Annotated in this window: 110 protein-coding genes, 1 tRNA gene, 1 pseudogene and 1 other annotated feature (2 of these 113 only partly in view); of the genes and pseudogenes, 22 read left to right on the top strand and 90 right to left on the bottom strand. The window is 42.4% G+C overall.

Annotation, left to right across the window (positions count from 1 at the left end; translation table 11 throughout):
- The 8 genes from eno to MKZ05_RS15550 all read right to left on the bottom strand — a co-directional run.
- Positions 1-283: the 5' portion of a phosphopyruvate hydratase gene (gene eno, locus MKZ05_RS15515; protein ID WP_003212752.1), read on the bottom strand. 1,010 nt of this gene lie to the left of the window's left edge; only the first 283 of its 1,293 coding nucleotides appear in the window; the start codon lies at positions 281-283; its stop codon lies beyond the left edge, outside the window.
- 29 nt (positions 284-312) lie between these two features.
- Positions 313-1,848 (bottom strand): 2,3-bisphosphoglycerate-independent phosphoglycerate mutase, encoded by a 1,536-nt coding sequence (gpmI, locus tag MKZ05_RS15520; protein ID WP_050944194.1) that lies wholly within the window; start codon positions 1,846-1,848, stop codon positions 313-315.
- On the bottom strand, positions 1,841-2,602 hold the full coding sequence (gene tpiA, locus MKZ05_RS15525) for a triose-phosphate isomerase (RefSeq protein WP_106029339.1): 762 nt from the start codon (positions 2,600-2,602) through the stop codon (positions 1,841-1,843). Before tpiA ends, gpmI begins: the two co-directional genes overlap by 8 nt.
- A 30-nt stretch (positions 2,603-2,632) precedes the next feature.
- The gene (locus MKZ05_RS15530) at positions 2,633-3,817 is read right to left on the bottom strand and encodes a phosphoglycerate kinase (RefSeq protein ID WP_003213359.1); all 1,185 of its coding nucleotides are present in this window, start codon (positions 3,815-3,817) and stop codon (positions 2,633-2,635) included.
- A gap of 213 nt (positions 3,818-4,030) precedes the next feature.
- Positions 4,031-5,038, bottom strand: coding sequence for a type I glyceraldehyde-3-phosphate dehydrogenase (gene gap / locus MKZ05_RS15535; protein ID WP_003212811.1), 1,008 nt, complete (start codon positions 5,036-5,038; stop codon positions 4,031-4,033).
- Between the two features lie 31 nt (positions 5,039-5,069).
- On the bottom strand, positions 5,070-6,107 hold the full coding sequence (locus tag MKZ05_RS15540) for a sugar-binding transcriptional regulator (protein ID WP_003212739.1): 1,038 nt from the start codon (positions 6,105-6,107) through the stop codon (positions 5,070-5,072).
- A gap of 314 nt (positions 6,108-6,421) precedes the next feature.
- Positions 6,422-7,837: an amino acid permease gene (locus MKZ05_RS15545; RefSeq protein ID WP_003213035.1), complete on the bottom strand. Its 1,416-nt coding sequence runs from the start codon at positions 7,835-7,837 to the stop codon at positions 6,422-6,424.
- Positions 7,838-7,943: 106 nt separating this feature from the next.
- Positions 7,944-9,140, bottom strand: coding sequence for an ornithine--oxo-acid transaminase (locus MKZ05_RS15550; RefSeq protein ID WP_212045554.1), 1,197 nt, complete (start codon positions 9,138-9,140; stop codon positions 7,944-7,946).
- Between the two features lie 208 nt (positions 9,141-9,348).
- Here MKZ05_RS15550 and MKZ05_RS15555 point away from each other — a divergent pair, with 208 nt between their 5' ends.
- Positions 9,349-10,791 (top strand): sigma 54-interacting transcriptional regulator, encoded by a 1,443-nt coding sequence (locus tag MKZ05_RS15555; protein ID WP_339160496.1) that lies wholly within the window; start codon positions 9,349-9,351, stop codon positions 10,789-10,791.
- A gap of 27 nt (positions 10,792-10,818) precedes the next feature.
- Here the strand turns inward: MKZ05_RS15555 and MKZ05_RS15560 are convergent, their stop codons facing one another.
- Together MKZ05_RS15560 and rpoN are read right to left on the bottom strand one after the other, a co-directional pair.
- Complete coding sequence (locus MKZ05_RS15560) at positions 10,819-11,556, bottom strand: FadR/GntR family transcriptional regulator (protein ID WP_003213412.1); 738 nt, start codon at positions 11,554-11,556, stop codon at positions 10,819-10,821.
- Between the two features lie 170 nt (positions 11,557-11,726).
- The gene (gene rpoN / locus MKZ05_RS15565; protein WP_339160498.1) at positions 11,727-13,025 is read right to left on the bottom strand and encodes an RNA polymerase factor sigma-54; all 1,299 of its coding nucleotides are present in this window, start codon (positions 13,023-13,025) and stop codon (positions 11,727-11,729) included.
- Positions 13,026-13,095: 70 nt separating this feature from the next.
- Here rpoN and yvfG point away from each other — a divergent pair, with 70 nt between their 5' ends.
- Positions 13,096-13,311 carry a protein YvfG gene (gene yvfG, locus MKZ05_RS15570; RefSeq protein WP_003213121.1) on the top strand — a complete coding sequence of 72 codons (216 nt, stop codon included), beginning with the start codon at positions 13,096-13,098 and terminating at the stop codon, positions 13,309-13,311.
- 20 nt (positions 13,312-13,331) lie between these two features.
- Here the strand turns inward: yvfG and MKZ05_RS15575 are convergent, their stop codons facing one another.
- From MKZ05_RS15575 to MKZ05_RS15665, 19 genes are all read right to left on the bottom strand, one after another.
- Positions 13,332-14,657 carry an MATE family efflux transporter gene (locus MKZ05_RS15575; RefSeq protein ID WP_113387378.1) on the bottom strand — a complete coding sequence of 442 codons (1,326 nt, stop codon included), beginning with the start codon at positions 14,655-14,657 and terminating at the stop codon, positions 13,332-13,334.
- A gap of 61 nt (positions 14,658-14,718) precedes the next feature.
- Positions 14,719-15,534, bottom strand: a complete 816-nt coding sequence (gene nikE, locus MKZ05_RS15580) for a nickel import ATP-binding protein NikE (protein ID WP_226804096.1) — start codon at positions 15,532-15,534, stop codon at positions 14,719-14,721.
- 13 nt (positions 15,535-15,547) lie between these two features.
- Complete coding sequence (locus MKZ05_RS15585) at positions 15,548-16,363, bottom strand: ABC transporter ATP-binding protein (RefSeq protein ID WP_170965970.1); 816 nt, start codon at positions 16,361-16,363, stop codon at positions 15,548-15,550.
- A 4-nt stretch (positions 16,364-16,367) separates the two neighbouring features.
- The gene (gene nikC / locus MKZ05_RS15590; protein ID WP_003213255.1) at positions 16,368-17,201 is read right to left on the bottom strand and encodes a nickel ABC transporter permease subunit NikC; all 834 of its coding nucleotides are present in this window, start codon (positions 17,199-17,201) and stop codon (positions 16,368-16,370) included.
- Positions 17,198-18,142, bottom strand: a complete 945-nt coding sequence (gene nikB, locus MKZ05_RS15595; protein ID WP_050944215.1) for a nickel ABC transporter permease subunit NikB — start codon at positions 18,140-18,142, stop codon at positions 17,198-17,200. Before nikB ends, nikC begins: the two co-directional genes overlap by 4 nt.
- 18 nt (positions 18,143-18,160) lie before the next feature.
- Positions 18,161-19,783, bottom strand: a complete 1,623-nt coding sequence (gene nikA / locus MKZ05_RS15600; protein WP_050944217.1) for a nickel ABC transporter substrate-binding protein — start codon at positions 19,781-19,783, stop codon at positions 18,161-18,163.
- Between the two features lie 149 nt (positions 19,784-19,932).
- Positions 19,933-21,111 (bottom strand): aminotransferase class I/II-fold pyridoxal phosphate-dependent enzyme, encoded by a 1,179-nt coding sequence (locus MKZ05_RS15605; RefSeq protein WP_335365256.1) that lies wholly within the window; start codon positions 21,109-21,111, stop codon positions 19,933-19,935.
- Positions 21,111-21,797, bottom strand: coding sequence for an acetyltransferase (locus MKZ05_RS15610; RefSeq protein ID WP_339160502.1), 687 nt, complete (start codon positions 21,795-21,797; stop codon positions 21,111-21,113). The genes MKZ05_RS15605 and MKZ05_RS15610 overlap by 1 nt, the downstream gene beginning before the upstream one ends.
- Positions 21,760-22,353, bottom strand: a complete 594-nt coding sequence (locus MKZ05_RS15615; RefSeq protein ID WP_285859615.1) for a sugar transferase — start codon at positions 22,351-22,353, stop codon at positions 21,760-21,762. The genes MKZ05_RS15610 and MKZ05_RS15615 overlap by 38 nt, the downstream gene beginning before the upstream one ends.
- Before the next feature lie 20 nt (positions 22,354-22,373).
- The gene (locus tag MKZ05_RS15620) at positions 22,374-23,888 is read right to left on the bottom strand and encodes an MATE family efflux transporter (RefSeq protein WP_335365191.1); all 1,515 of its coding nucleotides are present in this window, start codon (positions 23,886-23,888) and stop codon (positions 22,374-22,376) included.
- 28 nt (positions 23,889-23,916) lie between these two features.
- Entirely contained in the window at positions 23,917-24,945 is a 1,029-nt protein-coding gene (locus MKZ05_RS15625) for a polysaccharide pyruvyl transferase family protein (RefSeq protein WP_113387382.1), read from the bottom strand.
- A gap of 5 nt (positions 24,946-24,950) precedes the next feature.
- A complete protein-coding gene (locus tag MKZ05_RS15630; protein ID WP_310425657.1) occupies positions 24,951-25,973 on the bottom strand; it encodes a glycosyltransferase family 2 protein in 1,023 nt (340 codons plus the stop codon).
- 27 nt (positions 25,974-26,000) lie between these two features.
- Positions 26,001-27,104 (bottom strand): EpsG family protein, encoded by a 1,104-nt coding sequence (locus MKZ05_RS15635; RefSeq protein WP_003213102.1) that lies wholly within the window; start codon positions 27,102-27,104, stop codon positions 26,001-26,003.
- Positions 27,105-27,118: 14 nt separating this feature from the next.
- Positions 27,119-28,249, bottom strand: a complete 1,131-nt coding sequence (locus MKZ05_RS15640) for a glycosyltransferase family 1 protein (protein ID WP_321999519.1) — start codon at positions 28,247-28,249, stop codon at positions 27,119-27,121.
- Complete coding sequence (locus tag MKZ05_RS15645; RefSeq protein ID WP_339160504.1) at positions 28,242-29,081, bottom strand: glycosyltransferase; 840 nt, start codon at positions 29,079-29,081, stop codon at positions 28,242-28,244. Before MKZ05_RS15645 ends, MKZ05_RS15640 begins: the two co-directional genes overlap by 8 nt.
- A gap of 2 nt (positions 29,082-29,083) precedes the next feature.
- Positions 29,084-30,223 carry a glycosyltransferase family 4 protein gene (locus MKZ05_RS15650; RefSeq protein WP_339160505.1) on the bottom strand — a complete coding sequence of 380 codons (1,140 nt, stop codon included), beginning with the start codon at positions 30,221-30,223 and terminating at the stop codon, positions 29,084-29,086.
- Positions 30,189-32,063, bottom strand: a complete 1,875-nt coding sequence (locus MKZ05_RS15655) for a nucleoside-diphosphate sugar epimerase/dehydratase (protein ID WP_339160507.1) — start codon at positions 32,061-32,063, stop codon at positions 30,189-30,191. Before MKZ05_RS15655 ends, MKZ05_RS15650 begins: the two co-directional genes overlap by 35 nt.
- Before the next feature lie 165 nt (positions 32,064-32,228).
- Positions 32,229-32,912: a CpsD/CapB family tyrosine-protein kinase gene (locus MKZ05_RS15660; protein ID WP_113387387.1), complete on the bottom strand. Its 684-nt coding sequence runs from the start codon at positions 32,910-32,912 to the stop codon at positions 32,229-32,231.
- Positions 32,902-33,633: a Wzz/FepE/Etk N-terminal domain-containing protein gene (locus tag MKZ05_RS15665; RefSeq protein ID WP_003213148.1), complete on the bottom strand. Its 732-nt coding sequence runs from the start codon at positions 33,631-33,633 to the stop codon at positions 32,902-32,904. The genes MKZ05_RS15660 and MKZ05_RS15665 overlap by 11 nt, the downstream gene beginning before the upstream one ends.
- 251 nt (positions 33,634-33,884) lie before the next feature.
- Between MKZ05_RS15665 and MKZ05_RS15670 the strand changes: the two genes are divergently transcribed.
- Positions 33,885-34,355, top strand: coding sequence for a helix-turn-helix domain-containing protein (locus MKZ05_RS15670; RefSeq protein WP_050944236.1), 471 nt, complete (start codon positions 33,885-33,887; stop codon positions 34,353-34,355).
- A gap of 88 nt (positions 34,356-34,443) precedes the next feature.
- On the opposite strand, the gene MKZ05_RS15675 is transcribed toward MKZ05_RS15670, so the two are convergent.
- The 4 genes from MKZ05_RS15675 to MKZ05_RS15690 form a co-directional block, all read right to left on the bottom strand.
- Entirely contained in the window at positions 34,444-34,668 is a 225-nt protein-coding gene (locus MKZ05_RS15675) for a phage holin (protein WP_003212682.1), read from the bottom strand.
- A gap of 138 nt (positions 34,669-34,806) precedes the next feature.
- The gene (locus MKZ05_RS15680) at positions 34,807-35,712 is read right to left on the bottom strand and encodes an iron-hydroxamate ABC transporter substrate-binding protein (protein WP_170965978.1); all 906 of its coding nucleotides are present in this window, start codon (positions 35,710-35,712) and stop codon (positions 34,807-34,809) included.
- Between the two features lie 17 nt (positions 35,713-35,729).
- On the bottom strand, positions 35,730-36,731 hold the full coding sequence (locus MKZ05_RS15685) for an iron ABC transporter permease (protein ID WP_339160510.1): 1,002 nt from the start codon (positions 36,729-36,731) through the stop codon (positions 35,730-35,732).
- The gene (locus MKZ05_RS15690; RefSeq protein ID WP_226804123.1) at positions 36,728-37,756 is read right to left on the bottom strand and encodes an iron ABC transporter permease; all 1,029 of its coding nucleotides are present in this window, start codon (positions 37,754-37,756) and stop codon (positions 36,728-36,730) included. The genes MKZ05_RS15685 and MKZ05_RS15690 overlap by 4 nt, the downstream gene beginning before the upstream one ends.
- A 321-nt stretch (positions 37,757-38,077) precedes the next feature.
- On the opposite strand from MKZ05_RS15690, the gene MKZ05_RS15695 reads away from it, so the two are divergent.
- Complete coding sequence (locus tag MKZ05_RS15695; protein WP_113387391.1) at positions 38,078-39,487, top strand: polysaccharide deacetylase family protein; 1,410 nt, start codon at positions 38,078-38,080, stop codon at positions 39,485-39,487.
- A gap of 15 nt (positions 39,488-39,502) precedes the next feature.
- On the opposite strand, the gene abc-f is transcribed toward MKZ05_RS15695, so the two are convergent.
- The 10 genes from abc-f to MKZ05_RS15745 all read right to left on the bottom strand — a co-directional run bounded on the left by abc-f (position 39,503) and on the right by MKZ05_RS15745 (position 49,242).
- Positions 39,503-41,062 carry an ABC-F type ribosomal protection protein gene (abc-f, locus tag MKZ05_RS15700; protein ID WP_339162431.1) on the bottom strand — a complete coding sequence of 520 codons (1,560 nt, stop codon included), beginning with the start codon at positions 41,060-41,062 and terminating at the stop codon, positions 39,503-39,505.
- Positions 41,063-41,394: 332 nt separating this feature from the next.
- The gene (locus tag MKZ05_RS15705; protein WP_310425641.1) at positions 41,395-42,165 is read right to left on the bottom strand and encodes a dipeptide/oligopeptide/nickel ABC transporter ATP-binding protein; all 771 of its coding nucleotides are present in this window, start codon (positions 42,163-42,165) and stop codon (positions 41,395-41,397) included.
- Complete coding sequence (locus MKZ05_RS15710; RefSeq protein ID WP_310425639.1) at positions 42,159-42,974, bottom strand: ABC transporter ATP-binding protein; 816 nt, start codon at positions 42,972-42,974, stop codon at positions 42,159-42,161. The genes MKZ05_RS15705 and MKZ05_RS15710 overlap by 7 nt, the downstream gene beginning before the upstream one ends.
- The gene (gene opp1C, locus MKZ05_RS15715) at positions 42,937-43,824 is read right to left on the bottom strand and encodes a nickel/cobalt ABC transporter permease (protein ID WP_339160514.1); all 888 of its coding nucleotides are present in this window, start codon (positions 43,822-43,824) and stop codon (positions 42,937-42,939) included. Before opp1C ends, MKZ05_RS15710 begins: the two co-directional genes overlap by 38 nt.
- A gap of 5 nt (positions 43,825-43,829) precedes the next feature.
- Positions 43,830-44,759 carry a nickel/cobalt ABC transporter permease gene (gene opp1B, locus MKZ05_RS15720; RefSeq protein WP_339160516.1) on the bottom strand — a complete coding sequence of 310 codons (930 nt, stop codon included), beginning with the start codon at positions 44,757-44,759 and terminating at the stop codon, positions 43,830-43,832.
- A gap of 15 nt (positions 44,760-44,774) precedes the next feature.
- On the bottom strand, positions 44,775-46,406 hold the full coding sequence (nikA, locus tag MKZ05_RS15725) for a nickel ABC transporter substrate-binding protein (protein ID WP_339160518.1): 1,632 nt from the start codon (positions 46,404-46,406) through the stop codon (positions 44,775-44,777).
- Between the two features lie 123 nt (positions 46,407-46,529).
- Positions 46,530-47,699, bottom strand: a complete 1,170-nt coding sequence (locus tag MKZ05_RS15730) for a macrolide family glycosyltransferase (protein ID WP_212045564.1) — start codon at positions 47,697-47,699, stop codon at positions 46,530-46,532.
- A gap of 264 nt (positions 47,700-47,963) precedes the next feature.
- Positions 47,964-48,428, bottom strand: a complete 465-nt coding sequence (locus MKZ05_RS15735; protein ID WP_050944245.1) for a DinB family protein — start codon at positions 48,426-48,428, stop codon at positions 47,964-47,966.
- A gap of 315 nt (positions 48,429-48,743) precedes the next feature.
- Positions 48,744-48,819, bottom strand: a tRNA-Arg gene (locus MKZ05_RS15740).
- Between the two features lie 117 nt (positions 48,820-48,936).
- Positions 48,937-49,242: a TM2 domain-containing protein gene (locus MKZ05_RS15745; protein WP_050944247.1), complete on the bottom strand. Its 306-nt coding sequence runs from the start codon at positions 49,240-49,242 to the stop codon at positions 48,937-48,939.
- Between the two features lie 228 nt (positions 49,243-49,470).
- On the opposite strand from MKZ05_RS15745, the gene clpP reads away from it, so the two are divergent.
- Positions 49,471-50,067 (top strand): ATP-dependent Clp endopeptidase proteolytic subunit ClpP, encoded by a 597-nt coding sequence (gene clpP / locus MKZ05_RS15750; RefSeq protein ID WP_024719872.1) that lies wholly within the window; start codon positions 49,471-49,473, stop codon positions 50,065-50,067.
- Between the two features lie 64 nt (positions 50,068-50,131).
- Here clpP and MKZ05_RS15755 read toward each other — a convergent pair whose 3' ends face one another.
- Positions 50,132-50,710 carry a TIGR00730 family Rossman fold protein gene (locus MKZ05_RS15755; RefSeq protein ID WP_034620142.1) on the bottom strand — a complete coding sequence of 193 codons (579 nt, stop codon included), beginning with the start codon at positions 50,708-50,710 and terminating at the stop codon, positions 50,132-50,134.
- Between the two features lie 136 nt (positions 50,711-50,846).
- Between MKZ05_RS15755 and MKZ05_RS15760 the strand changes: the two genes are divergently transcribed.
- Positions 50,847-51,176 carry a MazG-like family protein gene (locus MKZ05_RS15760; protein ID WP_003213115.1) on the top strand — a complete coding sequence of 110 codons (330 nt, stop codon included), beginning with the start codon at positions 50,847-50,849 and terminating at the stop codon, positions 51,174-51,176.
- Between the two features lie 28 nt (positions 51,177-51,204).
- Here MKZ05_RS15760 and MKZ05_RS15765 read toward each other — a convergent pair whose 3' ends face one another.
- On the bottom strand, positions 51,205-52,827 hold the full coding sequence (locus MKZ05_RS15765) for a SulP family inorganic anion transporter (RefSeq protein ID WP_309215981.1): 1,623 nt from the start codon (positions 52,825-52,827) through the stop codon (positions 51,205-51,207).
- Between the two features lie 37 nt (positions 52,828-52,864).
- Positions 52,865-53,446 carry a carbonic anhydrase gene (locus MKZ05_RS15770; RefSeq protein WP_003213318.1) on the bottom strand — a complete coding sequence of 194 codons (582 nt, stop codon included), beginning with the start codon at positions 53,444-53,446 and terminating at the stop codon, positions 52,865-52,867.
- A 553-nt stretch (positions 53,447-53,999) separates the two neighbouring features.
- Between MKZ05_RS15770 and MKZ05_RS15775 the strand changes: the two genes are divergently transcribed.
- Positions 54,000-54,977 (top strand): D-glycerate dehydrogenase, encoded by a 978-nt coding sequence (locus tag MKZ05_RS15775; RefSeq protein WP_003213741.1) that lies wholly within the window; start codon positions 54,000-54,002, stop codon positions 54,975-54,977.
- A 334-nt stretch (positions 54,978-55,311) separates the two neighbouring features.
- Positions 55,312-55,650 (top strand): annotated as a pseudogene (locus MKZ05_RS15780) (ribonuclease); the annotation flags it as partial.
- A 50-nt stretch (positions 55,651-55,700) separates the two neighbouring features.
- On the opposite strand, the gene MKZ05_RS15785 reads toward MKZ05_RS15780, so the two are convergent.
- The 17 genes from MKZ05_RS15785 to MKZ05_RS15865 form a co-directional block, all read right to left on the bottom strand.
- Entirely contained in the window at positions 55,701-56,444 is a 744-nt protein-coding gene (locus MKZ05_RS15785; protein ID WP_309215982.1) for an arylamine N-acetyltransferase, read from the bottom strand.
- Between the two features lie 39 nt (positions 56,445-56,483).
- Positions 56,484-56,741, bottom strand: coding sequence for an HPr family phosphocarrier protein (locus tag MKZ05_RS15790; protein ID WP_003212821.1), 258 nt, complete (start codon positions 56,739-56,741; stop codon positions 56,484-56,486).
- Between the two features lie 26 nt (positions 56,742-56,767).
- Positions 56,768-57,718, bottom strand: a complete 951-nt coding sequence (gene whiA / locus MKZ05_RS15795) for a DNA-binding protein WhiA (protein ID WP_003213321.1) — start codon at positions 57,716-57,718, stop codon at positions 56,768-56,770.
- Positions 57,719-57,735: 17 nt separating this feature from the next.
- Positions 57,736-58,695 carry a YvcK family protein gene (locus MKZ05_RS15800; RefSeq protein ID WP_012011357.1) on the bottom strand — a complete coding sequence of 320 codons (960 nt, stop codon included), beginning with the start codon at positions 58,693-58,695 and terminating at the stop codon, positions 57,736-57,738.
- On the bottom strand, positions 58,696-59,583 hold the full coding sequence (gene rapZ, locus MKZ05_RS15805; RefSeq protein WP_034620188.1) for an RNase adapter RapZ: 888 nt from the start codon (positions 59,581-59,583) through the stop codon (positions 58,696-58,698). It lies immediately after the preceding gene.
- Between the two features lie 39 nt (positions 59,584-59,622).
- Positions 59,623-60,087, bottom strand: a complete 465-nt coding sequence (locus tag MKZ05_RS15810; protein WP_003213484.1) for an 8-oxo-dGTP diphosphatase — start codon at positions 60,085-60,087, stop codon at positions 59,623-59,625.
- A gap of 357 nt (positions 60,088-60,444) precedes the next feature.
- A complete protein-coding gene (gene trxB / locus MKZ05_RS15815; RefSeq protein ID WP_034620189.1) occupies positions 60,445-61,395 on the bottom strand; it encodes a thioredoxin-disulfide reductase in 951 nt (316 codons plus the stop codon).
- A gap of 233 nt (positions 61,396-61,628) precedes the next feature.
- Positions 61,629-63,014 (bottom strand): C40 family peptidase, encoded by a 1,386-nt coding sequence (locus tag MKZ05_RS15820; protein WP_137054366.1) that lies wholly within the window; start codon positions 63,012-63,014, stop codon positions 61,629-61,631.
- Positions 63,015-63,377: 363 nt separating this feature from the next.
- Positions 63,378-64,835, bottom strand: a complete 1,458-nt coding sequence (locus MKZ05_RS15825; RefSeq protein ID WP_339160528.1) for a tetratricopeptide repeat protein — start codon at positions 64,833-64,835, stop codon at positions 63,378-63,380.
- A 131-nt stretch (positions 64,836-64,966) separates the two neighbouring features.
- Positions 64,967-65,596: a bifunctional phosphoribosyl-AMP cyclohydrolase/phosphoribosyl-ATP diphosphatase HisIE gene (hisIE, locus tag MKZ05_RS15830; protein ID WP_339160530.1), complete on the bottom strand. Its 630-nt coding sequence runs from the start codon at positions 65,594-65,596 to the stop codon at positions 64,967-64,969.
- Complete coding sequence (gene hisF / locus MKZ05_RS15835; protein ID WP_339160532.1) at positions 65,593-66,351, bottom strand: imidazole glycerol phosphate synthase subunit HisF; 759 nt, start codon at positions 66,349-66,351, stop codon at positions 65,593-65,595. Before hisF ends, hisIE begins: the two co-directional genes overlap by 4 nt.
- Positions 66,348-67,085: a 1-(5-phosphoribosyl)-5-[(5-phosphoribosylamino)methylideneamino]imidazole-4-carboxamide isomerase gene (hisA, locus tag MKZ05_RS15840; RefSeq protein WP_106029367.1), complete on the bottom strand. Its 738-nt coding sequence runs from the start codon at positions 67,083-67,085 to the stop codon at positions 66,348-66,350. The genes hisF and hisA overlap by 4 nt, the downstream gene beginning before the upstream one ends.
- Positions 67,082-67,720: an imidazole glycerol phosphate synthase subunit HisH gene (gene hisH, locus MKZ05_RS15845; RefSeq protein ID WP_339160533.1), complete on the bottom strand. Its 639-nt coding sequence runs from the start codon at positions 67,718-67,720 to the stop codon at positions 67,082-67,084. The genes hisA and hisH overlap by 4 nt, the downstream gene beginning before the upstream one ends.
- Positions 67,720-68,304 (bottom strand): imidazoleglycerol-phosphate dehydratase HisB, encoded by a 585-nt coding sequence (gene hisB / locus MKZ05_RS15850; protein ID WP_113387401.1) that lies wholly within the window; start codon positions 68,302-68,304, stop codon positions 67,720-67,722. Before hisB ends, hisH begins: the two co-directional genes overlap by 1 nt.
- Positions 68,301-69,590 carry a histidinol dehydrogenase gene (hisD, locus tag MKZ05_RS15855; RefSeq protein WP_335365199.1) on the bottom strand — a complete coding sequence of 430 codons (1,290 nt, stop codon included), beginning with the start codon at positions 69,588-69,590 and terminating at the stop codon, positions 68,301-68,303. Before hisD ends, hisB begins: the two co-directional genes overlap by 4 nt.
- A complete protein-coding gene (gene hisG, locus MKZ05_RS15860) occupies positions 69,587-70,228 on the bottom strand; it encodes an ATP phosphoribosyltransferase (RefSeq protein WP_003213329.1) in 642 nt (213 codons plus the stop codon). The genes hisD and hisG overlap by 4 nt, the downstream gene beginning before the upstream one ends.
- Positions 70,221-71,396: an ATP phosphoribosyltransferase regulatory subunit gene (locus tag MKZ05_RS15865; RefSeq protein WP_339160536.1), complete on the bottom strand. Its 1,176-nt coding sequence runs from the start codon at positions 71,394-71,396 to the stop codon at positions 70,221-70,223. Before MKZ05_RS15865 ends, hisG begins: the two co-directional genes overlap by 8 nt.
- Positions 71,397-71,629: 233 nt before the next feature.
- Between MKZ05_RS15865 and MKZ05_RS15870 the strand changes: the two genes are divergently transcribed.
- Complete coding sequence (locus tag MKZ05_RS15870) at positions 71,630-72,424, top strand: C39 family peptidase (RefSeq protein WP_339160538.1); 795 nt, start codon at positions 71,630-71,632, stop codon at positions 72,422-72,424.
- Positions 72,425-72,639: 215 nt separating this feature from the next.
- On the opposite strand, the gene MKZ05_RS15875 is transcribed toward MKZ05_RS15870, so the two are convergent.
- The 7 genes from MKZ05_RS15875 to hprK all read right to left on the bottom strand — a co-directional run bounded on the left by MKZ05_RS15875 (position 72,640) and on the right by hprK (position 77,765).
- Complete coding sequence (locus MKZ05_RS15875; protein WP_339160540.1) at positions 72,640-73,281, bottom strand: NAD(P)-dependent oxidoreductase; 642 nt, start codon at positions 73,279-73,281, stop codon at positions 72,640-72,642.
- Between the two features lie 86 nt (positions 73,282-73,367).
- Positions 73,368-73,796 carry an Rrf2 family transcriptional regulator gene (locus tag MKZ05_RS15880; RefSeq protein ID WP_003213266.1) on the bottom strand — a complete coding sequence of 143 codons (429 nt, stop codon included), beginning with the start codon at positions 73,794-73,796 and terminating at the stop codon, positions 73,368-73,370.
- Between the two features lie 69 nt (positions 73,797-73,865).
- Complete coding sequence (locus MKZ05_RS15885; RefSeq protein WP_003213425.1) at positions 73,866-74,384, bottom strand: acyltransferase; 519 nt, start codon at positions 74,382-74,384, stop codon at positions 73,866-73,868.
- A gap of 1 nt (position 74,385) precedes the next feature.
- Complete coding sequence (ppaX, locus tag MKZ05_RS15890; RefSeq protein ID WP_050944282.1) at positions 74,386-75,036, bottom strand: pyrophosphatase PpaX; 651 nt, start codon at positions 75,034-75,036, stop codon at positions 74,386-74,388.
- The gene (locus MKZ05_RS15895; RefSeq protein WP_003213258.1) at positions 75,033-75,977 is read right to left on the bottom strand and encodes a nucleoside recognition domain-containing protein; all 945 of its coding nucleotides are present in this window, start codon (positions 75,975-75,977) and stop codon (positions 75,033-75,035) included. The genes ppaX and MKZ05_RS15895 overlap by 4 nt, the downstream gene beginning before the upstream one ends.
- 19 nt (positions 75,978-75,996) lie before the next feature.
- Positions 75,997-76,821, bottom strand: a complete 825-nt coding sequence (gene lgt / locus MKZ05_RS15900) for a prolipoprotein diacylglyceryl transferase (protein ID WP_050944287.1) — start codon at positions 76,819-76,821, stop codon at positions 75,997-75,999.
- A gap of 11 nt (positions 76,822-76,832) precedes the next feature.
- Positions 76,833-77,765, bottom strand: coding sequence for an HPr(Ser) kinase/phosphatase (gene hprK, locus MKZ05_RS15905; RefSeq protein ID WP_003212943.1), 933 nt, complete (start codon positions 77,763-77,765; stop codon positions 76,833-76,835).
- Between the two features lie 177 nt (positions 77,766-77,942).
- On the opposite strand from hprK, the gene nagA reads away from it, so the two are divergent.
- From nagA to MKZ05_RS15920, 3 genes are read left to right on the top strand one after another with little or no spacing between them, the layout of a single operon-like run.
- Entirely contained in the window at positions 77,943-79,133 is a 1,191-nt protein-coding gene (gene nagA / locus MKZ05_RS15910) for an N-acetylglucosamine-6-phosphate deacetylase (RefSeq protein WP_310025452.1), read from the top strand.
- Positions 79,133-79,858 (top strand): glucosamine-6-phosphate deaminase, encoded by a 726-nt coding sequence (nagB, locus tag MKZ05_RS15915; protein WP_339160542.1) that lies wholly within the window; start codon positions 79,133-79,135, stop codon positions 79,856-79,858. Before nagA ends, nagB begins: the two co-directional genes overlap by 1 nt.
- Before the next feature lie 24 nt (positions 79,859-79,882).
- Positions 79,883-80,608 (top strand): GntR family transcriptional regulator, encoded by a 726-nt coding sequence (locus tag MKZ05_RS15920; RefSeq protein ID WP_050944292.1) that lies wholly within the window; start codon positions 79,883-79,885, stop codon positions 80,606-80,608.
- A 29-nt stretch (positions 80,609-80,637) separates the two neighbouring features.
- Here the strand turns inward: MKZ05_RS15920 and MKZ05_RS15925 are convergent, their stop codons facing one another.
- The 5 genes from MKZ05_RS15925 to MKZ05_RS15945 all read right to left on the bottom strand — a co-directional run bounded on the left by MKZ05_RS15925 (position 80,638) and on the right by MKZ05_RS15945 (position 86,619).
- Positions 80,638-84,495, bottom strand: coding sequence for a metallophosphoesterase (locus tag MKZ05_RS15925; protein ID WP_253622125.1), 3,858 nt, complete (start codon positions 84,493-84,495; stop codon positions 80,638-80,640).
- A gap of 96 nt (positions 84,496-84,591) precedes the next feature.
- Entirely contained in the window at positions 84,592-84,978 is a 387-nt protein-coding gene (locus MKZ05_RS15930) for a phage holin family protein (RefSeq protein ID WP_003213568.1), read from the bottom strand.
- Positions 84,979-85,173, bottom strand: a complete 195-nt coding sequence (locus MKZ05_RS15935) for a PspC domain-containing protein (RefSeq protein ID WP_003213763.1) — start codon at positions 85,171-85,173, stop codon at positions 84,979-84,981. It lies immediately after the preceding gene.
- Between the two features lie 6 nt (positions 85,174-85,179).
- Positions 85,180-86,271: a DUF4097 domain-containing protein gene (locus MKZ05_RS15940; RefSeq protein ID WP_253622124.1), complete on the bottom strand. Its 1,092-nt coding sequence runs from the start codon at positions 86,269-86,271 to the stop codon at positions 85,180-85,182.
- Between the two features lie 12 nt (positions 86,272-86,283).
- Positions 86,284-86,619 carry a hypothetical protein gene (locus tag MKZ05_RS15945; RefSeq protein WP_012011387.1) on the bottom strand — a complete coding sequence of 112 codons (336 nt, stop codon included), beginning with the start codon at positions 86,617-86,619 and terminating at the stop codon, positions 86,284-86,286.
- Positions 86,620-86,816: 197 nt separating this feature from the next.
- Between MKZ05_RS15945 and MKZ05_RS15950 the strand changes: the two genes are divergently transcribed.
- Positions 86,817-87,047, top strand: a complete 231-nt coding sequence (locus tag MKZ05_RS15950) for a hypothetical protein (RefSeq protein ID WP_003213489.1) — start codon at positions 86,817-86,819, stop codon at positions 87,045-87,047.
- A 57-nt stretch (positions 87,048-87,104) separates the two neighbouring features.
- Here the strand turns inward: MKZ05_RS15950 and MKZ05_RS15955 are convergent.
- The 4 genes from MKZ05_RS15955 to MKZ05_RS15970 all read right to left on the bottom strand — a co-directional run bounded on the left by MKZ05_RS15955 (position 87,105) and on the right by MKZ05_RS15970 (position 93,775).
- Positions 87,105-88,255 (bottom strand): IS3 family transposase gene (locus MKZ05_RS15955; protein WP_339160451.1). Its coding sequence is split into 2 segments (ribosomal slippage): positions 87,105-87,982 and positions 87,982-88,255, totalling 1,152 coding nucleotides; the frame shifts between segments, so codons are not numbered across the junction.
- A gap of 110 nt (positions 88,256-88,365) precedes the next feature.
- Entirely contained in the window at positions 88,366-91,242 is a 2,877-nt protein-coding gene (gene uvrA, locus MKZ05_RS15960) for an excinuclease ABC subunit UvrA (protein WP_253622123.1), read from the bottom strand.
- 7 nt (positions 91,243-91,249) lie between these two features.
- Positions 91,250-93,235 carry an excinuclease ABC subunit UvrB gene (uvrB, locus tag MKZ05_RS15965; protein WP_212045578.1) on the bottom strand — a complete coding sequence of 662 codons (1,986 nt, stop codon included), beginning with the start codon at positions 93,233-93,235 and terminating at the stop codon, positions 91,250-91,252.
- A gap of 294 nt (positions 93,236-93,529) precedes the next feature.
- Positions 93,530-93,775, bottom strand: coding sequence for a CsbA family protein (locus MKZ05_RS15970; protein WP_003212837.1), 246 nt, complete (start codon positions 93,773-93,775; stop codon positions 93,530-93,532).
- A gap of 284 nt (positions 93,776-94,059) precedes the next feature.
- Between MKZ05_RS15970 and MKZ05_RS15975 the strand changes: the two genes are divergently transcribed.
- The 6 genes from MKZ05_RS15975 (at position 94,060) to MKZ05_RS16000 (ending at position 101,983) form a co-directional block, all read left to right on the top strand.
- Positions 94,060-96,591: a PEP/pyruvate-binding domain-containing protein gene (locus MKZ05_RS15975; protein ID WP_253622122.1), complete on the top strand. Its 2,532-nt coding sequence runs from the start codon at positions 94,060-94,062 to the stop codon at positions 96,589-96,591.
- Positions 96,592-96,681: 90 nt separating this feature from the next.
- Positions 96,682-97,254 (top strand): TetR/AcrR family transcriptional regulator, encoded by a 573-nt coding sequence (locus MKZ05_RS15980; RefSeq protein ID WP_253622121.1) that lies wholly within the window; start codon positions 96,682-96,684, stop codon positions 97,252-97,254.
- Positions 97,255-97,294: 40 nt separating this feature from the next.
- Positions 97,295-98,629 (top strand): MFS transporter, encoded by a 1,335-nt coding sequence (locus MKZ05_RS15985; RefSeq protein WP_137054353.1) that lies wholly within the window; start codon positions 97,295-97,297, stop codon positions 98,627-98,629.
- Positions 98,630-98,904: 275 nt separating this feature from the next.
- A complete protein-coding gene (locus tag MKZ05_RS15990) occupies positions 98,905-99,888 on the top strand; it encodes a YncE family protein (protein ID WP_003213342.1) in 984 nt (327 codons plus the stop codon).
- Positions 99,885-100,571, top strand: coding sequence for a response regulator transcription factor (locus MKZ05_RS15995; RefSeq protein WP_050944310.1), 687 nt, complete (start codon positions 99,885-99,887; stop codon positions 100,569-100,571). The genes MKZ05_RS15990 and MKZ05_RS15995 overlap by 4 nt, the downstream gene beginning before the upstream one ends.
- On the top strand, positions 100,568-101,983 hold the full coding sequence (locus MKZ05_RS16000; protein WP_106032161.1) for an ATP-binding protein: 1,416 nt from the start codon (positions 100,568-100,570) through the stop codon (positions 101,981-101,983). The genes MKZ05_RS15995 and MKZ05_RS16000 overlap by 4 nt, the downstream gene beginning before the upstream one ends.
- Before the next feature lie 211 nt (positions 101,984-102,194).
- On the opposite strand, the gene MKZ05_RS16005 is transcribed toward MKZ05_RS16000, so the two are convergent.
- Together MKZ05_RS16005 and MKZ05_RS16010 are read right to left on the bottom strand one after the other, a co-directional pair.
- Entirely contained in the window at positions 102,195-103,544 is a 1,350-nt protein-coding gene (locus MKZ05_RS16005; protein WP_050944314.1) for an amino acid permease, read from the bottom strand.
- Between the two features lie 75 nt (positions 103,545-103,619).
- Positions 103,620-103,844 (bottom strand) — a binding site (T-box leader).
- Positions 103,845-103,934: 90 nt separating this feature from the next.
- Positions 103,935-104,609, bottom strand: coding sequence for an NAD(P)H-dependent oxidoreductase (locus tag MKZ05_RS16010; RefSeq protein ID WP_106032160.1), 675 nt, complete (start codon positions 104,607-104,609; stop codon positions 103,935-103,937).
- 229 nt (positions 104,610-104,838) lie between these two features.
- Between MKZ05_RS16010 and MKZ05_RS16015 the strand changes: the two genes are divergently transcribed.
- Positions 104,839-105,204: a winged helix-turn-helix transcriptional regulator gene (locus tag MKZ05_RS16015; protein WP_050944318.1), complete on the top strand. Its 366-nt coding sequence runs from the start codon at positions 104,839-104,841 to the stop codon at positions 105,202-105,204.
- Positions 105,205-105,214: 10 nt separating this feature from the next.
- Here the strand turns inward: MKZ05_RS16015 and MKZ05_RS16020 are convergent, their stop codons facing one another.
- The 3 genes from MKZ05_RS16020 to MKZ05_RS16030 form a co-directional block, all read right to left on the bottom strand.
- Entirely contained in the window at positions 105,215-106,402 is a 1,188-nt protein-coding gene (locus MKZ05_RS16020) for a PDZ domain-containing protein (RefSeq protein ID WP_170965968.1), read from the bottom strand.
- 68 nt (positions 106,403-106,470) lie between these two features.
- A complete protein-coding gene (locus tag MKZ05_RS16025; protein ID WP_007500014.1) occupies positions 106,471-106,824 on the bottom strand; it encodes a swarming motility protein SwrAA in 354 nt (117 codons plus the stop codon).
- A 344-nt stretch (positions 106,825-107,168) separates the two neighbouring features.
- Complete coding sequence (locus MKZ05_RS16030) at positions 107,169-108,617, bottom strand: S41 family peptidase (protein ID WP_251190761.1); 1,449 nt, start codon at positions 108,615-108,617, stop codon at positions 107,169-107,171.
- Positions 108,618-108,770: 153 nt separating this feature from the next.
- Between MKZ05_RS16030 and MKZ05_RS16035 the strand changes: the two genes are divergently transcribed.
- Entirely contained in the window at positions 108,771-109,511 is a 741-nt protein-coding gene (locus MKZ05_RS16035; RefSeq protein ID WP_003213751.1) for a sulfite exporter TauE/SafE family protein, read from the top strand.
- Between the two features lie 50 nt (positions 109,512-109,561).
- Here the strand turns inward: MKZ05_RS16035 and MKZ05_RS16040 are convergent, their stop codons facing one another.
- From MKZ05_RS16040 to MKZ05_RS16060, 5 genes are all read right to left on the bottom strand, one after another.
- Positions 109,562-110,827, bottom strand: coding sequence for a M23 family metallopeptidase (locus MKZ05_RS16040; protein ID WP_106035653.1), 1,266 nt, complete (start codon positions 110,825-110,827; stop codon positions 109,562-109,564).
- 111 nt (positions 110,828-110,938) lie between these two features.
- Positions 110,939-111,829 (bottom strand): permease-like cell division protein FtsX, encoded by an 891-nt coding sequence (gene ftsX / locus MKZ05_RS16045; RefSeq protein ID WP_034620145.1) that lies wholly within the window; start codon positions 111,827-111,829, stop codon positions 110,939-110,941.
- Positions 111,822-112,508 (bottom strand): cell division ATP-binding protein FtsE, encoded by a 687-nt coding sequence (gene ftsE, locus MKZ05_RS16050; RefSeq protein ID WP_003213646.1) that lies wholly within the window; start codon positions 112,506-112,508, stop codon positions 111,822-111,824. The genes ftsX and ftsE overlap by 8 nt, the downstream gene beginning before the upstream one ends.
- A gap of 380 nt (positions 112,509-112,888) precedes the next feature.
- Positions 112,889-113,224, bottom strand: a complete 336-nt coding sequence (cccB, locus tag MKZ05_RS16055) for a cytochrome c551 (protein ID WP_003212771.1) — start codon at positions 113,222-113,224, stop codon at positions 112,889-112,891.
- A gap of 48 nt (positions 113,225-113,272) precedes the next feature.
- Positions 113,273-114,121, bottom strand: a complete 849-nt coding sequence (locus MKZ05_RS16060; RefSeq protein WP_003212797.1) for a YitT family protein — start codon at positions 114,119-114,121, stop codon at positions 113,273-113,275.
- 189 nt (positions 114,122-114,310) lie between these two features.
- Between MKZ05_RS16060 and MKZ05_RS16065 the strand changes: the two genes are divergently transcribed.
- On the top strand, positions 114,311-115,066 hold the full coding sequence (locus tag MKZ05_RS16065) for an alpha/beta family hydrolase (RefSeq protein WP_212045583.1): 756 nt from the start codon (positions 114,311-114,313) through the stop codon (positions 115,064-115,066).
- Between the two features lie 58 nt (positions 115,067-115,124).
- Here MKZ05_RS16065 and MKZ05_RS16070 read toward each other — a convergent pair whose 3' ends face one another.
- Positions 115,125-115,343: the 3' portion of a M3 family oligoendopeptidase gene (locus MKZ05_RS16070; RefSeq protein ID WP_339160549.1), read on the bottom strand. It continues 1,575 nt past the right edge of the window; the window shows 219 of its 1,794 coding nt (coding positions 1,576-1,794); its start codon lies beyond the right edge, outside the window; its stop codon occupies positions 115,125-115,127.

Below are 115,343 nucleotides of genomic sequence, written 5' to 3' on the forward strand. Positions count from 1 at the left end.
TTAACATTTTGTCAATCGCTACTTGTTCTGTTACATCAAAGCCTAAAAGCTCTGGTGCAATGATTTCGTTTACGTTGTTTACAGCTGTCAGAACACCTTTTCCAAGGTAACGGTCTTTGTCTCCGTCACGTAGTTCTACTGCTTCATATTCACCAGTAGAGGCACCACTTGGTACTAGTGCACGGCCAAAGCCGCCAGATTCTGTGTAAACTTCTACTTCAACTGTTGGGTTACCGCGAGAGTCTAATACTTCGCGTGCATATACGTCAACAATGTATGGCATCGTTATTTCTCTCCTTTTGAATCAATTTGTTATTTCTGAATCAATGATGTTCCTGTCATCTCTTTTGGTTTTTCAAGACCAAGTAAGTCTAAAAGCGTTGGAGATAGATCGGCTAGAATGCCGCCTTCTCTAAGCGTTGCACCTTTTTTCGTTACGATGACTGGAACAGGGTTTGTCGTATGTGCAGTATGCGGCTTTCCTTCTTCAGTAATCAGCACGTCTGCGTTACCGTGGTCTGCCGTGATGATGGCATGTCCGCCTTTTGCTAGGATTGCGTCGACAACAGCTCCTAAGCATTCATCTACTGCTTCAATGGCTTTGATTGTTGGCTCAAGCATACCTGAATGACCAACCATATCCGGGTTAGCAAAGTTCAGGATGATCGCATCATGCTTGTCAGCATTGATGTCTGCAACTAGTGCATCCTTTACCTCATAAGCGCTCATTTCTGGCTTGAGGTCATAGGTTGCCACATCTGGCGAATTGATCAAGATGCGGTCTTCACCAGGAAATTCTTCTTCACGTCCACCGCTCATAAAGAACGTCACGTGAGGATATTTCTCTGTTTCAGCAATCCGTAGCTGTTTCAATCCATTTTGCGCTAGCACTTCTCCTACTGTGTTATCCAAATTCACTGGTTTGAAGGCAACATAGCCATCAACCGTTTCACTGAAGTGTGTGAAGCAGACGAAGTGTAAATGCTTCGGATGTGCTTCTCCGCGATCAAACGAGCGGAAATCTTCATTTGTGAAGGTGTTCGAAATTTGGATTGCACGGTCTGGGCGGAAGTTATAGAAAATCACAGAATCGCCGTCGTTTACTTTTGCAACTGGCTCACCATTTTCTCTCGTGATGACAGATGGAATAACGAATTCATCGTAGATTCCATTTTCATAGGAGTCATCAACGACATCATAGATGTTTTGATAACTTGGGCCTTCACCATACGCCATCGCGCGATATGCTTTCTCCACACGATCCCAGCGTTTGTCACGGTCCATTGAGTAATAGCGTCCAGAAAGTGTTGCCACTTCTCCGACACCGATTTCTTTGATTTGTTCTTCAAGCTGTTTTAAGTACACTTTGGCTGTCTTTTGACCAACATCACGTCCGTCCAAGAAGCCATGAATGTATACTTTTGTTAAGCCTTCTTTTTTCGCTAGTTTCAGCAAGGCAAAAAGATGCTGGATGTGGCTGTGCACACCGCCGTCTGACAGGAGACCGAATAAATGAAGGGCCTTGTCATTCTCTTTTGCATAAGTCATTGCCTCTAGGAACGTTTCGTTTTTCTCAAATTCCCCATCACGAATGGCAACATTCACTCTTGTTAAGCTTTGATACACAATGCGTCCTGCACCGATGTTCAAATGCCCAACTTCAGAGTTCCCCATTTGACCTTGTGGGAGGCCTACTGCCTCACCTGAAGCCGTTAAGGTTTGATGCGGGAATTCGTTCCAGTAGCGGTCGAAGTTCGGTTTCTTTGCTTGGGCAACAGCGTTACCAACTGTTTCGCCTCTTAAACCGAATCCATCTAAGATGATTAATGCAGCTGGTTTCTTACTCATATTGACCTTCCTCCAATAATTGAACGAAAGACTGAGGTTCTAAGCTTGCGCCGCCTACCAAAGCACCGTCAATATCGGATTCTGCCATATATTCTTTAATATTCGCAGGTTTCACGCTTCCGCCATATTGAATGCGAAGGCTGTCTGCCGCTTCTTGACCATATTCGCTTGCAACCGTTTGACGGATATGCGCACAAACGTCGTTTGCATCTTTCGCTGTAGAAGATTTCCCTGTACCGATCGCCCAGATTGGCTCATATGCAATAACAGATTCAGAAACTTGCTGAGTTGTTAAACCAGCTAGTGCTTTCTTCACTTGATCAGCGACAAGTTCATTTGTTTTACCAGCTTCACGCTCTTCAAGCGTTTCACCTACACAGATAATTGGAACGATGCCATGCTTGAATGCAGCATGTGCTTTTTTGTTCACTGTTTCATCTGTTTCAGCGAAGAATTCACGGCGCTCTGAATGACCGATCACTGAGTAGCCAATGCCAAGATCTTTTAGCGCAGCAGGACTGATTTCACCAGTGAATGCACCATTTTCTTCAAAGTGCATGTTTTGTGCACCAATTTTAAGGTCTGTTCCGTTAGAAAGGCTGTTTAGCTTTTCAAGGAAAAGAGCTGGCGCACAGACAATTGCTTCCACTTTGTCAGGAGATGGAATGGATGACTTGACTTCTTCAACGAAGCTAACCGCTTCGCCAAGTGTTTTGTTCATTTTCCAGTTCCCAGCTATAATTGGTTTTCTCATGATTGACACTTCCTTATAGCAGTTTTGGTCTTATTTATCGTTTAATGCAGTAACACCTGGAAGCTCTTTGCCTTCCATAAATTCAAGTGAAGCGCCGCCGCCTGTAGAAATATGGCTCATCTGATCAGCAAGACCAAATTTCTCAACAGCTGCTGCTGAATCTCCACCGCCAATGACAGAATATGTATCTTTTGCTTCTGCCAGTGCTTCTGCGATTGCTTTTGTTCCTTTAGCGAATGCGTCGATTTCAAATACACCCATTGGTCCGTTCCAAACAACAAGTTTGCTGTTTTTAATGACATCAGCGTACTTGCCTATTGTCTCTGTTCCAATATCAAGTGCTTCTAGATCACTTGGAATTTCAGAGATTGGCACAATGCTTGTATTCGCATCATTTGAAAAGTCGTCGGCTACCAGAACATCTGTTGGAATCAGGAAGTTCACGCCTTTTTCTTTTGCACGGTCCATAAAGGATTTCGCTAAATCGACTTTGTCTTCTTCTAATAAAGATTTTCCTACTTCGTGGCCTAGTGCTTTCACAAATGTGTAAGCAAGTCCGCCGCCGATGATGAGGTTGTCCACTTTATCAAGAAGACTTTCAATCACACCGATTTTATCCTTTACTTTTGCGCCACCGATAATCGCTGTAAATGGGCGATCAGGGTTTGAAATGGCTTTTCCTAGAACCTCAAGCTCTTTTTGCATGAGGAAGCCAGAAACAGCCGGAAGATATGCTGCAATACCAGCAGTGGATGCATGTGCACGGTGTGCAGCACCGAACGCATCATTGACATACACATCGGCTAAATCAGCAAATGCTTTTGATAGTTCAGGATCGTTCTTTTCTTCACCAGGATAGAAACGAACGTTTTCAAGCACTAGCACATCTCCTTCTTTTAAGTCAGAGATTTGCTTTTTCACGTTGTCGCCGTAAGCTTCATCCGCTTTTTTCACTTCTTGTCCAAGAAGCTCTTGCAGACGTTTCGCTACAGGTGTCAGACGCAGTTCTTCAGTAACTTGACCCTTCGGACGACCCAAATGACTAGCTAGTAGTACCTTTGCGCCTTGTCCTGTTAAATACTCAATCGTTGGTAATGCTGCGCGAATACGAGTATCATCCGTCACTTTTCCGTCTTTCATTGGAACGTTAAAATCTACGCGGCAGAACACAACTTTACCTTTTACGTCAATGTCTTTTACTGATTTCTTATTCATGCTCGTCAGGAGATCCTCCTTTATTCTGGTTTCCTTACGCATTGGACAAGTCTCTCTTTATCCTTTTCCCATTTTGCCCTCATCAAAACGAGAAATCGTGCAGAACGGATAAAAACAGAGAAAAAGGGAAAGGGATGCTTCCCCTTCCCTTGTCCGTCTTCATTATATCGTGTCTATAGGAAAGAACCAAGTGAGTTCCTTCAGTGTGACAAATTAAAGACCTTGTTTTGCAATGTAAGCTGCAAGGTCAACAACGCGGTGAGAATATCCACTCTCGTTATCGTACCAAGAAATGACTTTCACCATGCTGCCTTCCATTACCATTGTAGAAAGAGCATCAATTGTTGAAGAGTTTGCATTACCATTGTAGTCACCAGATACTAATGGCTCTTCGCTGTAGCCAAGGATTCCATTAAGTTCTCCTTCAGCTGCTTCTTTAAGTGCTGCATTTACATCTTCAACAGTTACATCTTGGTTTAATTCAGCCACAAGGTCAACTAAAGAAACGTTAGGTGTTGGAACACGCATAGCGCCACCGTTTAATTTACCTTTAAGTTCAGGCAATACAAGTGAAACAGCTTTCGCAGCACCTGTAGAAGTTGGGATGATGTTTTCCGCAGCTGCACGAGCACGACGGTAGTCTTTGTGCGGAAGATCAAGAATTTGTTGGTCATTTGTGTATGAGTGAACAGTTGTCATCATACCGCGTTTGATACCAAATTTATCGTTAAGTACTTTTGCAAATGGAGCTAAGCAGTTTGTTGTACAAGATGCATTAGAGATGACATCGTGGCTAGCTGCATCGTATTTGTCTTCGTTTACACCCATAACGATTGTGATATCTTCTTCGTTAGCAGGAGCAGAGATGATGACTTTTTTAGCGCCAGCTTCTAAGTGTTTTGCAGCGTCTGCACGTTTTGTGAAGAATCCAGTAGATTCAACAACGATTTCTACGCCTTGTTTACCCCAGCTTAATTTCGCAGGGTCACGCTCAGCTGATACTTCGATTGTTTTACCGTTCACTACTAAGTTCGTACCGTCTACAGAAACCTCTGCATCTAGTTTTCCGTGAACAGAGTCATATTGTAAAAGGTGTGCAAGCATGTTAGCGTCTGTTAGATCGTTAACCGCTACTACCTCAACTTCAGGATTGTTTAATGCTGCACGAAATACGTTACGTCCAATACGTCCAAATCCGTTAATACCGACTTTTACTGCCATGATGTTTCCTCCTTTTATAGGTCACAATGTTTTATATTGAGGGATCAATTGACTCCCTTAATAACTCTTTTGCGGCTCCTTCGTCTGTGACGAGAACCGTTCGGCGGGGTTTTTTGAAATAAGCTTCAATGGCCCCTGCCTTTGATGATCCACCTGCAACAGCAATGATGTGTGGAATGCTTTCTAAATCATCTAGCTGCATGCCGACGGAGTGCACTTTGTGGACGACCTCACCATCACGATTAAAGTAATAGCCAAAGGCCTCTGTCACTGCGTCATGCTCATCAATCTTTTTTAAATCTTCAGCTGGTGTGTTTCGTCTCATCGCCATTGTTTTTGCTTCACCGATTCCATGAATGAGCATCGTGGATGATTTAATCGTTTGAAGCACTTCTTTGACTGACGGCTCTTCAATAATGGAAGAGTAAGCACCTTCTGACAGCTGTCCTGGAACAAACAGCAGTTTGTAAGTACCGGAAGCTTTTTCAGCCATGTGGGCACAAATGGTGTTTGCCTGATTTTTTACATTCTCCCCAAGACCGCCTCTCGCAGGGACAAACATCATGTCTCTGTTTTTGGCATCAGGGGTCATCATTTCGGCAACGGCTTCCATCGTCGTTCCGCCAGTGACGGCGACGATATTATTTCCAGTAAACCTTTTTTTCATACATTGGACAGCAGCTCTTCCCATCTCTTGCTTCACCCACGGGGATTCGTCACTGTCACCAGAAACGATCACGACTTCTTCTAGGCCTAACTTCCTCTTCAATGTATTTTCCAAAAAGGTTAAACCTAAAACGTCTTTCATCATTCCTTCAAGCATTTCAAGCAAAGCGTGGCCTTCACTCGTCAGCATCATGCCGCTCGTTTTGACATCCAGCAGATTTTGTTCTTTTAAAAACTGAACTTCAGCTCTTAAGATGCGCTCACTGAGACCAAGACTCGTCGCAAGACTTCTGCGGCCGATTGGTTCAGCTAATCTGATGTACTGCAAAATGTCGTAGCGTTTTTGCATAACGATGAGAAGATCTGGCAATAATTTTTTTTGAGCTTCCAATAAACGATTCATGGCTAACGACCCTTTCTTTTCACGTTGGACTAAAAACGTCCCACTGTGACAAAAAACGTCCCGCCACAGCCAAAAAAAATCAATCCCTGCTTTCTTTAATTATTTTAACAGGATCATCTTGCATTTTCAACTATTACAAACACATTTAGACAAAAAATAGACACATTTTCACCGATAGCCTGCTTGTCATCAAGGTTCTTGCTATGATTTTTCTTTTCGAAATATTTTATTTTCTTCTATATTGAATGAATTCATCAATGAAAGTGTGCATGCGTAAGAGGTCCGCATACACACTTTTTTGATATAGTCGTCTTTTATGTTTTTGGGATTCCTTCCTCTTCGGCGAAACGCTTTGCCTCTTCCTTCGGTTTGATTTTGAGATAATAAATGATGTAGCAGGCAGCCATGAACGGGATTCCGCAATAAAGACCGATCCGCTGATCCTCGATAAAAAATAAGCTAATGAGCACGATGCCAAATGCGATGAAGCCTGCTAGTGGGACAAATGGATAGAGCGGTGTACGGAAGACGAGATCCTTTACATCTCCCCCGTCTTTTATGAATTGTTTTCTAAAGAAATATTGAGACAAACAAATGGACATCCACACCACAACAAGAACCATTCCAGAAATCGAAATAAGCCACACATACACCGTTTTTGGCGCCACAATACTTGTGAGCAGAGATAGAGCGGATACACCCATTGTCACCAATAATGCATTGATCGGGATTTTACGCTTGGACAGCTTTTTCGTAAAGGCAGGTCCTTTCCCGTCCTTTGAAAGCGACCAGAGCATACGTGATGATGCATATAATCCAGAGTTTGCTACAGACAAGACAGCTGTGATGATAATAAAATTCATGATATCTGCAGCATATGGGATGCCGACCTTGTCCAGCACGACCACAAACGGACTGTCGACAGCGCCTGCTGTCTGCCATGGAAGAAGTGCGGCTAGAACCGCAATTGATAAAACGAAAAAGACCATCGTTCTCCAAATAATATTCCGTATTGATCGAGGCAATGTTTTTTCAGGGCTTTCACTCTCACCTGCTGCGATCCCTACAAGTTCTGTTCCTTGGAAGGAGAAATTGACCGTGACCATGGTTAATAAAATAGCAAAAACACCATTAGGAAATAGTCCGCCATGATCCGTCAAATGACGAAATAAAGGGGCTGGTTCTCCGCCTTTTAAATGAATCATTCCGAAAATTGCGCCAATTCCGATGATAATAAACAATAGGATGGCCGCAACCTTGATGGCTGAAAACCAAAACTCCGTTTCAGCGAAGCTGCGAGCAGAGATGGCATTCACGGCAAATAATATCACGCTAAATGCTAGACACCAGAGCCAAACCGGAATATCTGGAAACCACCTTTGGAGCAATATGCCTGCTGATGTAAACTCCAGACCAATCGTACACGCCCAGCTAAACCAATACAACCAGCCGATCATAAAGCCTGTGGACGGGCCTATATATTTGGTTGCATATTCCTGAAAGGAACCGGCTGTTGGCATCGCCACTGCTAATTCTCCAAGACAGAGCATGACCAAATACATTAAAAATCCGCCAATGATAAACGATAGAATGGCTCCCCCCGGTCCTGCCTGATGGATAATCAACCCTGACCCAAGGAAAAGCCCTGTACCGATGACGCCGCCTAAGGCAATCATAAAGAGATGTCTGCTTTTCATGGAACGCTCTAGTTCATTATGCTGTTCTTGCATCAAATCCACTTCCCCACTTTCCCTCTTCTATTCAGCATCCTTTGACAAAATTCGCTGTTCGTTGAAAAAGAAAGGGAGAAAGTGAAGCTTCCTCCCCCTTTGCCATTTAAGCTTGAAACAGTGCTTCAATATGACCAATCGCCCAGTCTAAATCTGCTTTTGAAATGGTCAGTGGTGGTGCAAAACGGATGACTGTTTCATGGGTTTCCTTACATAACAAACCTGCTTGCTTCAGCTTTTCACAATAAGGTCTAGCTGCCTCTGTCAGCTCCATGCCTATAAATAGTCCGCGCCCGCGCACTTCCTTAATCACAGGGCTTTGAATGCGTGACAGTTTGTCTTTGAAGTATTCACCAAGCTCCATAGAGCGTGCTGCAAGCTTTTCGTCGATTAAAACATCCAGTGCAGCAAGCGACACCGCACACGCAAGAGGATTTCCTCCGAAGGTAGACCCATGAGAACCAGGGTTAAACACGCCTAAAATATCGCGGTTTGCTACAACACACGAGATTGGGAATACTCCGCCGCCTAAAGCTTTCCCAAGAATCAGCATATCTGGCTCAATGTCTTCCCAATCACACGCAAACATCTTACCTGTTCGTGCTAACCCCACTTGAATTTCATCCGCAATGAACAGCACATGTTCTTGCTCACAAAGTGTTTTGGCATCTTTCAAGAAGCCTTCTGGCGGCATGACAATACCCGCTTCACCTTGAATCGGTTCAATGAGGAAAGCCGCTGTCTGTGGTGTGATCGCTTCACGTAACGCTTCAATATCTCCGTAAGGAATTAGCTTAATTCCAGGAAGCATTGGGCCGAAACCTCTTTGGTATTCTGCTTCTGAGGAAAGAGATACAGCCGTCATCGTTCTCCCATGGAAATTGCCAACACACGCAATGATTTCTGCACGATTCTCTTCGATTCCTTTCACATCATAGCCCCAGCGTCTCGCTGCTTTTACAGCGGTTTCTACAGCCTCAGCACCTGTATTCATTGGCAGTGCCATGTCTTTATTCGTCAGTTTGCAAATTTTTTCATACCAAGGACCAAGCTGATCATTATGAAAGGCTCTCGAGGTGAGCGTCACGCGGTCTGCCTGTTTTTTGAGCGCTTCAATAATGCGGGGATGGCGATGTCCTTGGTTCACTGCGGAATACGCACTCAGCATATCCATATATCGATTGCCTTCAGGGTCTGTCACCCACACTCCCTCAGCCTCAGAAATGACAATTGGCAGCGGATGATAGTTTGCCGCTCCATATTGCTCTGTTTGTTGAATCAATTCATTTGTCTGTGTCGTCATCATCTATTCCTCCTTCTGTAAGGTAGCTTCTTTCAATTGGGTTCATCTTCATCCATATGTTATGCAAGGATCGTGCCAACTTTCTGACCGCTTGATCATGGGGTCTACTTCATTAATTACGCAAAGTTTCTTTGCATATGCCAAATTTTTTAGAGGAAACCGCAAAATTTTTCATGTAAAATAGAGGTAACGTCAGGAGGTGGCGCAATTGAAAAAAGATCTGCATGCCGCAAAGCTTGAAAATGAGATTGATTTATATAAACAAATGCTCGATTTAATTGATGTCGGGGTTCATGCAATTGATGAGAATGGACATACGGTTGTTTATAATAAAAAAATGATGGAGATCGAGTCTTTAAAACGCTCAGATGTTCTCCATAAAAATGTACTCGATTTCTTCGCCTTTCAAGATGAGATGCACAGTACACTTGTCCAAGCGCTGCGTACCGGGAAACAAACCGTACATGCCAAGCAGACGTATCATAATTACAACGGAAAAGAAATCACAACGATTAACCATACATACCCGCTCGTTCGAGATGGTCTCATTCAAGGGGCAGTTGAAATTTCGAATGATGTGACCAAGCTGGAACGGCTGATTCATCACAATATGAAGAAAAAAGGAAGCACCCGCTTTACCTTCGATTCTATTATTGGACAAAGCCCTGCCTTTTTAGAGGTGATTGAGCATGCGAAACGAGCGACACGCACCTCTTCCTATGTGCTCATTGTTGGCGAAACTGGGACTGGGAAAGAGCTGTTTGCTCAAAGCATTCATAACGGCAGCAGCCGGTCATCTGGACCTTTTATTACTCAAAATTGTGCGGCACTGCCTGATAATCTGATTGAAAGTCTGCTCTTTGGTACACAAAAAGGGGCTTTTACGGGGGCAGCTGATCAGCCTGGCTTATTTGAGCAGGCGCAAGGAGGAACCTTGCTTTTAGATGAGATCAACTCACTAAATCCTCATCTTCAAGCAAAACTACTGCGCGTCTTACAGGAGAAACGTGTGAGAAGGCTAGGAAGCACAAAGGAAATTGCTGTTGATGTAAGAGTGATTGCCAATATGAATGAGGACCCTGTGGATGCAATCGCAGGTGGACGTATGCGCAAGGATTTATTTTATCGTCTCGGTATTGTCACCTTATTTATTCCGCCGCTTTCTGAACGAAAAGAGGACATTCCTACGTTTGTGAATCATTTTATTCAAAAATATAATGAGCTGTTTCAAATGAAGGTGAAAGCGGCTGATGAAGAGGTACTTGCCCTTTTTAAGGCGTATCATTGGCCAGGCAATGTAAGAGAACTGGAGCATGTGATTGAGGCGGGGATGAATATGATGATGGATGAAGACGACTTAAGCATGCATCACCTTCCCTATCATTTTAGATTTAAGCACGGGGAAGTCCGTCCTAAGGCGCAATTGCAAACAAATTCTTTGCAGCAAACCGCAGCTGCTGACACCTTTGTGTATACAAGCCCAGAACAGACGACTGATTTCCAAACCCAAATGGAACGATTCGAAAAACAATACATCGTCCATTACTTAGAAAAAATGGACGATAATATTTCACAGACTGCAAAGTTATTGGGCATGAGCAGGCAAAGTCTGCAATATCGAATGAAAAAGCTACATATTTCTCTTCAATAATAGAGCTGTGCCATCATCCGGCACAGCTTATTGTGTATCTGACTGTTCTGCTGGTTTTTGCAGCACATCACCGAGCAGATTTTCTACATTTTTCAAATGCGTAAGCATCGCTTTCTCTGCTTCTTCTGGCTGCCTTGCAACGATGGCTTTGTAAATTTGTTCATGTTCTTCGTAAAGCTTCCGAATGGAGGCTTTCGTTGAGAATAACACGACTTTTCTCGTTTCCCGCATCGTTTCTACTAACAAGGATGAGACTTGATTCATTAACACCTTTAATACATCATTCTTCGAGGCTTTGGCTAAGGCGAGATGGAAGGTAAGATCTGCCTCTTCACCAATTTCTTCATGGGCTTCTGCCAGCTTCATTTGTTCGAGTGCATCACGCAGCTGATGTAGGTCATCGTCCGTCCGAAGCAGCGCCGCCTTTTTGACAGCACCTGTTTCAATAATGGTTCTCACTTCAAGGAGCTGCCTGACATCATGCTGCTTCATTAAAAATGCAGGAGATAAAGAAAATGCGAGCTGTTCAGGATCGAACTGCTTCACATATGTGCCTTCTCCTTGTTTCATCTCTATTAATCCGATCGCTTTGAGAGCAGACAGCGCCTCTCTCACAGCGGAACGGCTGACTTGAAAGCTTTCTGAGAGCGATTGAACCGAATCTAATTTTTCTCCCGGAAGAAGCTCACCAGTGCGAATCGATTCGATTAATGCATCCGCAATTTCTTCATATATTTTTTTGGTTTTGATTTGTTTATATTTCAATTGGTCTCACCTCATCACTGTTGTCTACCCTTTTCGGCTCATGCCCTATCTTATACTTTACCCCAAAATTTCCGTTCACACGTCTCCCCGATTTAATTTTCAAAAAATCTTCTGTATGCCTCGCTTTCAACTAAAAAAGCACCTGCCATGTTTCTGGCAAGTACTTCTTTTTAATCATAGCGCTTCCGCAGTGTAGATGATGGAAGATTCATTTGTTCACGATATTTCGCAATGGTTCTGCGCGACACTCGGATGCCAAAGGTTTGCTGTAGCTGCGTCATCATTTGCTGATCTGAATACGGTTTTTTCTTATTTTCCGTTTGGATCAGCTCTGCGATGTACGTCTTGACTGTGTAGCTGGACGCCTCTTCCAGCGAGGGTCCTTCTAGCTTTGCTTGGAAAAATTGCTTCATTTCCATGAGGCCATAAGGGGTTTGCACCATTTTCCCTTTCACCGTTCGACTGACTGTTGACTCATGCACTTGCAATATATCTGCGATCCGCTTCATCGTAAGCGGTTTCATTTTATGTTTCCCTGTAAGGAAAAAATCTGTCTGGTGTAAGATAATCTCACGAACGACATGGGTCATCGTTTGTTTTCTTTGCTTCAGCGCTTGGACAAGCCAATTGTACTGCTGCTCTTTTTCCTTTAGATACACATATGCTTCATGCCGCTTTCGGTCTTGAATCATGGCGAAGTATCCTTCATTCATTTCAACGTCTGGGAAAGCGCGCCGATTCAGCTCAAATGTGATGTGGTCCTGCACGACAGTAATCGTCACATCCGGCTCTATATACACATGGTCTTCTTCGTATGAGAAATGGATGCCGGGTCTTGGTTCAAGCTGCGACACCTCATCTTGTACCGCTTGAAGTGTTTTCATGGAAATGCCTGTTTTCGCCGCGATTTCCTTCCAAGCCTTTCTTGCAAAGAGAAAGAAGTGCTCATCAATGATCAGCTCGGCTTCATACCAGCGCTCCTTTTTTCTTCTCAGCTGAAGCAGGATGCATTCTTGTAAAGATCTTGCGCCAATACCGGCAGGCTCTAGCGATTGAAGCTGATGAAGGACGGCTTCTACTTCTTCAGCTGACACCTTTAAGACAGCTGCCATCTCGTCAACCGGTTCATTTAAATAGCCATTAGAATCAATGGACTCAATCATAAAGTGAAAGATCCTTTGATTCTTTTCACTTAGATTTAAATCAATGGCTTGCTTCTTTAAATACATTTGCAGGCTTTCTTTTTGATGCGTTCGATACGGCTCTGTCATTCGATCTTGAGATTTTTTATGATAAACTGGTTGATAGCTGTCCGTGTCTTTCCGCTCAATCAGAGGGTTCTCAAGCGCTAACTGGTCAAGATACTCGCCAAGCTCAGTGCTATTCAGCTGGAGCAATGTAATGGCCTGCCTGAGTTCTGGTGTGAGCACCTGCTTTAATACTTGTTCTTGTTGCAGATTAAGGCTCATTGTCTCCCCTCCCTCTCATCATTTTACATGAAGATTGACGGACCGTATATACGAAATAGGAGTGATTCCCATGTCTGAACTTTTTTCCGTTCCATACTTTGTTGACAACTTGAAACAACACATCGCCATGAATCAAAATGAAGACAAGATTCATGCCATGAATGCCTATTACCGCTCAGTGGTGTCAACGCTTGTACAAGACCAGCTGACCAAAAATGCTGTGGTTTTGAAGCGAATTCAGCACCTTGATGAGGCGTATCAAAAGGTGAAAAAAGAAAGCGAATGAACGAAAAAGAACACCCTTTGTCACGATGGCAAAGGGTGTTTTTCATTTGCAAAAAGCTTCCGATCCAGCCTTGATTTGTACATCATCAAAAAGCCAGAACGTCCTACAGTATAGATGATAAAAGCAAACCATAATCCGTGATTGTGCCAAATAGGCGTAACTGCTGCTTGAACAACGATAAACAAGATCATCGCAAACAGCATCGAATTTCTGACAGGGGCAATTTCTGTCGCACCTGTAAATACGCCGTATATGACCAAACCGAAACAAGCGGCAAACGGATAGAGAACGAGCCAGTCTGCATAGCCTAATGTCACATCAAGAAGCCGGGGAAGATTTGTAAACAAGCCCAAGATCGGCTCTTTTAAGAGGAAATAAACCGACGCAATGACGCATGCCATGACAAGTGCCCACTGCCTTGAAAGGGTTAAGGTTCTCTCATAAAGGGTGCGGTCATTTGCACCAACTGATCTGCCCACAAGGATGCTGGATGCATTGGCAAAACCATCGAACAAATAAGCCATGATGTAGTGAATTTGAAATAAGATGGCATTGGCCGCAAGCATTTCTGTTCCAAAAGAAGCACCTTTTGCTGTAAACATGTTAATCACGACAAGGAGACAAATCGTCCGAATAAACAAATCTTTATTCACATGAAACATTTTCTGCACTGCCTGTGTATCCATGATTTTCTTAATAGAAGGCATCTGGAACCCGTTTTTTGAATGCTTCATGATGATCCATGCGCCTAATACAAAGGCGGTTAATTCAGATATCAATGTCGCAGCCGCCACCCCTTTGACTGCAAACGAAAACACATGAACAAGCAGAAGGGCAAGGACCATATTCATGACATTGATCAAGATTTGTAAAGAGAGGGCTTCTTTCATTTTTGCCATTCCCATCAGCCAGCCTAATATCACATAATTCATCAAGGTAAACGGCGCACCCCAAATCCGAATATGAAAATAATCTGCTGCAAATTGCCGAACATCCGCAGCGGGAGAGATCACTAGAAAAGCAGATTGAATAATGGGCCATTGCAGGGCAATAAAACAAAGGCCAACAATGATGGCGATTAAAAAGGGTCTCAGAAAAGCAAGTACACCCTGCTCTTCACTTTGCGCCCCGTTTGCTTGAGCGGCAAAAGCAGATGTACTCACCCGCAAAAAACCAAAGAGCCAATAGAGTGTACTGAAAATGAGACTGCCAACTGCGACGCCTCCAATATAAGCGGGATTGGCAAGCTGACCGACAACTGCTGTATCAACAGCTCCAAGTAATGGAGTGGTCATCGTTGAGATGGTTAAAGGAATGGCTAAAGCTAAATACGCTCGATGGTTCACGATGCCACCTGCCTTTCATGAAAAATAGCCTCTCTAAAAGAGGCATTGATGAAATGAAGATTTATCGAACCGGTCTGCCAATTGTTCGAGACAAAGGATGGTCTGCGAGCATTGCATCTCTCATCTTTTGCACCGCTTTCTCTTCTGATGAAAAGAAATCATCCTTTGATCGAAATTGAGCAACAAGTTCACCTTGATCTAATATCGCCAATTGATCACTTAAGTGATAGGCTGCCGTCATATCATGCGTAATAAATAAGTAAGCGACACCTAGTTCCTTCTTTAATTCTACTAATAAATCTAAAATGACACCCTGTGTGACCATGTCTAAGCTGCTGACGGATTCATCCAGTACGACGAGCTTTGGCTGCAGCAATAAGGCTCTTGCAATGTTGATTCTTTGCAGCTGGCCGCCGCTGAATTGATGCGGATATTTAGACAAGTCCTTTTCACTGAGCCCGACTCTTTCCAGCCAATGGATCAGCACGCTTTTGCGTTCTTTTCGGCTCATGGCTTCATAGTTTTCTAGCGGCTCTGCTAAAATTTGTTCGACTGTCCACCTTGGATTTACCGCCGAGTACGAATCTTGAAACACCGCTTGCACATGCCGGCGATAATGTTTGCGTGTTCTTTGATCTGCACAATATATATCCTGCCCTTCAAAAAGGACCTGACCGGCTTTTGGCTTCTCTAGACCAAGTATGATACGGCCTAGCGTGCTTTTCCCTGCACCGCTTTGCCCCAGCAATCCGACGCACGTGCCTTCTTCAATGATTAAATTGACGCCGTTTAAGACTTGATCTGCGCCTTTTCTTCTCATCAGAAACGACCGGCTGTTGTATGAATGACTAACTGCTTTCACTTCTAATAAATGCAAGGGCCTTCTCACCTCAAATCGGGCAAACAGCTGGGATGGATGGACGAGCTGCTAATAGTTTCTTTGTATAATCATGCTTGGGGTTTTCAAAAAGCTCAAGGACTTCTGCTTTTTCAACCATTTCTCCCTGTCTCATGACAACAACCTGATCTGCCATTTCTGCAATGACGCCAAGATCGTGAGTAATGAGCAAGATGGCAGTTCCATACTCATGACGAATGTGGTTCAGATGCTCAAGCACCAGCTTCTGCGTGTGTACATCTAAAGCAGTTGTTGGTTCATCTGCTATGAGGAGAGGCGGGTGCATACAGGCAGCCATGGCAATCATGACACGCTGCAGCATGCCGCCGCTTAGTTCAAAGGGATACTTGTTTAACAGCTTGTCTGGCTGCGGCAGATTCATCTGCGCTAACGCATCGACTGCCTTCGCTTTTGCCTGCCTTTTACTGACAGCGGTATGCCGGCGGATGGTTTCAATCAGCTGATGACCGATCGTCCATACTGGCGTAAAGCTGTTCATTGGATTTTGCATGATATATGAGATGTCCTTGCCCCGAATAGAACGCATATCCCTTTCACTCAGACCGATCAATTCTCGTCCTTGAAGTGTGATGCTACCAGTGACATCGGTTGTTTTTCGGTCAAGCATATGTAAGATCGACATACTTGTCACCGTTTTCCCGCAGCCGCTCTCACCTATTAATCCAACGATTTGGCCTCGCCCTACTTCAAACGATACGTCCTGAATAAGAGAGGTTGTCCCATAAGGCGTTTTCGTCTGCACATGCAGGTTCTCTATTTGTAAAATGGACTCTTGCACATTGATCATTCCTTTACACACGGCGTTTGATACCATATTTCTCTGAAAGGGCTTCTCCTAGTAAATTAAAGAGGACGACGACAGCCATGATGACAAGACCTGGATACAGCATCAACTGAGGATTCGTTTGAATATACGATTTCCCTTCATGGATCATCGCTCCCCATTCAGGCATAGGAGGCTGAACGCCTAATCCGAGAAAGGACATCGCTGAAATGTCCATAATCGCCCAGCCCATTTCAAGTGTGCCAATGACCGCGAGTGGCGGCAGGACATTTGGAATCATATGCTTTCTCATGATGTTCCAGTGGGATGTCCCGCTGATTTTAGCAGCGGCAATAAAGTTCTGTTCTTTTAAACTCAGCACCATTCCTCGGAAGACGCGAGCATAGTATACCCACTGCACAAGCATCAAGGCAAGCACTACTTGAGAAAGTCCAGGACCGAAGATGCCGACTAATCCGAGGATCAGCACCAGGTTCGGGAATGCCATGATCCCGTCGCAGATTCTCATTAAGACGTGATCGATCCAGCCACCTTTGTAACCTGACAACAAACCAACGATTAACCCAATCAATAAAGAAGAGAGAAAGATTAATAACGCACAGCCTAGTGAAACACGTGCACCATATAAAATTCGAGATAAATTGCATCGGCCTAATTGATCTGTCCCAAGAGGATACTCCCACGAAGACCCCTTTAGCTTCATCGCTAGATTGACAGCCGCCGGATCATGTGGAGCGATCCACGGCGCACATATTGTCACAATCAGCAATAGACCAAGGAGCACCACGCAGATCGAGATCAGCTTTTGATGAGAGAAGAGATATTTTCCTTTTGTCATCATGACTGGCGGCCTTCCTTTCTGGAAATACGGGGGTCGATGATCAGCTGAAGTAAGTCCACAATCAAGCTGCTCAAGATAAAGATACATGCTGCCATGAGGACATAGAATTGAATGACCGGCAGATCCCGGTTAAAGATCGCTTCAATAAAGAAGCGTCCAAACCCTGGCCATGAAAAAACTGCCTCTACGATAATGGTTCCTGTCAGCAGCTTGCCAAGATTCACCCCAAGCCCTGTCAGCATTGGCGATATCGCGATTCTCAATACATGCTTGAACATGATCGACCGTTCCTTTAATCCTCTGATTCTCGCATATTGAACAAACGGCTCTTGAAGCGCCTCACTCACACTTGATCGTAATAGCCTTGTATACATCGCAATTAAAGGGACGGCCAGTGTGACCGACGGCAGAATGAGATGCTCCCATGTTCCCACCCCTTCAACCGGTAGAAGATCGAGCTTCACCGAAAAAAAGAAGATGAGCAAATACCCCAAGACAAATGTCGGGATAGATGCTCCTAAGAAAGAAATGAGCCGGCTCACATGATCAACGATGCCATTTTTCCTCATGCCGCTGAAAAAACCGAGTGGAATGCTGACACAAATTGCAATCAGTAGACTAGTCAGCGCCAATTGAATCGTCGCTGGTATTCTATAGATCACCTCATTGAGCACAGGCTGGTTGGACATATATGACTTGCCAAAATCAAGATGAATGACTTTTTCAATGGTGTGAAGATACTGCATATAAAACGGTTGGTCTAAACCAAATTCACTTCGTTTTTGCGCTAATATTTCATCCGTTGGCTGGATATGAGCCGCTGCTAAATATGCCTCAGCCGGGTCGACTGGCGAAAGGTGAATCATACCAGTCGTGAAAAGAGTGGCTAATAAAAATACAGGGATGATTGATAGCATGCGTTTGACGATATAGCGGCCCATTTCCTAACCTTCCTTCTATTACTTCAGCTTAATACCTGTGAATGGATGTTCGTCGCGATTTGCTGGGAACTCAAAGTCCTTCACATTTTTTTGATAAACGGCTGTCTTTTTAAAATAAGAGATTGGCACAATTGCCCCTTGATCCTGTAATGAAGATAAGACAGACGAATAAAGTGCTTTTCGTTTGTTTTCATTGGTTGTTGATGGAATTTCGCTCATTTCTTTGATCAGCTTGTCCTTATTTGGATAGGCTGAAATGGCTTCTTTGAATCCAAAACCATCTGATGAGACGACGTTCATAAATGTATGCGGATCATATGGCGCTCCGTAGTTGCTAAAGAAGTTCATATCAAACTTGTTGGCTTTAAAGCGCTGCACCTGTGTTGCCAGCTCCACACCTTCAAGTTTGACACCAACGCCAATGGCACCCCATTCTGCTTGAAGGGTCTCAGCCATCGCTTTTTGAATCGATTCTGCTGAATCATACATCATACTAAATTCAAGCGTTTTTCCATCTTTTTCACGAACGGTTTTTCCTTTTGGTAGTGTCCAGCCTGCTTCATCCAGCAATGCTTTCGCTTTGTCTACATCATATTGGAACGACTTCACCTTAATATCAGAAGTGTAAGGCATGTTGGTCGGCAATATGTGATCTGCTTCATCCTCTAAGCCAGAGGTGACACCTTCAACCATTGATTTCTTATTCATAGCATATTGAAGGGCATGACGCACTTTCTCATCTGACAGCTGATCCACTTTTGTGTTCATGACAAGCTGTCTCGTTGCAACTGGCTCTGACATTTTTGTTTCGTACTTACCGCTCGCCTCTAGCTGTTTGTAGGCATCAAGGCTAATGGTTCCTTCTCCGTAAAGGACGTCTACATCACCTTTTTCAAATGCCATGACTCTCGTTTCCGCATCTGGGATGACCTTGACTTTGATTTCTTTGACCTTTGGTTTTTCTCCCCAATAATGATCATTTCGTTCGAAAATGGCATAGTCATCTTTTTGATATGTTTTTAATACCCAAGGGCCTGTCCCCACTGGTTTTTCAATTCCTTTTGACGTATCTCCGTTTTTAGGGAAGCCTGCTTCGCCTAAGAAACGAACCGGGCGGACAACGGCTAATTCTTGAACAGTTGGATAATATGGCTCTGTTAATGTGAGTTTAAACGTTTTCTTGTCTACTGCTTCTGTCTTTTTGATTTTTTTTATCACACCTAACCAGCTATGTATATCCTTGTTTTTTAAGATGGAATCAAAGTTCTTTTTCACAATGTTTGCATTAAACTCAGATCCATCTGAAAATGTCACTTTGTCTCTTAAATGGAACGTGTACACCTTGCCATCCTTTGACACATCCCATGATTTCGCTAATTCAGGTTTTAGCTTTCCATTCTTTTGATAGCTGACCAATGGCTCATAAATCATTGATTGCGCGAACAATTGTGATGGGTTGTATACGTGCGGATTCATTTCGCCAATATCTCTCGGCCAAGCCATCGTGATCATGTCAGGATGATCCTTGTTTCCATCTGCTCCATTGTTTGCTTGAGAGCAGCCTACTAATAAAAAGATAAGTAAAAATGTAAACACAGTATTTATTTTAATTTTCGGAAAAAATTGGCTCCAAATAGACATAAGATGTTCCTCCTAATTGATGCTGATAATCATTTTCATTTTAAGGAGGAACAACCCCGTTGTCAATAACATATTTAAAACGATATGACAACAAAAAATCCTAATTATTCCATTAGTTGATGAATTTGATAAAAAGAGAGGCAGGCTGCTTACAAGTGAGCAGCCTGTGAAGAGGTGAAGTTTTTTTCTCGCAGGGCATGACGAAGTGTGTCAATGATACGATCCTGTTCAGCGTCTGTCATACTTGTTCCAGAGGGGAGACAAAGCCCTGTTTCAAATAACAATTCAGATACGGGAGTGCCTTTCGCCGCTGAATAAAAGGGACAATCACGAAAGAGCGGCTGCTCGTGCAGCGGCTTCCATACACGTCTTGCTTCAATCTGTTCTTCTTCTAGTGCAGCAATAATGTCCACTGGAGAGGTATTTTTATCGCGATCAATAGTCAATGTCGTCAGCCAGCGGTTGGACTTGGTGTCTTGATATTCAGGCATGAAATAAAGACCCTCTACTTTAGATAACGCCTCCTGATAACGCCTGAAAATGCGGCGCTTTTGTTCAACACGCTCGTCCAATATTTCCATCTGAGCAATCCCGACGCCTGCTAGCAGGTTGCTCATGCGATAGTTGTATCCTATCTCTTGATGCTCATAATGCATCGCGCGTTCTCTAGCCTGTGAAGCGAGAAAGCGGCAGCGTTCGATCGCAGCTTCATCATCACTCACAAGCATTCCGCCGCCTGATGTTGTAATGATTTTATTTCCATTAAACGAATAGACACCGAACCTGCCCATTGAGCCGCTTTTTTTTCCTTTATATAGAGAGCCTAACGATTCAGCCGCATCCTCAATGACTGGTACATCATATGCTTCACACAACGCCAGAATCTCGTCCATTTTTGCGCTTTGTCCATATAAATGCACGACAATGACAGCACGGGGTCTTTTTCCAAGTCGTTTTGATTCCAGAAATGCCTTTTCTAAAGCAATCGGGCACATATTCCATGTATCCCTTTCAGAATCAATAAAAACGGGTGTCGCTTGTTCATATAAAATCGGATTTGCAGTTGCCACAAATGTGAGGGTGGAACAAAAGACAATGTCCCCTTTTTGAACGCCAATAAGCTTTAGGGCGAGGTGAATTGCTGCTGTTCCAGAAGATAAAGCCGCTCCTGCATTCACCCCTGCATAGCGCGCGACTGCCTGCTCAAATTCATTCACAAGAGGTCCAAGCGGTGCAATCCAGTTGCTCTTGAAGGCTTCCTCTATTTTCAAATACTCTTTTCCGCTCATATGCGGTGGTGATAAGTAAATTCGTTTCCTTTCTTGCATCATTTCCCACCCTCTCGCCGATCTTTGATTTCTATTGCAGGAATTCCTACAGCGACTTTCTGATCGTGTATATCTCTTGTTACTGCGGCTCCTGCGCCAATGAGTGTCCAGCTTCCGATCGATGTCCCGGGTATCAAAACAGCACCTGCTCCAATATGTGTACCCATTCGTACAGACACACAGCCAGTTAACACTGCTCCCGGTGACAGATGGACAAACGATTCCAGTATACAGTCATGCTCTACGATAGATCCTGTGTTGATAATCGCATGTTCACCGATTGCTGCATCTGCTTGAACTACTGCCCTTGCCATAACGACAGCTCCTCTTCCAATGACTGCTGATGGACTTACGACCGCCTGTGGATGGATGAGTGTGGCAAATGCCGTGTTTTCAAAGGAGAGGCGTTCCTTTACTAACTGTCTGCTCTCATTTTGCCCGATCGCAATCAGCCATTTCATATGTGGCATTGTCTCTCTCAGCTGTTGACTCATGGAGATCGGTCCATACAAGATACTGCTTTGAGTCGTAGTCTCTTCAAATTGATCATCTAATACGGCACATAATGAGTAATTGGGATGGGCAGCAATCATTTCTTGAATGACTTTGCTATGCCCGCCAGCCCCAATTAAACCAATCGGTTGCTCTTTACATATCAGTTCCTTTGAATTTTTCAGCTGTGGCATGATGCGGCTGCTGCACCCCCTCTGTTTTGATCACTTTCAGCAAGGTCATCCATAAAATTTTCATATCAAGCCAAAATGATTGATGCTCGACGTACCAGAGGTCATAGGTGAATTTCTCCTCCCAAGAGATCGTGTTCCTTCCATTCACCTGTGCCCATCCAGTAATGCCAGGCTTGACAAGATGGCGCCTTGCTTGCTCCTCTGTATACATCGGCAAATACTCCATCAGAAGCGGCCTTGGTCCAACGAGACTGAGCTCTCCTTTTAGGACATTGACTAGCTGCGGCAATTCATCAAGACTGAGCTTGCGAATCAAAGCGCCGGTTTTTGTTAATCGAAGATGATCTGGCAGGAGCGCCCCTTGCTCGTCACGTTCATCGGTCATCGTCCGAAATTTATATAGCATAAATGGCCGGCCATACAGACCAGGCCGCTTCTGCCGAAACAACACAGGCGTCCCAATTTTCCACCGAATCAGTCCATAAAGCAGAGGAAAAAGAAGACTGCCTGCGATGAGCAGCGTCAATGCCACCATCACATCTAACATTCTTTTCATCATGAAATCTCCTTATCTCACTAGCGGGAAACAGCTTGTTTTACCTTGTGCACCAGCTGCTGCCGCTCTCGTTTTGTTCCTGCAAATTGATACAAGTAGCCCATATAGAGAAAGAAACATAGACCGCCAATACAAAACAGCTCCCACCAGGACGTCACGTCATAAATCGCTTGAATTCCTGCACAGACGCCCCAAACCATGAGCGCTCCTGCAAGTGGAACCATCGTATGTTTGTAAAAGATGGTGCGTTTCTGATTCGTGATGCGGGCCGTATAAAATGGCAGAAACACGATATTTTTGATCAATAAAACAATCGCTCCCGCTGATGCAATGCCGTATAAACCAAGCTGAAGCGTATGAGTCAATCCATAGGCAAAAAGTACATTGGATACACCTAATATGAGTGTGACCACCGCTGGAACCTTCAATCGATTAAAAGCGGTCGGCACATATGTCAGCGGTAAAAACATCAAGGTTAAGCATAAATAAGCAGCATGAATCATGAGAAGCCATTTCAGCTCTTCAAAGGCAGGTCCAAGCCATAAAAGCATGAGCGGACCGGCAAGTCCTCCTAGCAGAGCGGCCGGAAACGCGACAAATAATCCGCTCCACTTAATGGCACTGGCTGCATATTGGATGAGACCGTCTTCATCTTGATTCGAGTAAAATTTCGTAATCGTTGGGGCAAACACAACCGCCAATGTCCCTGCGAGTGTGCGTAATAATAATGGAAATTGTAATATCGCCGCATACTGTCCCGTCGCTTCCGCTCCAATGAGCAGATTGGTCATCAATAAATCAATCTGTAAAAATAGCAAAATCCCCATTTGCTCAAAAGAATGCCAGACCCCTGATCGAACAAGTGTGAGACTAGAAGATAGTGAAACGTGCCGCCACTTAAACGAAAACCAAGGGATAAGCTTTTTAAAATAATAGATACCAATTCCCATAGCCGCCAAGCTTCCTATCACAGCCGCAAGTGGAATATGCCAGATGGCGGGTGCCGTCCATGTAAACAGCAGCACAATCATCAGTGCCCTCAAAAACATTTGAATGGCCTGACCAATACTTGATACATATAGCTTATTCGCATAAAACGGCGCAGCCCCAATGCCGGACATGACAAAATTGAGCATAAATAAAAGACCCCCTAATATAAAGGCGATCTGTGTGTCTTTTGCGAGATAAATAGGCACATGAAGCCACTCTACCAGCTGGCGGGACATGAATAGACAAAACAGAAAAAGGCTAATCGATAAAAAAATGGAACTGACGAAATAAGATGAGAGATAGCGCTGCGCCCTCTCCATTTCCCCTTTATGAGCCGCCACAGAAAAAAAACGCACCACCACAGCACTTAATGACGCCGTAATAACCGATAAATAGTTGATCATATTTTGCGTCAGATGGATTAAGCCGAATGCTTCGACTCCAAGTGTATGAACGATGTACGGTGTTAAACAAACAGACATAAGCATCATCAAGACAAACGTCATGATGTTTGCACTGGCATTGTAAAGAAACGCTCGATTCATTTTGATTTCACGCAGCGTGTAAAAGCCTTCATCCAGCTTCCTCTCCCTTTTGTCCGCTCGTTTTCATCAGCTGATGAATCGCCTCTTTCACAGACGCCCCATTCGGTTCTTTCAATAGCGTCAAAAACGGAAGATGAGCCACCCATTCATACCCTTCCATCACCTTATGATCAAACGACCTGAGGACAACACATGGTGTTTGCGTAATCGCACAAAAAATCATACCGTGAAGCCGGTCTGTCACGACGACCTGCGCCTTACTTAACTCTGTCCATAAGGCAGATAATTCATCTAAGCGAGTCGTTCGATCCACTCGTTTGCCAATTGTCGTTGTGATCAAATCGACTTGATCATACGTCTCTTGAATTTGCTGCTTTAGCTGCCGCCGCTCCTTTTCGGTGAGGTACGCTTCCTTATCCTCTCGCAAACAAAGTAAAACCCCTTCACGTTTTTGTTCCTTGGTTGATTCATCTAATGTCAGCACCATATCAGGCTGTTTCCACACATCTTGATCAGGGAAGTGCTGCTTCATCCAAGTGTAGGTTGTTTGATCTCTTGCCATGAGAAGCAGCCTCGGATGGTGTTTGTATGTTTGAATAGCGCGGCGTTCCTCTCTTTTTCCTCTCTTTGTTTCTGTAAAATGGGCAGTGGCCGGCAGTTGAATCACCGGATAGGACTTGAAGGTTTTCATGATAAATTGTCTCGTCCATTCTTCATAACGGTATAAGTCCCCCATATTGCCCCCACCGATGATACAGACGATGTCTTCTGAGTGTCGCATACGCTTTAACGGACGGGCGAGGCGATAGATCTCTTTCATGTCCACTTCCATGATGTCATAGGCGGGAAAGTGCTCTTTTAAAAAACAATAACTCGCATAGGCAATCGCATGATCCCCTAAATTATCATGTCCTGGCAGCAGCGTGAGAATGATTTTCTTCTGATGACTCCGCTCTGGCAGGCTTTGGCGGCTCAGTCGATATTCAAGCGGATATTTAACCTTTAAGAGCAGCCACTCTGCGGCGTGCGCCTTCAATTGCTGCAATGTCAATCTCATCACCCCTATTTCCTTGTTTGATATTCGATCCATTTTTGATAGCTAGAAGCGGCAGCAGAAAGTGGATAGACCAGCCGGCACTTCGCAAGGAATAAAATCATTCGCTTCCGCGCGGTGAGCTTCGATGGTTCCACTTGTTTGACGGCATGCTGAAAAGCCTCGTGTGTCACCATTTCCCGCATATGATCAAGCTTTTCCCGAAGAGAGAGTGCATTTTGGCTCTTCCATTCGTTGAGCATACAATGAAGGGTGTGATTGACAATAAAAAAATCAAGTGCCTTCTCATACAGAGAGATGTCATCATATTCTGTCAAAAACAAGCGCTGTGCATGATAAAAGGTTAGTCCATGATGAAAATACTGCTTCTGATATCGCTGCACAATAGAAGATAGATGAACACGGTAGTAATAAAGTGGTTCATGAACAAAGGCAATACTGCGTGATAAAGAAAAACAGCGCAGCGTCACATATTGATCTTCTATGTTCTCAAGTTCTCCCCGCAACGGAAATCGAATGTCGTGTTCTTCGATAAAGGCACGCCGATACAGCTTATTCCATGAGAACCCCGTAATGTCTCCGTGCAATAACGCTTCAATTAAAATCGTTTTTTCCGCCGACCGCTCGGCTAACAGCGTCGTTGGTATGGTTCGCTTTGACTGTTCAAATTGAATCCAGTACTCACTGATGACTAAATCTGCGCCGGTCATTTCAGCTTTTTCATACAAGGCTTCGCAGTAATGAGGCGCGAGAATATCATCTGAATCAATAAAGGCAATATACGTGCCCTTTGCTTCTTCGATGCCCCGGTTTCTCACAGCGCCTAACCCTTGATTGGTTTGATGAATGACCCGAAACCGCTGATCTTGTGCAGCAAATGCTTCAAGATATTCTCCGCTGTGATCTGTAGATCCATCATTCACGAGAATAACCTCTATATCTGAAAAACTTTGATCTGCAATTGATTGAAGGCATTGCTCCACATACTGACTCGTATTGTAGACTGCGACCAATAGACTGATAGCTGGCATTACAACATGCCCCACCTTTCTCAAAATCTACTTTGTAAATATCGTCCTGTACGGTAACACAGATGAATCGAACGGCATCAGCATGATGCTGTACAGAATATAGCAAACAGCAATCCCTACATAGATAAAAACATTAGACCGCTGATCAAAAATACGTGTGAAATACGGCAGTAAAATAAGCTGATACAAGCCAAAATAAATATGAAATCTTGCATAAATGACATCCTTGGTGGCAAGGATGCCAAACAAGAAACCGAGCAAACAAAAGTTCACAACGTAATCACTCTCAGGCGTCAGCTCACGAAGCCGTTTTCGATAAAAGAACGCAAGCAAAAGCGGCAAAATCAATACACCGATTTTTGTCACATTCATTCCATTTGTATTCGTTGTGAGCCATTCCTCGTAATGCCCATATGAACTGCCTTGCAGCATTACGACAAACACGGAAATAAAGCGGTCATAAAGAGCGGTTAACCCTAAGAAAATCATGCATAAGACCAGCATCATCCAAGACCACGATTTTGTTCTCACGATAAAATATACAGGAATCATGATGAGAGCCGATGAATGAAACAATGAACATACGAGGACGAGCGGAAAATACAATTTCCACTGACCATTGATCACAAGACGGATGGCATAAAAAAGAACCGCCGCCACCATATACTGACGCATGCCATTAAACGAAGCGTAATAATGAAAGGTGCCGAGAAAAAGCAGCATACTCAGCTCAAAGGGACGACCATATTGAATGAGCGTCTTGATGATAAAAAAATAAGTGATCGCCCCAACCGAGATATACATGATTTGCGGATCATGGGACAGTTGATTGAGCATCCATAAAATAAACGTAAATCCTGGGTCAGTGGCCGCCTTGTCCACACCAAATCCGAATATGTGCCAAGGCTTTTCATAATTGATGGAGAACTCATACATCTGTCCATATGTGACAAAATCGGTTCCTACTTTGTACCGAATACCAGCGACAATACAAAGAAACAAAAACGGAAATAACACGAGAATCTTGTTAGGCCGCCATCCGCTTTGAATGGTATCATCACGCCTGCCGTAAAATGCGGCAAAGCTCGACCATAAATAGACCATGATCATGTTCACCAAATATACCGCCATCTGCCATTCCTTCCTTACAGTCCATATCCTTTCATCACACGTGTGATGTTCTGTTTGACATCAAATCCTCTTTGTTCAAGCTGGTACGTAATGGTCTCTTGAAGAGGAGGCTCTGCATGATACGCTTCAAGCACCGCCTTCATCCATTCATGCGCGGAATCCCGGAGCGACATTCTTTTCACAAGACCGCAGCCTAAATCTACTTCCTCTGTAATATGATCTGAAATCACACAAGGCAATCCAGATGCCTGTGCTTCCACTAAAACGAGTGGAAGGCCTTCAAACAAGGAAGGCATCACAAATACATCAAATGCTTTCATATAGTCTGGAACGTCCGATACAACGCCTGTAAAGACAATGTTGTCTAACAAACCGGCCTTTTCCGCATATGATTCAACCACCTGCCTCAGCGGTCCATCCCCTACAAGGACAAGCTGAAATGAGACCCCCTGCTTCTTTAAGGTCTGTGCCAGTTCCATAAAAAAAACGTGATTTTTTTGTTCATGAAAACGACCAATATGACCTATCACCATACTCTTTTCCTGAAGACCAAGCTGCTTTTTGATCTTCACCTTTTCTTCTGGATCAGGCTGAAAGAAAAGGGATAAATCAATCCCATTCGGCAGCACCTCAACCTGTCTATTCTTCATTTTTTTCTGCCCAAATAAAAAGGAGCCGGCATCCTCACCGCATGCAACAAGCTTTGTAGAAAATGCAAAAATCAGCCGGCGAAACCCTTTGAGCATCATATGGTCTACCCAATTTGGCGACTGTTTCCAAGCTGTATTATGCGAATGACAAATCCGCACCTTTACACCCGCCAATTTCGCAGCAAGGGCAGAGAAGCCTGTTTGAAAATCTGTATGTGCATGCACTGCTTGATACGGTCCTGTTCGTTTGATCGTCTTTGTCAATGTTCTGACAAATGCCAAAGGAGAGGATGCCCCAATACTCGGGACGTAAAAGATACGTCCTCCGAGCCTCTGAATTTCCTCATCATAATCACAGACATCCTTCCGGTGGGTAATAAAGTCAAATTGGAGGACATTTCTATCGAGTGCACGATAGATGTTCATGATCATCGTTTCAGCTCCGCCGCGGTTCATCCCGCCTACAATATGAAGTACACGCTTTGGCTCACTCATCCCGAATCGTCCTCCTTTTCAACAAAGACGCCTCCAGCTTCCGCTGGTGATAAAATTTCATGATCTTCGGTGATAAACAGGCGCGGATCACCGGCTTTAGCGCAAACAAATAATGAACCGGCGGCAATTTTAATAACCAGCATGCTTTCAAAACGAGCCAAGCATTGTCTATCGAATATTGAAACTTACGACGCTGAAAAGCCGCTTCATCCTCTCTCACAAGGTATAACGGCTCTTGTAAATTAAAGCCTTTTCTCCCCGTAACAAAAAAACGGATCCACAGATCAATATCTTCCATCCGCCTCGTTGTTTTCACAGAGCGATATCCATTTAAAGCCTTGTACGCAGCAGCCCTCATCATAATGGTTCCATGACAAAAAGGCGTCCCTCTTGCCAGCACTTTTCGATCAGGCTCTGAAATCAGTGCACGTACACCTTTTGTACCCGATTCATCAAACACGGTCATCGCCGTCCCGACCACATCATATTCAGGATGTGATTCAAGGAAATGCACCTGTTTTTCTAAACGATCAGGTACTGATATATCGTCGCCATCCTGCCTTGCAATCAAGTCTCCCCTCGCTTCAGCTAGACAGCGATTCAGACTGGCAGCGAGCCTTTGATTATGCTCATTGCGGATAAGGCGAATTCTTTCAGGTTCTCGTTTTGTATAGGACAGCACTTTTTCATAGGTGCCGTCTGTTGATGCGTCATCACATATGATGAACTCCCAGTTGTCATATGTTTGATGAAGAATGGATTCAATACTTTCTTCTACTGTGTCTTGGCAATTGTAGACGCCCATGATGATAGACACCTTTGGCTTATGCATGCTCACATCACCTTCTCTGCTTGATCCATAAAGGTTGTATAAATTTCTTCCATAGCACTCACCGTCTGCTCCTGTGCAAATGCATGGGCTAAGGAGCGCCCCGCTTTTCCCATGAGGGGTAGCTGATCTCTTTTGTGATAAAGCTGGTGCAAATATTCAGCCAAGTCATTCACATCATGCGATTTGACTAAAAAACCATTCACACCATGTCTGATCAACTCACAGTGTCCTCTATTCTCTGTTGCAATGACCGGCTTTTCCGCAGACATCGCTTCAAGCAGATTCATGCCGAGCCCTTCTCTCAAACTAGTCGACACACATACATCACTCAAATGCATCCATTCCTCAATTTGTTTGCAAAAACCAGCAAAGTGGACATGCTTTTCAAGATGGAGCTCGTGAACCAGCTTTTCATACATCGGCCTCATTGCCCCTTCACCGGCAAACACGACCTTCACATTTGGTATTTTCCTATATAGCTGGGCACATGCTTTGATGAGCATCCCTTGGTTTTTATTCGCATTTAATTCGCCAGCGCACAGCACAATAAAATCTTCTGAAGAAAAGCCATGGACTGCACGAAGATGCTGCTTCTCTTTTGCAGTAACTGGTGCAAATCGTTTCATATCCACACCCATACCAGGAACATAGTAGACAGATGCCCGCTCTTTTGATAGACGATCTGCTCTTTTAAAATCCTCTCCATTAATGGTGATCAAAGCGTCTGTATGGCGGGCGAGCCATCGCTCAATCGGATAATAGAGCAGCCAGTTTTGAAGCGGTGCTCCTTGCCAAAAGTGAAAACCATGTGCTGTGTAAAGAACCTTCGTCCCTTTTTTGCGCGTGCTTTTGGCTGCTAGTCTGCCAATCACACTTCCCATTGGTGTGTGGCAATGGATAAAGTCGTAGTGCTCTTTCGCTAACAGCTTCTTCAGCTCCACATACGCAAACCGGTTGTGCACATGAAAAGGAGATCGCTGAATCGGAATCGAGTGCGCTTGATCCACATAGGGAAGCTCCAGCTGACCATTTGCCGCTGTATGCACTTCCCATCCTTGTTCCTGAAACCACCGGAAATACGGAAGGTGAAATGCCTTAAAATGATAGTCAACCGTTGCGCAAAACAAGATTTTTTTCTTCATTGGCAAGTGCTTCCCCCTCTCTTGTCATCTGTTCAGACAACAAATCATGCGATTCGATGGCAGCAAACAATGCTTCTCTCATTTGCTCTTCACTCATCATGTCAAATTCATGGATAAAGCGGTTCAGCACATATGGGTCTCCATCCAGCGCATGGCCGATATGAATTTTCGGGAAAATTTGTTCCTGTGCTTTTTCATGCTGGTTGAGTAGTTCCTCATACATTTTCTCACCAGGGCGAATGCCTGTGAACGTAATCGGAATCTGGTCTGTGGTGTAGCCTGAGAGGTGAATGAGGTTTTCTGCGAGGTCAACAATTTTCACTGGCTCCCCCATATCTAATACAAAAATCTGTCTTCCTTCTGCCATGGCACCCGCCTGAATGACAAGTCTCGATGCTTCTGGAATGGTCATAAAATATCTTGTCATGGCTGGGTGCGTGACCGTGACCGGCCCGCCTTGTTCGATCTGTTTCTTAAAAATTGGAATGACGCTTCCCCTGCTTCCGAGTACATTTCCAAACCGAACCGCGACAAATTTTGTGTCACTGCTTGCCCCCATTTGCATGATCAGCATTTCAGCAAATCGCTTTGTGGCGCCCATCACATTGGCAGGATTGACCGCTTTGTCAGAGGAAATGAGGACGAATGTTTCAATGCCATGCTCATGTGCAGCTTCTGCGACATTTTTTGTCCCGATAATATTGTTTTTCACTGCTTCTTTTGGACTGATCTCCATGAGCGGGACGTGCTTATGTGCCGCGGCATGATAAATCATATCCGGCTGAAACTGACCAACGATTTCACTCATTTTCTGTTTATCTTGGATATCCGCAATTTGCGGATAGAGACTGATGGTGTCCCCATAGATTTCTTTCAGCTCTAGTAAAATAGAATGAATGCTAAATTCTCCATGTCCCACAAGCACAATCGCTTGAGGAGCAAACACACAAATTTGACGACAGATTTCTGACCCAATCGATCCGCCTGCCCCTGTGACCATGATGGTTTTCCCCTTTAAATGGACAGATAGACGGCTCGAATCTAATTGAATCGGTTCTCTACCTAATAAATCCTCTGGCTGTACATCTCGTAATTGATTCAGCGCATGGGTTCCTTTTAAAATCTGCTCCATCTCCGGCATGATCTGCGTTTTAACCCCAGTCGCTACGCATTCCTTATACAGCCCTTTTAACGTATGGCTGCTTTTGGACGGAATGGCGATGATGATCTTTTGAATATCCATCATCACAACAGCTGTTTGAATCTGTTCTTTCCCCCCTAGAACAGGCAGTCCCATGATTTCAAGCCTATGCTTCGTCTTGTCATCATCTATGAAGGCGACTGGCTCAATATGTACATCACTCGATTGCTGAAGCTGACGAACGATGATGGTTCCAGCTGATCCGGCGCCAATGATTAAGGCCCGCTCCTTTTCTACCTGCAGCCGCTTTGCCCCATCATGTAATAGCCGGGACGCCATTCGAGATGCACCGATGAATAATACGTGAAAAAGCCACACGATGAATAAAAAACGGAAGGGCCATGTCTGCACGAAAAGGTACAGTATTGCCATTGAAAATAAAAAAGAACATACAAAGGTCTTCATTAAAGAAAATAGCTCTCTTACCCCTGTATAAGCCCATACTTGCTTGTACACGTGAAAAATATACGAAAACAAATGGTGCCCAATGAGTAGACTGAGCGAAGAAATGACGAGCATTTCAAATGTATAAACAGTTAACGCCGCTTCTTGGACAAATTGAAAACCAAAAAAGACAGCCACTAAGATGAGATATGAATCTAGTGCCACGATGATTGATAATCTTTGGGCGTAAGTCAACGCTCCTCCCCCTTTTTAAAACATCACTATTCTTACGTAAAATGGGCATCAAACCCGTCCTCACATCCCACTATTGATGACGAGCATCTAAGGCATTGGTCATGCCCACAGCAGGATCGAGTGCCTCCATTGTTAAAGATTAGGAGACATCACCTATCAATCTTGTTAATACATATACAGCCTTCCCTTTTTCTCTTTCTTGCCATTTAGCATAGCCCCAAGCAGTTTACCTGTTGTCCCGTCTAACACTTCTTTTGATTTCTTGACCGCAGCTATCTTGGTTTTGCCGCTTAAGACAACAAGAATGCTTCCATCTGTCCGGTTCGCCAGGATCTTTGCATCGGCTACTGGCAGAAGCGGCGAAGAATCAACAATCACCATGTCATATTGCTGTTCAATTTCATAAAACAGCTGCTTCATGACAGAAGAGGAGAGCAGCTCAGCTGGATTCGGCGGAATGGTTCCGCTCGGAAGCAGCTCTAAATGTTCAATAGGTGTGGGTAAAATAGCTTCCTCCAAGCTGCAATTATTTAATAGCACATTGGTCAAGCCCGTGTGATGACTCAGGTCAAAATATTCATGAACAGCCGGCTTTCGCAAATCAGCATCCATTAGCAGCACCCGCTTTTTCTGCTGTGCAAAAACAGCTGCTAGATTTGCAGCCGTAAATGATTTCCCTTCCTTCGGCAAGGAGGATGTCACCAATATGGATTTCAGCCTTGTTTGGATTGATGTGAATTCGATGTTCGTTCGGATCGTACGAAATTGTTCTGCTATGACAGAGTGAGGATCTAATACAGAAATACAGGATAAATCTCTCTTTTCTCTTTTCTTTCTCTTAAAGATCAATGTTCTGTCCTCCCGTTATGACGGACTGCTTGTCTTTTTTTGCCCTCCTGTCTGCCTGCATCTGATAGACGCTGCCGAGCGACGGCAATCCGATCTCTTCTCTTATTTGATGTGTTCGTTTTACAGTATCATCGAGTAGGTTCATTAAGAAAATGAGTGTTACCCCCCCTAATAAAGAGGCGCCTAGTGCCAGTACGATATGAACGAATTTTCTTGAATTCATGAGAATCGTATTGGACAGCTTGGCTTCAGACAAAACATTAATGCGATCCATATTCATCGTTTTTTTGATTTCTTCTTGCAGCACCTCTGTTGCAGTATTCGCGATGGCAACTGCCTTTGCGCGATCCTCATCTTGCACAGAAATATTGATGACCTCAGACTCATTTTCTGTACTTGTGGCAATTTTGTGTTTTAATCCTTCAGCTGATTCTGTAAGGTTGAGTGTTTCTTTTACTTTTTCAATGACGATCGGACTTTTTAATAAAACTTGAAAGGTACGTGTATATTGAAGGTTCATCTGAATATCGTTTAAGTTCGCTTGTGCGTCATTGCTGCGTTTATGAACAAGAATTTGAGTGGTTGCCTGATATACAGGAGTCGAGACATAGAACTGATAGTAGGCTGAAATGCCCGTTACGATCAGGACAATCAGGATCAGAAGGGCCATTTTCTCTTTAATGACAGAAAACAGCTGCTTAAAACCTATATTCTCATTCATAGATACCTCCCGATTTCATCATAAAAAGGTTATATATGGTTTCTTTTTGTTAATGATTGGATTATAAAAGATAATACCCGCAAAGAAAAATGTCATAATAGGTCTTATAGTTCTTTTTAAAGAACGAAATCGTTCGTTTTCTTTTGTTTACTTCCTAATTCTTACGTTTTTGAATTTTATAAAGAACAATTTATTTCTTATAATGAACGAAAAGGTCGCAGTACGATTCGCCAGGAAGAAGGGATGATCGAATGATAGGAAAGGTGATACGCATTTACCGAAAAAGGAAGGGATACTCCATTCAGCAGCTGGCTGAAGATGCCCATGTTTCTAAATCGTATTTGAGTAAGATAGAGCGTGGTGTCCACAGAAATCCATCTGTCCAGTTTTTAAAAAAGGTATCCTCTTCGCTAGAGATTGATTTACAAGAGCTATTTGATGCAGAGACGTTGATGTTTCATGAGTCTGAGAGTGGTGAACACGAATGGCGGGAGCATATCGTCAATGCCGTCCAATCCGGCATGCCAAAAGAAGAACTCTATCAGCTGCTCCAAACGTACCGAAAGGAGCAGGAAGAAAAGACGTTACATGTCACTCATAGAAAGTTGACGGATTCGAATATAACAGAGTGGAAGCGTCTGATGAGTGAGGCGAAAGCTATCGGCTTAAGCATTGAGGAAGTAAAAGCATTCCTCGCCAACATGGGAGAACGACGGGCGTAAGCCTTTCAGGAAGAGTCAAATTGCGGGGAGAGGCGTTTGACGCTTCGCTGAAAAAGAGCCTTTTATCATGAAAAGGCTCTTTTTCCTCTTATTCTGCTTTTTTTGTTCGTGCTTTTTTCGTTATATCATTGTTTTTCCAATAGGCCCAGAGAGATGTAATTCCAAGAAAGACTAACGTGATGAATTGCTGAATACCTTCTTCATCAATAGGTATTGGGCTTTTTCCCGCAGCGGTTAGCGCACTGTTGACAAGCGCGAGCAAAAGCAGCACAAGCCTTGCGATTGTACCTGCACTAATTTTTTGAACTTCCAACTGTAACCCCTCCCTTTCTTCCCCTTCACGGGCGGTACGGCTCGTTCTCTCTCATATGTATGCAAAAACCGAAAGAATAGAAGACCGGATCAAAAAAGAGACATCATGCCTATATAAGGAATGATGCCTGATTTCATCTTATTTTGATGTAGAAAACATCTCTTTCGCTTCATCCAATGCCATTTTATTGCCTAGTGCTGAGTAATCGAGCCATGGCTGATCGGCAATCGGATAGACTTGATTGTTCTTCACAGCTTTTAGACCCTTCCAAATCGGCGTCTTTTCTAATTGCTTGAATGCCTGCTGCGCTTTATCGTCACGGTTCACGACGACAAAGATAGCATCTGCATCATAGTCAGGAAGAACCTCTTGAGAAATCACTTCAAATGGCCGTTTGCTGTCCAGTTTCTTCACCCCATCGACAGGTGTGAGGCCTAAATCCTCGTACAAAATTGGACCCATTGGGCGCTTCATGCTAAATACTCGAAGCTCCTTTGCCGTCACACGGATCGCCATTACTTTTCCGTTTCCAATCTTTTGTTTGATGAGCGATTTGACTTCTTTTGCTTCTTGATTGTAATCCTGAATATATTGATCGGCTTCTTTCTCTTTATTGACGAGCTTGCCGATTTTTTTCAAATGATCACGCCAAGTGCCGTTATTTAAATCAAACACTTCCGTTTTGGCGATTTTCTTATATTTCGATAAATCTTGTCCAGCTAGTTCTTCATCGACATAAATAACATCTGGTTTTAATGCAAGCAGCGACTCCATATCAGGATCGGCTGCGATGCCCAGCTTCTTCGTACCACTCAGCTGCTTTTTGGCATGTGGAAGAAAATCTTTTAAATCCCCTCCTACAACAGAGCCTGCTGGCTTGATACCGAGAGCTAATAAGTCATTCGTTAAATGAATAGACAAGGAAGCAATTTTCGGTGTTCCATGATCATTTTGAGTTGTTGTATTCTTTGTTTCCTGTTGACCACAAGCGGCAAGCAAAATAAAACAGAGCGTTAAACCAAGCACAAGTAATTTTTTCATGATGAGTTCCTCTTTCTTGTTTATTTCGTTTTTGTTAATAAATAGAGAAAATAAGGAGCACCGATAAAAGCCACAACGACACCCGCTGGTATGGCATTTGGGGCAAAGATGGAACGTCCAATTGTATCGGCACTGACCAAAATCAACAAGCCAAGCAGCGCACTAACCGGTAAAAAGTATTGATGAAGCGAGCCGACAAGCCGCCTTGCCAAATGCGGGGCGACAAGTCCAATAAAACCAATACCGCCTGTCATTGAAACACTTGCACTCGCCAAACCAACAGCTAAGGTCAGCAAAAGGAGACGCTGACGCTGAACACGTACACCTACACTTGAGGCGACAGCATCTCCTAATGTCAACGCATTGAGCGTGCTTGACTGCATCAGCGTAAGCGGCACAAGGCATACAATCCAAGGCAGAAGCGCTAACACATGAATCCAATCTCTCCCCCAGACATTTCCGACAAGCCATCTTGAAGCAAATGTGTAAGTATCTTCATCTAGCTTCAATGACAAAAATAATGTCAAAGCACTGAATCCCGCTGCAACTGCAATTCCTACTAAAATCAGCCGGATGGGAACGAGCCCTTCCTGCCGGTCATACGCCAAAAGCACAATGACCGCTGCCGCAAGAAGCCCTCCGCCAAATGTAAAGAGCGGAATCAGAAGAGAGGGACTGCCTTCTAGAGCATGGAAATACGTCACAAACACGATTAAGCCAAATGCGGCGCCTGCATTCAGTCCAATAATCCCTGGATCGGCCAGCGGGTTACGAGATAAACTTTGCAAAATGCCTCCCGCCATACCAAGACCAATTCCCGCTAGCATCGTTACCACGATTCGAGGCAGACGATAGTCAAACAGCACCGTTTCACTTTGAAAATCTCCAAAGCCGAATAACGTTTTGACGACTACAAGAGGATTTAGTTTTAGCGTACCGGTATTTAAGCTATACAGCACAACAGCCACACTTAAACAAAGCAAAACGACTGTCACAACAAGAGCCCGCTGTTTCTCTCTCATGACAGGTTCCTCCCTTCTTTTCTGGCAATATACAAGAAGAAAGGAACACCGACAAGTGCCACCATCACGCCAATGGCAAGCTCTCGCGGCGGATTAACGGTGCGGCTGGCAAGGTCAGCAAAGACAAGCAGCACCGCGCCTAATATCGCTGACATCGGAATGACGAAACGATAGTTTACACCAACCAGCTTTCGTGCGATATGCGGGATGACAAGACCGACAAACCCAATGGAGCCGACTGCTGACACAGAAACCCCTGCTAATAATACAGCAGCTACCATTCCTAGTATTCGCACTTGTCGCGTTTTCACCCCTAAATTTGCCGCTACATCTTCACCAAGCGACAGTAGCGACAATGACCGTCCTAATAGCATCGCCCATACGATCACTATGAGAATGACCGGAGCAAGAATTGTCAGCTGCGGCCATTTCACACCAGCCACGCCGCCTGCATACCAAAACGCAAGATCCTGACTTAAGTCAAAATAAATCGCGATTCCAGAGCTAAGTGCATGAAGCAATGCAGCCACAACGGCTCCTGCTACAGTTAAGCGCAGCGGTGTCAAAACGCCGCCTGCCGCACCAATCGCAAAGATCAGCAGCGTACTGAGGACTGCACCAAAAAAGGAAGACAACATAAGTGCCGAATAAGGGATGCCTGGGAAAAAAGCAAAACAAAGAGCGACCACAAACATCGCACCGCCATTGATGCCCAAAATTCCCGCATCGGCCAGCGGGTTTCTTGTAATCCCCTGCATGAGCGCACCCGCTACGGCAAATGCCGCTCCAACAAGAGCTGCTCCTAAAACACGAGGAAGTCTTAACTCATGGATGATCTGCTGCTCTGTGACATCTGACTGATAGTCAAATACAGCTGTCCAAACCGTTTGCAGAGACAATGTTTTGGCACCATATGACACAGCCAAAAACATGGCAGCCGCCAAACCAAGGACGGCGAGAAAAAATATCAAAAAGAACAGAATATATGATGATCGTTTTTGTTGAGGTGTTCGCTTATCCTGCAAAATCGGTGTCATCCTTTTCTTCATTAAAAGTCTGTTTGAAAATGAGAATCATAATCATCAAAATTATATCTGCCTGCCTCTCAAAAATCAATGTACACCTTATTTTTTAATTAATGAAGGTATGCAGGTGACAGTGTCATACAGTGTCTTTGCTCGTTTGAAATGGCCTATCATTTTTTCTCATAGTTTAATAGGAAAATAGTTGACATTCCGCCTGAATATCCTCTAAAATGACAAAAGTAAGTCAAATGTTATAAAAATATTACAAACAGATGTCAAACTGATAAAGAATGACCCGTCTTGAGAGGAGATTTGAACGTTGTGTCATTAAAGGGAAAATGGAGTATCGGCCTATTTGCACTTGCGATCGTCATTGGAGTCGTTGCTTTCTTTCAGAATCAACAAGCAAGTGGGACCGAGAAGAAAAATGTAAAGCAGGATACGAACTATAAAAACGTCGAAATCGTTACTCTCGTAAATGACGGGAAATTTATGAGATATGCAGTCAACTATCCTCTTTTTCATCAAAAAGAGCTAGATGACAAGATTCAAAGCTACGCAAATTCAGCTTTAGAGCATTTCAAAAAGACGTTTAGTGAAGCCAAGGACGTCGATGAAAACAAACGCTTTGAACTGAATATTGATTATGATATGGTGCATTATGCGAAGCAGTCGGCTGCTATTCGCTTTACGACTTATACCTATACAGGTCAGCAAAATGGGACCACCAATCATCTCACAATCAACTATGATTTTCAGAAAAAAACCTTTCTTGACACAAAAGATTTATTTCTACCTAAAACCAACTTTTTAAAGAAATTATCCTACATTACATATTCAGAGCTTCAAAAGGACAAAACCTTATCTAAGGATCAGACGCTCCTTCAGAAAGGAACAGCCCCTACTGCCCAAAACTTCAGTCAATTTGCCTTGAAAGAGAAATATGTAGAATTTTATTTCCCAGCATCTCAAGTAGCCGGCGAGGATCTTGGTCCCCAAACACTTGCGATTAAAAAGACGCTGCTGAAAGATATAATGAAGCCAGAATATATGAATAAAACCAAAAATCAAAATGAAATGAAAGAACCAAATCCGAAAAGAAAAGCCGTCAAGCTGCCGCAAAAATCAAAGCTTGATCCAAATAAAAAAGCCATCGCCCTCACATTTGATGATGGTCCGAACCCAGCGACCACCTCAAAGATTTTAGAAGCACTGAAGGAAAATAAAGGACATGCGACCTTTTTCGTATTAGGCAGCAGGGTGCAGTATTATTCTAGTATGCTTGCCGATATTCTAAAAGGCGGGAATGAAATCGGAAACCATTCTTACAGTCATCCTTTATTAACAAGACTGCCTTTAAAGGAGGCGGTAAAACAAGTGAAGGACACTCAGAAGCTGATTGAGAAAGCGAGCGGGTATACACCTACGCACTTTAGACCGCCATATGGTGGAACAAATCAAGACATCAATCAAGCGGTTGGGATGAAGGTCTCTTTATGGGATGTTGATCCTGAGGATTGGAAAATTCGCAACAGCCAGCAGATCACAAACCACGTTCTTTCACATGCAGCAGATGGCAGAACGGTGTTAATGCACGATATTTATGACAGCTCAGCTCAAGCAGCAGTGAAGATCATTCATGAACTCACCAAACAAGGCTATCAGCTCGTCACCGTCAGTGAGCTTGATCAATTAAAAAAAGAACGACATGAACAATCCCCTGTGCAATAAACACAGGGGATTTCTTTATGACTCCAAAGATTTCTTTTGTTTCAATAATGCTTGAAATGTCTCCTCCAGCTCCTGAGACGGCTCAATACTTAACCGGCTGAGCACTTCAGACAGCTGTAAATCAATTAACAGAAGCTCCTCTTCTCTTTGGGTCACAGCTGGTTTGTCGCCTTTTTGTTTATACGCTTCATATGTTCCACAAAAAGCTTCAATACGCTTTTCATGAACATGGAAAATGCGAGTCGCCACATTCTCAATCAGTCTGCGATCATGGGAAACGAACACAACCGTACCCGGGTAATCCTTCAATAGACCTTCAAGCGCTTCAACTGCCGCCAGATCTAGAAAGTTCGTCGGTTCATCCAGCATGAGAACATTGGCATCGCTGACAAGCAAGGACGCCAGCATGGTCTTCACCCTTTCTCCTCCGCTTAACACCCCGACAGGTTTATACACGTCATCCCCTCGAAACCCAAGTCTCGCTAAAACCGTTCGTACCACTGTCTCATCTTGAACTGCCTCTTTCAGCGCATTTTGTAAAATCGATTCATCTACCTTTAATCCTGAAAGATCTTGACGAAAATAGCCGAGCTTGACAGCTTCTGAGCGAGAAACTCCGGGATGTCCATTTACCAGCATTCGGAGAAATGTCGTTTTCCCGCTCCCATTCTTGCCAATGATGGCGACCTTGTCCCCGCCTCTCACTTCCACATTCGCCTGCTTCCAAAGCAATTGATCGCCCGCCTTGCCATCTACATTTTTCACTCGCAAAATGGTACGGCTCGCTACTTCCTTCATTGTGTGCTGCGTCATTTGAATGGGCTGAATGTCTTTTACTTTCTCAACCTTTTCTAATTTCTCCATCCTTGTTTCAATCGATTTGGCTGTTTTTTGCAACTTTTTTTGCTTATTTGCATAGTAGGGCTTTGCAATTTTTGGCCCTGAGGATTTCAGCTTTTGGGATGGCTTTGTCGCTTTGTCGGCTTTTTTCTTTTTCTTTTCTAGCGCATGCTCTAACTGTTTTTTCTTTTGAGTATAAGCTTCGTACGCTTCCACCTGCTGACGATGCGCCAGCTCTTTTTGCTGTGCAAATTGCGTGTAGTTGCCTTTGTATTGATTGAGCTGTCCATGATCCAGCTCCCAAATCTCCGTACATACCGCATCTAAAAAAGCACGATCATGTGAAACGACAATGAGGGCTCCTTGATAATTGTTCAGCTTCTCTTCCAGCCACTCAATGTGCTCTGTATCTAAATGAGTCGTTGGTTCATCTGCTAATAAAAGGGCAGAAGGACGGTTTAACGCGCTTTCAATATAAGTCTGGGTCATCTCACCACCACTCCGTGTGCCATCCGCTTGTTTTAGCTGAGGAAGCAGTGTGCAGGTCGTTGTGGCGGCAAACGTGCCACTGTCTGGTGTCTCTTGCCCCGCGAGCACATGCAATAACGTCGTTTTCCCGCTTCCATTTGCCCCGACAAGTCCAATGCGGTCACTTTGATGGATGGCAAGCTCCTCGATATCAAATAACAATCGATCTTTTCGAAACACCTTTAACTGATTGGCTTTTACTAACATCCAACCCTCTCCTTTCGTATCAGGAGACATGAAAAAGCCTCCCATTCTCAGAATAGGAGGCAAAATGGTGTACAAAAATAAGCGGATCAATTCCAGATGACGTGCCGTTCCTATCTGAACACACACATCCCCCGTATCAATCTTCTCATTCTTTGATTCCCAAGCTGTACCATCCTATTCCGAAGCTAAAAAATGAAAACGCAGCAAACATGGCAAACCAATCGTTTGCTCACTGCCTTCGTTTTTTCATTTTGCTTACAGGTCATAGGATTAGTACTTCATTGCATTGGGTCACCCTTCCGTCGTTTGTTACGTTTACAATAAAAGATTGGTTATTTTTTGTCAAGCTGAAATGGCATAAGTGAATCCATTAATTTCAGCGTAAATGGATGGACCGCATCAAGCAGTTCATCCTTTTTGCATTCTTCCACTATGCTTCCTTCATGTAAAAAAAGGAGACGATCACATAGATACACTGCCGCTTCTATATCATGAGTAATCATAAGGATGGTCATGTCTAGCTCTTGTTTTAATGTCTCGAGCAGCTCCAATATTTGCACCTGAACAGAGACATCTAGTGAGCTCAGGACTTCGTCTAGTATGAGAATGGATGGGTGCGTTGATATGGCTCGTGCGATACACACTCGCTGGAGCTGACCGCCGCTTAGCTGATGAGCATACTGATTTAGTAAAGAAGAGGGTAGTCTGACTTGTTCAAGCAACGATAAAATCTTCTGATCCACATTTTTTTCCTGCTTTAACAATCGCATAGGCTCCGCAACGATCTCTTTCACCGTAAAGGAAGGGTGAACTGAAGATCGATAATCCTGAAAGACCACACTCATTTTTCCACGGTTCATTTTCCGCCATATGTCAGCTGACTTCCCATCAATCTGCACCTTGCCGCTATTTATTTTTTCTAAACCAAGCAGGATTCGTGCCAATGTACTTTTACCACTGCCGCTTTCACCAACTAACCCAGCACATTGTCCCTTATCGATTTCAAACGAGACGTTTGAAATGCGTGGTTTTGACCGCATCTGCCGAGAAAAGAAACCTTTCTTCTCTCCATGTTTGATGAGGCTATCAGCTGTGATCAACATGGAAATGCCCTCACTCTCTGCTGCCGCAGCGTTTCTAGGGGCGCAGATAATCGGCGCCTCGTCTCAAGTAAATGCTTCGTTTGTGGATGCTCAGTTGCTGTGAATATCTTATCAGCTGGGCGATGTTCAAGCATCTCCCCTTGATGCATCACCAACACCTCGTCAGCGATCGCCTGAACAACGCCTAAATCATGCGAAATGATGATCAAAGCGGCACTTGTTTCTTCTTTTAGGCTCTGTAATTGAATGATGACTTCACGCCGATTATACGCATCAAGCGACGCAGTTGGTTCATCGGCAATGATCACATCAGGAGAAAGCATCATCGTGATCGCAATCATCACTCGCTGAAGCATACCGCCAGATAATTCATGAGGATATTGCTTCAACAATTCATTTGGATTTTTCAAATGAACACGCTCCAGTCCAGCGATGGCATGTGCTTTCCCCTCATTTCCACGTAAGCCCAAATGCCGCTGGAACGTTTCCATCATTTGATGACCAATGGTTTCGATAGGATTGAACGCATTCATCGCATCCTGTGAGATGAAGCCAATCCGCTTGCCTCTCCACTGCTCAGCTGTCTGAGTTGTCAATAACTCGCCATCCAACATGATCGCTCCCTCCACTTCTAACGAAGGTGGAATCAAGCCAATTAACGCTTTTGCGACGGTTGATTTTCCGCTTCCACTTTCTCCAATTATGGCTAAACAGCGTTGCTGCTGTAGGGAGAATGTCATGTTCGCCACGATACTCTTTTGCTGGACTGGATCATGTACGGACAGGTTTTTTACGTCGATGAAAGGCAAATGGTCTCGCTCCCTTCTTATTGTGATAATACATCGCAGGGGTCGTAGCCTGCTGCAGGCTGTCTCCTAAAAAGTTCAGCGCCATGACCACAAATAAAATGGCGAGCCCAGGCGCAAGCATATGGGCTGGATGGGTCACCATGACATTTTTCGCTTCGTTGAGCATCATCCCCCATTCCGGGGTAGGTGCGCTCACACCTAATCCCAGAAAAGACAGGGCCGATATATTTAAAATGACCCAACCCGCATCAAGTGTCGCAAAAACAGCTATTTCTCCTGAAATGCGAGGAAATAAATGCTTTCTCAGGATGTAAAATGGGGAGCCGCCAGATACTTTTACAAACTGAACAGATGGTTCATTCGCATATTGCAGAACAGATGAACGAATCATCCTTGTATACCAGGCCCATTTCGCTAGGACATTTGCCAAAATAATATTGAACAGTCCAGGCCCCAGTATCCCGACAACCGCTAGAATCATCACTTCTGCTGGGAAGGAGAGCATGACATCACACGCCCTCATCAACAAGCCGTCCACCTTTCCTCGGAAAAAGCCCGCCATGAGTCCAAGTGAGGTGCCAATGAGCATCGTCAGACACATCGTCAGCATGGCCGCAAGCATTGTGGTCCGAATCCCATATAAAAGCCGTGATAATACGCATCTTCCGAGCTGATCCGTTCCGAGCGGATAAGTCAGGCTGATGCCGGCATATTTTTGAAGAATGTTTATTTCTGTTGGATCATGTGGTGCTAATACTGGTGCAAACAGTCCTGCTAAAACGACAAGTACTAACAGCCAGATAGAAAGAACCGCCATGCGGTCTTTTTTTAATTGACTCCACCCTATCATCGTTCTCAGGCCTCCTTTCGCAGCTGCGGATTCATGGTCATTTGCACAACATCAGCCATGAGGTTACACACAACAAAAAGGAACCCCATCACAAATAAATAGGCTTGAATAATAGGGAAATCGGCATGGAAAATAGCTGTTACACACAACCGGCCAACCCCTGGCCAAGCAAAAAGATTTTCAATAATAACCGTGCCAGCAATGAGTTTCGGGATAGACATACCAAGTGCTGTCACCGCTAATTGAAGCGCATGTCTCATCACTTTCAATTGAACAGCCCGTTCCTTTAATCCGCGAGCTCTTGCATAAAAAACAAATGGCTCATGCTGAAATTTCAGAATTTGATTGCGAATGAGTCTCACATAGGTCGATAAGTAGCCCAGCGATAGTGTGACAGCTGGGAGAATAATTGATTTGAACCCTTCCATTCCACTCGTATTGACCCAATTGAATTTGACAGAAAAAAGCCAAATAAACAAAATCCCTAACCAAAAACTAGGCATTGAAGCAGCGATAAATACAAAAGCGCGCAGTACTCGATCCACCCATGTATGCGCAGCATATGCACAGATCACTCCGAGTAACAAACTCAATACAATGATGATAAAGAGCGCTGCTCCTGCAAGCTGCAATGTGGCAGGCAGCGCCTCCATGATAAGATCAAAAACTGGCTCCTGTGTAACATAACTCCTGCCAAAATCCCCTGTTAGTCCATCTTTGAGCCATGTGACATATCGTATAAGAAATGGCTGATCTAAGCCTAGCTCCTGCCGCATCGATTCAATCATGTCTTCTGTTGGCGTCACTTGATTCACCCGCAAAGCAACCTCAGCTGGATCACTTGCCCGCATCGTCAGCAGGACAAAGGCAAAGAAAGTAATGAACATCATGAGCGGAAAAAGCAGCAATATTCGTTTTAAGAGATAGCGTGTCATGTCTCCGTCCCCTCTTTATGACGAAAAATACATACGGTCAAAGGGAATTTCATACTGTGACACATGAAAACCAATACCTTTCAGGCGCTTATTATAGACGGCCTTTGTCACAGAATAAGAGATTGGGATATAGATATTTTCATCATGAATATACGTCAAGATGTCTCGATACATTTGTTTCCGCTTTTGCTCATCTCGTTCTACCAATACTTTCGTAATCGTCTCGTCCAGCCACTTTTTCTTCTTCAACCCTAGTTGAGCTTGATAATCAGCATGTGATGCTACGCGGAACGAAGAAACATAGGTTTGTGGATCATAAGGAAGTCCCCACGATAGCGAGTACATCAGGTCGAATTTCCCTGTTTTCTGGCGGTCTAAAAATGCCTGTTTTTCTTCTCCTCTAATATCCAGTTTGATCCCAACTTGCTTGAAATCTTGTTGGATCGATTCACTTATCGTTCTTTCGCCTGCATTATCGGAATTATAGTAAATGGCGACACTCAGCCTTTTGCCATTTTGATAGCGGTAGCCGTCTTTTTTCAGCTTCCAGCCTGCCTCATCCAGTAATGCCTCTGCTTTCTCTTTTTGATAGGTTTTCTTTTTCAGCGGGATATCTGCGTAAGGGACTGACGGGGCAAGCAGCGTATGTGCCACCTGTTCCGTTCCATTTAAAATGCCTTTTGTGATCATCTCTTTTTGAATGGCATATTGAAACGCTTCTCTGACTTTCGGATCTTTTGTCATTGGCTGATTTGAATTGATGACGATTGACCTCGAACCAACAGGTGGACTCACGGTCACACCGTATTGACCTGCTTCCTTTAAAGCCTGGAATGAGTCTCCGTCAATCATGTCACCATCTGCACCGAATAAGAGATCAATTTCTCCTTTTTGCAGGGCAAGTAAAATCGTTTGGTGATCCGGCATGACTTTCCACTTCACTGTTGAGATTTTTGGCTTTTCCCCCCAGTAGTGGTCATTCACTTCAAAAACGGCATATTGATTTTTTTTATGTTCCTTTAGCACGTAAGGACCTGTGCCTGCATAGCTTTGAACTCCTTTGGCAGTCGTTCCATCAATGAAGCTTTTTGGAGAAATAAAACGGAAGGGACGTGTTAAGCCCAGTTCTTCTAACGTAGGGTAATATGGCTCTTTTAACGTAAGAACAAATATATCGTCATCCACCGCCTTTGTGGATTTGATTTCGGATACAAGATTCAGCCAAGCATTCTTTTCAATGTTTTTAACGACGGCGTCCATATTCATTTTCACTGCTTTTGCATTAAAAGGCTCACCGTCTGAAAAAGTTACGTCTTTTCGAAGGTGAAAGGTATAGGTTCTCCCATCCTTTGAAATGTCCCAGCTTTTCGCTAAGGCAGGCTGAACGCCCTTCTCAGTATTGACAACAAGCGATTCAAACACCATATTTTGAGCGGCCATTTCTCCAGCATATAAATGGGGATTGATATCCCTTATATCTTTTGTACTTGCATACACTAGCTCATCTTCTTCTCTGTCATTCATACCGGAAGACGCTTTGTTATCAGAGCATGATGCCAATAAAAAACAAGCCATGACTGAAAACAGCATCAAGGTGTATGTCACATAGGATTGCTTTTTCTTTATGTAAACAGGCTGATCACTCATATGTACTTCCCCCAAATCTTATATTATCGTAATCATTACGATTATTAATCGAAATGATTACGAAATGAATAATAGCATACAGGAATGGGGAATACAATCCCTTTTTTTCATCAAAAAACAGACTCATGATTGAGTCTGTTTCGTCTGCATCCATTGATCAATCGTCCGCAATGCTTTATCTGTTCCACCTGCTGTTTGGAAGCTTTCTTCAATTTTTTCGATTCCAGCACGGTACGTGTTACTTCCCAGAACAGATTCCACGGTTTCTCTTAGCTGCTTTGCTGTCAGCTGTTCTTTATCAAGTGCACGGGCAGCAGATAGCTCGGTCAGTCTTTGTGCGACCATCGGCTGATCTTTGTCGACAGGAATGACAACCATCGGAACGTGATAATGAATGCCTTCATTGACACTGTTCATTCCGCCATGCGTCACAAACACATCTGTCAGCTCAAGCACTTCAAGCTGCGGCACATAAGGCTCGATCAGAAAATGAGAAGGTGCTTCTTTCAAAAGAGACCGATCCACTTTTTCACCTGTTGCGAGCACCACTTTTCCATCAAAGTCGGCAAAGGCATCTATACACATATTAAAAAATGCCTCTGTATCCCCAAGAACGGTGCCCATCGAAATAAAGACGACTTTATCTTGCTCAAGTGCTTCCAGCGGGAAATCATGCTGATCTGCCCTTTTTAGAAAGCTCGGTCCAATGAAAACAAATGAATCGTTCACTGCATCGACAGACGGCTGAAAATACTCACTTGTATACACGATATTCAGTTCTCCGCGATTTTTCATGAATTGCATCAAACGTGTTGGCTGAACGCCAAAACGCTCTTGTATGCTTTCTAACAGATGATCGGCTTTCTCATCTTTTCTGTATAGCGGTGTATCAAAATGCGCCTCTTGCAGCACAAAGGATGGGTTTGAACCGATCCCTGGAATTTGTAAATAATCTCGAACAAGCTCCCCTGCCCCAAACATATCAAAATAGACAAAATCAAATGAATGCTGCTGAGAAAGTGTTTCCACCACCTCTAAAATATCAAATGATGTTTGCAGCATGGCATGAAAGAATGGCTGCATGGAATCGAGATTTCCTTCATCCACGTGTAATGTCCGAATATAGTCTGGATGTTTATGTACGTGAGCGCCTAAGCGTTTGATTCGTTCCTCATAATGTACAGTTGTGACCGCATGCACTTCATCTCCACGATCCGCCCAAGCTTTGATGATCCCTAACATAGGATTCACATGCCCTTCAGCGGGAAATGTAATCAATAAAATCTTCGCCACAAGAAATCCCTCCTCATTGTCAATTCTCTTCCATGTTAATCATATACAGCCAGCAGGCTCAACAAATACGCCTGTAAAGGGAAGAAATGAGTCTTATGTCTAGTATTTTAAGAGATGACTAGAAGAAAAAAGACAAAGCCCCAAGTTAAGTGCTTTGTCCCTTTTCTATTATTTTTTGAGCAGCATTTGTTTAAACGCAGCAGACTGTTTTTCAATTGAGATCGGATCTGCATAGATAAATTCATTGATTGAAGTTGAAGAACATTATTCAAACATTAAAATTTTGAGGTCTTTATTGTAACAGTGAACAAGCATAGCATGTAATTGTCCCCTATGATGATATACATGTGCTAATATTTCTAACAACCATTCATACCTTGTATATGTCACACCCCAATATGAAGTGGTACGAGACAGTAGTTCTGTGTCCGATAATTTCATATAATTATTTTTTAATGAATGAAAATTAGTCATTAAGCCATTTTCTATCGACTTTAAAGTTCTATATGATACATTAGCATAAAACTTTTCCATCTCTTCTTGGGTAGCCTCATTAGCAATACGCCAGTCCGCTTCACAAATGATCGCAATGTGTTCCAGCAACTCTCCGATAGACTGCTTATGAGGTGTTGGTTTTTTTTGTAAATCATCTTCTTCTAATTGACTTACTATTTCTATTAATGTTTTAACAGCTACTTCAATTTGATGTAAAACACTTTCACAATTCATGAGTGCCTCCTTATTAAAGGATTCTGCCCTTTTAGTTGAACAAGCTTTGAGAATATTGTTGATTCAATGATTTTAGACTCCAATTATAGATTAACTTTACTTAATCACTATCATAAAAAAAATTTGTCTTTTTAACAATTTTACTCCGTGCTTTTTGGTACAAAATGAACTACTTCACTTAAACGATGATAAATAGTGAAGTTCCTCTCAATTTACTCACACAATACCACTCATAAAAAAACAAAAAACCCTTTATTTCAAAGGGTTTTCAGCTTTTTCATAAATGATAAATCGAATCCTATCGGATACTATAGACGCGCTCGGAGGGATTCGAACCCCCGGCAGACGTGGTACCGGAAACCACCGCTCTATCCAACTGAGCTACGAGCGCACGATATGTTTTTGAACGTCAGCATATCAAATTATAAGGGAAATGCTGCAAGAAAGCAATGATATTCTGATGACTTCAAAGAAGAAGCCTGCACCGAAAAGATGCAGACATGTCGACTTATGCACTTTTAACAGATGCAATAATTTTTCGTTCCATGTTTTCATTTACTTCATCCACTGTTTTGACAAGACAAATGATCCCATCAATAAATGGCCAAATGAACAATGTCAACCATCCTAGTAGAAGCATGGTCACTGCATAGCCTTTCTTTTCATCAAGATAAAAACGATGAACGGCAATAGCTCCAAGGAACCACCACAAAATAAATACAACTAATTTCGACTTTTTTTTGGCTTGAAGTTCAGTTGATACAACAATACGCTGCTGATCAGTCAAACTACTTTTCTCCAAAAGATTATCCACTATTCTTCCTTCTTTCTGACTATATATAATAATAACATAGGTAATATTACCTCATAACAGAAAGTTTTACCATATTTTTTTAAAACTTTTCCATGGTTTAAGAAAAATAAATTTTGGGAAAAATAACATGTGGCTGTCGAATTTTTTGATTGCGTTTTGTTTGACCTTTATTGACCAAAAATGTATCATTGAATTACATACTTACCTAAAAGGTGAAGGAGGAACATTATGAATTTAATACCTACAGTCATTGAACAAACAAATCGTGGGGAAAGAGCTTACGACATTTATTCTCGTCTTTTAAAAGACCGTATTATCATGCTTGGTTCTGCGATCGATGACAATGTTGCCAACTCCATCGTGTCACAGCTGCTTTTCTTAGAAGCTGAAGATCCAGAAAAAGATATTTCTATCTACATTAACAGCCCTGGCGGTTCAATCACAGCTGGTATGGCCATTTACGATACGATGCAATTTATTAAACCAAAGGTATCAACCATTTGTATTGGTATGGCTGCATCTATGGGTGCGTTCCTGCTTGCTGCTGGTGAAAAAGGTAAGCGTTATGCTCTTCCAAACAGTGAAGTCATGATTCACCAACCACTAGGTGGTGCCCAAGGTCAAGCAACAGAAATTGAAATTGCGGCAAAACGAATCCTTTCTTTACGCGATAAACTGAACCAAGTACTTGCTGAACGTACTGGTCAGCCAATCGAAGTCATTGAGCGCGATACAGATCGTGACAACTTCAAAACAGCAGAAGAAGCACTTCAATACGGACTCATTGACAAAGTCTTGACCCGTAATTCAGAAGAACAAAAATAATATGACAAAACAAACCGTCTGCTCCTTGAACAGACGGTTTTTTGTGGTTGAAATACGCTTTACTTTAAGACAGCTCCGTCCATTTCTGCTGAAGAGATGGTGTTTGATAAGAAGCCATCTGCGTGATTAATTCCTCCGGTTCGCTGGAGGCATGTAACAATTGGAGGTGTGATTCATTCGAGAAACCTTCCTGTACACTAAACTTCACCATGTCAATGAGCGGATTGAAATAGTCATTCACTTGATACAAGCCGATTGGCTTTTGGTGAATGCCGATTTGTGCCCAGCATAGCACCTCAAATAATTCTTCATATGTACCAAAGCCGCCTGGCATCGCAATAAATCCATCAGCCAGCTCACTCATTTTCGCTTTTCGTTCATGCATTCCTGTTACCTCGATTAATTCTGTCAGCTCTTGATGTACAACTTCTCCTCTAAAAAGCCCCTTAGGCATAACTCCAATGACTTGCCCGCCATGTCTTAAGACCTCATCTGCAATGGCACCCATCAATCCAATTCGTGAACCGCCGTATACAAGACGGATGTCATGCTCTGCCATATAAGTCCCCAGCTCTACAGCCTTTTCTTTGTAGACGTCCTTCACGCCTGGATTCGAACCAGCAAACACACAAATCGTTTTCATCAAAACAGCTCCATCTCTCTCTATGATTTCTTCACCCACTCATTCTACTATAATTGTTTTTAAAAAAACAGCCGCTTCATCTATATATAGTGTAAAATCAAAAGGTACACACCATATAAGGAGCTGTATAAAGAGAATGCAAACAAATGAGATGGAGAAATGGATCAAGGATTTTTACAAAAAGAGAAATTGGACAGAATACGGACCGTTTATCCGGTTAGGGTTCCTGATGGAAGAAACAGGAGAACTCGCTCGCGCTGTTAGAGCCATCGAGATCGGACGTGACCGGCCTGACGAGCAAAAACAAAAATCATCTGAGTTGAAGAAAGAACTCGTTGAAGAAATGGGAGATGTGTTAGCGAATCTACTTATTTTAGCCGATCTCTATGATGTCACAGTAGAAGAGATTTTCTCCTCTCATCAACAGAAACTCACAAAGCGTTTTTCAGAACTGAAAAGCACGTGACCACATCGTCACGTGCTTTTTTCCACCTTTATAGCTGTTGTGGTGAGATATCATCTGTTCGTTCAAAGAAATGCTGTTTTCCAATATGATGGAAAAGACCTGTTCTGCGCAAAAGCTCTTTCGGCTGTGATTGAAGTCCGACAATCATCAGCTTACCATTATGATGCTTTAACCGATTGGAGATATTCATCAGCACCGCTTCTGCTGATGTGTCCATATAATTGACTTTATTCATGAGCAGAATGAGGGTTTTCGGCTTTGTCTGAACATGGTCAAGAATCGAATTTTCGAGTGAATCTGTTGTTCCGAAAAACAGCGGCCCTTCAATGGCGTACATACTGATGCCTTGCTGGTCTGTCTGTTTTTCTAAAGCAGCTGCTGTTTCCATCTGGGGAACCGCAACGTTTGGATGAATGCTGGTCGTCTGGCTCATTTTTTTGATGAAAGCGATAAAGGCTAAAATGAGACCTGCGGTGACGCCAATAATCAAATCACCGATGACCGTCAGCAGGAAGGTCACAACAAGTACAAGGGAATCCGCATTTTTCACTTTTACAATATTGATAAACTCTTTTTTCTCACTCATATTCCAAGCCACAAACATTAAAATCGGTGCCATCGCAGCAAGTGGAATCATCGACGCATATGGCGCAAAGAGCATTAAGATGAGCAGCACGACGACGCCATGCACAACACCTGAAATCGGGCTTGCTCCGCCATTTTTGATGTTTGTTGCCGTACGGGCAATCGCCCCAGTCGCCGGAATTCCTCCGAACAGCGGTGCCGCCATATTGGCGATCCCTTGTCCGACAAGCTCCTTGTTGCTATCATGCTTAGAGCCTTTCATATTATCAGCAACCATTGCGGACAAGATCGATTCTACTCCGCCTAAAAGCGCAATGACAATCGCTGGAGGGAGGAGGTAGATCATTTTTTCAATCGTTAATTCAGGAAAAGCAAAGCTTGGCAGCTGACGAGGAATTTCCCCATATGCCGAGCCGATCGTTTCAACTTGTCCTTGGAAAAAGAGAACAGCTAGAAACGTTGAAGCCAATAGACCTAATAGAGCACCAGGTATTTTGGGAATGTATTTTTGTGCCACCAAAATCACAATAAGCCCAATAACAGCTGTGATGATGGCAAGACTGTTTGCGGTACCGAGATGGACCACAATTTCTCTCATATTGAGGAAAAAGCTTTCATGCTTTTCAACACCCTTTAATCCGAGGAAATTGGCAATCTGTCCTGAAAAAATAATGACAGCAATGCCAGCAGTAAAGCCGATGATAACCGGACGAGGAATAAATTTCATGAGCTTCCCTAGTTTGAATATCCCGAATAATACAAGCATACACCCTGCCATAAAACCGGCAATGAGTAAGTTTTCGATACCGTATTGGCTGACGATACCAAATAAAATCGGAACAAACGCCCCAGTCGGCCCGCCGATCTGATACTTTGAACCACCAAACAATGAAATCAAAATGCCGGCAACGATGACTGTGTATAATCCATATTCTGGTCCGACACCAGATGCAATGGCAAAAGCCATGCCTAAAGGAATTGCCACAACGCCCACGACAAGCCCAGCGATTAAATCACGTCTAAATTTTGATGAATTATATCCTTCAAATCTTCCATAAAAACGCATGGTATGTGTTGGCCTCCTTCAAGTATGTGTAGATGATTTAGGTATACTGCGCATCAATCTGATTATCTTTCACAACGACATCCAGCTTTCCCGTTGCTGGATGAATGACAAGTCCATGAACAGCCACATCACTTGGCATCAATGGATGCTCTTTAACCAATTTCACACTTTGGGACACGCTCTCTTCAACCGAATCAAAGCCTGTCAGCCATCCCTTTAAATCAACTCCTGAGTTTTTCACAATGCTCAAACATTTCTCTTCAATGCCACGCGCTTTCGCCTTTTCAAGTAAAGGATCTGCCGCAAGACCTGCCATTCCGCATTCATGATGTCCTACAATGCATACCTCTTCTGCCTTTAGCTCATAGATTGCTAGCAGAATACTCCGCATCACACTGCCAAAAGGATGTGTTACGATGGCGCCCGCATTTTTAATGATCTTCGCATCACCGTTGCGCAGCCCCATGGATTGCGGCAATAATTCCAAAAGACGTGTATCCATACAAGTTAATATGACGAGTTTCTTTTCAGGAAATTTCCCCGCTTTGTAAGGCTCATAATGTCTCTCTTGTACGAACTTTGAATTGTGCTGAAGAATCTGTTCTAATTTTGATCCCATCCTGCCATCTCCCATCTTTTTATAAGTCACGTAAGCTCCTGCCTGTCCTCCTTTTCTTTCGTGTGTTCTCAAGCATAAAGATGAAAAATGATAGAAAAAAAAGAAAAAAATGAGAAAACGATGAGAAGAAATGTGATCATTTTCTCTCATTTACGCTTCATCGCAAGGGGGACGCGGTCTTCCTTTCAATCTATCGTTCTCTACTCGCCAAAAGACGATGAAATGGTTTAGTAGAAAACGACCTTCCCGTTTAATATGTTTCAAATATAATCATTTTTCTATCAAAAAATCTCGATCTATTTTCCAGTTTGTCAGATAATCTCTCAGAAAAACCGGCTTTTTCATATGTCACAACTCCTATTAGCTGATTTTCATCTAAGTAAAAAATGCATCAGATGGCATATGAATACCCTTTTTCACTAAGAAAATGTCTCTCTTTTCCGTTATTTTAGTATATTAAATATTGAGCAGATAACCTTCAAACGTGTTCAGCCGAAATGGTTGCTTTATAATAAAAGGAGCAAGATGATCATGTGAAAGGAGCGAGTTGACAATGAAACCACACATTTTTGTCGCCAAACCATTACCTGCTTCATTTGAGGAAATACTAAAGGAACATTGTACATACGAGGTGTGGCAATCCAAGGACCCCATTCCAAAAGATATTTTGTTTCAAAAACTGCAGCATGCTGATGGTCTTTTAACGTCTGGGACGAAAATCGATCAAGAGCTATTAGATCACGCACCAAAACTCAAAGTAGTGAGCAATAACTCTGTCGGCTATGACAATTTCGATATAGAATTGATGAGGCAAAGAGGCGTAATTGGTACACACACGCCTCATACACTCGACCACACTGTGGCTGACCTTGCATTTTCACTCATTCTTTCCTCTGCACGAAGAATTGCCGAGCTTGATCGTTTTATCCGTGAGGGGAAATGGACGAAATTTGTACAGGAAGAGGATATCTTTGGCATCGATGTCCATCATCAAACGCTTGGCATTATTGGCATGGGACGAATCGGAGAGCAAGTTGCCAAACGAGCTGCACATGGTTTTGATATGAATGTTCTGTATCATAACCGCAGCCGGAATGAAAAGGCTGAATCAGCATATGGCGCTTTATATTGCACACTTGATGACCTGCTAAAGCAAGCTGATATCATTGTGTTGATTACACCGCTGACCGATGAAACGTATCATATGATTGGCGAACGAGAATTGAAGTTAATGAAGCAAACGGCTTTATTTGTAAACATCTCCCGCGGGAAAACAGTGGACGAAAAAAGCCTCATTCAAGCGCTTCAAGAGGGATGGATCAAAGGCGCAGGTCTTGATGTGTTTGAACAGGAACCGCTTCAGGAGAATCATCCTTTCAAAGAAATGAACAATGTCACCCTTGTTCCCCACATCGGTTCCGCTACTGAAACAACACGGGATCTTATGCTGAAACGAGCCATTCATAATGTGATTCATGGAATTGATGGCAAAGCCCCTGTAGATATTGTGAAGGAGCTTGCTTCATCTTAATCGGAAAAGACGCAGGATTCAGAGCTGCGTCTTTTTATTTATTTCAATAGAAGGATATCAGGAAAAAAGCCTCATTTTAGCAAAGATCCTGTTTCTTTACATTTCCTTCATATTCGGGTGCTATAATATGAGGTAGACAAGCATCAAGAGGACAGCTTCCGATTTCCTTAATAGGAGGATGAAGATGAAAAAAATCAGTTCGGTTTTTACTATGTTTGCTCTGATCGCTGCTATTCTGTTTTCTGGTTTTATTCCGCAGCAAGCCTATGCCGAAACACCACTTACACCGACCGCCACAAATGAAACAGCTTCTGTTCAACTGACATCAGATGTTCATACCCTTGCCGTCATTAATACGTTTGATGGTGTAGCCGATTATTTGATTCGCTACAAACGACTGCCTGATAACTACATCACAAAATCACAAGCAAGTGCTCTTGGATGGGTGGCATCAAAGGGAAATCTAGCAGAGGTTGCCCCAGGCAAAAGCATCGGTGGAGATGTTTTCTCTAACCGGGAGGGACGTCTTCCTTCAGCAAGCGGCCGCACATGGCGTGAGGCAGATATCAACTACGTCTCAGGCTTCCGCAATGCTGACCGCCTCTTGTATTCAAGCGACTGGCTCATTTACAAAACAACAGACCATTACGCTACATTCACACGTATTCGATAATCAATCAAAAAACAGCCCCATTTGACGCAGGGCTGTTTTTTTGATGCTACTTATGGCAGCAGGGTTTTCACGTATTCCTCAAAAGGCAGTGGCAGCGGTTTTTTCGACACTTCTTCATGTTCATGTATGGTGACATGATCCTCGGTGACGATTACACGTCCTGTTGGTGTGAGCTTTGAAGCAAGCGGTCTTTTGTTAAAAGGAGAGGCTTCATTTTCATAAATCTGCTTTCTCATTTGGACCAATGTAGGCTCACTCACCTCTTCCAATGTAAATGCATAGCCTGTTTCAGCGCCTTCCCCTCTGTCTAATTGGACAAGATGCGTACCTTTTTCGGTTTTCTCTTCTTTGACTCGAAACCGAATAGATGCTCCTTCCACCCATTCTTCAGTAAAGGGTACAGGCTGGAGAGGTAAATTCACACCAAAACCCGCATCAATCAGATACCGTTCGTTGTGATGATTCAGCGTCATGGCTACGTGCGTGCCATCAATTGCCCATGTGCCCGCTTCCTTGTTATACACGGTCCCTTGAACGAGCTGTACAGCGAGTCCTGCCTCTTTTAACACATAATATAAAAGAGGATTGAGATCGTAACAAAGACCTCCTCTGCCTCCTTCAAGAAGATGCTCTTTCAATCCTTCTTGATTCAAGGCATAGGATTGTTTGTTCAGCACAGATCTATTTTCAAATGGAAAGGTGTAGGCCATCTTTTTTAATAATGCAGGCAGGTCATCAAAGGTGATGGACTGGCCTTCGTATCCGATCTTTTGTAAAAATGCTGATTGCATCATGTTCATTCCCTTCTAAAAAAACTGAGTCTGTGAAGAGACTCAGTTTTCTTGATTGATAAAATCCGTTAACGCATCAATGGCTTCTTGTTCATCCGCACCATCTGCTATCAGTTTGACAGTGATCCCAGAGCTGATCGCAAGGCTCATGAGACCCATAATGCTCTTCGCATTGACTCTTTTTCCGTCCTTCTCTAGAAAAATTTCAGCCCCAAAGCGATTCGCTTCCTGTACGAACAAAGCAGCGGGACGTGCCTGCAAGCCTGTTTTCAACTGGATGGTGACCGTTTTTTCCACCATATGATCTGCCTCCCTTTTTCATTCTCCTATTTAAGTGTAACAGCTTGTCCGTTTCGTAATTGTTCTGCAATTTGATCTAGCTTTCTTAAGCGGTGATTAATGCCTGATTTGCTGATCTTGCCGCTTTCCACCATTTCTCCCAATTCCTTTAGCGTGACCTCTTGATAGTCGACTCGCAGCTTTGCAATTTCTCGCAGCTTATCTGGCAGGGCATCAAGTCCAATTTTTTCATCAATGAATTGAATGTTCTCGACCTGGCGCAGGGATGCACCAATCGTTTTATTCAAGTTTGCTGTTTCACAATTGACGAGCCGGTTCACGGAATTCCGCATATCACGGACGATCCGAACGTCTTCGAAGCGAAGAAGTGAATTATGCGCACCTACAACACTTAAGAATTCAGTAATTTTTTCGGCTTCTTTCATATATGTGATGTAGCCTTTTTTACGCTCAAGTGTTTTACTGTTGAGATGAAATTGGTTCATCAGCTCACAAAGGGCATCATTGTGTTCTTTATATAGTGAAAAAATCTCAAGGTGATAGGAAGACGTTTCTGGATTATTTACAGAACCGCCTGCTAAAAAAGCACCTCTCATATAGGAGCGCTTACAGCATCTTTTCTTTACAAGCTCTTCTGAAATATTACGCTCAAATACAAATTGCTCACCTAATATTTTCAAATCCTCTAAAATGGTTTTCGCTCGTTCTACCAGTCTGACAATATACACATTATTCTTTTTTAATCTCATTTTCTTACGAACGAGCAGCTCGACTGTGACATCATATTTCTTTTTTAGCAGCGTATAAATCCGTCTTGCGATAGCTGCGTTCTCTGTTTGTATATCTAGAATTAATTTTCGATTAGAGAAAGATAATGAACCGTTCATACGGATGAGGGCAGAAAGCTCTGCTTTTGTGCAGCAGTCCTTCACGTCCAGATTAGTCAGCTCTTTTTTTGTTTCGGATGCAAATGACATCCTTGCCACCCCCATTCCTATTTTTTCTTATGCAGCAGGTCGACAAGCAGCGCGGCTACTTTCAGCGTGTCGTGACGAATCACATGCTGGTCGTATGTAATGATTTCCCCTGGGATGACTTCCAGTCCCATTGCCTTGAGTACATCTGTGTCGAACTGTACAGGCTGTGCCTGTTCTTCTGCATATTTTGCTTTGATCTCTTCTGGAATTTCTTTATTGTTTACAAAAATGGTATCAATAAATGGACGAACCATATGATCGTTTAATGCCTGCACATGATCAGCTGCACTGTAGGAAAGCGTTTCCCCTGGCTGCGTCATGACATTGCAAATATACACTTTTTTCGCCTTAGAACGAATCACTTCTTCGCCAATATGCGGTACAAGCAAGTTTGGCAAGATACTTGTATACAAGCTGCCAGGTCCAATGACGATCAAATCGGCTTCACGAATGACTTGAATCGATTCTGGGAGCGGCTCAATCGTATCAGGTGTGAGGAACACTCGTTTAATTCGCTCACCATAGGTTGGGATTTTTGATTCTCCTGTTACCACTTGCCCATTTTCTAATTCAGCATGTAGAACAACACTTGAATTCGCTGCTGGCAAGACTTTTCCTCTCACATTTAAGACCTTGCTCATTTCTGTGACGGCATGAAAAAAATCACCGGTTATATTTGTCATGGCCGCAAGAATGAGGTTGCCAAGAGAGTGGCCTGTTAAGTCATTCCCTTTGTTAAAACGGTGCTGAAATAAGTCTTCTACAAGCGGTTCAACATCAGAAAGAGCTGCAAGGACATTTCGAATATCGCCTGGGGGCGGAATATTCAAATCATGCCGCAGTCTGCCTGAGCTGCCTCCGTCATCAGCAACCGTTACAATAGCGGTAATGTCCACTGGCTTTGTTTTTAGGCCTCTGAGCAAAACAGATAAGCCAGTGCCCCCGCCAAGAATGACCACCTTTGGAAGTGTCGTCATCTATTTTCTGCTTCTCTTTTCAATGTCCCGGTGAGTGACATGAGTGTAGTAGTCATTTTTAAAATACTCCGATAAGTAGTTCGCTAGCGTCACTGATCGGTGCTGTCCGCCTGTACAGCCAATAGCGATCACAAGCTGGCTTTTTCCTTCTCGTTTATAGGACGGAAGCATAAAGCTGAGAAGGTCAATTAATTTCTCTGTGAATTTTTGTGTCTCGCTCCATTTCATTACATAGGAACGCACTTCTTCATCGTTTCCAGTCTGTGGACGCATGCTCTCAATATAGTAAGGATTTGGCAGAAATCTCACATCAAATACAAGATCAGCATCAATCGGCAGACCGTATTTAAAACCGAAGGACATCACATTCACTGTAAACACCTGCCCTTGGGTCGTGGCAAAGTGCGCGACAATTTTTTCTCGAAGCTGTTTTGGTTTTAAATCCGATGTATCAAAAATCATTTGAGCCCGACCTTTTAACTCTTCTAACAGATCGCGTTCCATTGCGATTCCTTCGAGCGGCAAACCTGTAGTCGCAAGAGGATGCGAACGTCTCGTTTCTTTGTATCTTGAGACAAGCACCTTATCGTTTGCATCTAGAAATAATATTCTTGGTGTGATCCAGCCAAGATCACTCATTTCATCTAAGGCTGCAATCAAGCTGTCAAAGAATTCTCGTCCGCGCAAATCCATCACAAGGGCAACCTTACTCATCTTCGAATTCGATTCCTTCATGAGTTCTAGGAACTTTGGTAAAAGTGATGGCGGCAAGTTATCTACACAGAAGTAACCTAAATCTTCAAAGCTTTGAATGGCAACGGTTTTCCCCGCACCTGACATTCCTGTAATAATCACAAGCTGAATATCTTCTTGTTTGTGCGTATTCATGCCTGCTTCCTCTCCTTCTTTATAAAAACGGTTCATGTATTAGTCTCCTTGAGGATCTAACCGATAAGCAATCAATTCAAAATCAGGTGTATACGTAAAAGTACCGTGAAGAAGTCCTTTTCCCTTTAGCATGAAATCAAGAATATGGGAATCCCCTGGTGCCATCGGTAAATGCGGCACATCCTTTACTTCATGCCACTTTAAAATGCCTTCCTCTGACTCTGTCACGTTTTTTCCAGTAAATGAATCTGCCATAAAGGTGAACATCATCCACTCTTGAACGATTTGATCGCCTTCTTTTATGATAAAGGTAAAAACACCTTTTAACTGTGGATTTAAAATATAAATTCCTGTTTCTTCTCTATACTCTCGAACGACTGAATCCTTGACCGATTCTCCGCTTTCCATTTTTCCGCCCGGCGCTACCCACCAGCCTCGTCTTGGCTTTTGCAGCAAGAGAACTTGATCTTCGTGATGCAGCACACAATTGGTTACTCGTTGCATCAGCTGTCACCTACTCTTTTATGTCTTTAACTTATTATACAGGTTCATCCTGACTCCCACAATGAACATGCCCCTTCTTCACCGAAAACAGACCGAATTTCGTCTGAAAGAAGTGGCGGGCATTTTCTCTACTCTTTATTTTACAGCAACCAATGGTTCTCCATGCGTCATTTGTGAACATCTCATGAATTTCTGATTTTAAGCAAAAAAAAGGACACGGATTCTCATCCGTGCCAAACATGTATTCCTTATAAAAGGGGGTCAATTACTAGTTTTATCATAACGGAAAATTGTTTCACCCGTGTTACATTCCAGTTAAAAGCCCATGACGCTATATTAAGGATTTACGACAGCCTTTTATTTCGTTGCTTTAAGTTTTTCAGCAAGCTCTTCTACATAATGCTGTGCGCTTTGTGCGGCAATACTTCCGTCACCTGTTGCTGTCACAATTTGACGGAGTGTTTTTTCACGAATATCACCAGCGGCGAAAATGCCTTCCACTCTCGTTTCCATTCTTTCGTTTGTTTCGATGTAGCCTTCTTTATTTGTAATGCCGAGATTTTCAAATGGTTTAGACAGTGGCAGCATTCCGATATAGATAAAGGCGCCATCTGTTTTAAAGTCTTCTTCTTCACCAGTCACCGTATCAATCAAAGTCACACTGCCGACTTTACCGTTTTCTTCATTAATTTGTTTAACGGTTTTGTTCCACATGAAGTCGATTTTTTCATTATCAAAAGCACGTGCTTGTAAAATGCTTTGGGCACGAAGCTTGTCGCGTCTATGAACGATCGTTACTTTTGACGCAAAGCGTGTGAGGTACACACCCTCTTCTACCGCAGAGTCTCCTCCACCAATGACGACGAGCTCTTTGTTTTTAAAGAAAGCACCGTCACATACTGCACAGTAAGAGACGCCTCGGCCGCCAAGTTCTTTTTCACCTGGTGCACCGATTTTTTTGTATTCCGCACCTGCTGCAATAATGACAGAGCGTCCTTTGTATTCTTTTGAACCGGCTTTGACGATTTTGTACTCTTCACCGTCTACGATTTCTTTGATATCGCCATATGCATACTCAGCACCGAATTTCTTCGCATGGTCAAACATTTTATTTGAAAGTTCTGGCCCTAAAATGCTTTCAAAGCCAGGATAGTTCTCGACATCTTCCGTATTAGCCATTTGACCGCCTGGAATCCCTCTTTCAATCATCAATGTTGAAAGATTTCCACGAGATGTATAAACAGCGGCTGTCATTCCGGCAGGTCCCGCTCCAATGATGATCGTATCGTAGATTTTTTCTTCTGACACAACTGTCACTCCCTCTTCAATTGCTGCTAGCATTTCTTATTAGAATGCCCTTGGGTGATGCTTCCATTCATGACAGAAAGCATCCATTCCACTCTTATTTTTATTCCTTACCCATATCCTATTAAATCTGCGGATAATAAGCGAATCATTTGCTCATATGTTCAAAAAAAGAAAAAGCTTCCTTAAACTGCTGTTTAAGGAAGCCTGTTTACGGTTATATAGTAAGTAATGATTTATTCAACGACTCTTCTTACAACGCCATTGAATGCTTTTTTCCAGTAAACATTGCTCATAGAGTCAACTGAAACACCGCGAGAGCTGTTATCGTTCAAGAATGTACCGTTTCCTAAGTAAATACCAACGTGTCCATTTACTTTATACGTATCAAAGAACACAAGGTCTCCGCGTTTCATGTCAGATGCACTTACAGCTCTTCCTTTACCTACAAGCGTATCTGTTGTTGTACCGCCAACTGGTCCAAGGTTGATGCCTGCTGATGCAAATGCCCAGCGAACGAATGAAGAACAGTCAAAACGACGTGCGTCAATATCAGCTTGTGATCTGCCACCAGCCCATTTATATGGAGATTGTCCAACAATGGAAGAACCTGTGCTGATTGCACCTTCGATTCCGCCTACGTTACTGCTGACAGGTGATCCACCGCCAGTAGATGGCTTCTTGCTTGGTGAACTGCTGTTGTTATTATTGTTGTTTGAAGATCCACTGTTACTGTTATTTGAAGACGAGCTGCTGTCGTTCGTTGAGCTGTTGTCTTCTGCTTGAACACTAGCTTGACGCTGCTGTTGTCTTTGTACTTTTTCTTCTTTTGCTTTTTGAGCTGCTTCTCTTGCTTCTTTTTCAGCTTGTTTTTGAGCAGTGATTGTTGCGTCTTTTTCAGATGCAATGCTGTTAGCCTCACTGTTTAACTCGCTAATTTGAGAAGAAGCACTTCCTTTTTGCTTTTTCACTTGCTTGAATAGCTTGTCTTTTTCATCAAGCTGTTTATTCAAGTCTGTTTGAAGTGTTTCAAGCTTTGTAAGTGTCTTTTGAACATCTTCAAGCTTTGTGTTTAATTCGTTTTCAGACTTTTGGAGCTCAGCTTTGTCTTTTTCTTGCTCTTTAATGATTTCGCTGTCTGCGTTGATGAGTGTAGATACTGCACCTGCACGGCTGATGAAATCGCTAAAGCTTTTCGCTCCTAGTAATACATCTATGTATTTCGTAGAACCGCCGCTTTCTTGAAGCGCACGTACACGCTTTTTCAAGAATTTGTTTCGATCTTCAATACGTTTTTCAGTATCAGCAATGTCTTTTTTCAGTGCATTGATTTCTTTTTTCGTTTGTTCATTTTCTTTTTGTTTTTCTTCGATTTGATCACTTGTTTTTAAAGCTTTCTCGTCAATTTCTTTTAGCTTTAGTGCAAGTGCCTCTTGTTTTGCTTCAAGCTTTGAAAGCTCATCTTTTTTCTTTTGAAGGTTTTTGTTGACCTCAGATTGCTTGCTGTCCAGCTCTTGTTTCTTTTGTTCAAAGTTCTGTGCGTTTGCTTCATGAGTAAATGGGATAAATAAACTGCTCGCTCCGATGACCGAAGCTAAACCGAAAGTAATAAACTTTTTCACGAATAGTTCCTCCTTTGACAATTTCCAAGCGACATGAGAAAGCAGCAAATTCTCTGCGACCAATCTGTGCTATCTATGTCTTTCTTCCTGATTGATCAGTCAGATGTTGACCAGATTGTTTCTATCACTAGGTGTTTCATTATGTATAGTAAAATATCTAAATATATGTCTTTGTTTTAATCCACGATTTTCATTATACATGAGACATCGACAAAATGAGCTAATATTTTTATTACATTTATGTTTCAAAAACATGTCGTGATTGTCATACTTCGCCAAATCCTTGCAAATCCCACCTTTTTATCCAAGAAAAAAGCATGACCTTTTCGGCCATGCTGCAATCTTCTAAATCTATTTACCTATTTAATCAATTAATGTACAAATGACTTGTTCATATTTAGACAGTGTTTGAACACTGATTTGAAAAGAGGCTGCAATCTCTTTTTTGCTCATAGATTCTTCTTGCTCCTGCATCCATAAATAATAAGATGCTGCTGCCCATGCAGGCGCATTTTTCTTATCTACGCCAGAAGCACGTGCCTGCTGAATAATATGGAATAACCAAAAATAAGGCATATGGCTGTCAGGCTGAACAGCTTCTTCCAAGCTGGATGCCGCCTGTTTTGCGAAAACCGCATCTTCTGAAAAAGACCGTTCTTCCATTTCATCTTCGTATAAGAGCAGTTCAATGAATTGCTGTTCAAAAGCTGTTTTCGCTGCGCGTGCATCAAGGACAGATTGAAGAACGTCACGTTCCCCTTTTTGTTTGCTTACATAGTACGCCGTCAGCCGTTCCTCAATGGAGACCATTGGCTCAGTCTCCTCAGGTTTATCCTGCCACGGCTTGATTTCATCTGCATCGATATCTTCTTCGACCATCTTATCCCAAACCGTCTGTGCAAGCGTTTTGTGACCTGTATAATAAGCTGCGCTTGCGAGCCAGTATAAAAATGTACTATCTCCTTGAAAGCCTGTTTTGTACAAAGAATAAAGCCATTTAAAGGCCCATTCAAATTCTCCAACTAGGGCAAATGTTGCGCCAAGCTTATAACGCTGTTCACTTAATATTGGATACACGTGCGTTAATTGCTTTGCTAACGTATTGACCTTCTCTTCTTCTTTTTCATAATGATAGAAGACTAGCTGGTTGCAAAGGGCATGCAGATTACCCGGATTTTCATGTAGAACCCGGTTCAGCATCTCTTTTGCCTGATGGATTTGACCAGAATAAAAATAGGCCAATGCGAGATTATTATACGCTGACCAAAATTCTGGATACTCAACAATCATCTGTTCCAGCATCTCAATGGCTTCATCAAGCCTGCCGCTTTCCAGTAAGTGATTTGCTTGATCCTGCTTCACAATCAGGTCATCCTGATCGTAAGGAAAATCTTCGTCCTCTTCGTCACTCATATCGAGCAGGTCGAGAAGGTCATCATTTTCATCTGCAAATTCCCCGTTCTCTTCTAATGTAGCATAGGCAGTCGCTGACTTATATGCCTCTTGAAAGAGTCCTAGATTCGCATAATTATTGGCTTTAAAATAGTGACACTCAGACATATTTTCATCAATATGTTCAAGGATGAAATCAAGCAGTTCATTTGATTGTTGGAAATGACCCATTTCAGTATAAATAATAGCAAGCTGTGACAGCATTTCTACATTTTCAGGCTCAAGTACGATAGCCCGCTGTATGAGCTTACTCGCTTTAGATAGATTTCTTTCTCTATAAGCTTTTAGACCTTTATGAAAAAAGTAATGCCCATCTTGGAATAGCTGGACGACTTGTGTGTGATTATTTTGAGAAGTGTATTTACTCACTGATACCCTCCATTTCGAACAGTGTACCGTGTGTAGTATAACATACTTCAAGAGTCGTCACATAGAACAAAAGAAAAGGAAGGATTTGTTTTTCACTTGGGAAATAAAAAGCCGGAGGTGCCCCCGGCTTTTTACTCACTTTGATGACGTTTTTTTAATACTTTTAATACATCATCAAGCGGCAATTGCTGTTCACGTAATAACACAAGCAGGTGATACAGAAGATCAGCTGTTTCCCATTTCAATTCTTCTTGATCCCGGTTTTTCGCCGCAATGATGACCTCTGACGCTTCTTCCCCTACCTTTTTCAGGATTTTATCGACCCCTTTTTCAAATAGATAGGTTGTATAAGCGCCTTCTGGCATTTCTGCCTGACGTTTCGCAATCACCTGTTCAAGTTCATTTAAAATGGCAAAACGATCCTGCTCTTCCGTTTGACGCTTCACGCCTTCTTCCGAAAAGCAGCTATAGCTGCCAGTGTGGCAAGCTGGTCCACTTGGTGTGACAAGAACAAGCAGAGCATCCTTGTCACAGTCATATCGAATGGATGTGACTCGCTGAGTATGTCCAGATGTGGCGCCTTTGTGCCAAAGCTCGTTTCTTGACCGGCTGTAAAACCATGTTTCTCCTGTTTCTAGTGTTTTTTCATAGGATTCTTGATTCATATACGCCAATGTCAATACTTCCTTACTTTGAGCATCCTGTACAATCGCAGGTATCAGGCCTGCCTCATTAAAGGATAATTCGTTTGCCTGTTTCATCTGACCTTCACCCCGTGTTCTCTCAAGTATGTCTTTACCTCTTGAATTGAAGTCTCTTTATAATGAAAAATGGAAGCTGCTAAAGCTGCATCCGCTTCTCCTTTTGTAAATGCCTCCAACATATGCTGAGCATTGCCAGCGCCTCCTGAAGCAATGACAGGTGCGGTGACAGCTTCTGACACAAGCTTTGTTAATTGATGATCAAAGCCCTTTTTCTCACCGTCGGCATCCATACTTGTCAGCAAAATCTCTCCTGCCCCCCTCAGCACGGCTTCTTTTGCCCAATCGCTAACCTCTATATCCGTTTGACGACGCCCTCCGTGTGTATAAACCATGTACGCTTTTTTCTCTTCATCGTACTTTGCATCTATTGCGACGACGATGCACTGGGAACCAAAAAAATCGGCACCTTCTGAAATGAGTTCTGGTCTTAAAACTGCCGCTGTATTTACAGATACTTTGTCTGCACCCGCTCTTAATATGCGCTTCATGTCATCAAGGTGATTAATTCCGCCGCCTACCGTAAAAGGGATGGCAAGAGTGGACGCCACTTGCTTGACCACATCCACCATCGTTTTCCGGCCTTCATGAGAGGCAGAAATATCAAGAAAGACGAGTTCATCCGCCCCTTCCTCATCATATATCTGCGCTAATTCTACCGGATCACCAGCATCCTTTAAGCCGAGAAATTGCACCCCTTTAACCACACGACCTTCCTTCACATCGAGACATGGGATGATTCGTTTTGTCATCATACGCGGTCAAGCCCTTCAATTGCTTCAGCTAAAGTAAACCGCTCCGTATAAAGTGCCTTTCCAATGATCGCACCAGAAACGCCTGACTGTTTTTGTGCTGACAGCTTTTGGAGATCGGCTACCGAACTGATACCGCCTGAGGCAATAACTTGTTTGCCAGTAGCTTCTGCTAAGCGAACTGTACTTTCCACATTGGGACCAGCCAGCATGCCGTCCATTTGAATATCTGTGAAAATAAAGACCTCCGCGCCTTCCTTTGCCAATTCTTTGCCGAGATCCTCCGCCTTCACTTTCGACGTTTCAAGCCACCCCTCAGTCGATACAAAGCCATTTCGCGCATCGATGCCAATCGCTATTTTCTCCCCATATTGCGCAAGCATTTTTTTCACAAAGGCAGGGTTAGAAACAGCCGAGCTGCCAAGGATGACTCTAGCTACACCATTGTTTATATAAAAGGCAACGTCTTCTTCTGTCCGAATGCCGCCGCCAATTTGTACATTTACATCTAAGGATGAAGCAATCGCCAGCACATGCTCATGATTCACGCGATTCCCCGCTTTCGCACCATCTAGGTCAACGAGATGAATCCACTTTGCTCCTTCATTTGCAAATCGCGTCGCCATATCGAGCGGCGAATCTCCATAAATGGTTTCTTGATCATAATCTCCTTGCACGAGCCGTACACATTTGCCATTTCTCATATCAATTGCTGGATACAATGTAAATTCACTCATTTGTTCACCCTCTGTTCGTTTGCTAATTGAATAAATTGTTTGAGCAGCGCCATGCCCGTTGTACTGCTTTTTTCAGGGTGAAACTGTGCGCCTAGCACATTTCCCTTACCAACAACTGCTGGTACTTGAACGCCATAGTCTGCGCTTGCTAATTGCTCTTCTGGATTCATATCCCTCACATAATAAGAGTGAACAAAGTACGCAAATCCTTCCGGTACCCCGTCAAACAATGGGGAGGGCTGATGAAATGTGAGCTCATTCCACCCCATATGAGGCACCTTCAGCCTTTGCCCACCCTGGTCACGATCCTTTAGAAGAACGACACGCCCTTTTAGCAGCCCCAAACCTTTCGTACGCCCTGCCTCTTCACTTTCTTCAAATAACAGCTGCATCCCAAGACAAATGCCAAATAGCAGCTTTCCTTCCTGCACTACTTGGTGGATAAACGCCTCAAGCCCTGTCTGTTTTAACAGCTGCATCGCATCACGAAACGAACCGACCCCAGGCAAAATATAAGCATCTGCCTTTTTGAGCTCCTCCACATCAGAGGAGACGATATAACTGGCACCTGCTCGTTCCAGTGCTTTTGATACGCTGAACAAATTTCCCATTCCGTAATCAATGACTCCGATCATTAGAGCATCCCCTTTGTTGAAGGAATCCCTTTCACACGTGGATCAATGGTTGTTGCTTCATCTAAAGCACGTGCCATTGCTTTAAAAATAGCTTCAATTATATGGTGTGTATTGGTTCCATAGTGAACAATTACATGAAGATTTATACGAGCTTCTAACGCAAACTTCCAAAGAAACTCATGTACGAGCTCTGTATCAAAGGTACCGACCTTTTGACTTGGAAAGGCCGCTCTCATTTCTAAATGAGGACGATTGCTTAAATCGACCACGACCTGAGCAAGCGTTTCATCCATTGGAACAAAACTGGAGCCATATCGCTTGATTCCCTTTTTATCACCTAACGCTTCCTTAAACATTTGCCCAAGCACGATGCCGATATCTTCTGTTGTGTGGTGATCATCAACATCTGTATCTCCTTTCGCATCGACGGTCAAATTAAAGTGTCCATGCTTCGTAAATAGATCGAGCATGTGTGTCATAAAAGGGACATCTGTTTGAATATCCGCTTTTCCTTCCCCATCAATCTCTAACGATAACGAAATATTCGTTTCATTTGTTTGTCTCGCTGTTTCCGCCTGTCTCATGACGATTCTCCCCGCTTTCTCGATTCAATCGACCTTGCATGTGCTTCGAGCCCCTCTAACCTAGCAAAAGCCGCAATGCTATCCCTGTGTGTCTCAAAGGCTTCTTGACTATATGAAATAATGCTTGTTTTCTTTTGAAAATCCGTCACACCAAGCGGGCTAGAAAATCTGGCTGTTCCGTTGGTTGGCAGCACGTGATTCGGTCCTGCAAAATAATCTCCCACCGGCTCAGGGCTATAACGCCCTAAAAAAATCGCCCCTGCATGCTTGATTTGACCAAGAAATGATTCTGGATATGCTGTCAGCACCTCTAAATGCTCTGGCGCTAACTGATTGACGACGTCTACTGCACGATCCATGGAATCTGTCACGTATATACGGCCATGATGTTGTATGGATTGTGCAGCGATTGATTTTCTTGGCAAGGTGTCCAGCTGCGCTTGCACCTCAGCTCGCACATTTTCCGCAAGTGTCTTAGACGGGGTCACCAAAATACTAGATGCCAGCGCATCATGCTCTGCCTGAGAAAGTAAATCGGCCGCCACCTCATGTGCTATGGCCGTGTCATCTGCTAGAACCGCAATTTCACTAGGACCGGCAATCATATCAATGTCTACCTGACCAAATACTTCCCGCTTTGCCAGTGCGACATAGATGTTGCCTGGACCTGTGATTTTATCAACAGGCTGGATGCTTTCTGTTCCATAGGCAAGTGCCGCAATCGCCTGTGCACCGCCCATTTTATACATCTCTGTAATACCGAGCTCCTTCGCAGCAACGAGTACAGCGTCAGAGAGGTAGCCGTTTTTCCCTGGGGGTGTCACAAGGACAATTCGCTGAACACCAGCGACAAGCGCGGGAATCACATTCATCAAAACAGATGATGGATAAGCAGCTGTTCCGCCGGGGACATACACACCAACTGCCTCAAGTGGTGTCACCTTTTGTCCGAGCATCGAGCCATCCTGCTGGTGATAAAACCAAGAGGATGTCAGCTGACGCTCATGGTATGTGCGAATATGACGGATAGCCGTTTGGATCACATGAATCATGGCTGGGTCCAAACGTTCGGAGGCTTTTGTCATTTCCTCATCTGTGACAAGCGGATCTTCAAGCAGCACCCCATCAAATTGCTTTGTAAAAGACTGTACCGCTTGATCACCATTTAGCCTCACTTCTTGTATAATCCGCTGAACAGCCAGGCGCTGCTCTTCCGTGCCTGTATCTAAAGTCCGTTTGAGCGAGAGTGTCTCTGTCTCACCTTCTTGTATATAGGTGATGTTCATGATGTTTCCTCCCCTTCAATGATTCTTGCAAGGCGCTGCGCCATTTCATCGATCACCGCATCCTTCATCCGATAGCTCACAGGATTGACAATAAACCGTGATGTAATATCACAAATATGCTCCGTTTCAACAAGTCCGTTTTCCTTGAGTGTTTGACCTGTAGAGACAATGTCTACAATACGATCGGCGAGTCCGATGAGCGGTGCTAATTCAATGGAACCATTCAGCTTAATGATCTCCACCTGCTCCCCTTGCTCTCTAAAATAGGAAGATGCAACATTTGGGTACTTTGTTGCCACACGCGGCGCGACACCGCCCCAGCTGGCTCCCGGCAATCCGGCAACCGCTAAATGGCATTTACTGATGTTTAAATCAAGCACCTCGTACACATCACGAGCTTCTTCGAGCATGACATCCTTTCCTGCAATGCCAACATCTGCTACACCGTGCTCTACATAAGTCGTCACATCCATTGGCTTCGCTAAAATAAAGCGGAGGTTTTCTTCCGGTACATCGATGATTAACTTTCTTGAATCCTCGAATTCCTCTGGCAGTTGATATCCTGCCTGCCTTAACAGCCCTGCGGCTTCTTCAAATATTCGGCCCTTTGGCATCGCCATCGTCAACACTTTACCCATTTTGTTCTCCCTTTCTAGCGCCGATAAAATAAGTCACCTGCTCAAATGCCTTGGTCATCGCGTCAATATTTTCAATCCCTGCTAAGTCTTGCAGCACGATCTTTTTCCCTTTTGACCGCTCCTTTTCTGCAAAAGCAAAAGCCTCCAGCCGTTGTTCTTTACTAAAAATCACTGCCTCCTGCGGCTCATTGATTTCTTTTGCATCAAGTGCTTCAAGCAGACGGTCTAATCGAAGTCCGAATCCTGTAGCTGGTGCAGGTGCATCAAAATGAGCAAGCAATTGGTCATATCTGCCGCCACTTCCGATGACTGACCCAACATGATCTGCAAATACTTCAAACAAAATACCCGTGTAGTAGCTCATATGACTCACCATGCTTAAATCTAGACGGATATATTCTGTACAGCCGTAATCTTCAAGTGTCTCCCAAAGCGACTTTAACTGCGTAAGCACCTCTTTTCCTTCTTGTGAAACGACGATTTCCTCTGCCCGCTCTGTGACTTCCTGGCCGCCTCTTAACTCTAAAAGCTGTAACAGCCTCGTTTTATCGATGGAGGAGAGTGGCAATTGCTTCAAATGCTGACGGTACCCTACATAATTCTTTTCATATAAAAATTGGCGAAGAACGTTTGCACGCTCTGTATTTCCCAGTACATCTACAAATAACGTCTCTGCTAAAGCGACATGCCCAATCGCGATTTTGAAGGATTTGAGCCCAGCATTTTTTAATGCGAATACGACAAGCGCGATCACTTCAGCATCTGCACTAATCGAACCGTCTCCAATTAACTCAATTCCGACCTGCTCAAATTCTGATGGCCTTCCGCCTTCTCTTTCCTGTGCCCGGAACACATTGGCCGCATACCCAACGCGAAGCGGATACGCCTGTTCATGAAGCTTTGATGCTGCCACTCTCGCAATAGGTCCCGTCATATCAGGTCTGAGTACAAGGGTTTGCCCGTTCTGATCTAAAAGCTTAAAGAGCTGTGTATCTGTAATCGCCGATTGAACACCGACTGTATCGTAAAATTCAAGCGTTGGTGTCTCCATCAACCGGTAACCCCAACCGTTCATGACCTCTGTTAAGGAATGTCTCACTTTTTTCTTCGTCTCATACAATCCTGGTAATGAATCCCGCATACCATATGGTTTCTCAAACATAAACATGTTCTTCTGCACCTCCAACACATTAAAACAAAAAATTCCGAATCCTTTAGTTCGCTAATATGATAATATGCTAACAAAATAAAGTAATTAAATCAATCATTTTTATTTTCTCTCTATTTTCATGAAAAATTTGTGGAATTATTACATTCAAGTGACACCTATCTCTTTTCTACATGTTTGATAAAAGAACGTGCTATAATACTTAAAAATATTGATTAACACAGGAGATTACAATGAAGTTCATTCAGACATTAATCTTAACTTTGTTGTGCGCATGCCTTGTTTATTTCGGCTTTATATACGTGACACAAATCGACCAAGTCAAGAAAACAGCTTCACCACACGAAGCAGCCAAAGAAAAAGAAAATGATACGGCACTCGCAGCTGAAGAAACACGATCAACGAAAAAAACAGACACCACCTATTCTTCCTTAAAAGGAAGCAAAAAAGCCATGGACGTCATCCTTTACAATCAAATGGATGCCCCAAAGCTTTATAATGGATGCGAAGTCACAAGCTTAGCGATGCTTCTTCATTACAGCGGCTACAAGCAAGTGACGAAAGACACATTGGCAAATGAAATTAAACGTGTTCCACTCAATTATGAAAATGGCTTAAAAGGAGACCCACATGACGGGTTTGTAGGCGATATGGAGAATGGACCAGGTCTCGGTGTATACCATGAACCTATTTATCAGCTTGCGAAAAAATATGCGGGCGCTCAAGTCGTCGACTTAAGCGGAAAACCTGTCAAAAAGGCCATCTATCAATCACTTGAAAAAGGGTATCCTGTTTGGGTGATTACCACATCCACCTTTGACAAAATAGATAACATCGAAACATGGAATACACCAAATGGCAAAATAGATGTAAGCTTTAATATGCATAGCGTGATCATCACAGGCTATGACAAGGAGCATGTCTACTTAAATAACCCATACGGAGAAAAGAATCAAAAAGTCGATCGCGACCAGTTTGAAGATTCTTGGGAACAGATGGGCAGGCAGGCGATTATCATTAAAGCATAGAACAATTTCTCTTTGAAAACATGAAAACCCATCCTCTATCCGAATAGAGGATGGGTTTTTCATGATGATAGTATTTCCTTCAGACTGTTCTCAAGCTTTTCAGCTGTCATTACTCCTCCGCCTACACTGAAGCATTCAACCTTTTTTAATAAAAATGAGAGATAATTCTTGATCGTTAAACTCCTCACTCATCGTTTTTAGCGGCAACGAATCGCTTATTCTGCTTCAGATACAACGGTAAAACGTTCTCCAACATGGGCAGCCTGCTCAATTTCATCGACAAGCGCAATGGCGTAGTCGGCATAGCTCACATAGCTGTCACCTTTAGAATTGACAATCAGTTGGTCTTTCCCTTTCACATAAGAACCTGTGCGTTTGCCAGCTGGATCAAAGAATGCAGCAGGGCTGAGGAAAGTCCATTTTAATCCTACGGTTTGTTGAAGGTCTTTTAAGTTTTCACCTTGCTGTGAAGCAGTAGGCACATACTCCTTTGGAAATTCCGGTGTATCAACAAGTCTTGTTGTTTTGGCTTCATCAACAAAAAGACTGCCCGCTCCGCCCACAACGATTAAACGGGTACCGGGTACCTCTTTCAAAATATCAATCAGCTTTTTCCCTGCCTCTACGTGAAGGTGCTCTTGTCCAGCAGGTGCGCCAAATGCATTGACGAAGACATCAAGGCCTTTGATGTCTTCTGCTTGTAAATGAAACACATCCTTCTCAATAACAGCTACGGATGAATCTGTCACTTTTTTCGCATCTCGAACGATGGCTGTTACCTCATGTCCTCTTGATTGAGCCTCTTTTACAATTTCCTGTCCTGCTTTACCTGTAGCGCCAATAATGCCGATTTTCATATGAATTCCTCCTGTAAAATGATTTTATTTAATAAATAAAGGTGTAACCGATTTAGTTACAACAGAGGTAAAAAAAATTGAATAGATCATCCAATTTTTTTGATTAACACCTGCGTTAGTTCACTTAATTTGATCTCAGCAAGCACTTGCTCCATCGCACTTTGAGCGCGGCACAAGATTAACTCAAGCACAGCCTGGATATTTGCACCGATCGGACAGTCAGGATTTGGGCTTTCATGGATTTGAAACAATTCGCCCTCATCCACCACCTCAACCGCTTTATACACATCAAGCAGCGTGATATCGTCTTCACTGCGGTTCAGCTGAGAACCGCCTTTGCCAAGACTCGTTGAGATTAGGCCTGCTTTTTTTAATTTACTCATAATACGGCGGATGACCACTGGGTTTGTATTTACACTTCCCGCGATATCCTCCGATGTCTGTAATGATCCTTTTTCAAGTGATAGCAAGGCCAGAATATGGACAGCGACAGTAAATCTGCTGCTGATTTTCATGTTTTCTCACCTCTGTTGTAATCATTATAGTTACACCATAACATATTGTCAACAAAAAAGTCTGCCGAGCTACTCAGCAGACGTAGATTGACGTGCATTCATTTCTTCTTTCGTATAAATCATGCGCATTGGATTTCCTCCAACAAATGAGCCTGCTGGAACATCCTTATGAACAAGTGTACCAGCCGACACGATCGCCCCATCCCCAATGGTCACACCAGGTAAAATGGTGGAATTGGCTCCAATTAAGACTTCATCCCCAATATAGACTTCCCCAAGTCTGTATTCTTTAATCAAATACTCATGGGTCAAAATGGTTGTGTTATAGCCAATCACCGAATTTCGACCGACCGTGATTTTCTCAGGAAACATGAGATCCACCATGACCATTAAGGCAAACGCTGTATCTTCGCCAACCTTCATACGAAGAAAGGTTCGGTATATCCAATTTTTCATTCCCATAAAAGGCGTGTACCGTGCGATTTGAATGAAAATAAAGTTTTTCACCACTTTGAAAAAGGGGACCGTCCGATAGACTTGTCGTAACGAATTGACCCCTTTTACAGGATATCGATCTGTTTTTCTCAACTCAATCAGCTCCAACAATCGCCAGAAGATCACTCATTTTCTTTAGCATAAAATCAGGGCGATGCTTTAAAAGGGCCTCTTCTCCCTTAATTGACCAAGCAACACCTGCTGTTTTTGTCCCTGCCGCTTGACCAGACAAAATATCGTGATAATTATCGCCGACCATCACCGCTTCATGTGGATCACTGCCAAGCTTGGATAATGCCAGCTGGACTGGCTCCGGATGCGGCTTCTCATTTTGGACATCATCGAGCGTCACAATCACCTCAAAGAATGGCTCTAAACCGGTCAGCTTCAATCCCATTAACACTGTGTCACGTATCTTTGTTGTGACAATTCCAAGCTTAAATCCTCGATCCTGCAAAACCTTCAATGTATCTATAACAGTCTCATATTCAGTCACGAGCAGATCATGCTGTTCATGATTAAACGTACGGTACATCTGAATCATGTCATCCGTTAGATTAGGGTCCATCGCAGAGAATGTATCAAATAATGACGGACCAATGAAATGGAGGATCTCTTCACGGCTGTACTGACCAGGGTAATAATGATCAAGCGTATGTTGAAATGAAGCAATAATTAATTCATTCGTATTGATTAATGTGCCATCTAAATCAAATAGCACGGTGTTAACAGTTGATTCGTTCATATGGCTTCCTTTCTAACAACTGCGAGCTCGCGCTTTCGCCAAATATAGCTAATGGCAGCTGTTAATAAAATAGCAGATATCAGACGGATGACAAGAAGCGGCCACACAGGAATCCCAAGTGGAATAAATATCAGCGTGTCTTCGACTACTGCATGGCAGGCAACAAGGAAAATGAAAGCAAGGGTTAAATCCTTTTTACTCACGCCGTCCTCTTCCACTGCCTTCATCATCACGCCAGCTCCGTATGCTAGACCAATGGTTAACCCAGCGACCATCGTCATCGACGTATTTTCTTTCATTCCAAGCATTCTCGTAAATGGAGACAGCCACTTAGACAGCGTATGGAGCCATCCTAAATCTCTCATGAATTGAATGATGATCATGAGAGGGATGACGATACAGGCGAGCTGGAGCACACCGAGTACGGCTTTTTGTAAAGCGACAAGGACGATCATGTACCAGCTGGAAGGCACATCAGCCGTTTGGGCTGCTGTCAGCAGTCCATATTGTGCCGGCTCCTGGCCTCCCTGCCAAACGAGATGAATGACAATAGCCGAAACAACAGCAAGACTGATTCTGACCAGCAAAATGACAGACACTCTCAGTCCAACTTTTGCTGCCACAGTCGATTCGATGATCAGGTTGTGACAAAAGGACAGCATCACGGCCAAAATAAACACTTCCTTCACAGGAAGATCTAAAGTCAAAATGGCCGCTATGCCCGCATACAAGTTCAGCACATTTCCTAACACAAGCGGAATGGCTGCTTCTCCTGAAAGACCAAACAATCCCATAAATGGCCGTATGAATTGAATGATCCAATCCATAACAGGCGTATGCTGCAAGATACTGACGAGAATGGTAACCGGAAAGATGACTTTTCCAAGTGTCCAAGTTGTCGATAGCCCTGCTTTTAAGCCGTTTTTCCATGTCTCCTGCATCCTTCTGATCCCCCCTGCTTTAATTCGATGAGTTGTTCTCTTTATACGGGATCGATGCGTGACCTTTTATTCTTCTAAAGATCAGCAGCAGAACAGCCACTACAAAAATGGCAATCGAAATCATTTGAGCGATTCGAAGGTGTTCTGTCAGCATCAAACTGTCCGTTCTCATACCTTCTATGAAGAAACGACCGATTGAATACCAAATTAAATAAGACAAGAAGATTTCGCCTCTGCGCATCGCTGTTCTACGTAATAAAATCAAGATCACAACACCGGCAAGATTCCATAATGATTCGTATAAGAACGTTGGGTGATAATACGTCCCATCAATATACATTTGATTAATGATAAACTCAGGCAAATGCAAGTTCTCTAAAAAGGCTCTTGAAACAGCCTCACCATGCGCTTCCTGATTAATAAAGTTCCCCCAGCGTCCAATGGCCTGCGCTAGTAAAATACTAGGTGCTGCTACATCGGCTATTTTCCAGAAGGACACCTTTTTCACTTTTGTGAAGACGATCGCTGTCAGCACAGCACCTATCAGCCCGCCATGGATGGCAATTCCGCCATGCCAAATCTTAATGATTTCATTTGGGTGCTGCTGATAGTAATCCCATTCGAAGGATACATAATAAATTCGTGCACAAATAATCGCTATTGGAATGGCAAATAAGATTAAATCAATAAACGTATCTTTATTGATTCCTCTTTTCTCACATTCTCTCAGTGCGAGCCAGAGTCCTAGTAAGGCTCCGACCCCAATGATCACACCATACCAATGAACCGAAAGAGGTCCGAGCTGAAAAGCAATCGGATCAATTGGCTGAATCGCTTCGTTCATATAGACAACTCCTATTCATCTTGGCCATTGTCTTCAATGACATCGGCTAGTTTACTTGTAAATTGTTCCGCCGCATTATGTCCCATGCGTTTTAACCTGAAGTTCATCGCAGCCACCTCAATGATAACCGCTAAGTTTCGACCAGGGCGGACAGGAATGGTCAGCTTCGGTACATCTGTATCGATGATTCGCATCTTCTCTTCTTCAAGTCCTAAACGATCGTACTGCTTGCCTTGTTCCCAAAGCTCAAGGTTCATGACAATCGTAATTCTCTTATAGCTTCTGACAGCCCCAGCTCCAAATAAGGTCATCACATTAATGATGCCTAACCCGCGGATTTCTAAAAGATGTTCAATCAGCTCTGGTGCGCTTCCGACTAGCGTATCCTGATCCTCTTGACGGATTTCCACGCAATCATCTGCGACCAGCCTGTGTCCTCTCTTCACTAATTCTAAGGCTGTTTCACTTTTTCCTACTCCGCTTTTTCCAATTAACAATACACCTACACCATATACATCAACAAGTACGCCATGAATCGCGGTCGTAGGTGCAAGCTTGCTTTCTAAAAAGTTGGTCAAACGACTCGAAAGTCTTGTCGTTTTTAGACTTGAACGTAACACAGGTACGCCATTTTCATTTGAAGCTTCAATTAATTCCTTTGGCACTTCACGATCTCGTGACAAAATAATTGCAGGGGTAATATCAGTACAAAGAGACATCATTCTCTGCTTTCGTTCGCGTTCTGGGAGCTGTTCAAAAAAAGAAAGCTCTGTTTTCCCTAAAAGTTGAACTCTTTCTTTTGGGTAATATGTAAAATAACCAGCCATTTCAATACCTGGTCTGGAAAGATCACTGATTGTAATGGGACGATTAATCCCTTCTTCCCCACTTACCAGTTCAAGATGAAATTGTTCCATTATGTCCTTCGTACGAACTTTCGGCACGCTTCTTCCTCCTTTTATCACAGGCGATTCAGAAATACAGCTCTATTTTATCACTTTCAATGATGATCCCAAAACAGTATTTTATCCTGATCCTGTTTCAGTTCATTTACTGGTATAGACAACTATACTTAAAAAGGGTAAACTAAGTCAAAGACAATGACTAAAGGGGGCACAATCATGAGCAGCTCTTTATTGCTCTCCAATATTCATATTGTGACAAAGACTGAAATGATTGCAAACGGTTTTGTCGGTTTACGCGACGGCAAGATTGACTATATTTCAACAACACCACCGACAGGAAATTATGAAAAAGTATATATTTCCCGGGAAAACTTTTATCTACTTCCCGGAATGATTGATATTCACATCCATGGCGGATATGGAGCAGATATGATGGATGCGACATCAGAAGCCATGAATACACTCGCTGACCACTTACCGTCAGAAGGAACGACAAGTTTTTTAGCCACAACCATCACTCAAAACCATCATGAGATAGAGCAAGCACTTAAAAATGTCGCCAAGTGGAAACAATACAATGAAGAACAAGCAGGCGTTCAGGCACAATGTTTAGGTATCCATCTTGAAGGTCCTTTTATTTCTAAAGATAAAGCAGGGGCACAGCCTGTTCAATGGATACAGCAGCCCGATCGCCCTCTTTTTGAAAAATGGTTGGATGCTTCTGAACGGCTTATTCGAATTGTCACGTTCGCACCTGAGGAAGACCCTGATTTTGCTTTTCTTTCCTTGTTGCAAGAAAAAAACATTATTCCTTCTATTGGACATACGAATGCCCATCATGACATGATTGAATTAGCAGCAAAGCATGGTGCACGCCATGTCACGCATCTTTATAATGCACTGAGTTCGTTTCAGCATCGTGAACCAAACGCTGTAGGAGCGGCTCTTACAAACGAGGATCTCCATACTGAGCTGATTACGGATGGGATACACTCCCACCCACTTTCCATCAAGCTTGCGTATTTGGCAAAAGGAAGTGATCGTTTAATGATGATCACAGACTCGATGCGCGCAAAAGGACTTGGAAATGGCACGTATGAATTTGGGGGTCAAACAGTCACAGTGAGCGGCGAACAAGCTTTACTGGCAGATGGTACACTTGCAGGATCTATTCTGCGAATGAAAGATGGCGTCAAACGGATGAAACAGATCACACATTGCGAATGGACAGAGATCGCAAAGATGACCTCAACTAATGCAGCCATTCAGCTAGGACTTGATCAGCAGCTTGGTTCGATTGAAGTTGGAAAACAAGCAGACCTTGTGATCTGGGATGAGTCTGGTGAACTAATGATGACGATCTGCCATGGACAAATCGTCTTTGAGAAAAAGGAGGCCAACCACTAATGAACATCATTGAATTTGAAAATAAAGAACAATTAGGAAAAGAAGCAGCAGCCCTGATCGCGCGCACAATCGCTTCTAAACCAGATGCCGTACTCGGCCTGGCAACGGGCGGTACACCTCTTGATACGTATCAAGAGTTAATTCACCTTCATCAATCACAACAATTGTCTTTCAAACAAACAAAAACAGTCAATTTAGATGAATATGCAGGCCTTGATCCAGATCATGAAAATAGTTATATGACCTATATGAAACGTCATTTATTTGATCATATTGATCTTCCACAGGATCAGTATTTCCTTCCAAATGGCGCTACACCTGATTTAGAAAAGGAATGCTTAAGATATGATCAGCTCATTCAAGACATAGGCGGCATCGATCTTCAGCTTCTTGGAATCGGTCAAAATGGACATATTGGTTTTAACGAGCCCGGTACTCCGTTTAACTCAAAGACTCATGTCGTGCAACTAGATGAAAATACCCGGCAGGCCAATGCAAGATACTTTTCTTCTATTGATGAAGTGCCTACACATGCCATCACCATGGGCATTGCGAGCATTCTTTCTAGTAAAAAGATTCTCCTTCTTGCATCAGGAAAATCAAAAGCGAAAGTGATACAATATTTAGAACAGACTGAGATACATCCAGACTTCCCAGCATCTTCTCTGAAACTTCATGAAGATGTGACGATTTTGATTGATCGAGAAGCTGGGTCACTACGCTAAAGCTAAACACGAGAGGATTTTCACATGTTTATTGATAAGCAGTCACCTATTCCGATGTACCATCAGATTATGGAGAACTTGAAAAAACAGATTGAGGATGGAACATTAGCACCTGATACACTCATTCCTTCTGAAAGAGAATATGCCGAACGCTTTGGTATAAGTCGAATGACTGTCAGACAAGCCTTATCGAACCTTGTGAATGAAGGATATTTGTATCGACAAAAAGGAAAAGGCACCTTTGTGAGCCGAAAAAAATTTGAACAGCCGCTTCAAGGCTTAACAAGCTTTACAGAGGATATGCGTCAGCGTGGTCTTAAAGCTTCAAGCCAGCTGATTGATTTCACAAAAACCGTCTGTCCAGATCACTTGCTGCCTGTCTTACAACTGTCAAATGGCGATGCTATATTTGAACTCAAACGGATACGCCTCGCAAATGATGAACCGATGGCGATTGAAACGAGCTATATCCCTGAAGCATTTGCAGGAGATTTAACAAGGGAACATTTAACTGGCTCTATATATGAATATATAGAGACTCAAACAGGCCTTACAATTGCTCATGCAAAACAAGAGCTTGAAGCGAATGTGGCTTCAAATGAAGAAGCACACGTGCTGTCTATTTCAACAGGCGATCCCGTGCTCTCAATCGCAAGAACGACTTATTTTCAGAATGATATTCCGTTTGAATATGTTCTTTCCGTTTATAGAGGAGATCGTTACAAGCTCATTCATACAATGGAAAGATAAACAGTGCCCTTATAAAAGGAGCACTGTTTTTATTTCCTAAGAAATGTTTCTTCACGATCATTTTTTGTATGAATTTTCCATATCGGTGAAATCGCTTTTCCTTGAAAACGATCTTTTGCTACGGTGTACCAATAATAGTCTTCGTTTGGCTTTAAGCCTTTCCACTCAAAGCTTGCTTTTTTGCCGCTTTTTACGCCGCGCGCCTCTCCTAACAAAACATTTGTGTACACATTGAGTTCAAAATAGTTGGTTTTGACAGATTTCATTTTCGGCGTCAAATCCACATCGATTGAAAATTCATCCTGATCTCCATACGTTTTAGGATCGTAGAAATGCTCTTGATTCATGTAAGGTGAGTATGTCGTAAAATGAAGCTGGTTTTTTTCTTGATCGGCTGTTATCAATCGCATAAACCCTTGTCCACCTTCAGGCCCTGACTGATAATCGGCGAGTATTTGATATACTTTCCGGTCTACTTTACCATCCTTGTCATCGTCAAGCTCATCTACTTTCCTGCTCGCTCCGTGATAGTGACCGCTAAATACCGCCACTATATTGGGATGGCGTTTCACTACCTGGTGGAAGATGAGGTCGCCAATCGGACTGCGGTTGCCACTGACCAACAAATACTCATGGAAATTTAAAATGACGATACGGTCTGGATGCTCAGAAATCACACGGTTCAACCAATCAATTTCATCTTGCTTAATCCCCCAGCCCATGTATACCATCATATAATCATTGCCACCGGCAGAGATGAGATCATAATGACCTCGATTGTTTTGATAGGATTCACCATAGTACGGTTTATTTGCAAAGCGTTTCTCACCGAAATATTTCCCATATTCCGCATAAAAACCGTCCTTATGTCGAACATCATGATTTCCTGCTAAAACACCATAAGGAATCTGATGCTCATCTAACACGCGCATAAACGTATCGGCTCGTTGCCATTGTTTATCTTTTGAATCATCCACAATGTCACCTGTATGGAACACATATTGAATGTTTAACTTTCCTCTCTGGTCTCTGATCCACTCGACCATTTGTTTAAAGATATGAGGATAGCTCTTTGCATAATATTGTGTGTCAGACATCCAAACCATCTTATATGGCTTTTGCGCTTTACTGATTTCATCCTGTACAAGCAAATCAAACGTATAATTTTTCATATACTGTCTGACGGACAGCAGTCCTTTCAGGTAAAATTCCTTTTGATCCTTAGCAAAATGATGAGTGATTTTATCCCACTTTTCTTGCTGATGATTCCATGCATACATGGTCACCTTTCTCCCTGTCAATGAACTCCCTTTCCACATCGCCTCGACGACATCCTTTTCACGTACATCTTGATGAACCTTGATTTGAAAACGATGATAGGGAAAACGATGTAAATCCTTCGTTTCAACTGACTTACCATCAGCAAATGCAATGCGATTCCTTTCTTCATGAGAAAAGATCATTTCTCCTTTTTCGTTAAAGCTCTTTGGCGGTTCTGTCTCCGCTGCATATTTCAAAATGTTCATTGATGGATGCAACGATGTATATTGATACGCACGGTAAAAGGAATAATCCAGCTTATCATTCGTTGGGTCCTTGGTGAGCACAGTTTGCTTTGACGATTTCATTTTCGTCTTATCTGCTACACGCTCTGGTGGCTCAGGGTGTTCATGTACCGTCTTGAATTCCTTTTTCAACGTTGACATGTTTCCCGCTGCATCCTTTGCTTTAATTGTCAACGTGTGCTCCCCCGGGTTTAATTCGCTAGAGGACGTCTGGTATGGCAAGGAAATTGACTTGCCATCTACATATGCTTTCATCTCTTCTATGCTACTCCAACGATCCGTTACCTTTGCTTTTAACGTAAAAGCTCCTTTATATGGATCCTTTGTTTGGACGTTGGTTTTAATTTTTGGACCCGTATTATCAACCATCACATGTACAGATGCATGCTCGTCTGATGTTTTGGCCTCAATCAGGTGCGGCCCCTCTTTCAACCTTCTTGTATCCCACTTCATAAACGTTGAAACATAAGCTTCTTTTGGTATTTCAAATTGAAATGTTCTGACCTTTTTGGCGTTACCGCTGTCTCCCATTCTCCATTCTTTTTCCGGCTTTGCATTGATTGGAGGAATTTGAGTTCCATTCGATAAAATCATCCGGACGTTTTTTAGTTCAAAATCATCGTGATTCTCACCAGGCAACCGATCAACTGGAGAAGATTTTGTTCCTGCATGGAAGGAAATCGATTGGAGACCTGCTTTTTTCATCTCTGCTTCTGGTATTGGCATTGTATAGGTACGATACACTTTTGTCGAATCATCAAAAATAGAAAGTAAGTGCTTACCTATGGACACACCATTTTTAAAATATAAATTTGTCCCTTTGACATCAAATGCAATATATGGATCTGCTTCAAGGGCAGAAAACACTGGCTGATTCCGCTTTCCATCTATCAATATTTCAATGCTTTTTTTCTGATCAGACGTTGCTTTTAATGGATATAATCCTGAAACCGTATCTCCTTCTTCTACATTGAATCGAAGGCCATGAGCTTTGCTAACTTGCTCCACATCAATCATTTTTTTCATCGTCATTGCTGTATTTTCACCGTCTGACGCTTCAAGCTGATATTCCAATTGTTCTTTACCAATCAACTCAGGTGAGTAAATAATATGATGAAATAATCGGTCGTTATGATCTTTTTGAAGCAGTATTTCCTTAAAATCATCTTTCCGATTTGTTCGATAGCGAAGCTTGACGGTTTTGACGACCTGATCATCCTGTACATCTGCTTTAATCTCTATGCTTTCAGTTGGTTTCACTGGTTTCCTCACTGTCATATCTTCAATCACAGGTTTATGGATATCTTGAGAAATTTCTTTTTTCTCAGATGGAATTTGTGCTTTTAGCACTTTGCCAGGCGTAGGCTCTTCTTCAATTTTCGAGATTAGCTTCATTTGCGAAGTACCGTCCATTGGATATTTGAACAGCAAAGATTTATGCTCACTAAACCATGAAGGCTTTAAGCGAAATGCTGCTGAAGAAATCTCCTCCCCTATATTCGTTGTAATGGAAACAAGACGAGATTTAGAGTTGGAAAGCCCTTTGCTTTCGATGACAGATACATGCTCTCCCTCTTTTAATTGACTTTTGTACATGGCATTGAAGTCCGCTACAGTTAAATGCTCCTGCCCTTTTTTCCTCAGCCAGAAAACATACGGTTTTCCAGGTGAAAGAGTGACTGGATTTGTGTGAAAGGAATACACATCATCCATTTCGGTTCCTTGTGCAGGATTGCGGTAGCGAAGCTGATAATGTTTAAGAGAGATAGGCTCATGTGTTGTGTTATATACCTCAATAAATTCAAATGCATCTTTGCCTTTGCGATTTTTTGAATTGACAACAATTTCTGTGATGACTAAGTCCGGAATGCGCGAAAGATCCTCTTCAAATCCATTTAAGTGGACAGATTGTTCTGCCGTTTTGATCACGGACTTTTGCGTAAGAAACTCTGTATAGTAACGAACGGTTGAATTCCATAATTGATCTGGCGGAATTTTCGCGGTAAATTCTGGCTTCATACCTGGCAGCCGTTCCATTGGGATCAAACGGTACCCTAGCTCATCACTTTGTTTATAATACAAGTTCGCAGACAAAATTTGTTCCGGATCCGTAATCGACGCACGAAACTGGAGATCACGGCTTTTTTCCCCTAGAACTGGACGGACATCCACATGAAAGGGATCAAAGATAAAAGGAGAAAAAGGCTTGTCCGGTATATTGACCTGTGTTTGAATAAAAGGCCCTGCTGAAGCAGGCTGATTGAAACAAAAAAGAATGATAAAAAAACATAAAAGCATGATTTGTCTGCTCACGTTCACCATCGTGCACCGCCTCCCTTCGGATATTGTGTCTCCTGAAGGAAGTTTTTATGTCAGATGAAACGGAGAATCGATACAAAATGGGTCAAAAAAAAACCGTTAGCTTTTTTTCGCTAACGGCTCCACAATTCCTTTTTGTATCAACAGATGGAAAATGGATAAGATGACAGCCATCCAAATGGCCGTTCCAAACCCATCAATATTAAAACTATCGCCCATAAAACTTGATGTCATCATAAGTGTGATGGCATTAATCACAAATAAGAACAATCCTAGTGTAAGAACGGTTACTGGAAGCGTTAAAATGATCAAAAACGGCTTCACTAAAATATTGAGCAAGGATAAAATGATACTTGCCACAATGGCTGCGCCAAACCCTTCAATATACACGCTCCCAAGCCCTGGCAGAATGCCTGAATCAAAATATCCAGCAATGACGATTAAAAGTAATGCATTGACTAAAATACTGACGATCCATCTAAGCATTTAGTTAGTGCCTTCTTCCGGAACAACAAAATACCAGATGAAGTAGACCAAGAAAATCGGCATAAATGCTGTCATAAATCCGATGATGACCGTTAATATGCGAAGCAGAGATGCATCGACCCTTAAGTATTCGGCAAGTCCACCAACAACACCCGCTATTTTTTTATCTGTTGCTGAACGATAAAGCTTCTTCATGTAGAATCACTCCTTGTCTGATTGGTGCTTTACTTGTATTGAACCTGTTTTTGTTTCTGCAAAAATGGATATACTGTTCACTGCCTGTTGGTTGGCTTTGATCATTTTCTCTTTTTGTAATGTCTCATTTTTCTCTTTAATCATCTCTGCATCAAGCAAATCGTGAGAAATAGACCCAAGATTGCTTTTCAGCTCAGCGGTCACTGCACAAGCACGCGGGATCTGGACGTCCACACTGCCTGTTGTCGTTTTCGCATAAATGGAACGGCACTTCTCATCCGACAGCTGAACAGCAATGTTTCCGTTAAAGCTTTGGGCATCAATTGACTCACTTTTCCCGCGCAGGTCAATAAGCCCATTAATGGTTTCTACTTCAATCATACCACACTCGTGATCCGCCAGTTTAATTTGTCCGTTTGCTGTTTCAATTCCAACCTTTTCCGCCTGTAAAGAGGCAAAAGAGACAACACCATTGGTGGTTTTCGCAGTAAGTTCTTTTGTCTTTAGCTTTTCCCCGCGGATCGGACCATTAAACAGCTTAACCTTGATTTTATCGTATTGGATACATGGCACATATAAAGTGACATTGACTTTCATTGTCTTCTTTTCGGTCCGGATAAAAAATTTATCCCCTTCGAGGCCGCAGTCCAATTGATTGAGAAATTGCTGCCTTGCCTGCTCTCCGTCTTCTGCACGGTAGATTTTCGCATGGCATTCTGCTCGAATGTCGCCATCGTCCCAAGGCATCACATTGAGACTGCCGTTCGCCAATTGAATATCTAAATGAGAAAGTGAGGCGTCTTTGAACTGAAAAATGTGCTCAACGTCGACCGACTGTCCAAAGTTCAAATCAAGATCTACGTCTTTCACCTTTTTCACCGCAGAATCTAACCACCCAAACAGCTTTGCACCAAGATTTTCTGTACCAGTTCCTTTGCTCTCCGTGCCTGCTTTTTCTTCATGAAAGGTGTGATCAACCGTTGATTTTTCTAATGAAACAGATGGATTTTCCTCCAATTTTTCAAGCAGCGTAATCGCTTCTTTTGCAGATAATGTCCCGTCTTCTACTAATTTTAAAATGCGTTCTTTTTCATTCATACAAAGCCCCTCCTACGATTTGATGGATTGAAGTACTTTAATACCTTGAATGATATTCCAAATGACAGAGATCAAAAAGCCAATAGCGACTAAAAAGGACAAGATGAGCATCGTGATCACTGGCATAAGTGAGTCACTTGCCTGTGTCGACAATAAAAATGGGATAGACCCAAAAACCAGCAACACGCACGCTGCGACTGGCAAAACATGTGACCATAATGCTCGCAACGCGTGCCGTTTCGGTTCCTTTTGGTCGACTACAAAATATGCCACGATCGGTACAATAAACGGCATAAAAAATACACTGAAATAACAAATTGATGCAATGATCGACTGATCTCTATTCATATATATTCGCTCCTTCATGATGAAAATTCCTTTCTAACTCATACGTTTATTGCGTATCAAAAGTTTCAAAATCATTCAATTTACATATGACCTTAGACACAAATTACATCTTTTTGCACCTAAGTGTAGATTCTTCACGGATTACCCTTTAAAATATGTTGAAAAGATGGTGATTATCATTATAGGGGGTAATTATTTTGACAGATCATCATAATACTAACCACACGGCTCAAACGCTTTTAGACCTTATACAGAAACAAAAAAGCATGAACAGCGATATGATCAGGGAGCTTGAGACCATTCATCCGTCTCATCCACAGTATGGTGATATCCGTTATTTAAAAGTACTGCTCGACAGCAGCAGCACGCATATTTTAAAGGATTTAACGCAGCTCAGTCATTTAATGCCAAAGGAAGATGCGCAATAAAAGAAAACCCCTCTTAAGGGACTGACCCCCGTTTTTGAGACAGGGATCAAAACACCTTTATACAGCCAATTGCCGATAGTTTATCGGTGATTGGTTGTTTAGTTTCGTTTGAATACGAATGTTGTTATAATAATAAATGTATTCTTTGACAGTGCGTTCTACGATGCTGGTCGTAGTGCGGTCAATCCTGTTAAGATAGAACGTTTCAGACTTTAGTGAGGAATGAAACGATTCGATGGAGGCATTATCAGCGGGCGTCCCTTTACGGGACATGCTCATGGTAATGCCTTTTATATGAACAGCTTTCTGATACTCGTAAGATGTATATACAGAACCTTGATCGCTATGTAACACGCAATTCTCAGGCAGTGCTGGGAGCTGATTAAGTGTGTTTAAGATAAAGTCTGTGTCCTGCTTATCACCAATCGTAAAAGCAATCACTTCTCCATTATATAAATCCAATATACTGGAAAGGTACAATTGTTTCTGTCCATAAGGCAAATACGTGATGTCCGTTACTAGTTTTTCAAGAGGGCGATCAGACTGAAAGTTCCGATCCAGTATGTTACCGGCCACGGCATAGGGCTGCCCATTCTTCTTACGCTTTTTCATTTTAACCCGGCATTGCCACTGGTTTTTCTGCATGATACGTTGAACAGTTTTATGGTTAATACGCATTCTCATTTTTAGTATGGCTGTGATTTTTCGATAACCATATCGATATTTGTGCTTTCGGCACAACGTGCCGACCTGTTTCTCTAGTTGTCTTTTAGAATGATTCTGAGTCAGATCCTTTTTCCATCTATAATACGAAGTACGTAAGATGCCTAAATGGACACAGATGTCCTGTACCGTCATCGTTTTGTGAAATTCTTCTACCAGTTTGATTGACGTTTCCTTATCAACTTCCTTTCCAATTCGTTGTACTTTTTTAACACTTCATTCTGTTGACTCAAATAGCGATTTTCTGCCTGCAGTCTCTCTAATTCGGAAGAGTACTCGGGACCCTTTCCATAGGTATATTGTTTTCCAACAGGCTGTTCGAACCGGTGTGTATCCCCAGCCTTATGCCACCTCACCCATGTCTGAACCTGCGTCTTATTCTTGATATTCAATTTCTGCATGATCTCTTTCATAGGTACGCCTGCCAATCTCATTTCTACAGCCTTCTGTTTGACTTCAACCGGATAACTCACTCTTGTCCCCATAGAAAAAACACCTCCATGTTTTATTTCGGATCACAACGATCCATTTTCAAACTTGAAGGTGTTTTTTATTTGTCTCATCTTACGGGGTCAGTCCCTAACGAGGGGTTTTTTTATGATGAAGTCACACTTTCTGTTTCTTTGACCAACTGTTTCATTCGTTTACGGTCACGCTCTAAAATAGGCTTTAAGTATCGACCAGTGTAAGAAGCTTTTTCTTTTGCAATTTGCTCAGGAGTCCCAGAGGCAATGATCGTTCCGCCGCCAGCACCGCCCTCTGGTCCGAGATCAACGAGGTAATCAGCAGCCTTGATAATATCAAGGTTATGCTCAATCACTAGCACCGTATCTCCGTTTTCGACCAAACGCTGAAGCACTTTTAATAAACGGGCAATATCATCCACATGCAGACCTGTTGTCGGCTCGTCTAAAATATAAAGAGACCTTCCGTTTGAACGGCGGTGAAGCTCAGATGCCAATTTCACACGCTGGGCCTCTCCCCCGGACAATGTCGTCGCAGGCTGTCCAAGTGTAATGTACCCTAGTCCAACATCAAAAATCGTTTGAAGCTTCCGCTTAATTTTCGGGATGTTCTCGAAAAATTGGAGTGCGTCCTCCACGGTCATTTCAAGCACATCAGCAATGTTCTTCCCTTTATATGTGACCTCAAGTGTCTCGCGGTTATACCGTTTCCCGTGGCACACCTCACAAGGCACATACACATCAGGTAAAAAGTGCATTTCGATTTTAATGATGCCATCTCCGCGACATGCCTCACAGCGTCCACCTTTGACGTTAAAGCTGAATCTCCCTTTTTTATACCCTCGTACCTTTGCTTCATTGGTTTGTGCAAACACATCCCGCACATCGTCAAATACACCTGTATACGTGGCAGGGTTGGATCTTGGCGTACGGCCGATTGGAGATTGATCAATATCAATCACCTTATCTAAATGATCCATTCCTTTGATTTCTTTGTGCTGTCCTGGCTTCGCCTTCGCTCTGTGCAGTTTTTGCGCAAGTGATTTTAATAGAATTTCATTCACAAGCGTACTTTTCCCTGAACCAGACACCCCAGTCACAGCTGTAAAGACGCCTAGAGGGAACTTCGCATTGACGTTTTTCAGGTTGTTTTCTTTTGCACCTTTGATCTCAATATAGCGGCCGTCAGGCTTTCTTCTTTCGATCGGCAGCGGGATAAATTTCTCTCCAGATAAATATTGTCCTGTTAAAGATTTCTTGTCCTTCATGACTTCTTCCGGCGTTCCAGCTGAAATCACTTTTCCTCCATGAACTCCTGCTCCAGGTCCAATATCAATCAAATAATCAGCGGCTAGCATCGTATCTTCATCATGCTCTACGACAATGAGGGTATTCCCGATATCGCGCATGTTTTTCAATGTCCCGATCAATCGGTCATTATCACGCTGATGCAGACCAATAGATGGTTCATCTAATATATAAAGAACACCTGTCAGCCTTGACCCGATTTGAGTCGCCAGACGAATCCGCTGCGCCTCTCCTCCGGATAGTGTGCCAGCCGAGCGGCTCAATGTGAGGTAATCTAATCCCACATTATTTAAGAAGGACAAGCGCTCTTTGATTTCACGTAAAATGAGCTGAGCAATCTGCAAATCTTTCTCAGACAACTCGATTTCACCATATAAATCAAGGGCATCAGAGACAGACAAATCAGTGATTTCTCCAATATGTTTGCCATTGATCAGAACCGCAAGCGTCTCTTTTTTCAGACGATATCCTTTACATGTCGGACATGGCTGGTTCGCCATATATTTTTCCATTTGCTCACGAATATAATCAGAGCTGGTTTCTTTATAGCGTCGTTCAATGTTACGAAGAACACCTTCAAATTCAATTTCATTTTCACGTACCTGACCAAAATCATTTTCATATTTGAAATAAATCCGTTCAGAGCCGCTGCCATATAAAATTTTATCGAATAAATGCGACGGTATATCTTTCACTGGAATGTCCATGTCGATGCCGTAATGTGTACATACTGCCTCAAGAAGCTGAGGGTAGTATTGTGAGCTCTGCGGCTCCCAAGGGGCAATGGCATGCTGTCGTAATGTCAAATCCTTATTAGGAATGACAAGCTCAGGGTCAACTTCTAGTTTAGAGCCAAGCCCATCACAGCTCGGACATGCACCAAAAGGACTATTAAATGAAAACATTCTCGGCTCAAGCTCACCAATAGAAAATCCGCAGTGCGGACAGGCATGATGTTCACTGAATAACAGCTCTTCTTGTCCAATCACGTCAATCATCACACGGCCTTCACCTAGTCGCAGCGCCGTTTCAAGGGAGTCAGACAGCCGAGCCGCAACGCCCTCCTTCACCACGATTCGGTCAATCACGACTTCAATGGAATGCTTCTTGTTCTTTTCAAGCTCGATCTCTTCTGATAGATCTTCCATCTCTCCATCGACTCTTACTCGCACATAGCCTTGCTTTCGAATTTGATCAAGTACTTTAACATGTGTTCCCTTGCGGCCAGATACGACCGGCGCAAGCACTTGCAATTTCGTTCTTTCTGGATATTCTAAAATACGATCTGTCATCTGCTCAATCGTTTGGGACGTAATTTCAATCCCATGTATCGGACAAATAGGTTTCCCAACTCGAGCATACAAGAGTCGTAAATAATCGTAGATTTCAGTAACGGTTCCAACTGTTGATCTAGGGTTCCGGCTCGTCGTCTTCTGATCAATACTAATCGCCGGAGAAAGACCTTCAATGGCATCTACATCCGGTTTATCCATTTGACCGAGAAATTGGCGCGCATACGCTGAAAGAGATTCAACGTACCTGCGCTGACCCTCTGCATAAATGGTATCAAAGGCAAGAGACGATTTTCCTGAACCAGATAAACCCGTGATGACCACTAGCTGGTCACGCGGGATATTCACATCAATATTTTTAAGGTTGTGGGCTCTAGCACCTTTCACCTCTATTCGTTCCATAGCCATCAGGCAATCATCCTTCCGCTTTTAGCTCTAGCAATAGATCTCTTAATTCTGCTGCTTTTTCAAAATCAAGCGCTTTTGCTGCATCTTTCATTTCCATCTCGACCTTTTCGATCACTTTTTCTCGTTCTTTTTTGCTCATTTTTGACAGCTTTGGTGCTGCATTTGTTTCATATTCTTCCGATTCTTCATGTATCTTTGTTGCTTTAATGGCATCTCTAATTTTCTTATGGATGGTTTGCGGAGTAATTCCATATTTCTCATTATACGCCTCTTGCTGCTCTCGTCTTCGCTTCGTTTCTTGAATCGCAATATCCATTGATTTGGTCATTTTATCTGCATACATAATGACCCGGCCTTCCGAATTTCTCGCGGCACGGCCTATCGTCTGGATGAGGGATCTTTCAGAGCGTAAGAAGCCTTCTTTATCTGCATCTAAAATCGTCACGAGCGAGACCTCTGGAATATCCAGTCCTTCACGAAGAAGGTTGATTCCCACAAGCACATCATATTTTCCAAGACGCAAATCGCGAATAATCTCAATCCGCTCAAGGGTCTTAATTTCTGAATGCAGATAATTAACTTTGATTCCGATCTCTTTTAAGTAATCTGTAAGATCTTCAGACATTTTCTTCGTCAGCGTCGTCACAAGCACACGTTCATTTTTCTCAACCCGCGCATGAATTTCTCCAATTAAGTCATCAATTTGCCCTTCAATCGGACGCACTTCAATGATTGGATCAAGTAAACCTGTTGGACGAATAATTTGTTCCACAACCTCAGGTGTTTTCTCAAGCTCATAAGGACCAGGAGTGGCAGATACATGCACAATATGATTAATATGCTTTTCAAACTCATCAAAGGTGAGCGGTCTGTTATCAAGTGCTGAAGGCAGACGGAATCCGTGATCAACCAACACTTGCTTTCTTGCTTGGTCCCCGTTGTACATCGCGCGGATTTGCGGGATCGTCACATGTGACTCATCAACAACAATCATAAAATCATCCGGGAAATAATCAAGCAATGTGTAAGGTGTTGAACCAGAAGGACGCAAGGTCAGGTGCCTTGAGTAGTTCTCGATTCCTGAACAAAAGCCCATTTCTCTCATCATCTCAAGGTCATATCTTGTCCGCTGCTCAAGGCGCTGCGCTTCTAGCAATTTTCCATTATCTCGAAGTTTTTCGAGCTGCTCTTCAAGCTCTTGTTCAATATTAATAATCGCTTTTTCCATTTTTTCTTCTCTTGTGACGAAGTGAGATGCTGGGAAAATAGCCACATGCTCACGATCACCGAGTATTTCTCCAGTGAGTGCATCCACTTCACGAATACGTTCAATTTCATCACCGAAAAACTCCACTCTGATACAATGTTCATCACGTGAAGCAGGAAAAATTTCAACGACGTCTCCTCGTACTCGGAAGGTTCCGCGCTGAAAATCTATATCATTACGAGAATACTGAATGTCCACCAGCTTTCGAAGAAGCTGATTGCGTTCAATCTCCATTTCAGTACGTAAAGACAGCACAAGCTCTCGGTATTCCTCTGGCGAACCTAAGCCATAAATACAGGAGACACTGGCAATGATGATGACATCTCTCCGCTCAAATAACGAGGACGTAGCGGAGTGTCTCAGCTTATCAATCTCATCATTGATGCTGGCATCCTTTTCAATAAATGTATCAGTCTGAGGCACATACGCCTCTGGTTGGTAATAATCATAGTAACTCACAAAATATTCGACAGCATTATTCGGAAAAAATTCCTTGAACTCGCTGTATAGCTGACCGGCAAGTGTCTTGTTATGCGCAATGACAAGTGTCGGTTTGTTCACTTCTTTGATCAGGTTGGATACAGTAAAGGTCTTTCCCGTACCTGTAGCACCTAACAGCGTTTGATGCTGTTTCCCCTGATGGATCCCCTCAACAAGCTTTTCAATTGCCTTCGGCTGATCTCCTTGGGGCTGATAGTTAGAAACTAATTCAAAGCGGTCACTCACATCAAAGCCTCCGTTTCGTTACGAAATCTATCTAATGAATATATTATCATAAAAGAACACAAAAATACGAACTAAAGTTCGGCTCTTACTTGATTTTTATTTCCAATACAGTCATACCCTCTCTTCAATACCAAATAACCCTCTTGCGAAAACCTTCCTTTCAGTATGGAACATTTTGGTGAGAGATATTCGATGAGCAGAAAAAGAGAACAAAAGAAAGCTGCACTCACTAGAATTCGTAAGCACAGCTTATAAAACGTCATCTTTCTGCCTAACACGCTCTTGATGATGATATCAATGATTTTTTTCAGCCTTTTCTCTCTTTTCAATTTCTTTTTTAGCCATATATAATGCCCCAGCTACTAAAGAAATGATATCTAATCCCACAATAAAGTAGGTTTCTGTATAGCCCTTCATGTACGAGGCAAATAAAAGCGCTGCTGTTAATGCAATGCCCACATAATGATTATAAGTAACCTTTGAAAATAAAATAACGAGCAGGAAAGGAAAAACAAGTGCAAATATGGCTTTTGTAATCACAAAAACCCTCCCTCTTCTTGGTCTACTCCCTTGATTATAGTAAAGATTGGCATATTGAACAATTCACAGTTTTCAATTTCACCTATTTTTCTTTCTGTTCGGAGACTTTTGTTATAGATATAGAAGGAAATTAGTGAGAATGTCCCCTTTGTAAAGATAGGTCTTTCCGTCTTTGACAGTAACATCCAATAAATCCTATGATTAAAATGATAGTGCGCACTATCATTTTAGAAACGATAGAGAGACAGACAAACCATTGGCTATTTGGATAAGGGGGCATTCCCATGTATTCAGTTTTATTTCATGCGGCTGAAGAATCCGCAGCACTCGCAGGGGCAAAAGGCCTGAATTTAATCAAATTAAACAATCACGGCCTGCCAGTCCCAGATGGATTTATTATCAAAACCAACAGCTTTTCAAGCTTTCTTTCATATCACAACCTGCATCCAACTGAACAAAACCTTGCTGACAAAATCAAAAAAGCATCGTTTCCTTCTCAAATGGAAGCAGAACTCCTTTCGTCCTTTCAATCATTGCGGAAAACTTATCCCTCAGTTGCAGTTCGATCCTCTTCTGTTGCTGAAGATCTCGAAGGCGCCTCATTTGCAGGACAGTACGAGACCTATTTAAATATCAAAACAAATGAAGAATTCTTACAGGCTGTCAAAGAATGCTGGTCTTCTTATTTTGGAGCGAGAGTGACAGAATATAAGGAAGAGATGGATGAAAACGAGGAAGAGATGCCGCTCATGGCTGTTGTCGTTCAAGGATTGATCCATTCTGACGTCTCCGGTGTCATCTTTAGTGAGAATCCCGTAACAGGAAAAACAAATGAAATGATGCTCACAGCAAGCTACGGACTAGGAGAAGCAATCGTCTCCGGGCTTGTGACGCCTGACACATTTGTTATAGACAAAGAGACACTTTTTATTGAAAAATCACTTGGAACGAAAGAGCTGCAAATTATCCCTTATCAAGAAGGTGTCATTGAACAAGCAGTAACGGAAGAAATGGCTGGTCAGTTTTGCCTGAATGATGACCAATTAGAAGAAATCACGCAAATCACCAAACAAGTAGAAGCACTTTATGGTCATAGCGTCGATATCGAATTTGGAATAGCAAATGGCACATTTTATTTACTTCAAGCCAGGCCGATTACCGCAGCCCTCTCAAAAGCAGCAGATGAGACAGCGGGCGCTTCTTTTCAAATGCAGCCAGACGAGCTGCAGGATTTCTGGATCTCAATGGACGATCATCTGCCGGGCCCAACAAGTCCTCTCTTTTCAAGCCTGATCATCCCAGCATTAAAAAGCGGTATGAAGAAAAATGGTGAAAAATATCAAGTGCCTGATCTGAATATTAAAGATATCAAGCTTTATAGAGGTCACCTGTATTCATCACCGTCACTGCCTGAAGCAAGTGCAGAAGCTGCACCAGTTTTTGATGAGAGCATATTTGAGTTATTTCCGCATTTAAGTGAACGTATGTATGAGATTTTAGAGAAAAATTTCTTTCCCTTTTACGAAAAACTCGATCATAAAATGAAGGAACCGATGACCATTGAAGACGCCATCGTCGGCTTCGAAGAATTAAAGACTTTTTATATACAAGCATACGATGATCATTTTGATATTGTCATACCTCAAGTCATTTTATCGGCTATGATTGAAGACATGCTTGTGACGTATACTGGTGATCAATCACAAGTGATCCTGCTGCATGAGATGATGATAGGCGTGATGAACAAATCTCTTGAAACAGACAAGAAGCTATCTGATTTTGCAAAGAGTGTCCTTCAAGATACTGAACTTCATCAAGCATTTATGAACCATGAAAAGAATCCAGCACTGCTTGATGCACTCACTCAATCGGAAAAAGGCAGACACTTCATTTCGACATTAGAAGAATTTCTTCAAGTCTATGGCTGGCGATCTGTTAAAAGTCATGACCTTACGGAAGAGACATGGGTGGAAAACCCTGAGTTTATACTAGATATCATCAGAAACAATATTCAACACCAAAGTGATTTTGATGAAGAATTTGCACAAGCCGTCATCAAAAGACAAGAGACATATGAACATTTTATGAGCCAAGTGAAGGATGAAGCGTTTAAAACGAAATTTGAGACTCTTTACCAATTCGCCCTACAGGCCGCTAATATCCGTGACGATCACCACTTCTATATTGATGCCATGTTAGATGCTAAAGCCAGGGTATATCTATTAAAGATTGGTGAACTTCTTGTACAAAAAGGAGCGATCCCTCATCCAGAAGATCTATGGTACCTCTACGATGAGGAGGTACACACAGCGCTCACAACCTCTACATCATTTGATACGGTCATCGCACAAAGAAAAATTGACATGAAAGATAATGAAGCCATCCAACCACCAGCTTATATGGGTACCCCAACTGAAGCTGAATTGCAGCAAGTAGAAAGAATGCTCGGTTCATTAAGAGAAAATGAAAACAATACAAGTGATATGATCTATGGAATTGGCGCATCTAGCGGTATTGTTTCTGGAAGAGTAAAAGTCATTACATGTGCTGAGGAATTCTCTCAATTTCAAAAGGATGATATTTTAGTTTGCAAAACAACCACACCTTTATGGACGAGCTTATTTAGAGATGCAAAAGCAGTCATCACCGATGCTGGAGGCATTTTGTCTCATTCAGCTATTATCGCTAGAGAGTATATGATGCCAGCTGTCCTAGGAACCCGAATAGCGACTGAAACACTTCAATCCGGTGACCTTGTGACAGTAGATGGAAGCAATGGACGCATTCAGATATTAAAACAGCATGCACGTGTCTAACTTTATCGTTTTGGATCATATTGGCGGTCATAGATTTTATCGGTATACTTACTTTGTTGCAAACACATTCATAACCTGAGGTGAGTATGCTTGTTAAAATCTACAAATCAACGAATCATTCGCGCAACAATGGATTTATTGACTGAAAAGGGCTATCAAAAAACCACAACCAAAGAAATAGCCACAAAAGCGAATGTCAGTGAAGCAACAATTTTCCGCAACTTTAAAAACAAACGCGGCGTTATTGCTGCCATTATGAAAATGAAATCAACGCCGACGAAAACCTTAGAAGCAGAATTTAAAGGGGATTTATACACCGATTTAAAGTTTCTCGGTTCCTATATCCTTGAACATTTAACTTCAAAAAAAGAATTCATTTATATCAGCATGCGAGAACCGGCTATGTTTAAAGATCTGACCAGTCATGAAAAAATTTATCCTCAAGAACTAAGGGAAATGCTGATACAATACTTCAAAAAGATGAGTGCTTTGCATAATGTCTTAAAAGGAAAAGAAGACATTTATGCAGACATTTTCATTAGTACGTATTTCGGTTTTTTTATTCAGCAGCTTGAGCAAGACTTCCAGCTCGTATTAACACAAAAAGATGATTTTATTGAGACATACACACACATTTTCATGAGAGGAATTTCTCCCGTTTAAAGGGTGGAATTCTTCTTTTTTACAAAAGGTGGTATACACATTGAAATTGCAAAAAGAGAATTTGATCATCTATTCTTTGTTACTTGGAGCTATACTAGTTCCGGTCAACTCAACGATGATCGCAGTCGCTTTATCATCCATATCAACTTATTATGATCAATCCATTTCAAACATTACTTGGGTTGTCACGATTTATCTTATTGTCATGGCGGTCACACAGCCTATCGCTGGTAAGTTAGGAGATATATATGGACACCGCCGCATGTATTTAACCGGAGTGACACTCTTTTTAATCGGCTCGATTGGCTGTGCTTTAGCACCTAATCTAGCATTTCTCATCATCTTTCGCTCCATTCAAGCAGCTGGCGGGGCTATTTTAACACCGAATAGCATTGCTTTGATTCGTGCAACAGTCTCACCCGAAAAGCTATCTAAAACAATGGGTTACTTTGGATTTGGTGCTGGTATTGGTGCCGCACTTGGGCCATTTATTGGATCGATTCTCATTCAGAGTTTTGATTGGCATTCCATATTCTTAGTAAATATTCCATTTCTGTTTCTTACACTAGTCACCGGCGTCTTGCTCATTCCAAACATAAAGCATACACGCATACATGCAAGGGTAGATATGATCGGTTCATTGTATTTAACCATCGGAATTGCCACAATCATTCTATGCTCAAAAAGCCAGCTACTAAATGAATATTTAATTTATGGCATTCTAGCATTGATTGTCATTCCTTTATTCTTTAAACATGTACGCAAAGTAAAGAATCCCATTATCGATTTATCCCTATTTAAAAACAGTTCATTTACAAATGCGAATCTGTCGATCATGCTAAGTAATTTTGTGATGTATGCCATCCTTCTCATTATGCCGCTGTTTATGGAACAACAACTTGCGCTTTCTCATACAAAAAGCGGTATGATTCTATCGATATTTTCTCTTTGTATGTCTCTTAGCGGTTTATTAGGCGCAAGACTCCATCCAAAAAAAGGCGCGAAAAAAATGATTCGCTTTTCATTTCTCTGCCTTACTTTATCAGGCATCATGTTAATTACACTGAGTCAGTACCCAACCTTACCACTGCTTATCGTGACACTAGTCGCAGGTGGAATTTCATCAGGGATTGGTATGACAAGTATGCAGATGGCTTCTTTAACAGCTGTTGATCAAAGCTTAACTGGTTCGGCATCTGGTATTTTCTCAACCTTTCGATATTTTGGCAGTATCATTTCGTCGACATTGATTGGTATCATGAGTGGTTTCCAATCTTTATTTATTGTATTAATGGGCGCAGGAATCCTTGGCTTCCTTTTATCCCAACGCGTCAAAACGAAATCTACCTCTCCATCATCTGGGCATTCTGCCTAATCACTCCCTGCGCTCTATGGCGATTTAGAGCGGGGAGTTTTCATTATTTTTATCACTGTAAGCTATAGCTGGCACAGGAATCAAATATTGAAAATCCTTTTTTAAAGATGAAAAAATGCCACATGACTAGACAAAAAAGGAACTTTAAATCGAATTGTCCTCATTCATCCACCTAAAATCTGTTTTTCATCTCTTTCAGCATTGATAACTTCGATTTTTTTTCACAATTTTTGTGGTATGCTTTTTGAAAATAGAGGACGCAAAGGAGCGGAAGAATGGAACGTGTAAAATATGTTGTGATCTATTTATCAGCTCTATTGTTATTCCTGTCAGGCTGTGGAAAAGACCAGCAATTTACTCCACCTGACAGCTCTCAATCGATCGCGGTCATCTCTCAATTAAAAAAAGCCTCCTTTTCAATAGTTGATTTACAAAAGAATAAAATGATCTCTTCCGTTGATTTAAAACATCCGCTCACTGATCTTATCCAAATCAACAAAGATGTCATCATCGCAACTAGTAAAGAAGGAGAATCGCTTATCGAAATTAATTTAAAAAAAGGTACAGCAACAGATTATATGGATGTGAATAAAGGGCTGACTTCCCTTACATATGATGCAGCTTCTCACACCTTAATTGCAGCAGATTCGCAGAAAAACGTCGTTTATTTTATTGATACGCAGCGTAAAAAAATAAAAGCAACTGTGAAGACCGGAAAGTTACCTTCTTCTATGACACTTTCTCCGTCAGGTACTTTATTTGTTTTAAATGCAGAAAGTCATACTGTCTCTGTTATAGATATTGAGAAGGAAAAACATATACGTACGTTCTCTGTACTTGAACGACCATCTGGTATTCATTTTGATGGACAATCCATTTGGATCGGTGGTCACGGTAAACCAGGCACCTTAAATAAGAGCATTTTTGCTTACGACCCTCAAACAGGTAAAAAGCAGCGAGAAATAAAACTAGGCGTTATGCCTGTTGCATTCTTTTCAGAGAAAAATTCTTCTACTTTATATGTACTTTGTCATGGAGATCATACGCTATACAAAGTAGATACAGAGACGAATAAGCAGCTTGCTTCTGTTGAAACTGGTCAAAATCCGAATTATATCACCGCTGATACCACATCAATATATGTGAGTAACTTAGATGACAATTCAGTATCAATTATCGATAAACATACATTCATGATGAAAAATCGACTGAATGTCCCATCAGGACCTTATGCTATCGTGTTGGAGGAAAAGAAATGAAAGAACAAATGCATATTTTAATTGTAGACGATGAGTTCGATATGCTTGAGTTAATCGGATCCTTCTTAAAAAGACAAGGCTTTCACATCATCACAGCTAGTAATGGAATGGATGCCTTACGTCAGCTTGAAAAGGAACCCGTTGACCTTGTAGTACTAGATATCATGATGCCTGATATGGATGGATTTGAAGTCTGCCAGCGTATCAGGCAAACATCTCAAATCCCCATCTTATTCTTAACAGCTAGAAGTTATGAGGAGGATCGAATTAGAGGCCTAGAAATTGGTGCGGATGACTACATCATGAAGCCTTTCAGTCTACGTGAGCTTGCAGCAAGAATTGAAACAACTTTGAGACGAATTAGAGGTCTTTCGCTAAAGCGCAGCCGCATACAGTTTGGTGACATGGAGATTGATCAGGATGGTAGACAAGTCTATATCCATCAGGAGCCCATTAATTTAACTAGAAGAGAATTCGATTTGCTCATGTTTCTTTTACTCAATCAAGGCCAAGTGTTTTCACGAGAACAGCTCTATCAAAAATTGTGGGAATCACATTCTACGAGCGGCTCTTTACGAACAGTCGATACACATATCAAAACGCTGAGACTGAAATTAAAGGGAGCGGAACGGCATATAAAAACCGTTTGGGGTGTCGGCTATAAGTTTGAGGAGGAAGAATGAAGCCTTTATCGATTAAAAAGAAAGTGCTCTTCTTAATCCTTGTAGTGACCGGAATCGTTGCTGCCTCAGCTCTTGCCCTCACCTATTACTTATACCAGCACTTGTATGTTGATAAGCAGATTGATTCCTTAAGTTTACAAGGTAAAAAGCTGGCACAAATTTATCATCAACACGGGAAAGATACGTATTTTACCGATAGAGTAAAATGGGCTAACGACTCGAGTCAGGCGAACATTATTTTTACAGATGACCCAATGGAGCTTTCAAGTGGTCTTCCTTTTGATACGAACACAAATGATAACCTCATCACGTTCAAGGAACGCCAAAAACTCCTTCAAGGGGAAACCGTCGTGTTGATTAGAGAACACTCACAGTTTCATCAAGATATTCTTGGCATCGCCATCCCTGTTTTCTCAAGCAAAGATGAGCTATCAGGGACAATTTTTCTATCCATGCCCTTATCGGATGTATATGAACCCTTTGTCCAAATCAGATTGACACTTGGCATATCCATTTTGTTAATTCTGCTCCTGATTTTCTTTATCGGATATAAGAGCTCCAATAAAGTCGTTCGGACAATTAATCAAATGAAAGAAATTGCGATGGAAATGGAATCTGGCGATTTTTCAAAACGGATGGCTGTGACCAAAAACGGAGATGAATTAAACCAGCTGAGCCGCTCTTTTAACAAACTGTCTTCTACCCTTGAAAAAGTTGAGCAGCACCGCAGGGAATTTCTTGCGAATGTCTCCCACGAACTTCGGACTCCGCTAAGTTATATGAAAGGATATGCTGAAGGTATTGAAGAAGGGATCATTGATCAAAAAAAAGGAATGCACATCATCCAGGATGAGGCCGCACGTTTAAGCCGACTTGTGCATGATCTTTTAGACCTTGCGCAGCTAGAAGGAGATTCTTATCCACTAACGATGGAGCCAATCGTCTTTGCTCAGCTGATTCATGACGTTCTTGATCAAATGGCATTTATCGCTAATCAAAAGGGCATTTATCTGAAACGGACACTTGATGAGGATTGTATTGTGTATGGCGATAGCGATCGGCTGCAACAAGTGGTTCGTAATTTACTGGACAATGCCATTCATTACACTCCCTCTGGAAAATCGGTCTCGATTGAATTACTAGTTCACCAACATAAAGCTGAATTGAGAGTGACAGATGAGGGCAACGGCATTCCAAAAGAAGACCTTCCACATGTTTCTGAGCGATTTTATCGAGTAAATAAGGCACGTACGAGAAAAGATGGCGGCTCAGGTCTTGGACTAGCTATTGTCTATCAAATCATGAAAAAACATCATGGCACGTTCGATATTCAATCTGAGCCAGGATGCGGTACGACAGCCATCATCCAGCTGCCAAATACTCCAGTCGTTGAAAACCTGCCAACGATATAACCAATTAGATTTTTTAGGTAAGGTTATTCGTTTAATCCAAATATACGCATCAGTCGCCTAAATTTGAACAGCTATTTTCGGCATCTTTTTGATCATCTACTTTTATGCATCAATTCCTTTCAAAAGGATAGTCGATTGCTTTCGTTCAAACAATAAAACTACATTAAAAAAGCGTGCGAGACCTTCTTCAAGAGTCCTGCACGCTTTTAAATTAAACAGCTGTTTCAAACCGCTTTCTATTGATGAAGAAAGAAAGCGTAATGATGAGATAGATACCCATTGTGACCAAGGTTTGGACAATCGGAGTTGTTGATACAACACCGATAAAAATGGCAATGATCGCAATGACAGAAAACCATGTTGTGAAAGGATACAGCTTGACGCGATATCCTCCTGGTGCTGCTACGCTTCGAGACTTTAGATGCCCGACAGCAATAATAAACCAGATGAATAAGACCGTGTAGCTTAAAGATCCCATTAAATAATTAAAGGTTTGACTTCCTACAAAAAGAGAGATTAATACGGCTACATACAAAGTAGATGTACATACTAGAATCGCTCTGACTGGCACCTGCTGTTTCGACAGCTTCGAAAAGCCCTTCCATATACGGCCATCCATTGCCTGTGTAAATAGTACCCTTGAAGAAGCATACAGACCAGAGTTCATAGAAGACAAGATTGCTAATAGAATAATCCCGTTCATGATATCACTTGCATATGGCACACCAATCGTTGCAAACACCGTGACGAATGGGCTCACTTGTTCATTGTTTACTTGATTCCAAGGAATTAAGCTGACGATGATGAAGAACGGAAGTACATAAAAACCGATGATTCGTACAAATGTACTTTGAATGGCTTTTGGGATGACTTTTTCAGGGTTTTTCGTTTCTGCTAATGTAACCCCAATCATTTCAGTTCCGCCATATGAATACACGACCACCAGCATTGCCGCAATTAAGCCGCCTGTTCCATTCGGAAAAAATCCTCCGTGTTCGGTTAAGTTGGATAATCCCGGTGCTGCATGCTGTCCGAATGAGACAAACAGCATCGTTAACCCAATGATAATAAATAAAAGAATGACAGCAATTTTAATAGAAGCTAACCAGTACTCTGTTTCAGCAAACATTTTGACTGAACAAACATTGATCAATGTCACAACAAGTGAAATGATTAACACAAGTGTCCAAATCGGTACTTGTGGGAACCAGTACTGAATAAAGATTGCAGACACGATCGCTTCTGCTGCAATGTTCAACACCCACATTTTCCAATAGATCCAGTCTAAGAAATAGGCGGGGTATTTGCCTAACACAGGTTCAATTAAATCACGGAATGTTCTAGCGCCAGGTCGTGCAACTGTCATTTCGGCAAGTCCTTGCATAATAAATAATAAAATAAGACCACCAATCATATATGCCAAAATGACAGCAGGACCCGCGATATCAATGGCAGAACTGCTTCCTTTAAACAGACCAGCACCGATGGCACCGCCAAGTGCGAGCATCATGATATGCCTTGACGTCATTGTTCGTTTTAATTGCACATGTTCCTTTTCCATTTTCTATAGCTCCTTTAAATTTGAATCTTCAGACAAATATAAGATAAAAGCATATAAAAAGGCCAGTCATCTCCTTGAAGAGACGACTGACCTTGCAACCGCGTTACCACTCTTATTGACTCAGACATAGCTGAATCCAACTTGAAACCCGATAACGGAGGTCACACGTAAAGACTTACTATTCATTCAGTCTTGCCGCTCCTTGAGCGAGTTCAATGATTCGTTTTACTGCGTTGCACCAACCCGCAGCTCTCTTAGAAAACGGATATTCATTTACTATTCTCAAGTCAAAGCGTTTTATAGTCAATTTGTCTATTTATCAAAGATTTTATTTTTTAAATATACTGACTAACCACACAATTGTCAACAGCCTTTTTCAGACATTTTCTTTTAACGAATCCAAATGGCTACTTCATCCATTGGACGACGCGTTTTGCCGCGCTTTGGCTCAATGACTCGATACCCAAAGGCAGCCATGACAGAGATGTCGTACTGACCATCTTCAAGTAATCCTTCTTCCTCAAGCATACGATGAATTTCATCGTAGCTGAATCCCTCAACAGGGCATGAATCGATGCCGATTTGTGCTGCGGCTGTCATCATATTTCCAAGGGCAATATACGTTTGTTTGGAAGCCCAATCGAAGAGCGTGCGGTTAGTTTCCATCAAATGAAGATCATTCTCTTGGAATTGTTTGTAGCGTTCTTTTACCATCTCAAACGTTTCGTCTGTCATTCCTTTGATTTCCTTGTTGATGTATTCTGCATATGCTGAATCATACCGGGCGTCTGTTCTTGCCAAAATGATCACAAAATGGCTGGCAGTTGGAAGCTGCTTTTGCGCACCCCATGTATATTCTTTTAATTTCTCTCTAAATGCTTCATTTTGAACGACGAGGAACTTCCAAGGCTCAAATCCGACAGAGCTTGGCGAAAGTCTTCCTGTCTCTAAAATGAACGCAAAGTCATCTTCTGGAATCTTTTTCGCCGGGTCAAATTCTTTTGTCGCATGACGGAATTCATACGCCTCAATGATTTCTTTTTTTAATTGCTCTTTGTCTCGCATGGTATTCATCCTTTCTAGTGAACGATTAGGGTGTGAAGTTTCACCAATCCAATTTCTTTCCATTCCCATATAGAAATTGTTATGATAAGAAAACAAACAACCCGAATGTGTGATGTGATACCTCTATGGTAAAAGAAAAACTTCCTTTGATTCAAGTACGCACATTTTTGTTCGTTAGGTACAATCATGTTCGTTTATCACCCATTTCGCCTTAGAAAGGAGTGTAAAGATGAGTGCACCATCCAATCCAGTCAGTATTGTCAATCATGGCTGTCCCGTTTCCACCACAACGAGTGTAATAGGAGGAAAATGGAAAGGAGTGATCCTTTATCATTTGACTTGCGGTCCAAAACGATACAACGAATTACGCCGGCTTCTGCCAAGGATTTCTCAGCGTGTTCTTACGCTGCAATTGCGCGAGCTAGAACAAGACGGAGTTGTTCACAGAGAAGTCTATGAGGAGGTCCCTCCTCGTGTCGAATATTCACTCACTTCTTTAGGAGATACGTTAAAGCCTATCATCTTCGCTATGCGTGAATGGGGCGAATCCTATGGAAAAGAAGCGCGTCCAAAAGAAAAAAGCTGCCATCTCTAGCAGCTTTTTTTTATGATGAAATCGCCGTTGATTCTTGCTGAGGATCATCCTTCACAAACAGGATGCCAAGCTGATGATGCTCCCCTTCGTAAGAAGCGCGTTTCTCAAACCTTGTCTGACCATTCAAGCCAATGATCTCAAGCTTTGTCAGAGCACGATTGGTTTGAAGGGCTTCGTAAAATTCCGAAACGGTTTTGACTTCAATTCCATTCACCTTTGTAATGACTTCTCCGATCTCAAGCTTTAAATCAGCTGCAGGTGTATTCGGAATGATTCCCAGCACCATTAGCCCTTGATTACGCTTAGAGAAGTAGAATGGAGCTGCATTGTCGTTGACTCTCTGTTTCCATGAGAGGAATGCTCTTCCGGCAATCGCTATCAATACAGCTCCCCATGCAATCGGCTCAAACCAAATACTTGCAGCACCTAGTAAAGCAACAGCGAGTCCAAGCATGAGAATACGCCGTGCCGTAATTTGAATGCTGACAATTGGCAGCGATCCTTGAATCCGCTGCCCGAAACCGATGATGTATGGAATCAAAATAAATGAAAAGCTTTGATCGTGTACTTGAAGCACCGGCCACCATGGCAGAGAAGAAGTAAATTCACCTGCCGGCATCAGCAAAACAAGCGGTAAAAGCCACAGACGATTTGCCCGCTGCTGGCCAATCAAAAGTCCTCTCGCACTCATCACCATTGCAGGCGATGTTCGTAAATGCGCCGTTCGATAGGCTAGAATCCCCTCGGTCATTAATAAAAGTCCTAGCAGAATAACAACGGCTGATGTATTCATCATTGAGAGCTGCGGCAACCATGAATGGCTCACTTGGAAATACATCAGTCCAAGTGCCGCAATAAAGCTGAAACCGAGTGTGTATGCAGACGAAAGCGCACTCGCCTTAAAGAATAAAGAGCAAACAATGGTCATCGCTGCAATCAGCACGATGAATCCAGGCGGGAGGGCAATCCCTAAGCCTACTGAAATGACGGATAGGCAAATCCCTAGAATCCATCCCTTTGAATATGTAAATTTAAGTTCATCGTATACATCTTCTATTCTTGTTTGAAACGCTTTTCTCTCCCGCTTTACGCGGATGTAGCCATGTAACAGGCTGATTAATACCATGAAATAAAAAAGAGGGTGGATTAAAAACAGACCGACCGCTTTTAATCCAGCTCCCATCCACTCCGAGCTCATTATCGTTCACCGCCCAAGTCAAGCATTTTCTCTTATTCTATCAAATAAATCGATGCTTGACACCAGGTTTATTTCTCCTGATTCATCCAAAGTGTGACATTCGACAGTGAAAAATCTTTTAAGTAGTGATTGACATCTACATCTAGTATGCCGCCGAGCAGCTGCATCGACCTCTTGATGTCGGTTAAGTTTATACCAAGTCTCTTATGATTATCCATTAAATAATTGAAGTATATCTCAGCACAGTCTTCATCGATTTCGTCGACTGATTCTACCGTTGTGTAATTGACCAAGTACCTGCTTAACAGCATGAGCAGACTTAATGCCTTTGTAGCGGAAAACGTCACATCTTTCGTACGACTCTTAAGCTCCTCTACCAACTCGTAATATTTTTTCTCTCTCACAATACTTGCCCTTTTCAATTGTGTACCCCCATTTACTAGTTCTTTTAAGAAAAGCGCAAACCTCGGTACAGCTTAATGCTCAAGCTGAATATCCGCAAAAAATAAAATATTTAAAATGAGTGCTACTTTATATTGTAAGAATTATTTATGTAACATACAACTTTCAAAAGTTTCATTTTCATGACATGTTTAAATCAACAGAAAGTCTCTTATATAAATATGTTATCGGGTAAAATCGAAGGAATGTTATGTTTTTTGTAAAATAAATGAATATATTTCTCGATATAATTTATTTTTAAGAATAAACTATTACATGTTTGTGACACTTATGAACCAAAAAAAAGAGGCATTTATTCGCCTCTTTATTTTTTAAGATATAGTGCTTTTAGTGCAGTCTGCAGTTGAAGATCATTTTTTTCATAGGATTTCACTTCATCCACCATTTTGTTCATCATTTTCGCTGTCTTCAGATCAATTACACCTGATTTGTTGAGATTGTATGTGCTTTGGAAGGCTAATACCGCCTTTTTCGTTTCTTCATCAAAGTAGCCGTCTACTCTGCCGGGGTCGAATGACAAGCCCTTTAATAGCGTCTGTGCTTGTCTCACTTCTTCATTGTTCATATCAAGCTGAAGTGGTTCTTTCAGCTGAAGCGGTCCTACAGTAAAGTAATCTGGCTGATGAATCGCAATCGTCGGTACGACACCTTTTTTGTGAATCCAATTTCCTTTTGGCGTGAGCCATTTATACAGCGTTAATTTAATGTTACTGCCGTCACCCATTGGAACCGCCTGCTGCACAGTGCCTTTCCCAAAGGAGACATCACCGACGACTTCATATTTTCCGGCTTCTTTCATAGCACCAGCGAGTATTTCAGAAGCGGATGCACTGCCTTTATCAATTAAGACATTAACTGGGTAAGGCTTCTGTTCTTTCCGCTTTGAAAAATAGCGTTTCCTGTCGCCGTTCCGTTCTGCAATTTGAATATAAGGCTGATCTTTTGTAATAAAATGTTTCAAAATGTCTTCTACACTTTGCAGATAGCCGCCAGGGTTTCCTCTCACATCAAGCACAAGACCTTCTATGCCCTTTTTCTCGAGCTGTTTCAGGCTTGATGTGAAATCCTTCGCAGTATCTTCTGAAAAGCTTGAGATCGCGATATAGCCTGTTTTATGACCATTTACCTCTTTCACAGAGGAAGTCACGGTTTCAAGTGGGATTTCTTCTCGTTTGATATGGAATGTTAACTCTTTTTCAATCCCATTTCGTCTGATTTTCAGAGCGACGGATGTTCCTTTTTTCCCTCTTATTTTCAGTACAGCATCGTTTAAGCTTTTTTCTTTCATCGACTCACCATCAATGCTGATGATTTCATCTTTCGGCTTTAGACCTGCTTTTGCTGCAGGGGATTTTTTAAAGGCAGAGACGATAATGATTTTTCCTTCATCCATCCCCACTTCTGCCCCAATTCCCTCAAAAGAAGAATCAAGCGAATCAGAAAATTGCTTGGCGGTTTGCTTGTCCATGTATACTGAATACGGATCATTTAAAGTTGAAAGCATTCCTTGAATGGCGCCTTCAAGCAGCTTTTGGCGATCCACTTCCTCTACATATTCATTCGAAATAAGGTCATAGGCTTTCTCAATTTTCTCCATCCCATTCTCTTTCGCCTTATCACTTGATTGAGCTTGTCCAGCCATTGCAGCAGCTGCTTGCGGTGACTCCGCATGAGTTCCCTCTTTATGCGTCATCACCCCTGCACTGATTAATAGAATGACACTTGCCATAATAGATGCGATTTGTTTTTTCATATTTGGCCTCCTTCTTCAACTCTTCCTGATGACCTGAGTTATTATATGCCAGAAGAAGGGATTTCATGTAAAGACATTCTGCTGCGAAGGCTTGACTAATTATTTTATTAGGTGTAATTTTTATTTTGTTATGATCGAGAAGGAGTCTTCGCTATGTATATTATATTGACGATGCTATTATTAGGAATTTTATTAGGATTTGTAGGAGCAGGCGGTGCTGGTTTTGTCATCGCATTGCTTACGTTAATTTTTGATATCCCTATCCATACCGCACTTGGGACATCTTTAGCCGCAATGGCATTTACGACGTTATCAGGTGCATACAGCCACTACAGGGAAGGGAATATTCAGCTGAAATCTGGTTTGATCGTCGGAGCTTTGGCTTGTGTGGCTTCCTTTGCAGGAGCTAAGATTGCTCCTTTTATTCCAGAAGGAAATCTGCACTATTTAACAGCTGGCATGCTCTTTTTATCCGCTGTGTTTATGATGATCAAATTATTTGTTCTGAAGGAAGAAGCTGAGCAGCAGCCGCTTTCTTCACGTCAGCTGCTCATAAGGGGTATTATTTTAGGACTTGTATCCGGATTGCTGTCAGGTATGTTTGGTATCGGGTCCGCACCATTTATCCAAGTAGGACTTTTGATTTTACTGAGACTTTCCATTCGACAGGCAGTTGGCACGACGATGCTTGTCATTATTCCAATTTCCATCGGTGGTGGAATTGGATATATTACAGAGGGCTATGTTGATTTTATCTTGCTCATTCAAATTTTAATCGGAACAGTATTAGGCGCATATATTGGCGCAAAATTTACTCGCCTTGCACCGAAGCTTTTATTGAAATCGGCTGTACTGTTAACACCTATTATTGCCGGTTTACTGCTGTTATTTTAATTTTATTTAGAATAAGAAAAGCCGATAACGTGATGTTATCGGCTTTTTGATTAGCGAATATATTGCGCTGGATTGACTGCATTTGATTTTGCGCCATTCCATAATCCTTTATGAATTTCAAAATGGAGATGCTGACCATGTGACTGGCCTGTATTACCCATATATCCAAGGAATTGTCCTTGCTCGACTCTCTGCCCTGTGGACACACTCCTTGTAGATAAGTGGGCATATACCGTTTGATAGGTCTGTCCATTGATATTATGCGTAATGAATATCACATTCCCGTAGCTCGATGAGTAGCTTGAGTTCGTGACTGTTCCAGATGCAGCTGCGACGACAGATACTGTGCCTTTTGCTGCAATATCTAATCCGAAGTGGTTTCCGCCAGAACGTCCGCCAAAGCCAGATGAGAATCGGCCAGCAGCTGGTTTAATAAAGCCTGAGCTGCTTGCTGGTGTATCAGATACTTGATCTGAACCGCCACTTTGAGGTGTAGGTGCACTTTTTTCAGCAGCTGCTTGTTCTGCTTTCTTTGCTTCTTCCTTTTGGCGGCGTGCTTCCTCAGACTTCACAGCCGCTTTTTGGTTCGCTAAAATTTCTTGTTCATTTTCAAGTTTGCCTAATTCATCATGGGCATGGTTCTTTTTATCTGTTACATTCCCTAAGATTTTTTCTTTTTCTTTTTGCTGTTTAGACAAATCCTTTTTCAACTCTTCTAGCTCTTTCAGAGATGTTTCAAGTCCACTTAGCTGATTATTTAGCTCTGCTTCTTTTTGCTCCACCAGCTTTAAATCATTTTCATGTTCTGTAATCATGTCTTTGTCTGCTTCAACAATGGTTGTAACAGCTCCAACACGACCGACAAAATCACTAAAGCTGCGAGCACCCAGCAGCACATCTAAATAGTTGATCGTACCGCCGCTTTTTTGCATCGAACGAATTCGATCTTTGAAAATAGCTTTTCTTTTTTCAATTCGATCATTGATGACTTGAATGTCTTTTTTTAGTTTCTTGATCTCTTGCTTCGTTTGTTTGACTTCTTTTTCTTTTTCTGCGACTTTTTCAGTTGCAGCACTTACCTTGTGGTCAATCTTTTCAATTTCTTTTTTGAGCTTGGATTCTTTCTTTTCAAGCTTAGCCAGCTCTGATTTCTTTTTCTTCAAAGTTGATTCAGTCTTTGATGTTTTCTCTTCGATTTGTTGACGTTTTTGATCTAGGTCTTCGTATGCGAATGCACGATTCTCGTTCCCTGGAATATACAGCCACGTTGTTCCAATAAACGCTGCCATTCCAGCCATCATCAGCTTTCTTTTCAAAACGATATTCCCCTCCTATGACAACTGTCTGCATGAAGAGTCGACCGGATGAATCGGTTCAACCGGTCACACCTTCTATCAAACTCTCGAGTGCTGCCATCAAAAATAGATTTATACTTTTAAGAATTTACGGATGGACGTCAAGCTTCCCCATACACCAATGATTGCACCGATCAAAAGAAGGACCAGTGAAACTTGATAGACAAACGGGTTATATGGAAGCATGGAAATAAATGAGCCTTGTACTCTCGGTGCCACCCAGCCCACTGCATATTGATATGTGCCAAGCAGTAGAGCAATCGGTATAATGGAACCAAATACACCAAGCAGTAATCCTTCAATGAAGAATGGCCAGCGGATAAACCAGTTCGTTGCACCTACGAGCTTCATAATCTCGATTTCTTTACGTCTAGCAAAAATCGTAATTTTGATCGTATTAGAGATCAAGAACATGGCTGTAAATAAAAGCCCAATAATGAGCGCAATCCCTACATTCCGCGCCACTCCAACCACATTAAAGAGTCGGCTGACTTCTTCTTTTCCGTAGGTTACTTTATACGTACCTTTTAGGTTTTCTAATTTCTTCGCTACTTTTGGTGTATCGTGTGGATCTGATGTTTTCACAATAAACGCATCGTTTAATGGGTTTTCTTGATCAACAAGTCCCATGGATTGTCCATTTTCACCAAAGCTTTTAATCAGCGCTTTTAGTTCGTCATCTTTAGATGAGTACTTGACATCACTGATTTCAGGAATCTTATCAATTTCTGCTTTTAATTCATCCTGCTGCTTTTGATTCGCCGTTAATTCGATTAACACTTTTACTTCTACTTCTTTTTCAGCGTTCGATGCCATGTTGTTCAAGTTGAGCATAATCACAAGAAAAACCCCAACTAAAATCAATGTGACAGTGACCGCACTAATTGATGCAAATGTCATCCACGTGTTTCTTCCAAGTGAACGGAAGCTCTCACGTAAATGCCGCGAGAGAGTTTTAATCATAAATGCCGTACTCCCCTCTTGCTTCGTCACGCACAATCATTCCATCTTCGATTGCGATGACGCGTTTCTTCATGCTGTTTACAATCTCTTTGTTATGTGTCGCCATGACGACTGTTGTTCCTCGGTTATTAATCTCTTCGAGTGTCTTCATGATTTCCCAAGATGTGTCTGGATCAAGGTTTCCTGTCGGCTCGTCTGCAATGACTACCTCAGGACTATTCACGATCGAACGAGCGATAGATACACGCTGCTGCTCACCGCCAGACAGCTGGTCAGGAAATTGTCGTGCTTTGTGCTTGAGCTGTACCAAATCAAGTACATCCAGCACTTTTTTCTTAATGATATGAGGCTGTTCCCCAATGACTTCAAGAGCAAATGCCACGTTCTCAAACACTGTGAGGGTTGGAAGCAGTTTGAAATCTTGGAATACTACGCCAATTTCTCTTCTTAAGTAAGGGATTTCTTTTTCCTTAATCGAGCCTAAATCTTTGCTATTAATTAAGATTTTCCCTTTGGTTGGCTTCTCTTCACGATACATCATTTTGATGAAAGTGGATTTACCAGCACCACTGGGACCAACAACATACACAAACTCTCCTGGGTGGATAGAGACATTGATTCCATTGATCGCCTTTACACCGTTAGAATAGATCTTGTAGACTTCCTTCATTTCAATCATGTAATCACCTAATCTTTTCTTATTGCTGACTAACAGCTTATCATGATGTTTTGACACTTATCGTCAAAAAACGTTATGTATGGTCACGCACATACCCTTCGATACGTACAAGCAATTTATGTCCTTTTCATCCAAAAAGATGAAAAAATTGAATCGTCTAAATTTCAACAACTCCAATTATACGTCATGAATCGACGCAATGGTATTACATTTATATTTCAAAACTTATCGTTAAAAGGTAAAAACAACATTTAAAACCGAAAAACATGTCTTTTTACCCTTATTTTTTAAATAAAACTTAATATAATACGTTTTCATACTATCCAAAAGTCTTTTTCTACATATAAAAACAAAAAAACCTTGTCGATTAGACAAAGGTTTTATTTTTTCTCTGCAAGCCATTTTGCTACTTCTTTTGCTTGCTTCTCATCTACCATTCCGCTTGGCATAGAGCCTTTACCATTCTGTGCAATATCTGCAATTTGGCTTTCATTATATTTCTTTCCTACTTCTTTCAGGCTTGGTCCGCCTCCGCCAGATAGGTCTTTCCCATGACAGCCAATACAGTTTTGCTGATAAATTTCCTCACCACTGCTCACAGTTGAAGCACTTTTGCTGCCTTCTTTGTCACTGTCACTGCTGCTTGAATTTCCTCCACAAGCCGCAAGAACAAGAATCATCGCTGCAAACAGCATCATTAATCCGCTCTTTTGCATCAATTTCCCTCCCTTACAATCATTTGGTCAACGCTATTATATCCTTGTTTAAGCCCTTTTAAAACCCTCACCAAGCACCTCTTTTGCATCCATTACGATGACAAATGCTGATGCATCGATTGCTTTCACCACTTGTTTCAACTTTGTGAATTGTGACTGTCCAACGACACACATTAGAATTGGACGGTCATGATCGGTATATCCTCCGACTGCTGAGATTTTTGTGACACCACGGTCAATTTGATCAAAAACTGCCTGTCTGACTTCATCCTCATGCCCTGTAATGATCATCGCCATTTTCGAATGACTGAAGCCGGCCTGTACGACATCAATCGTTTTACTTGAAATAAACACACCAATGACAGCGTACAGTCCCTCTTCAATCCCGAAAACAGTCATCGCAGCCAGAACGATTAGGCCATCCATCATTGCTAAACAGGTACCAAGCGTGAGGCCTGTATATTTATTGATGATTTTGGCAGCGAGCGCCGTTCCACCTGTTGACCCATTTCCAAGGAACACGAGCCCTATGCCGATCCCAATCACCACTCCGCCAAAAATAGCTGCTAAGAGTGCTTCATGTGTCACAGGTGCAATATGCCTTGTGACAAACACCATCAAAGGTAAGAAAATAGAGCCAACGAGCGTTTTCACGCCAAATGTACCGCCTAATAAATAAAAGCCAGCGATAAACAGCGGAATGTTGAGCCCCCACTGCACATATGCCGCCTCAAAGCCGAATGACTGCATAATCGTACTAATCCCGCTCACACCACCTGCGGCAATCTGATTCGGTAATAATAACGTATTAAATCCAATCGCCACAATGGCTGATCCAATTAAAATGAACAAGTAATTTTTTGCTTCAATCCATAATTGTGAATGTCCCTGCTTCATGTCTGTCTTCCTCCGTTACTTCTGAATGCACACCTATTTTAAGCCCTCCAATTATGAATGTAAATAACAGCCAAATGCAGTGCTAATGGATTAATACTTTATCACACAAACGGATCAGCGTGCTTGCCGTTTGGCATAGGAGCAAATGATGGTATATTTAATATGTACATGAGAAAGAAGGGACATGCGATGAAGAAAATACTGAAGATCACAGGCATTACATTACTTGCACTGATCATTTTGGCTTTTGGTGCTTTCTATACATGGAGCCGCTTTACATACGGACCATCTGCCGCTTTAAAAAAGCAAGTGAACATCGAGCAAGTGGAACATAAAAACGACGTATATACATTTGCATCAACTAAAAGCGATACGGGCATCATTCTCTATCCAGGAGCAAAGGTAGAACCACTTTCGTACGCCTATATTGGGAATGAATTGATGAAAAAAGGCTATTCTGTCTTTATCCCTGACATGCCATTTTCGTTTGCGATTTTTAATACAAATAAAGCACAAGATATCATAAAAGATCATCAAAGGATCAAACACTGGTATATTGGCGGTCATTCACTAGGCGGAACAGCCGCCGCTATGTTTGCAGAAAAAAACCAGCGCCAGCTCGACGGTCTTTTTTTCCTTGCGTCTTATCCAGCATCAGATGAGCTGAAATCATCCTCCTTGAACGTCCTCTCTATATCAGGTGAAAAGGATGGACTTGCGACACAAGAGAAAATCAAGCAATCGAAAACAAATTTGCCGTCTCAAACCGTTTATCATGAAATAAAAGGCGGGAACCATGCTCAGTTTGGCATGTATGGTAAACAAAAAGGTGATCAGCCAGCGGACATTCAAGCCCTCACACAGCAAAAGGATATCGTTCAGACGATGCTTGGATGGCTAAAACCAGCAAAAAAGCTCCATAAAGAAGACAAAGGGCTAAAATAAAGATCATTTTAACCCTTTGTCAACAATCTAAAGCTTCCGTAATAGGGGCATTTCATTTTCACTTTTTCGTCGCTTCTAAAAACTCTTCAGCGTCTGCTACAGCGAGGCTAATGGCTTCCTCCCAAAAGTCTTTTTGGGTAAGATCGACACCTAAGTGCTTAAAGGCCAAATCTTCTACTGACATTGAAGCTGTATCCTTTAGTAATGCAATGTACTTTTCTTCAAACGAAGTACCAGCCTGCAAGGCCTTTGCATAAATTCCTAGTGAGAACATGTA

It is taken from the genome of Bacillus sp. FSL M8-0277 (genome assembly GCF_037975305.1).
Lineage (GTDB): Bacteria > Bacillota > Bacilli > Bacillales > Bacillaceae > Bacillus > Bacillus pumilus.

What these genes read in the sequence shown, in the direction of transcription:
- gpmI (WP_050944194.1), bottom strand. Translation starts at nt 1,848, where the DNA reads ATGAGTAAGAAACCAGCTGCATTAATCATCTTAGATGGATTCGGTTTA.
- tpiA (WP_106029339.1), bottom strand. Translation starts at nt 2,602, where the DNA reads ATGAGAAAACCAATTATAGCTGGGAACTGGAAAATGAACAAAACACTT.
- MKZ05_RS15530 (WP_003213359.1), bottom strand. Translation starts at nt 3,817, where the DNA reads ATGAATAAGAAATCAGTAAAAGACATTGACGTAAAAGGTAAAGTTGTG.
- gap (WP_003212811.1), bottom strand. Translation starts at nt 5,038, where the DNA reads ATGGCAGTAAAAGTCGGTATTAACGGATTTGGACGTATTGGACGTAAC.
- MKZ05_RS15540 (WP_003212739.1), bottom strand. Translation starts at nt 6,107, where the DNA reads ATGAATCGTTTATTGGAAGCTCAAAAAAAATTATTGCCAGATCTTCTC.
- MKZ05_RS15545 (WP_003213035.1), bottom strand. Translation starts at nt 7,837, where the DNA reads ATGCAAGAACAGCATAATGAACTAGAGCGTTCCATGAAAAGCAGACAT.
- MKZ05_RS15550 (WP_212045554.1), bottom strand. Translation starts at nt 9,140, where the DNA reads ATGACGACACAGACAAATGAATTGATTCAACAAACAGAGCAATATGGA.
- rpoN (WP_339160498.1), bottom strand. Translation starts at nt 13,025, where the DNA reads ATGAGCCTTAATCTGCAACAAGAACAAGTATTAAAGCAGGTGCTCACA.
- yvfG (WP_003213121.1), top strand. Translation starts at nt 13,096, where the DNA reads ATGTCTGAACTTTTTTCCGTTCCATACTTTGTTGACAACTTGAAACAA.
- MKZ05_RS15585 (WP_170965970.1), bottom strand. Translation starts at nt 16,363, where the DNA reads ATGATCAATGTGCAAGAGTCCATTTTACAAATAGAGAACCTGCATGTG.
- nikC (WP_003213255.1), bottom strand. Translation starts at nt 17,201, where the DNA reads ATGATGACAAAAGGAAAATATCTCTTCTCTCATCAAAAGCTGATCTCG.
- nikB (WP_050944215.1), bottom strand. Translation starts at nt 18,142, where the DNA reads ATGGGCCGCTATATCGTCAAACGCATGCTATCAATCATCCCTGTATTT.
- nikA (WP_050944217.1), bottom strand. Translation starts at nt 19,783, where the DNA reads ATGTCTATTTGGAGCCAATTTTTTCCGAAAATTAAAATAAATACTGTG.
- MKZ05_RS15605 (WP_335365256.1), bottom strand. Translation starts at nt 21,111, where the DNA reads ATGCAAGAAAGGAAACGAATTTACTTATCACCACCGCATATGAGCGGA.
- MKZ05_RS15610 (WP_339160502.1), bottom strand. Translation starts at nt 21,797, where the DNA reads ATGCCACAGCTGAAAAATTCAAAGGAACTGATATGTAAAGAGCAACCG.
- MKZ05_RS15615 (WP_285859615.1), bottom strand. Translation starts at nt 22,353, where the DNA reads ATGAAAAGAATGTTAGATGTGATGGTGGCATTGACGCTGCTCATCGCA.
- MKZ05_RS15620 (WP_335365191.1), bottom strand. Translation starts at nt 23,888, where the DNA reads ATGAATCGAGCGTTTCTTTACAATGCCAGTGCAAACATCATGACGTTT.
- MKZ05_RS15625 (WP_113387382.1), bottom strand. Translation starts at nt 24,945, where the DNA reads ATGAGATTGACATTGCAGCAATTGAAGGCGCACGCCGCAGAGTGGCTG.
- MKZ05_RS15630 (WP_310425657.1), bottom strand. Translation starts at nt 25,973, where the DNA reads ATGCCAGCTATCAGTCTATTGGTCGCAGTCTACAATACGAGTCAGTAT.
- MKZ05_RS15635 (WP_003213102.1), bottom strand. Translation starts at nt 27,104, where the DNA reads ATGGCGGTATATTTGGTGAACATGATCATGGTCTATTTATGGTCGAGC.
- MKZ05_RS15640 (WP_321999519.1), bottom strand. Translation starts at nt 28,249, where the DNA reads ATGAGTGAGCCAAAGCGTGTACTTCATATTGTAGGCGGGATGAACCGC.
- MKZ05_RS15645 (WP_339160504.1), bottom strand. Translation starts at nt 29,081, where the DNA reads ATGCATAAGCCAAAGGTGTCTATCATCATGGGCGTCTACAATTGCCAA.
- MKZ05_RS15650 (WP_339160505.1), bottom strand. Translation starts at nt 30,223, where the DNA reads ATGAAGAAAAAAATCTTGTTTTGCGCAACGGTTGACTATCATTTTAAG.
- MKZ05_RS15665 (WP_003213148.1), bottom strand. Translation starts at nt 33,633, where the DNA reads ATGAATGAGAATATAGGTTTTAAGCAGCTGTTTTCTGTCATTAAAGAG.
- MKZ05_RS15670 (WP_050944236.1), top strand. Translation starts at nt 33,885, where the DNA reads ATGATAGGAAAGGTGATACGCATTTACCGAAAAAGGAAGGGATACTCC.
- MKZ05_RS15685 (WP_339160510.1), bottom strand. Translation starts at nt 36,731, where the DNA reads ATGAGAGAGAAACAGCGGGCTCTTGTTGTGACAGTCGTTTTGCTTTGT.
- abc-f (WP_339162431.1), bottom strand. Translation starts at nt 41,062, where the DNA reads ATGTTAGTAAAAGCCAATCAGTTAAAGGTGTTTCGAAAAGATCGATTG.
- MKZ05_RS15705 (WP_310425641.1), bottom strand. Translation starts at nt 42,165, where the DNA reads ATGTTGATCACAGCTGATAGCCTCATCAAACATGGAGAGAAGAAAGGT.
- opp1C (WP_339160514.1), bottom strand. Translation starts at nt 43,824, where the DNA reads ATGATAGGGTGGAGTCAATTAAAAAAAGACCGCATGGCGGTTCTTTCT.
- opp1B (WP_339160516.1), bottom strand. Translation starts at nt 44,759, where the DNA reads ATGACACGCTATCTCTTAAAACGAATATTGCTGCTTTTTCCGCTCATG.
- nikA (WP_339160518.1), bottom strand. Translation starts at nt 46,406, where the DNA reads ATGAGTGATCAGCCTGTTTACATAAAGAAAAAGCAATCCTATGTGACA.
- MKZ05_RS15735 (WP_050944245.1), bottom strand. Translation starts at nt 48,428, where the DNA reads ATGAATTGTGAAAGTGTTTTACATCAAATTGAAGTAGCTGTTAAAACA.
- clpP (WP_024719872.1), top strand. Translation starts at nt 49,471, where the DNA reads ATGAATTTAATACCTACAGTCATTGAACAAACAAATCGTGGGGAAAGA.
- MKZ05_RS15755 (WP_034620142.1), bottom strand. Translation starts at nt 50,710, where the DNA reads ATGAAAACGATTTGTGTGTTTGCTGGTTCGAATCCAGGCGTGAAGGAC.
- MKZ05_RS15760 (WP_003213115.1), top strand. Translation starts at nt 50,847, where the DNA reads ATGCAAACAAATGAGATGGAGAAATGGATCAAGGATTTTTACAAAAAG.
- MKZ05_RS15765 (WP_309215981.1), bottom strand. Translation starts at nt 52,827, where the DNA reads ATGCGTTTTTATGGAAGATTTGAAGGATATAATTCATCAAAATTTAGA.
- MKZ05_RS15770 (WP_003213318.1), bottom strand. Translation starts at nt 53,446, where the DNA reads ATGGGATCAAAATTAGAACAGATTCTTCAGCACAATTCAAAGTTCGTA.
- MKZ05_RS15775 (WP_003213741.1), top strand. Translation starts at nt 54,000, where the DNA reads ATGAAACCACACATTTTTGTCGCCAAACCATTACCTGCTTCATTTGAG.
- MKZ05_RS15785 (WP_309215982.1), bottom strand. Translation starts at nt 56,444, where the DNA reads ATGATGCAATCAGCATTTTTACAAAAGATCGGATACGAAGGCCAGTCC.
- MKZ05_RS15790 (WP_003212821.1), bottom strand. Translation starts at nt 56,741, where the DNA reads ATGGTGGAAAAAACGGTCACCATCCAGTTGAAAACAGGCTTGCAGGCA.
- whiA (WP_003213321.1), bottom strand. Translation starts at nt 57,718, where the DNA reads ATGTCATTTGCATCCGAAACAAAAAAAGAGCTGACTAATCTGGACGTG.
- MKZ05_RS15800 (WP_012011357.1), bottom strand. Translation starts at nt 58,695, where the DNA reads ATGACGACACTTCCAAAGGTGGTCATTCTTGGCGGGGGCACTGGCTTA.
- rapZ (WP_034620188.1), bottom strand. Translation starts at nt 59,583, where the DNA reads ATGAATACGCACAAACAAGAAGATATTCAGCTTGTGATTATTACAGGA.
- MKZ05_RS15810 (WP_003213484.1), bottom strand. Translation starts at nt 60,087, where the DNA reads ATGCAACGAGTAACCAATTGTGTGCTGCATCACGAAGATCAAGTTCTC.
- hisIE (WP_339160530.1), bottom strand. Translation starts at nt 65,596, where the DNA reads ATGAAACAGGCAAACGAATTATCCTTTAATGAGGCAGGCCTGATACCT.
- hisF (WP_339160532.1), bottom strand. Translation starts at nt 66,351, where the DNA reads ATGATGACAAAACGAATCATCCCATGTCTCGATGTGAAGGAAGGTCGT.
- hisA (WP_106029367.1), bottom strand. Translation starts at nt 67,085, where the DNA reads ATGAGTGAATTTACATTGTATCCAGCAATTGATATGAGAAATGGCAAA.
- hisH (WP_339160533.1), bottom strand. Translation starts at nt 67,720, where the DNA reads ATGATCGGAGTCATTGATTACGGAATGGGAAATTTGTTCAGCGTATCA.
- hisB (WP_113387401.1), bottom strand. Translation starts at nt 68,304, where the DNA reads ATGAGACAGGCGGAAACAGCGAGACAAACAAATGAAACGAATATTTCG.
- hisD (WP_335365199.1), bottom strand. Translation starts at nt 69,590, where the DNA reads ATGAACATCACCTATATACAAGAAGGTGAGACAGAGACACTCTCGCTC.
- hisG (WP_003213329.1), bottom strand. Translation starts at nt 70,228, where the DNA reads ATGGGTAAAGTGTTGACGATGGCGATGCCAAAGGGCCGAATATTTGAA.
- MKZ05_RS15865 (WP_339160536.1), bottom strand. Translation starts at nt 71,396, where the DNA reads ATGTTTATGTTTGAGAAACCATATGGTATGCGGGATTCATTACCAGGA.
- MKZ05_RS15870 (WP_339160538.1), top strand. Translation starts at nt 71,630, where the DNA reads ATGAAGTTCATTCAGACATTAATCTTAACTTTGTTGTGCGCATGCCTT.
- MKZ05_RS15875 (WP_339160540.1), bottom strand. Translation starts at nt 73,281, where the DNA reads ATGAAAATCGGCATTATTGGCGCTACAGGTAAAGCAGGACAGGAAATT.
- MKZ05_RS15880 (WP_003213266.1), bottom strand. Translation starts at nt 73,796, where the DNA reads ATGAAAATCAGCAGCAGATTTACTGTCGCTGTCCATATTCTGGCCTTG.
- ppaX (WP_050944282.1), bottom strand. Translation starts at nt 75,036, where the DNA reads ATGAACGAATCAACTGTTAACACCGTGCTATTTGATTTAGATGGCACA.
- MKZ05_RS15895 (WP_003213258.1), bottom strand. Translation starts at nt 75,977, where the DNA reads ATGCAGGAGACATGGAAAAACGGCTTAAAAGCAGGGCTATCGACAACT.
- lgt (WP_050944287.1), bottom strand. Translation starts at nt 76,821, where the DNA reads ATGAACGAAGCGATTCAGCCAATTGATCCGATTGCTTTTCAGCTCGGA.
- nagA (WP_310025452.1), top strand. Translation starts at nt 77,943, where the DNA reads ATGAGCAGCTCTTTATTGCTCTCCAATATTCATATTGTGACAAAGACT.
- nagB (WP_339160542.1), top strand. Translation starts at nt 79,133, where the DNA reads ATGAACATCATTGAATTTGAAAATAAAGAACAATTAGGAAAAGAAGCA.
- MKZ05_RS15920 (WP_050944292.1), top strand. Translation starts at nt 79,883, where the DNA reads ATGTTTATTGATAAGCAGTCACCTATTCCGATGTACCATCAGATTATG.
- MKZ05_RS15925 (WP_253622125.1), bottom strand. Translation starts at nt 84,495, where the DNA reads ATGGTGAACGTGAGCAGACAAATCATGCTTTTATGTTTTTTTATCATT.
- MKZ05_RS15930 (WP_003213568.1), bottom strand. Translation starts at nt 84,978, where the DNA reads ATGCTTAGATGGATCGTCAGTATTTTAGTCAATGCATTACTTTTAATC.
- MKZ05_RS15935 (WP_003213763.1), bottom strand. Translation starts at nt 85,173, where the DNA reads ATGAAGAAGCTTTATCGTTCAGCAACAGATAAAAAAATAGCGGGTGTT.
- MKZ05_RS15940 (WP_253622124.1), bottom strand. Translation starts at nt 86,271, where the DNA reads ATGAATGAAAAAGAACGCATTTTAAAATTAGTAGAAGACGGGACATTA.
- MKZ05_RS15945 (WP_012011387.1), bottom strand. Translation starts at nt 86,619, where the DNA reads ATGAATAGAGATCAGTCGATCATTGCATCAATTTGTTATTTCAGTGTA.
- uvrA (WP_253622123.1), bottom strand. Translation starts at nt 91,242, where the DNA reads ATGGCTATGGAACGAATAGAGGTGAAAGGTGCTAGAGCCCACAACCTT.
- MKZ05_RS15975 (WP_253622122.1), top strand. Translation starts at nt 94,060, where the DNA reads ATGTATTCAGTTTTATTTCATGCGGCTGAAGAATCCGCAGCACTCGCA.
- MKZ05_RS15990 (WP_003213342.1), top strand. Translation starts at nt 98,905, where the DNA reads ATGGAACGTGTAAAATATGTTGTGATCTATTTATCAGCTCTATTGTTA.
- MKZ05_RS15995 (WP_050944310.1), top strand. Translation starts at nt 99,885, where the DNA reads ATGAAAGAACAAATGCATATTTTAATTGTAGACGATGAGTTCGATATG.
- MKZ05_RS16000 (WP_106032161.1), top strand. Translation starts at nt 100,568, where the DNA reads ATGAAGCCTTTATCGATTAAAAAGAAAGTGCTCTTCTTAATCCTTGTA.
- MKZ05_RS16005 (WP_050944314.1), bottom strand. Translation starts at nt 103,544, where the DNA reads ATGGAAAAGGAACATGTGCAATTAAAACGAACAATGACGTCAAGGCAT.
- MKZ05_RS16010 (WP_106032160.1), bottom strand. Translation starts at nt 104,609, where the DNA reads ATGCGAGACAAAGAGCAATTAAAAAAAGAAATCATTGAGGCGTATGAA.
- MKZ05_RS16015 (WP_050944318.1), top strand. Translation starts at nt 104,839, where the DNA reads ATGAGTGCACCATCCAATCCAGTCAGTATTGTCAATCATGGCTGTCCC.
- MKZ05_RS16020 (WP_170965968.1), bottom strand. Translation starts at nt 106,402, where the DNA reads ATGAGCTCGGAGTGGATGGGAGCTGGATTAAAAGCGGTCGGTCTGTTT.
- MKZ05_RS16030 (WP_251190761.1), bottom strand. Translation starts at nt 108,617, where the DNA reads ATGAAAAAACAAATCGCATCTATTATGGCAAGTGTCATTCTATTAATC.
- MKZ05_RS16035 (WP_003213751.1), top strand. Translation starts at nt 108,771, where the DNA reads ATGTATATTATATTGACGATGCTATTATTAGGAATTTTATTAGGATTT.
- ftsX (WP_034620145.1), bottom strand. Translation starts at nt 111,829, where the DNA reads ATGATTAAAACTCTCTCGCGGCATTTACGTGAGAGCTTCCGTTCACTT.
- ftsE (WP_003213646.1), bottom strand. Translation starts at nt 112,508, where the DNA reads ATGATTGAAATGAAGGAAGTCTACAAGATCTATTCTAACGGTGTAAAG.
- cccB (WP_003212771.1), bottom strand. Translation starts at nt 113,224, where the DNA reads ATGCAAAAGAGCGGATTAATGATGCTGTTTGCAGCGATGATTCTTGTT.
- MKZ05_RS16060 (WP_003212797.1), bottom strand. Translation starts at nt 114,121, where the DNA reads ATGAAGCAGGGACATTCACAATTATGGATTGAAGCAAAAAATTACTTG.
- MKZ05_RS16065 (WP_212045583.1), top strand. Translation starts at nt 114,311, where the DNA reads ATGAAGAAAATACTGAAGATCACAGGCATTACATTACTTGCACTGATC.